The sequence below is a fragment of the Rubrivivax sp. A210 genome, assembly GCF_904426505.1.
Lineage (GTDB): Bacteria > Pseudomonadota > Gammaproteobacteria > Burkholderiales > Burkholderiaceae_C > Rubrivivax.
Window position 1 is genome coordinate 217,952 of record NZ_CAJGBN010000012.1, and the last position, 113,492, is coordinate 331,443.

The 113,492-nt window shown below is 70.3% G+C and carries 107 protein-coding genes and 3 tRNA genes (2 of these 110 running past the window's edge); 57 read left to right on the forward strand and 53 right to left on the reverse strand.

Translation table 11 applies throughout. From position 1 onward, the window contains the following. Positions 1-114 carry the end of a methylated-DNA--[protein]-cysteine S-methyltransferase gene (locus JMV16_RS09760; RefSeq protein ID WP_201494055.1) on the forward strand. 402 nt of this gene lie to the left of the window's left edge, so only the last 114 of its 516 coding nucleotides appear in the window; the start codon falls outside the window, past its left edge; the stop codon is at positions 112-114. After that, complete coding sequence (locus tag JMV16_RS09765) at positions 111-1,022, forward strand: DMT family transporter (RefSeq protein WP_310737084.1); 912 nt, start codon at positions 111-113, stop codon at positions 1,020-1,022. Before JMV16_RS09760 ends, JMV16_RS09765 begins: the two co-directional genes overlap by 4 nt. Here JMV16_RS09765 and JMV16_RS09770 read toward each other — a convergent pair whose 3' ends face one another. Beyond that, entirely contained in the window at positions 1,023-1,679 is a 657-nt protein-coding gene (locus JMV16_RS09770; protein WP_201494056.1) for a c-type cytochrome, read from the reverse strand. It lies immediately after the preceding gene. 136 nt (positions 1,680-1,815) lie between these two features. Here JMV16_RS09770 and JMV16_RS09775 point away from each other — a divergent pair, with 136 nt between their 5' ends. The 33 genes from JMV16_RS09775 (at position 1,816) to JMV16_RS09935 (ending at position 44,409) form a co-directional block, all read left to right on the forward strand. Beyond that, positions 1,816-2,670, forward strand: coding sequence for an AAA family ATPase (locus tag JMV16_RS09775; protein WP_201494057.1), 855 nt, complete (start codon positions 1,816-1,818; stop codon positions 2,668-2,670). Then, on the forward strand, positions 2,670-3,263 hold the full coding sequence (locus tag JMV16_RS09780; RefSeq protein WP_201494058.1) for a GNAT family N-acetyltransferase: 594 nt from the start codon (positions 2,670-2,672) through the stop codon (positions 3,261-3,263). Before JMV16_RS09775 ends, JMV16_RS09780 begins: the two co-directional genes overlap by 1 nt. A gap of 30 nt (positions 3,264-3,293) precedes the next feature. After that, entirely contained in the window at positions 3,294-5,333 is a 2,040-nt protein-coding gene (locus JMV16_RS09785) for a S9 family peptidase (protein WP_201494059.1), read from the forward strand. A gap of 68 nt (positions 5,334-5,401) precedes the next feature. Then, entirely contained in the window at positions 5,402-6,574 is a 1,173-nt protein-coding gene (locus JMV16_RS09790; RefSeq protein WP_201494060.1) for a vWA domain-containing protein, read from the forward strand. Further along, positions 6,571-8,412 carry an autotransporter assembly complex protein TamA gene (locus tag JMV16_RS09795; RefSeq protein WP_201494061.1) on the forward strand — a complete coding sequence of 614 codons (1,842 nt, stop codon included), beginning with the start codon at positions 6,571-6,573 and terminating at the stop codon, positions 8,410-8,412. The genes JMV16_RS09790 and JMV16_RS09795 overlap by 4 nt, the downstream gene beginning before the upstream one ends. Further along, positions 8,412-12,689 carry a translocation/assembly module TamB domain-containing protein gene (locus JMV16_RS09800; RefSeq protein WP_201494062.1) on the forward strand — a complete coding sequence of 1,426 codons (4,278 nt, stop codon included), beginning with the start codon at positions 8,412-8,414 and terminating at the stop codon, positions 12,687-12,689. The genes JMV16_RS09795 and JMV16_RS09800 overlap by 1 nt, the downstream gene beginning before the upstream one ends. A 106-nt stretch (positions 12,690-12,795) precedes the next feature. Then, positions 12,796-13,719 (forward strand): GGDEF domain-containing protein, encoded by a 924-nt coding sequence (locus tag JMV16_RS09805; RefSeq protein ID WP_201494063.1) that lies wholly within the window; start codon positions 12,796-12,798, stop codon positions 13,717-13,719. Positions 13,720-13,765: 46 nt separating this feature from the next. Further along, a tRNA-Arg gene (locus JMV16_RS09810) sits at positions 13,766-13,840 on the forward strand. A gap of 207 nt (positions 13,841-14,047) precedes the next feature. After that, entirely contained in the window at positions 14,048-14,632 is a 585-nt protein-coding gene (locus JMV16_RS09815) for a DUF4255 domain-containing protein (protein ID WP_201494064.1), read from the forward strand. After that, entirely contained in the window at positions 14,629-15,714 is a 1,086-nt protein-coding gene (locus JMV16_RS09820) for a hypothetical protein (protein WP_201494065.1), read from the forward strand. Before JMV16_RS09815 ends, JMV16_RS09820 begins: the two co-directional genes overlap by 4 nt. A gap of 25 nt (positions 15,715-15,739) precedes the next feature. Continuing rightward, positions 15,740-17,413, forward strand: a complete 1,674-nt coding sequence (locus JMV16_RS09825) for a phage tail sheath C-terminal domain-containing protein (protein WP_201494066.1) — start codon at positions 15,740-15,742, stop codon at positions 17,411-17,413. Positions 17,414-17,463: 50 nt separating this feature from the next. After that, on the forward strand, positions 17,464-17,931 hold the full coding sequence (locus JMV16_RS09830) for a phage tail protein (RefSeq protein ID WP_201494067.1): 468 nt from the start codon (positions 17,464-17,466) through the stop codon (positions 17,929-17,931). A 40-nt stretch (positions 17,932-17,971) separates the two neighbouring features. Next, complete coding sequence (locus tag JMV16_RS09835) at positions 17,972-18,415, forward strand: phage tail protein (RefSeq protein ID WP_201494068.1); 444 nt, start codon at positions 17,972-17,974, stop codon at positions 18,413-18,415. Positions 18,416-18,428: 13 nt separating this feature from the next. Then, the gene (locus JMV16_RS09840; RefSeq protein ID WP_201494069.1) at positions 18,429-18,875 is read left to right on the forward strand and encodes a phage tail protein; all 447 of its coding nucleotides are present in this window, start codon (positions 18,429-18,431) and stop codon (positions 18,873-18,875) included. 75 nt (positions 18,876-18,950) lie between these two features. Beyond that, positions 18,951-19,142: a DUF5908 family protein gene (locus JMV16_RS09845; protein ID WP_201494070.1), complete on the forward strand. Its 192-nt coding sequence runs from the start codon at positions 18,951-18,953 to the stop codon at positions 19,140-19,142. Positions 19,143-19,144: 2 nt separating this feature from the next. After that, positions 19,145-19,879, forward strand: a complete 735-nt coding sequence (locus tag JMV16_RS09850; protein ID WP_201494071.1) for a CIS tube protein — start codon at positions 19,145-19,147, stop codon at positions 19,877-19,879. Between the two features lie 2 nt (positions 19,880-19,881). Then, the gene (gene vgrG, locus JMV16_RS09855; protein WP_201494072.1) at positions 19,882-21,549 is read left to right on the forward strand and encodes a type VI secretion system tip protein VgrG; all 1,668 of its coding nucleotides are present in this window, start codon (positions 19,882-19,884) and stop codon (positions 21,547-21,549) included. 60 nt (positions 21,550-21,609) lie between these two features. Beyond that, entirely contained in the window at positions 21,610-21,783 is a 174-nt protein-coding gene (locus tag JMV16_RS09860) for a hypothetical protein (protein WP_201494073.1), read from the forward strand. Between the two features lie 4 nt (positions 21,784-21,787). Then, entirely contained in the window at positions 21,788-22,204 is a 417-nt protein-coding gene (locus tag JMV16_RS09865; protein ID WP_201494074.1) for a GPW/gp25 family protein, read from the forward strand. 6 nt (positions 22,205-22,210) lie between these two features. Further along, positions 22,211-22,642: a hypothetical protein gene (locus tag JMV16_RS09870; RefSeq protein ID WP_201494075.1), complete on the forward strand. Its 432-nt coding sequence runs from the start codon at positions 22,211-22,213 to the stop codon at positions 22,640-22,642. A gap of 12 nt (positions 22,643-22,654) precedes the next feature. Further along, positions 22,655-27,118 (forward strand): baseplate J/gp47 family protein, encoded by a 4,464-nt coding sequence (locus JMV16_RS09875; protein WP_201494076.1) that lies wholly within the window; start codon positions 22,655-22,657, stop codon positions 27,116-27,118. A gap of 37 nt (positions 27,119-27,155) precedes the next feature. Further along, complete coding sequence (locus tag JMV16_RS09880; protein WP_201494077.1) at positions 27,156-29,330, forward strand: hypothetical protein; 2,175 nt, start codon at positions 27,156-27,158, stop codon at positions 29,328-29,330. Between the two features lie 27 nt (positions 29,331-29,357). Continuing rightward, positions 29,358-31,442: a hypothetical protein gene (locus tag JMV16_RS09885; protein WP_201494078.1), complete on the forward strand. Its 2,085-nt coding sequence runs from the start codon at positions 29,358-29,360 to the stop codon at positions 31,440-31,442. Positions 31,443-31,444: 2 nt separating this feature from the next. Further along, entirely contained in the window at positions 31,445-33,532 is a 2,088-nt protein-coding gene (locus JMV16_RS09890; protein WP_201494079.1) for a hypothetical protein, read from the forward strand. A 16-nt stretch (positions 33,533-33,548) separates the two neighbouring features. Beyond that, on the forward strand, positions 33,549-35,567 hold the full coding sequence (locus tag JMV16_RS09895) for a contractile injection system tape measure protein (protein ID WP_201494080.1): 2,019 nt from the start codon (positions 33,549-33,551) through the stop codon (positions 35,565-35,567). Between the two features lie 41 nt (positions 35,568-35,608). Then, positions 35,609-36,958 (forward strand): ATP-binding protein, encoded by a 1,350-nt coding sequence (locus JMV16_RS09900; protein ID WP_201494081.1) that lies wholly within the window; start codon positions 35,609-35,611, stop codon positions 36,956-36,958. Then, positions 36,955-37,887, forward strand: coding sequence for a hypothetical protein (locus JMV16_RS09905; RefSeq protein ID WP_201494082.1), 933 nt, complete (start codon positions 36,955-36,957; stop codon positions 37,885-37,887). Before JMV16_RS09900 ends, JMV16_RS09905 begins: the two co-directional genes overlap by 4 nt. A gap of 48 nt (positions 37,888-37,935) precedes the next feature. Next, positions 37,936-38,331 (forward strand): hypothetical protein, encoded by a 396-nt coding sequence (locus JMV16_RS09910; protein ID WP_201494083.1) that lies wholly within the window; start codon positions 37,936-37,938, stop codon positions 38,329-38,331. A 260-nt stretch (positions 38,332-38,591) separates the two neighbouring features. Beyond that, positions 38,592-40,031, forward strand: coding sequence for a S41 family peptidase (locus JMV16_RS09915; protein ID WP_201494084.1), 1,440 nt, complete (start codon positions 38,592-38,594; stop codon positions 40,029-40,031). Positions 40,032-40,127: 96 nt separating this feature from the next. Next, positions 40,128-41,033, forward strand: coding sequence for an LOG family protein (locus tag JMV16_RS09920; protein WP_201494085.1), 906 nt, complete (start codon positions 40,128-40,130; stop codon positions 41,031-41,033). Position 41,034: 1 nt separating this feature from the next. Then, complete coding sequence (gene rocF / locus JMV16_RS09925; RefSeq protein ID WP_201494086.1) at positions 41,035-41,949, forward strand: arginase; 915 nt, start codon at positions 41,035-41,037, stop codon at positions 41,947-41,949. Between the two features lie 40 nt (positions 41,950-41,989). After that, positions 41,990-43,414, forward strand: coding sequence for a serine protease (locus JMV16_RS09930; RefSeq protein WP_236580435.1), 1,425 nt, complete (start codon positions 41,990-41,992; stop codon positions 43,412-43,414). Continuing rightward, the gene (locus tag JMV16_RS09935) at positions 43,381-44,409 is read left to right on the forward strand and encodes an FHA domain-containing protein (protein ID WP_201494087.1); all 1,029 of its coding nucleotides are present in this window, start codon (positions 43,381-43,383) and stop codon (positions 44,407-44,409) included. The genes JMV16_RS09930 and JMV16_RS09935 overlap by 34 nt, the downstream gene beginning before the upstream one ends. 21 nt (positions 44,410-44,430) lie before the next feature. On the opposite strand, the gene JMV16_RS09940 is transcribed toward JMV16_RS09935, so the two are convergent. The 9 genes from JMV16_RS09940 to JMV16_RS09980 form a co-directional block, all read right to left on the reverse strand. Then, positions 44,431-44,811: a hypothetical protein gene (locus JMV16_RS09940; RefSeq protein WP_201494088.1), complete on the reverse strand. Its 381-nt coding sequence runs from the start codon at positions 44,809-44,811 to the stop codon at positions 44,431-44,433. Between the two features lie 75 nt (positions 44,812-44,886). Then, a complete protein-coding gene (locus JMV16_RS09945) occupies positions 44,887-45,885 on the reverse strand; it encodes an FAD:protein FMN transferase (RefSeq protein ID WP_201494089.1) in 999 nt (332 codons plus the stop codon). Between the two features lie 14 nt (positions 45,886-45,899). Continuing rightward, positions 45,900-48,650: a PAS domain-containing hybrid sensor histidine kinase/response regulator gene (locus JMV16_RS09950; protein ID WP_201494090.1), complete on the reverse strand. Its 2,751-nt coding sequence runs from the start codon at positions 48,648-48,650 to the stop codon at positions 45,900-45,902. 55 nt (positions 48,651-48,705) lie between these two features. Continuing rightward, positions 48,706-49,917: a two-component regulator propeller domain-containing protein gene (locus JMV16_RS09955; protein WP_201494091.1), complete on the reverse strand. Its 1,212-nt coding sequence runs from the start codon at positions 49,915-49,917 to the stop codon at positions 48,706-48,708. A gap of 48 nt (positions 49,918-49,965) precedes the next feature. Next, positions 49,966-51,009, reverse strand: coding sequence for a two-component regulator propeller domain-containing protein (locus JMV16_RS09960; RefSeq protein ID WP_201494092.1), 1,044 nt, complete (start codon positions 51,007-51,009; stop codon positions 49,966-49,968). Then, positions 51,006-51,314: a c-type cytochrome gene (locus tag JMV16_RS09965; protein ID WP_236580436.1), complete on the reverse strand. Its 309-nt coding sequence runs from the start codon at positions 51,312-51,314 to the stop codon at positions 51,006-51,008. The genes JMV16_RS09960 and JMV16_RS09965 overlap by 4 nt, the downstream gene beginning before the upstream one ends. After that, complete coding sequence (locus tag JMV16_RS09970) at positions 51,311-51,937, reverse strand: tetratricopeptide repeat protein (RefSeq protein ID WP_201494094.1); 627 nt, start codon at positions 51,935-51,937, stop codon at positions 51,311-51,313. Before JMV16_RS09970 ends, JMV16_RS09965 begins: the two co-directional genes overlap by 4 nt. Before the next feature lie 113 nt (positions 51,938-52,050). Next, positions 52,051-53,421: a sigma-54-dependent transcriptional regulator gene (locus JMV16_RS09975; protein WP_201494095.1), complete on the reverse strand. Its 1,371-nt coding sequence runs from the start codon at positions 53,419-53,421 to the stop codon at positions 52,051-52,053. Between the two features lie 5 nt (positions 53,422-53,426). Next, positions 53,427-54,842: a histidine kinase dimerization/phospho-acceptor domain-containing protein gene (locus JMV16_RS09980; protein WP_201494096.1), complete on the reverse strand. Its 1,416-nt coding sequence runs from the start codon at positions 54,840-54,842 to the stop codon at positions 53,427-53,429. A 117-nt stretch (positions 54,843-54,959) separates the two neighbouring features. Between JMV16_RS09980 and JMV16_RS09985 the strand changes: the two genes are divergently transcribed. Beyond that, on the forward strand, positions 54,960-55,481 hold the full coding sequence (locus tag JMV16_RS09985) for a tetratricopeptide repeat protein (protein WP_201494097.1): 522 nt from the start codon (positions 54,960-54,962) through the stop codon (positions 55,479-55,481). 45 nt (positions 55,482-55,526) lie between these two features. On the opposite strand, the gene ccmI is transcribed toward JMV16_RS09985, so the two are convergent. Next, on the reverse strand, positions 55,527-56,774 hold the full coding sequence (gene ccmI, locus JMV16_RS09990; protein ID WP_201494098.1) for a c-type cytochrome biogenesis protein CcmI: 1,248 nt from the start codon (positions 56,772-56,774) through the stop codon (positions 55,527-55,529). A gap of 138 nt (positions 56,775-56,912) precedes the next feature. Beyond that, the gene (locus JMV16_RS09995; protein WP_201494099.1) at positions 56,913-57,827 is read right to left on the reverse strand and encodes a LysR family transcriptional regulator; all 915 of its coding nucleotides are present in this window, start codon (positions 57,825-57,827) and stop codon (positions 56,913-56,915) included. 137 nt (positions 57,828-57,964) lie between these two features. Here JMV16_RS09995 and JMV16_RS10000 point away from each other — a divergent pair, with 137 nt between their 5' ends. The 3 genes from JMV16_RS10000 to JMV16_RS10010 are packed head-to-tail and all read left to right on the forward strand — an operon-like array spanning position 57,965 to position 60,854. Then, complete coding sequence (locus JMV16_RS10000) at positions 57,965-58,819, forward strand: shikimate dehydrogenase family protein (protein WP_201494100.1); 855 nt, start codon at positions 57,965-57,967, stop codon at positions 58,817-58,819. Between the two features lie 46 nt (positions 58,820-58,865). Next, positions 58,866-60,008, forward strand: coding sequence for an ABC transporter substrate-binding protein (locus tag JMV16_RS10005; RefSeq protein WP_201494101.1), 1,143 nt, complete (start codon positions 58,866-58,868; stop codon positions 60,006-60,008). Between the two features lie 21 nt (positions 60,009-60,029). Further along, positions 60,030-60,854 (forward strand): amidohydrolase family protein, encoded by an 825-nt coding sequence (locus JMV16_RS10010; RefSeq protein WP_201494102.1) that lies wholly within the window; start codon positions 60,030-60,032, stop codon positions 60,852-60,854. Between the two features lie 4 nt (positions 60,855-60,858). On the opposite strand, the gene JMV16_RS10015 is transcribed toward JMV16_RS10010, so the two are convergent. The 17 genes from JMV16_RS10015 to JMV16_RS10095 form a co-directional block, all read right to left on the reverse strand. Next, positions 60,859-61,383 carry a hypothetical protein gene (locus tag JMV16_RS10015; protein ID WP_201494103.1) on the reverse strand — a complete coding sequence of 175 codons (525 nt, stop codon included), beginning with the start codon at positions 61,381-61,383 and terminating at the stop codon, positions 60,859-60,861. Positions 61,384-61,393: 10 nt separating this feature from the next. Then, the gene (gene ccsA, locus JMV16_RS10020; protein WP_201494104.1) at positions 61,394-62,179 is read right to left on the reverse strand and encodes a cytochrome c biogenesis protein CcsA; all 786 of its coding nucleotides are present in this window, start codon (positions 62,177-62,179) and stop codon (positions 61,394-61,396) included. Next, positions 62,172-63,146 carry a cytochrome c biogenesis protein ResB gene (locus JMV16_RS10025; protein WP_201494105.1) on the reverse strand — a complete coding sequence of 325 codons (975 nt, stop codon included), beginning with the start codon at positions 63,144-63,146 and terminating at the stop codon, positions 62,172-62,174. The genes ccsA (JMV16_RS10020) and JMV16_RS10025 overlap by 8 nt, the downstream gene beginning before the upstream one ends. Positions 63,147-63,157: 11 nt before the next feature. Further along, the gene (locus JMV16_RS10030; RefSeq protein WP_236580437.1) at positions 63,158-65,707 is read right to left on the reverse strand and encodes a cytochrome c3 family protein; all 2,550 of its coding nucleotides are present in this window, start codon (positions 65,705-65,707) and stop codon (positions 63,158-63,160) included. Positions 65,708-65,727: 20 nt separating this feature from the next. Next, positions 65,728-66,792 (reverse strand): 6-bladed beta-propeller, encoded by a 1,065-nt coding sequence (locus tag JMV16_RS10035; protein ID WP_201494107.1) that lies wholly within the window; start codon positions 66,790-66,792, stop codon positions 65,728-65,730. Then, on the reverse strand, positions 66,789-67,751 hold the full coding sequence (locus tag JMV16_RS10040) for a hypothetical protein (RefSeq protein ID WP_201494108.1): 963 nt from the start codon (positions 67,749-67,751) through the stop codon (positions 66,789-66,791). The genes JMV16_RS10035 and JMV16_RS10040 overlap by 4 nt, the downstream gene beginning before the upstream one ends. A gap of 3 nt (positions 67,752-67,754) precedes the next feature. Further along, entirely contained in the window at positions 67,755-68,123 is a 369-nt protein-coding gene (locus JMV16_RS10045) for a c(7)-type cytochrome triheme domain-containing protein (RefSeq protein ID WP_236580438.1), read from the reverse strand. Beyond that, positions 68,120-68,683 (reverse strand): c(7)-type cytochrome triheme domain-containing protein, encoded by a 564-nt coding sequence (locus JMV16_RS10050; protein WP_201494109.1) that lies wholly within the window; start codon positions 68,681-68,683, stop codon positions 68,120-68,122. Before JMV16_RS10050 ends, JMV16_RS10045 begins: the two co-directional genes overlap by 4 nt. 9 nt (positions 68,684-68,692) lie before the next feature. Beyond that, positions 68,693-69,532, reverse strand: coding sequence for a hypothetical protein (locus JMV16_RS10055; protein WP_201494110.1), 840 nt, complete (start codon positions 69,530-69,532; stop codon positions 68,693-68,695). Beyond that, a complete protein-coding gene (locus tag JMV16_RS10060) occupies positions 69,529-70,389 on the reverse strand; it encodes a hypothetical protein (RefSeq protein ID WP_201494111.1) in 861 nt (286 codons plus the stop codon). Before JMV16_RS10060 ends, JMV16_RS10055 begins: the two co-directional genes overlap by 4 nt. Beyond that, positions 70,386-71,381 carry a c(7)-type cytochrome triheme domain-containing protein gene (locus JMV16_RS10065; RefSeq protein WP_236580439.1) on the reverse strand — a complete coding sequence of 332 codons (996 nt, stop codon included), beginning with the start codon at positions 71,379-71,381 and terminating at the stop codon, positions 70,386-70,388. The genes JMV16_RS10060 and JMV16_RS10065 overlap by 4 nt, the downstream gene beginning before the upstream one ends. A gap of 11 nt (positions 71,382-71,392) precedes the next feature. Beyond that, complete coding sequence (locus JMV16_RS10070) at positions 71,393-71,806, reverse strand: c(7)-type cytochrome triheme domain-containing protein (protein ID WP_236580440.1); 414 nt, start codon at positions 71,804-71,806, stop codon at positions 71,393-71,395. Positions 71,807-71,833: 27 nt separating this feature from the next. Further along, positions 71,834-73,738, reverse strand: a complete 1,905-nt coding sequence (locus JMV16_RS10075) for a hypothetical protein (RefSeq protein WP_201494113.1) — start codon at positions 73,736-73,738, stop codon at positions 71,834-71,836. A 40-nt stretch (positions 73,739-73,778) separates the two neighbouring features. Next, entirely contained in the window at positions 73,779-74,735 is a 957-nt protein-coding gene (locus JMV16_RS10080) for a peptidyl-prolyl cis-trans isomerase (RefSeq protein ID WP_201494114.1), read from the reverse strand. 250 nt (positions 74,736-74,985) lie between these two features. Beyond that, positions 74,986-75,822, reverse strand: a complete 837-nt coding sequence (locus JMV16_RS10085) for a cytochrome c3 family protein (protein WP_201494115.1) — start codon at positions 75,820-75,822, stop codon at positions 74,986-74,988. A gap of 259 nt (positions 75,823-76,081) precedes the next feature. Beyond that, the gene (locus tag JMV16_RS10090; protein WP_236580441.1) at positions 76,082-77,206 is read right to left on the reverse strand and encodes a 6-bladed beta-propeller; all 1,125 of its coding nucleotides are present in this window, start codon (positions 77,204-77,206) and stop codon (positions 76,082-76,084) included. Positions 77,207-77,231: 25 nt separating this feature from the next. After that, positions 77,232-77,552 carry a c-type cytochrome gene (locus tag JMV16_RS10095; RefSeq protein ID WP_201494117.1) on the reverse strand — a complete coding sequence of 107 codons (321 nt, stop codon included), beginning with the start codon at positions 77,550-77,552 and terminating at the stop codon, positions 77,232-77,234. A 171-nt stretch (positions 77,553-77,723) separates the two neighbouring features. On the opposite strand from JMV16_RS10095, the gene JMV16_RS10100 reads away from it, so the two are divergent. The 11 genes from JMV16_RS10100 to JMV16_RS10150 all read left to right on the forward strand — a co-directional run bounded on the left by JMV16_RS10100 (position 77,724) and on the right by JMV16_RS10150 (position 88,239). After that, a complete protein-coding gene (locus tag JMV16_RS10100) occupies positions 77,724-78,467 on the forward strand; it encodes a c-type cytochrome (protein WP_236580470.1) in 744 nt (247 codons plus the stop codon). Between the two features lie 11 nt (positions 78,468-78,478). Then, entirely contained in the window at positions 78,479-79,519 is a 1,041-nt protein-coding gene (locus JMV16_RS10105; protein WP_201494119.1) for a c-type cytochrome, read from the forward strand. Then, positions 79,516-80,610 carry a 6-bladed beta-propeller gene (locus tag JMV16_RS10110; RefSeq protein ID WP_201494120.1) on the forward strand — a complete coding sequence of 365 codons (1,095 nt, stop codon included), beginning with the start codon at positions 79,516-79,518 and terminating at the stop codon, positions 80,608-80,610. The genes JMV16_RS10105 and JMV16_RS10110 overlap by 4 nt, the downstream gene beginning before the upstream one ends. 156 nt (positions 80,611-80,766) lie before the next feature. Further along, positions 80,767-81,681, forward strand: a complete 915-nt coding sequence (locus JMV16_RS10115; RefSeq protein ID WP_411565021.1) for a cytochrome c3 family protein — start codon at positions 80,767-80,769, stop codon at positions 81,679-81,681. Between the two features lie 38 nt (positions 81,682-81,719). Next, positions 81,720-82,475, forward strand: a complete 756-nt coding sequence (ccsA, locus tag JMV16_RS10120; protein ID WP_236580443.1) for a cytochrome c biogenesis protein CcsA — start codon at positions 81,720-81,722, stop codon at positions 82,473-82,475. Beyond that, positions 82,472-82,642 (forward strand): heme exporter protein CcmD, encoded by a 171-nt coding sequence (gene ccmD / locus JMV16_RS10125; RefSeq protein ID WP_201494121.1) that lies wholly within the window; start codon positions 82,472-82,474, stop codon positions 82,640-82,642. Before ccsA (JMV16_RS10120) ends, ccmD begins: the two co-directional genes overlap by 4 nt. A gap of 26 nt (positions 82,643-82,668) precedes the next feature. Further along, a complete protein-coding gene (locus tag JMV16_RS10130; RefSeq protein WP_201494122.1) occupies positions 82,669-84,645 on the forward strand; it encodes a heme lyase CcmF/NrfE family subunit in 1,977 nt (658 codons plus the stop codon). After that, positions 84,642-85,169 carry a DsbE family thiol:disulfide interchange protein gene (locus tag JMV16_RS10135; RefSeq protein WP_310737086.1) on the forward strand — a complete coding sequence of 176 codons (528 nt, stop codon included), beginning with the start codon at positions 84,642-84,644 and terminating at the stop codon, positions 85,167-85,169. Before JMV16_RS10130 ends, JMV16_RS10135 begins: the two co-directional genes overlap by 4 nt. After that, on the forward strand, positions 85,166-85,654 hold the full coding sequence (locus JMV16_RS10140; RefSeq protein WP_201494123.1) for a cytochrome c-type biogenesis protein CcmH: 489 nt from the start codon (positions 85,166-85,168) through the stop codon (positions 85,652-85,654). The genes JMV16_RS10135 and JMV16_RS10140 overlap by 4 nt, the downstream gene beginning before the upstream one ends. Before the next feature lie 60 nt (positions 85,655-85,714). After that, complete coding sequence (locus JMV16_RS10145) at positions 85,715-86,521, forward strand: gamma-glutamyl-gamma-aminobutyrate hydrolase family protein (RefSeq protein WP_201494124.1); 807 nt, start codon at positions 85,715-85,717, stop codon at positions 86,519-86,521. Between the two features lie 113 nt (positions 86,522-86,634). Next, entirely contained in the window at positions 86,635-88,239 is a 1,605-nt protein-coding gene (locus JMV16_RS10150) for an ABC transporter substrate-binding protein (protein WP_201494125.1), read from the forward strand. 46 nt (positions 88,240-88,285) lie between these two features. Here JMV16_RS10150 and JMV16_RS10155 read toward each other — a convergent pair whose 3' ends face one another. From JMV16_RS10155 to JMV16_RS10195, 9 genes are all read right to left on the reverse strand, one after another. Next, positions 88,286-88,834, reverse strand: a complete 549-nt coding sequence (locus JMV16_RS10155) for a thermonuclease family protein (protein ID WP_201494126.1) — start codon at positions 88,832-88,834, stop codon at positions 88,286-88,288. Between the two features lie 53 nt (positions 88,835-88,887). Further along, positions 88,888-89,193, reverse strand: a complete 306-nt coding sequence (locus tag JMV16_RS10160) for a hypothetical protein (protein WP_201494127.1) — start codon at positions 89,191-89,193, stop codon at positions 88,888-88,890. 71 nt (positions 89,194-89,264) lie between these two features. Continuing rightward, the gene (locus tag JMV16_RS10165) at positions 89,265-89,627 is read right to left on the reverse strand and encodes a hypothetical protein (RefSeq protein ID WP_201494128.1); all 363 of its coding nucleotides are present in this window, start codon (positions 89,625-89,627) and stop codon (positions 89,265-89,267) included. 88 nt (positions 89,628-89,715) lie between these two features. After that, positions 89,716-90,528, reverse strand: a complete 813-nt coding sequence (locus tag JMV16_RS10170) for a diguanylate cyclase (RefSeq protein WP_201494129.1) — start codon at positions 90,526-90,528, stop codon at positions 89,716-89,718. A gap of 181 nt (positions 90,529-90,709) precedes the next feature. Further along, positions 90,710-91,213, reverse strand: a complete 504-nt coding sequence (locus JMV16_RS10175) for a pilin (RefSeq protein ID WP_201494130.1) — start codon at positions 91,211-91,213, stop codon at positions 90,710-90,712. A gap of 261 nt (positions 91,214-91,474) precedes the next feature. Beyond that, positions 91,475-91,566: transfer RNA gene (locus JMV16_RS10180), tRNA-Ser, on the reverse strand. A gap of 54 nt (positions 91,567-91,620) precedes the next feature. After that, positions 91,621-92,916, reverse strand: coding sequence for a serine--tRNA ligase (gene serS, locus JMV16_RS10185; protein WP_201494131.1), 1,296 nt, complete (start codon positions 92,914-92,916; stop codon positions 91,621-91,623). Between the two features lie 90 nt (positions 92,917-93,006). Beyond that, the gene (ispH, locus tag JMV16_RS10190; protein WP_201494132.1) at positions 93,007-94,005 is read right to left on the reverse strand and encodes a 4-hydroxy-3-methylbut-2-enyl diphosphate reductase; all 999 of its coding nucleotides are present in this window, start codon (positions 94,003-94,005) and stop codon (positions 93,007-93,009) included. Positions 94,006-94,013: 8 nt separating this feature from the next. Beyond that, the gene (locus tag JMV16_RS10195; RefSeq protein WP_236580444.1) at positions 94,014-94,457 is read right to left on the reverse strand and encodes a peptidylprolyl isomerase; all 444 of its coding nucleotides are present in this window, start codon (positions 94,455-94,457) and stop codon (positions 94,014-94,016) included. Between the two features lie 94 nt (positions 94,458-94,551). Here JMV16_RS10195 and radC point away from each other — a divergent pair, with 94 nt between their 5' ends. Next, a complete protein-coding gene (gene radC / locus JMV16_RS10200) occupies positions 94,552-95,220 on the forward strand; it encodes a RadC family protein (RefSeq protein ID WP_201494134.1) in 669 nt (222 codons plus the stop codon). Further along, on the forward strand, positions 95,217-95,864 hold the full coding sequence (locus tag JMV16_RS10205) for a Smr/MutS family protein (protein WP_236580445.1): 648 nt from the start codon (positions 95,217-95,219) through the stop codon (positions 95,862-95,864). The genes radC and JMV16_RS10205 overlap by 4 nt, the downstream gene beginning before the upstream one ends. A gap of 26 nt (positions 95,865-95,890) precedes the next feature. Here JMV16_RS10205 and JMV16_RS10210 read toward each other — a convergent pair whose 3' ends face one another. From JMV16_RS10210 to JMV16_RS10225, 4 genes are read right to left on the reverse strand one after another with little or no spacing between them, the layout of a single operon-like run. Further along, complete coding sequence (locus JMV16_RS10210; protein WP_201494135.1) at positions 95,891-96,202, reverse strand: hypothetical protein; 312 nt, start codon at positions 96,200-96,202, stop codon at positions 95,891-95,893. Next, positions 96,195-96,605: a group II truncated hemoglobin gene (locus tag JMV16_RS10215; RefSeq protein ID WP_201494136.1), complete on the reverse strand. Its 411-nt coding sequence runs from the start codon at positions 96,603-96,605 to the stop codon at positions 96,195-96,197. Before JMV16_RS10215 ends, JMV16_RS10210 begins: the two co-directional genes overlap by 8 nt. Then, positions 96,602-97,393, reverse strand: coding sequence for a MinD/ParA family protein (locus JMV16_RS10220; protein ID WP_201494137.1), 792 nt, complete (start codon positions 97,391-97,393; stop codon positions 96,602-96,604). The genes JMV16_RS10215 and JMV16_RS10220 overlap by 4 nt, the downstream gene beginning before the upstream one ends. Beyond that, positions 97,390-98,115, reverse strand: a complete 726-nt coding sequence (locus JMV16_RS10225; RefSeq protein WP_236580446.1) for a GGDEF domain-containing protein — start codon at positions 98,113-98,115, stop codon at positions 97,390-97,392. The genes JMV16_RS10220 and JMV16_RS10225 overlap by 4 nt, the downstream gene beginning before the upstream one ends. A gap of 196 nt (positions 98,116-98,311) precedes the next feature. On the opposite strand from JMV16_RS10225, the gene JMV16_RS10230 reads away from it, so the two are divergent. From JMV16_RS10230 to JMV16_RS10240, 3 genes are read left to right on the forward strand one after another with little or no spacing between them, the layout of a single operon-like run. Beyond that, entirely contained in the window at positions 98,312-99,163 is an 852-nt protein-coding gene (locus tag JMV16_RS10230) for a CheR family methyltransferase (protein ID WP_201494139.1), read from the forward strand. Positions 99,164-99,208: 45 nt separating this feature from the next. Further along, positions 99,209-99,877, forward strand: coding sequence for a chemoreceptor glutamine deamidase CheD (gene cheD, locus JMV16_RS10235; protein ID WP_201494140.1), 669 nt, complete (start codon positions 99,209-99,211; stop codon positions 99,875-99,877). A gap of 27 nt (positions 99,878-99,904) precedes the next feature. Then, the gene (locus JMV16_RS10240) at positions 99,905-100,993 is read left to right on the forward strand and encodes a chemotaxis response regulator protein-glutamate methylesterase (RefSeq protein WP_201494141.1); all 1,089 of its coding nucleotides are present in this window, start codon (positions 99,905-99,907) and stop codon (positions 100,991-100,993) included. Positions 100,994-100,995: 2 nt separating this feature from the next. Here JMV16_RS10240 and hemW read toward each other — a convergent pair whose 3' ends face one another. The 5 genes from hemW to JMV16_RS10265 all read right to left on the reverse strand — a co-directional run bounded on the left by hemW (position 100,996) and on the right by JMV16_RS10265 (position 105,597). Further along, entirely contained in the window at positions 100,996-102,207 is a 1,212-nt protein-coding gene (hemW, locus tag JMV16_RS10245) for a radical SAM family heme chaperone HemW (RefSeq protein WP_411565022.1), read from the reverse strand. Next, on the reverse strand, positions 102,204-102,830 hold the full coding sequence (gene rdgB, locus JMV16_RS10250; protein WP_201494143.1) for an RdgB/HAM1 family non-canonical purine NTP pyrophosphatase: 627 nt from the start codon (positions 102,828-102,830) through the stop codon (positions 102,204-102,206). Before rdgB ends, hemW begins: the two co-directional genes overlap by 4 nt. Further along, complete coding sequence (rph, locus tag JMV16_RS10255; RefSeq protein ID WP_201494144.1) at positions 102,830-103,570, reverse strand: ribonuclease PH; 741 nt, start codon at positions 103,568-103,570, stop codon at positions 102,830-102,832. The genes rdgB and rph overlap by 1 nt, the downstream gene beginning before the upstream one ends. Before the next feature lie 91 nt (positions 103,571-103,661). Beyond that, entirely contained in the window at positions 103,662-104,573 is a 912-nt protein-coding gene (locus JMV16_RS10260) for a PP2C family protein-serine/threonine phosphatase (RefSeq protein ID WP_201494145.1), read from the reverse strand. Positions 104,574-104,628: 55 nt separating this feature from the next. Beyond that, positions 104,629-105,597: a serine/threonine protein kinase gene (locus JMV16_RS10265; protein ID WP_201494146.1), complete on the reverse strand. Its 969-nt coding sequence runs from the start codon at positions 105,595-105,597 to the stop codon at positions 104,629-104,631. 48 nt (positions 105,598-105,645) lie between these two features. Between JMV16_RS10265 and JMV16_RS10270 the strand changes: the two genes are divergently transcribed. Then, positions 105,646-106,524, forward strand: a complete 879-nt coding sequence (locus tag JMV16_RS10270) for a YicC/YloC family endoribonuclease (RefSeq protein ID WP_201494147.1) — start codon at positions 105,646-105,648, stop codon at positions 106,522-106,524. A 68-nt stretch (positions 106,525-106,592) separates the two neighbouring features. On the opposite strand, the gene JMV16_RS10275 is transcribed toward JMV16_RS10270, so the two are convergent. Continuing rightward, on the reverse strand, positions 106,593-108,872 hold the full coding sequence (locus tag JMV16_RS10275; protein WP_201494148.1) for a copper-transporting P-type ATPase: 2,280 nt from the start codon (positions 108,870-108,872) through the stop codon (positions 106,593-106,595). Positions 108,873-109,248: 376 nt separating this feature from the next. Between JMV16_RS10275 and cueR the strand changes: the two genes are divergently transcribed. Next, entirely contained in the window at positions 109,249-109,728 is a 480-nt protein-coding gene (gene cueR, locus JMV16_RS10280) for a Cu(I)-responsive transcriptional regulator (protein WP_201494149.1), read from the forward strand. Positions 109,729-109,854: 126 nt separating this feature from the next. Here cueR and JMV16_RS10285 read toward each other — a convergent pair. The 5 genes from JMV16_RS10285 to hemC all read right to left on the reverse strand — a co-directional run. Beyond that, positions 109,855-109,931, reverse strand: a tRNA-Arg gene (locus JMV16_RS10285). Between the two features lie 56 nt (positions 109,932-109,987). Then, positions 109,988-111,226 (reverse strand): heme biosynthesis HemY N-terminal domain-containing protein, encoded by a 1,239-nt coding sequence (locus JMV16_RS10290; protein WP_201494150.1) that lies wholly within the window; start codon positions 111,224-111,226, stop codon positions 109,988-109,990. Positions 111,227-111,254: 28 nt separating this feature from the next. Beyond that, positions 111,255-112,319 carry a uroporphyrinogen-III C-methyltransferase gene (locus JMV16_RS10295; protein WP_236580447.1) on the reverse strand — a complete coding sequence of 355 codons (1,065 nt, stop codon included), beginning with the start codon at positions 112,317-112,319 and terminating at the stop codon, positions 111,255-111,257. Positions 112,320-112,354: 35 nt separating this feature from the next. Then, a complete protein-coding gene (locus tag JMV16_RS10300; protein ID WP_201494151.1) occupies positions 112,355-113,158 on the reverse strand; it encodes a uroporphyrinogen-III synthase in 804 nt (267 codons plus the stop codon). Next, positions 113,158-113,492, reverse strand: the 3' end of a protein-coding gene (gene hemC, locus JMV16_RS10305) for a hydroxymethylbilane synthase (RefSeq protein WP_201494152.1). 592 nt of this gene lie beyond the right edge of the window; only the last 335 of its 927 coding nucleotides appear in the window; the start codon falls outside the window, past its right edge; the stop codon is at positions 113,158-113,160. The genes JMV16_RS10300 and hemC overlap by 1 nt, the downstream gene beginning before the upstream one ends.

Below are 113,492 nucleotides of genomic sequence, written 5' to 3' on the forward strand. Positions count from 1 at the left end.
TGCCACCGTGTCGTCGGCAGCGACGGCTCGCTCACCGGCTATGCCGGCGGCCTGCCGCGCAAGCGCGCACTGCTGGCGCTGGAAGGCGCACTGAGCGCCGAGCTGGCGGCATGATTGCCAGGGCCGCCATGAGCCGGCGCGATCTTGGCGCCCTGGTGCTGCTGGGCGCGCTGTGGGGCGGCTCCTTCCTCTTCATGCGCGCCGGCGCACTGGACTTCGGGCCCGCGGCGCTGGTCTTCGTGCGCGTCGCCGGCGCAGCCCTGCTGCTGCTGCCGCTGCTGGCCTGGCAGGGCCAGCTCGGCGCGCTGCGCCTGCACTGGCGCGCCATCGCCGTGGTCGGCCTTGTCAACTCGGCCCTGCCCTTTGTGCTCTTCATGGTGGCGGCGCTGGCGCTGTCGGCCGGGCTGATGGCCATCTTCAATGCCACGGCGCCGATCTGGGCGGCGCTGATCGCCCGCCTGTGGCTGGGCGAGCAACTGGACCGCAGCCGCTGGCTGGGCCTGGCCATCGGCGTGGCCGGCGTGGTGGCGCTGAGCTGGGACAAGGCCGATCTGCAGCCCCAGGCCCAGGGCGTGAGCGCGGCGGTGGGCATTGCCGCCTGCGTGGCCGCGGCAATGTTCTATGGCCTGGCCGCCAACTACTCGCGCCGGCGCCTGGCCGGTGTGCCACCGCTGGCGGTGGCCGCCGGCAGCCAGGTTGGTGCGGCGCTGCTGATGGCGGGGCCGGCGCTCGTGACCTGGCCCGCGGTGAACCCGGGCCCGGCCGCCTGGGCCGGCGCGGCGGTGCTGGCCCTGGCCTGCACGGGCCTGGCCTATGTGCTGTATTTCAGACTCATCGCCAGCGCCGGTGCAGCCAACGCGATTGCCGTGACCTTTCTGATCCCGGGCTTTGCCATGTTCTGGGGCTGGCTGGTGCTGGGCGAGGTGCCGGGCTCAGGCATGCTGGCCGGCGGCGCGGTGATCCTGCTCGGCACCGCGCTCGCCACCGGCGTCATCAGGCTGCCGCCCAAGGCGGCCACCTGATCAACGGAACTTGCTTTGCGGCACGGTGCGCAGATCGCCGGGCAGCGAGCCCAGGTAGGCCGCGATGGCCTTGAGTTCGGCGTGTTTGAACTGCTTCACCTGGCCGGCCATGATGGCGTTGCCACGGCCGATGTTGGCGTTGCCCTCGGTGCCGTAAGCATTGAGCGCGGCATAGAGGTAGTCGCCGTGCTGGCCGGCCAGCTTGGGGTAGGCCGGGTCTATCGGCTTGCTGTAATTGGTGCCGTGGCAGGAGACGCAGGCGCCCTTGGCCAGCAGCGCGGCCACATCGGCCGGCGGCGTGGCCGCGGTGTCGGCCACGGTCTTGGCCGGTGCAGCGCCATGCTTTTCGTAGAAGGCGGCCAGGTCGGCCATGTCCTGGTCGCTCAGCGAGGCGGCGATGGCGCGCATCGTGGGATGCTTGCGCTCGCCCTTCTTGTAGGCGGTGAGCGCGCCGGCAATGTACTTGGCGCCCTGGCCCGAGATCATCGGCACCTTGTGGACCTGCGGGAAGGTGGCCTGGTAGCCGGGTATGCCATGGCAGCCTATGCACATGGCCGCCTTCTTCTCGCCAGCATTGGCATCCTGGGCCTGGGCGCCAGAGACCGCGGCGGCGGTCGAGACCAGGGTGGCCAGCATCAGGTTGGTCGCTTTGATCATCGCTCGCAGGGGGTTGGGGCTGAGGATAGGCAGCCGGGCCTCTCAACCCGCGCTGCCGCGCAAAGCGGGCGATTATAGGGGCGCCTATATACTGCCCCGAGACCCCCCAAGCACAGGCCAAGGCCACCCCCCGACGATGAAATTCCAAGGCTCGGACCAGTACGTCGCCACGCCCGATCTGATGCTGGCCGTCAACGCCGCCGTCACCCTCAAGCGCCCGCTGCTCGTCAAGGGCGAACCCGGCACCGGCAAGACCATGCTGGCCGAGGAAGTGGCCCGCGCGCTGAACATGCCGCTGCTGCAGTGGCACATCAAGAGCACGACCAAGGCGCAGCAAGGCCTCTACGAATACGACGCCGTGAGCCGGCTGCGCGACAGCCAGCTGGCGGGCGTCGAAGGCGGGGACAAGGTCAAGAACATCCACAACTACATCGTCAAGGGCGTGCTGTGGCAGGCCTTCACGGCCGAACAGCCGGTGGCGCTGCTGATCGACGAGGTCGACAAGGCCGACATCGAGTTTCCCAACGACCTGCTGCGCGAACTCGACCGCATGGAGTTCTACGTCTACGAGACGCGCGAGCTGGTGCAGGCGCGCCACCGGCCGCTGGTCTTCATCACCAGCAACAACGAGAAGGAACTGCCCGACGCCTTCCTGCGCCGCTGCTTCTTCCACTACATCAAGTTCCCCGACGCCGACACCATGCGCGCCATCGTCGACGTGCATTTCCCCGGCCTCAAGCGCGAGCTGCTGGCGGCGGCGATGAAGACCTTCTACGACGTGCGCAACCTGCCCGGGCTGAAGAAGAAGCCATCGACGAGCGAGCTGCTCGACTGGCTCAAGCTGCTGGTGGCCGAGGACATTCCGCTCGAGGCGCTGCAGAGCAAGGATGACAAGGTCGCGGTGCCGCCCCTGGTGGGCGCCCTGCTCAAGAACGAGCAGGACGTGACGCTGTTCGAGAAGCTGGTCTTCATGCAGAAGCACGGACGCTGATGGCCTGGCCCGATGCGGTGACGCTCACCGGGCCGCATGCGCGGCTCGAACCCCTCTCGCCCGCCCACCATGAGGGCCTGTGCACCGCCACACGCGACGGCGAGCTGTGGAAGCTCTGGTACACGGCTGTGCCCGCGCCCGAGGGCATGGCCTCCGAGATCGCCCGCCGGCTGGCACTGCAGGCCGCCGGATCCATGCTGCCCTTCACGGTGTTCGACGCCACCGGAACCATCGTCGGCATGACCACCTACATGAACATCGACGCCGTGCACCGCCGCGTCGAGATCGGCAGCACCTGGACCGCCGCCGGCGCCCAGCGCGGCCCGCTCAACACCCAGTGCAAGCGCCTGCTGCTGGGCCACGCCTTCGAGGCGCTGGACTGCATCGCGGTGGAGTTCCGCACCCACCGCCTCAACACCCAGAGCCGGCGCGCCATCGAGCGCCTGGGCGCCCAGCTCGACGGCATGCTGCGCGCCCACCAGCGCAGCCCCAACGGCACGCTGCGCGACACTGCCGTCTACAGCATCACCGCGGCCGAATGGCCTGCGGTCAAGGCCCATCTCGACTGGCAGCTGGCCAAACCGCGTTCATAGCCGATTCGGCCGCTCCCGGAGACTGCATCCATGGCCCGCAAGAAGCCCATCACCGTCGAAGACCTGTGGCAGATCGAGCGCCTGGGCGTGCCCAGCCTCTCGCCCGACGGCGCGCAAGCCGTGGTGGCACTGTCGCGCCACTCGATGGAAGAGAACAAGGCCGCCTCGTCGCTGTGGCTGCTGTCAACCCTGGGCGGCCGGCCTCGGCCGCTGACGCACTGCGGCGACAAGGACGGCGCGCCGCGCTGGAGCCCCCACGGCGACCTCATCGCCTTTACCGCCAAGCGCGAGCAGCAAGGCCGCAAGGACGACGAGAGCCAGCTCTACCTGATCGCCCCCGACGGCGGCGAAGCCCGCCGCGCCGCCGAGGTGGCCACCGGCGTCGAGGCCTTCCGCTGGTGCCCCGAGGGCCGGCGCATCGTCTTCGTCTCCTGGGTCTGGCCGGGCCTGAAGGGCGCCAAGACCCAGGCCGCCGCGCACAAGGCCTGGAAGGAGCGCAAGGAGACCGGCTGCGCTACCAGCGAAGCGCAATACCGCCACTGGGACCGCACCCTGCCGCCCGGCCGCGTGGCCCACCTGCACCTGCTGGAGCTGGGCCGCGGCAACGCGCCGGCCAAGGTGCGCGATCTCTTCGAGGGCACGGCCTTCGAGCTGGGCCGCGCCGACCCCGACGCCAACCACTTCGACATCAGCCCCGACGGAAGGCGCCTGGTCTTCGCCTTCGACCCCGCGCCCGAGAAGCGCGGCGACGGCCGCTTCGCGCTGGCCGAAATGGACATCGCCAGCCGCAAGGTGACGGTGATCGCACGCGATGCCGAATGGGACTTCGCCACGCCGCGCTACAGCCCGGCCGGCGACCGCATCGCCTTCACCGCCAGTCACCAGCAGCGCAAGCACACCATGCCGGCCCAGCTGGCGGTGTGGGAGCGTGACGGCGGCGCCTGGGAAGTGCAGAGCGCCGAGTGGGACCACGAAGTGCACGCGCCGCTGCAGTGGGAAGACGACGGCCAGGCCCTGCTCTTCTGCGCCGAGCAAAAGGGCCGCAACCATCTGTGGCGTTTCGACCTGCCCGACCGCCGCGCCGAGGTGGTGGTGGCCGGCGGCTGGGTGGGCGGCTTCGACAAGGCCGCCGGCACCCTGGTGACGCTGGCCGACAGCGCCCTGCACCCGGCGCAGATCAGCGTGTACGCGGCCGGCCAGGCGCCACAGCGCATCGAGAGCTTCAACGACGAGCTGATGGACAAGCTGTCGCTGGGCCAGGTCGACGAGGTCTGGTTCGAAGGCGCACGCGCCCTGCCCGATGCCACCGCGGGCGACCCGGTGCAGATGTGGCTGGTCTACCCGCCCGGCTTCGACCCCAAGAAGAAGTACCCGGTGCTGCACAACATCCACGGCGGGCCGCACACCGGGCCCGGCGACAACTGGCACTACCGCTGGAACACCCAGGTCTTCGCGGCCCAGGGCTATGTCGTGGCCAGCGTCAACTACCACGGCTCCTCGGGCTTCGGGTACGCCTTCCTCGACAGCATCACGCACCGCTGGGGCGAGTTGGAACTGCAGGACATCGAGGCCAGCACCGACTGGCTGCTGAAGAAGCGCTGGGTCGACAGGAAGCGCGTCTTCGCCGCCGGCGGCAGCTATGGCGGCTACATGGTGGCCTGGATGAACGGCCATGTCGCGCCCGGCCGCTACCAGGCCTACATCTGCCACGCCGGCTGCTTCGACTGGGTGGGCATGTTCGCCGACGACGCCTGGGTCTGGCATGCCAAGGAACTGGGCGCCTGGTACTGGGACGACATGGCGCGCCTGCTGGCGCAGAGCCCGCATGCCTTTGCCGGCGCGATGGCGACGCCGACGCTGGTGATCCATGGCGCGCTCGACTACCGCGTGCCCGACGCCCAGGGCCTGGCCTACTACAACACGCTCAAGGCACGCGGCATCGACGCGCGGCTGCTGTGGTTTCCGGACGAAAACCACTGGGTGCTCAAGCCGCGCAACAGCCGCCAGTGGTACGGCGAGTTCTTCGCCTGGCTGGCCCGCCACGACAAGGGCCCCCCAAAGGCGGGCTGATCCCCGGCCGCGCCGTCGCTGGAGGGTCCGCAACGGCACAATGCGCCCACAAGCCCATCGCGCCCGCCATGCTCATCGACTTCTTCTACACGCTGCGTTCGGCCAAGCTCAAGGTGTCGGTGAAGGAATTCCTGATGCTGCTCGAGGCCATGAAGGCGGGCGTGGCCGGCACTTCGGTCGACGACTTCTACTACCTGGCGCGCGCCTCGCTGGTCAAGGACGAGGCGCATTTCGACAAGTTCGACCGCGCCTTCGCCGCCTACTTCAAGGGCGTGGAGCTGCTCACCGACTTCACGCAGGAACTGCCGCTCGAATGGCTGCGCAAGACGCTCGAGCTCGAGCTGAGCGAGGCCGACAAAGCCGCCATCGAGAAGATGGGCTGGGACGAGCTGATGGAAACGCTGAAGAAGCGCTTCGAAGAGCAGAAAGAGCGCCACGAAGGCGGCAGCAAGATGATAGGCACGGGCGGCACCAGCCCCTTCGGCGCCTACGGCGTTAACCCGCAGGGCATACGCATAGGCCAGGACAAGAGCCGCAACAAGAGCGCGGTAAAGGTGTGGGACCAGCGCGCCTACAAGGACTACGACGACACCAAGGAACTGGGCACGCGCAACATCAAGGTGGCGCTGCGCCGGCTGCGCCGCTTTGCGCGCGAGGGCGCGGCCGATGAGCTGGACCTGGACGACACCATCCACAGCACCGCCGCCAACGCCGGCATGCTGGACATCAAGATGGTGCCCGAGCGCCACAACCGCGTGAAGGTGCTGTTGCTGATGGACGTGGGCGGCACAATGGACGAGCACATCCACCGCGTCGAAGAGCTGTTCAGCGCCACCAAGACCGAGTTCAAGCACCTTGAGTTCTATTACTTCCACAACTGCGTCTACGACTTCATGTGGAAGAACAACAAGCGCCGCTTCAGCGAGAAGCACCCCACCTGGGACGTGATCCGCAAGTACAACAAGGACTACAAGCTCATCTTCGTCGGCGACGCCACCATGAGCCCCTACGAAGTCCTGCAGCCCGGCGGCAGCGTCGAATACAACAACGAGGAGCCGGGCGCGGCCTGGCTGCAGCGCCTGACCCAGGCCTTTCCGCGCTTTGCCTGGATCAATCCCGAGCCCCAGGGCGTGTGGCAGTACCGCCAAAGCATCTCCATCGTGCAGCAGCTGATGAACCAGCGCATGTTCCCGCTCACGCTGGCAGGGCTTGAAGGCGCGATGCGCTTGCTCAGCAAATGAGGCGGGCCGCCGCGGTGGCGGCCTGGATCGCACGGTCCTTTGCACTGGCCGCGGCTCTGGCCCTGGGTGGCTGCGCCACGGTCAACAACGCACTTGACGCCGTCGGCGTCGGCGCCCCCCAGCCGCCCGCGCCACCGCCGCTGCTGCGCGTGGACTTCGACGCACCGCCCGAGCTCAAGCCCCTGCTCGAACAACACCTCGACCTGGTGCGCCTGGGCCACCTGGCGCGCGCCGACATCGATGACACCGAGTGGCAGCGCCTGATCGACGCCGCCCCGGCCCAGGTGCGCGAGCTGCTGCAGACCGAAGGCCATTTCAAGCCCGATGTCAAGCTCGAGCGCCCCGAGTCGGCCGCCGTGCGCTTGCTCGTCAAGCCGGGCCCGCAGGCCACCATTGCGCGCTTCAATCTTGAGGCCGAAGGGGCGCTAGGCCGCGACGCCGCCGCTGGTGACGCCGACGCGCAGGCCCTGCTGGCCCAGTTGCGCGGCAGCTGGGAGCTGCCGGTGGGCAGCGCCTTCCGCAACGCCGCCTGGAGCGACGCCAAGTCGGCCACGCTGGCACGCCTGCGCGCCGCCGGCTATGCCACCGCGGCCTGGCTGGGCACGGGCGCTGAGGTCGATGTCGAGGCCGACACCGTGCGCCTCTTCGCCGTCGTCGACAGCGGGCCGCTGTTCCGCTTCGGCCGCCTCGAGGTCGAAGGCCTGGAGCGCCAGGACGAGAAGACGGTGCGCAACCTGCTCGGCGCACGCGAAGCAACACCCTTGAGCGAGGCCCGGCTGCTGGACTTTCAGGAGCGCCTGCAGAAATCGGGCCTGTTCGAGAGCATCGGCGTCACCCTCGACACCGACCCGGCCCAGGCCAACCAGGCGCGCGTGCTGGTGAAGCTGCGCGAATCGGCGTTGCAGGTCTACACCTTCGGCATCGGCGTCAGCGCCAACACCGGCCCGCGCGCCTCGGTCGAGCATCTCTACCGCCGCGTCTTCGGCTACCCGGCCTCGTCAAGGCTGAAGATCGAGGTCGGCAAGAAGCGCCAGGCCTGGGACGGCGAGATCAGCTCGCACGCGCTCGACGGCCTGCACCGCAACCTGGTGGGCGCCGCGGTCGAGCGCCTGGCCTCCAGCACCGACGTCGTGCTCTCGCAGCGCGCCCGTGTCGGCCGCGCCCAGGATACGCAGCGCTTCGAACGCCTGTACTTCGTCGAGGCCGAGCGCTCGCGCCGCACAACCGACACCTCCGATCCGAACAAGGCCTTCGCGCTCTCGCTCAATGCGCGCGGCGGCTGGCGCGAGCTCGACAGCCTGGTGCTGCCCACCCAGGGGGGCAGCCTCTCGGTGCAACTGGGCGTCGGGCGCTCGCACGGCACCGACGCCGTGGCCGGCTATTTCCAGCGCGCCTACGGCAAGCTCACGGTCTACCAACCCCTGGGCCAGAGCTGGTACGGCCAGGCTCGGGTCGAAGCCGGCCAGGTCTTTCTGCGCAGCAACATGGTGGTTACCGAATCGCAGCAGTGGCGCGCCGGCGGCGACGATTCGGTGCGCGGCTACGGCTACCGCAGCCTCGGGCCCGTCGTCGATGGCGTGGTCGGCAGCGGCAACGCCATCTTCACCAGCAGCGTCGAGCTGGCGCGTCCCTTTTCCAATGCCCTGCCCTCGGTGTGGGGCGCGGTCTTCGTCGACGCCGGCAATGTCGCCGACCGCCTGGGCAACATCAGGCCGGTGGTCGGCTATGGCGTGGGCGTGCGCTGGCGCAGCCCGGTGGGGCCGCTGCGGCTGGACTATGCCTATGGCCGCGAGGTGCGCCAGTCGCGCTTTCACTTCAGCGTCGGAATTTCCTTCTGATGGCAGAAGCGGCCCCCGCTCCACCGCCGCCCGGGCCACCGGCTCCGCCCGGGCCGCTGGGCCTGTGCCTGCAGCTGCTGTCCATGCCGGCCCTGGTGCTGCTGCTGCTGGCCCTGGTGGCGGGCGCAGGCTATGCCGGCGCACGCTGGCTGCTGGCCAGCGACGAAGGCGCGCGCTGGCTGCTGGCCCACCAGCCCTGGGTGGAAGCCCGCGGCTTCGAGGGCAGCCTGCTGGGCGGCCAGTGGCGGGCCGAACGGCTGGTGGTGCGCTGGGCCGGTGGCCAGCAGTCGGCCACCCTCGAAGGCCTGGACGCCGGGGGCATGGCCTGGCAATGGCGGCCTCCAGGCCAGGGCTGGGTCGGGCTCGGTATCGAGCAGCTCACCGTCAAGCGCATCGTCGTCGACACCGGCCCCAGCAACGACCTGCCGCTGGTGGCGCCGCGCGACCTGGGCCTGCCCTTCAGCCTGCGCCTGGCCGAGGGCCGCGTCGAGCAACTGGTGGTCGACCGCTATGCGCCGGTGCAAGGCCTCGTGGTCGCCGAGCTGGCGCTGGAAGGGCGTGCCGGCGCACCGCACCGCGTGATCAGTGCCAGCGCCCAGTGGCAGGGCCTGGCCATCACGGCCGGCGCGGCCATCGCCCACGAGGCGCCGCTGGCAGTGACGCTGGATGCCACGCTGCGGCCACTGGCCGGCGGCGACGCCCCCGCCTGGGCCGCGGTGCTGCGCGGGCGCGGCCCGCTGGCACGGCTGGCGGCCAGCGCGGTGCTGCGCGGCGTGCCCCAAGGCGGGCGCGAGGCGCCGGCGGCCGATCTGCGCGCCACGCTGCGGCCCTTCGAGGCCTGGCCCATGGACGCCCTGCACGCCGAGACCCAGGCCCTGGACCTCTCGGCACTCGCCACCCAGCTGCCGCAGACGCGCCTTTCCGGCCACATCGATCTGGCCGCGCCCGCCTTGGCAGCGCCGACGCGCGCCACGGTGCAGATAACGAATTCCCAGCCCGGGCGCTGGAACGAGCGCCGCCTGCCGCTGCGCCGCCTGACGGCCGAACTTCGCGGCCAGCTCGACCGCCACGACCGCATCGAGGTGCAGAGCTTCGCGCTCGATCTGGCCGACGCCACGCGCACCGCCGGCCGCCTGCGCGGCAGCGCCACCTGGCACGGCCCGCTGCTCGAGTTCAAGGCCCGGCTCGACGAGCTGGCGCCGCAGCGCCTGGACGGCCGCGCCGCGGCCCTGCTGCTCAGCGGCCCCGTCGAAGCCCGCCTGCGCGGCCTGCCTTCGCCCGACCCGGCTGCCACGGCCAGCGCAACGCCGCTGCACATCGACTGGCGCCTGGACCTCGAAGGCCGCTTCGAGGCCGCGCCGCAGCCGGTGCGCCTGGCGATGGAAGGCAGCGCCGACGACCAGCGGCTCGAACTGAAGTCCGTGCGCGCCAGTGCCGGCCCGGCCAGCGCCACCATGAAGGCGCTGCTGCAGCGCGTGGCGCGCAAGGACTGGCAGCTCGAGACCCAGGGCAACCTGGTCGACTTCGACCCGCTGGCCTGGTGGCCGGGCGAAGCCGGTTCGGTCTGGCGCAACACACGCCATCGCCTATCGGCCGACTGGCAGTTCGGCCTGCGCCTGCCCGCCGATGCCGACCGCCTGCCGGCGCTGGCTCTGGCCCAGCGCGCGGTAGGCAATGGCAGCCTGCGCATCCACGATTCGCTGCTGGCCGGCGTGCCGCTGGCCGGCGAGCTGGCCCTGGGCTACACCCAGACGGCGGCGCCGACGCCGGCCTCGCTGCGCGCCGATCTGCGCCTGGGCGGCAACCAGCTCACGCTGGACGGCCGGGGCGACCCCACCGGCCCCGGCGCAGCCGACCACCTGCGCCTGGACATCAAGGCCGAAAGGCTCAATGCGCTGGCGCCGCTGGCGCGCCTGCACCCGGTGCTGGCCGACTGGATGCCGCGCCAGGGCACGGTGCAGGCCGGCATCGCCGCCGATGGCCGCTGGCCGGCGCTGCGCAGCGAAGGCAATGCCTATGTCGCGCAGCTGGCCGCGGGCTCACTGCAGCTGGCGCGCGGCCAGGCCGCCTGGCGCATGGACGGCAGCGGCAACCAGCCGCTGTCGCTGCTGCTCGACCTGGCCGGCCTGCAGCTTGGCAACCAGCGCGCCGATCACCTGCGCGCCGAACTGCGCGGCACGCTGGCCGACCACCGCATCGAGCTTTCGGGTGCGCTGCCGCTGCTGCCACCCAGCGCCGCCGTGCGCCTGCTGGGCGTGCAAGCACAGTCGGGCACACGCGCGCAGCTGCAGGCCCAGGGCGGCTGGGAGCGTGACGCGGCCGGCGGCGGCCGCTGGCGGGCCCGCATCGAGCGCCTGGCCGTCGGCTCCTGGGACGGCAGCGTCGGCGACGCGCCCTCGGCCTCCAACTGGGCCGAGGCGCGCGGCCTGCGCGCCGAACTGCAGTTCGGCGCCGACGGCAGCCTGGCCACGCTGCGCGCCGATGCCGGCCGCCTGCAGCTGACCGACGCGCTGGCGCTGCGCTGGGACGAGGTGCGCGCCGACCTGCGCGGCGAGCACGCGCGGATCGACCTGCACGCCAACATCGAGCCCTTCGCGCTGGCACCGCTGCTGGCGCGGCTGCAGCCGACCATGGGCTGGCAGGGTGACATGCGGCTGGCAGCACGCGTCGACATCAGCGCCGCCGAGCGCTTCTCGGCCGACCTGGTGTTCGAGCGCAGCGAAGGCGACCTGCACGTCGACGGGCCCGACGGGCTGCAACTGCTGGGTCTGACCGACCTGCGCGTCAAGGTGGCCGTACACGACGGCGAATGGGTCGTCACGCCGCAGTTCAGAGGCCGCAGCCTGGGCGACATCGGCGGCACGCTGCGCGTCCACAGCAGCCCTGAGCGGCGCTGGCCCGCGCCCGAAGACCGCATCGAGGGCGAGGTGCAGGCGCGCGTGGCCGACATCGGCATCTGGCGCGCCTGGATACCGCCCGGCTGGCAGCTCGGCGGCGAACTGCGTGTGGCGGCCGGTCTCGGTGGCAGCTTTGGCGCGCCGCTGTACAGCGGCACGCTGGGTGCCACGGGCCTGAGCGTGCGCAACCTGCTCGAGGGCGTCAATCTCAGCGACGGCCAGGTGGGCGTGCGGCTGGATGGCGACAGCGCCCGGGTCGAGCGCTTCACGTTGCGCGGCGGCGACGGCAGCCTCAGCGTCAGCGGCGGCGCCACACTGGGCGCCACGCCGCAGGCCCGGCTGCAGATCAAGGCCGAGCGCTTCCGCCTGCTCGGCCGCGTCGACCGCCTGCTTATCGCCAGCGGCCGGGCCGAGCTGCACTTGGCCGCCGACAGCGGCCGACTGGACGGTGCCTTCACGGTCGACGAAGGCCTCTTCGATGCCAGCCGCAGCAGCGCGCCGACGCTGGACAGCGACGTCACGCTGCGACGCCCCGGCGCGCAGGAAGACCTCGACACCGAGGCCGCCGCGCCGCGCGCCAGCCGCGCCTTCGCGCTCAGCGTCGACGTCGACCTCGGCGAGCGCCTGCGCGTGCGCGGCCGCGGCCTGGACACCGTGCTGCGCGGCCGCCTGCACCTGGGCACGCGCTCCGGCCAGCTGGCCGTGGACGGCACCATCGCCACCGAACGTGGCACCTATGCCGCCTACGGCCAGAAGCTCGACATCGAGCGCGGCATCCTGGCCTTCAGCGGGCCTTCCGGCGACCCGCGCATGGACGTGCTGGCCCTGCGCCCCAACCTCGACGTGCGCGTCGGCGTGCTCATCACCGGCAGCGTGCAGACGCCACGCGTGCGCCTGTATTCCGAGCCCGAGATGAGCGACACCGACAAGCTCTCGTGGCTGATGCTGGGCCGCGCTCCCGACAGCCTGGGCCGCAGCGACACCACCCTGCTGCAGCGCGCCGCCGTGGCCCTGCTCGCGGGCGAGGGCGAGGCGCCCACCGACGCGTTGCTGCGCCGCCTGGGGCTGGACGAGCTCTCGCTGCACCAGAGCGACGGCGACACGCGCGAGACCGTGGTCACGCTGGGCAAGCAGTTGTCGCGGCGCTGGTATGTGGGCTACGAGCGCGGCGTCAATGCCACCGCCGGCACCTGGCAGCTCATCTACCGGCTGGCCCAGCGCTTCACGCTGCGCCTGCAGAGCGGGCTGGAAAACTCCTTCGACGTGATCTGGGTGCTGCGCCTGGGCGAGACAAGGGCCGCGCCCGCAGCGGCCACACCTTCGGCGACGGCATCGCCGCCGGCATCGGCCGCATCGGCGGCACGAAAAGGCAGCCCTTGACGGCCCTCTTCGCGGCCTGACCCCGGGCCGGCCCGGGTTACACCCTTGCCTGTGCCGCATCAAGAGGCTCGCGCACCGCGCCCGCCTGCGGCACAAGGAGAAGACCTTGACGAACCCCCATCCGCTGGACCAGGCCGTGGCCGCCGCACGGCTGCACGCCTTGCTCGACCGCTGCCCGGTAGCCGCCGCCTATGTACAGGCACAGCGCTTCACCGCCGTGGGTGCGCAGATGAACCAGCTTTTCGGCTGCGCTGACGAAGCCGGCCTGGCCGGCGAGCCCACCCGCGCGGTACACGGCTCGGACGCCTGCCATGCCGGCGTGCAGCAGCGCATGGCCGAGGCCTATGCCCGCCAGCACCCCTTCACCGAAGAGATCGAGTACGCGCGCCGCGACGGCAGCCGCTTCTGGGGCCGTCTGCGCGCAATGCCGCTGGACTGGGCCGACGCCAGCGGCGAGGCGCTGTGGCTCATCGACGACGTGAGCGCCGAGCGCCGCCAGCGCGAACACCCCACCTGGGCCTCGTCCCACGACGACCTCACCGAGTTGTGCAACCGGCGCGAGTTCGAACGCCGCCTGGCCGACCACGTCGGCAGCCGCCGCCACGAGCCGGTCTCGGTGCTGCACATCGATCTCGACCGCTTCGCCCTGGTCACCGAGCAGTTCGGCCAAGCCGGCGGCGACCACGCGTTGTTCGAGATCGCCACCCTGCTGCAGGCCAAGGTGCGCGCCTCCGACATCGTGGCGCGTCTCGAGGCCGACCACTTCGCGGTGCTGCTGCCGGCCTGCGACGAGCACTGGGCGCAGCTCATCGCCGACAAGCTGCGCCTGGCCATTGGCCAGTTCCGCGTGCGCTGGGGCGACAAGCGGGCGCGCGTGCCGGCCTGCGTGGGCGTCGTGCAGCTCAGCCCGGCCATGGCCGCTGCAGAAGAAGTGCTCGCAGCTGCCGCCGCGGCCTGCCGCGAGGCCAAGGAAGCCGGCCGCAACTGCGTGCGCGTACACCGCGCCACCGAACCCGCCCCGTCGGCATGACAAGGCTGCCGGCCGCGGCGCTCCGGCCTCCTACAATCGCGCCCGCCTCTCCGTAGTTCAATGGATAGAACGGGCGCCTCCTAAGCGCCAGATACAGGTTCGATTCCTGTCGGAGGGACCAGGCACAAGGCCCTCAGCCCCCGCCGGCCCCAGGCCTCACCCTCTCCCTAACTTGAGGCGTGAAGCGCTCCGTGACATGGGTCACACTCAAATAGACTCGTGACGCTGGCTGCCCGCCCTGGGCGCCGCAAGGCACCCACCGGGTCGGTTGCCTAGACAAGGCGCTAGCTGAGGAGCGGGACATGGGGCAGACAGGGCCGGTGTCGGCATGATCGCCGAGGTCTTCAAGTTCCTGCGGGAACACCTGAACGAGGCCCTCCCACGCGATTCAGCGGGCGGCGCCGTCGAAGACCTTTTCGTCTACGTCGGCTCAGGCAAGGAAGACGCGGTCAGTTTCAAGGCCGATGCCGTGTCGCTGCTGCTGGTGCGCGTCGAGCAGGACGCCACGCTGCGTCCGCCCGATCTCTACACGCGCATCTCGTCGGTGGGCTCGCACCAGAAGGTCGAACCCGAGATCCGCCTCAACCTCAGCCTGCTGCTGGTGGCGCGCTTCCCCGACGACTACCTGCAGGCGCTGCACCACCTGTCGCGCGTGATCCGGTATTTCCAGAACCACCGCGTCTTCAATCCGGCCAATGCGCCCGATCTGCCTGACGGCATATCGCAGTTGGTGTTGGAGCTCGTGACCCCCACCTTCTCGGAACAGAACGAGATCTGGGGCACGCTGCGCACCGCCTACCTGCCCAGCGCGATGTACAAGCTGCGCATGGTCGTTTTCCAGGACGACGAAGGCCAGCCGACCACGGCAGTCAAGGAACTCATGCAGAGCGTGACCCAGGTTCCGCAGACATGAAATTCCTGGCCCTCTTCGGCGTGCGCCTGCGGCACGAAGGCTACCCGGCGGGGGTTCGCCCCGACGCCGCGCTGGCGCCCTCCGAAGCCACGCGCCGCCTGCTGGCCCGCTACCGCCTGCGCCTGCAGGAGCAGCCCGACGGCCTGACGGTCTGGGCCATGGCCCGCCCAGATGGCAAGGCGCCCCTGCTGCCTCTGGCGCGTGCCGAGGTCTTCGGCTTCGAGTTGCGCGCGCATTCAGCCGAGTTCGCACTCGCCACCGACATGGCCGAACTTTCGGCCATGGCCGATCCGGTCTACAGCAATGCCGCGCTGGGCGCGAACGACGCGCGCACGCTCGTGCCCGCCGACCGCAAGAACTGGCACATCCAGGCCGTGGACGCGCCCGCCGACGGCACATCGACACGGCGCGTGCTGGCCGCGCAGCCCCTTCCCGCCGGCGATGCGCAGCGGCCACCCCGGGCATCGGACATCAGCGTCACTGCAGAGTTAGGCACTGCGCGCGTCACCGCCTACGACGCCGCCACGCGCACCGCCACCCTCCAGGCCTCGAGCGGCGCCCAGGGCCTGGCGCTGCGCTACCGCACCCTTGCCCCGGTGCGGCGTGACACGCTGGCCGAGGTGCAGGTGGTCGTCAACCGCTCGTTGCCGGCCCCGGGCAGCGCCGATGCCGATTTCGAGATCCGATTCAAGGCGCGCGCCGTGCATTGGGCCTACTACCTGGTGACCGACCAGCCCGGAGACTTCGCCATCATCGATGCCGATGCGGCTGCGCCCATCGTCTTCGGTGCGCAAAGCACCACCTTGCTCAATGGGGCCGCCGATGCATCCGATCCTCAGGCCGCGGCCCTGGCCGCGCAATACCCCGGGCAGCGGCGCATCCGCTTCCTGTCGGACCAGCCCGTGCCCTGCGGCAGCAGCCCGCGCAAGGGCCTGGCCCTCTTCCAGGGCGGCCAGCGCGTGCTCGGGCCGCTGCCCAATGCCTCGCTCACGCGGCCGACCCGCTTCATGCGCGCCACAGCTGGCGCTCCTCAGGACCAGGACGGCATCTGCCAGGTCCTCAAGTATCTGAAGTCCCGCTAACGCTCAACCAAGGGAAACGCGCAACATGGCCACCTACAGAACCCCCGGCGTCTACGTCGAAGAGATCTCCACCCTGCCGCCGTCGGTGGCCGAAGTGGCCACCGCGGTGCCGGCCTTCATCGGCTACACCGAGACCGGTCCGGCCGACAGCGGTGACCCGCATGTGGTGCGCGTGGCCACGATGCTCGAGTTCGAGAGTGCCTTTGGGGGCCCGCAGGCGATCAAGTTCAACGTCAACGAGCCGGCCGCGTCCGACCCCGGCGCAGGCCCCACGGTGCAGATGGTGGCGCCCGCCAACGGCTTCTCGCTCTATTACGCGATGAGCCTGTATTTCCGCAATGGCGGCGGGCCTTGCTATGTGGTGTCAGTGGGCAACTACAAGGCGACGCCGAGCAAGGCGCGCTACTCGGCCGGCCTGCTGGCGCTGGAGCGCGAGGACGAACCGACACTGATCGTGCTCAGCGATGCGGCCAGCGTGCTCACGTCCACCGACTACTACGCCCTGTGCGGCGAGGCGCTGATGCAATGCCGCAAGCTCGGCGACCGCTTCACCATCCTCGACATCCCCAAGGGTGACTGGCAGGGCTTCCGCAACGACAGCAACCTCTCGGCCAACCTGATGTACGGCGCGGCCTACCACCCCTATCTGCAAAGCTCGATCTCCTACGACGTCGCCGATGGCGACGTCACCATCAAGCGTGCCGTCCAGGCCAGCAGCAATGTCACCGGCAACCTGCCCCTGGGCGGCGCCAACGGCATCAGCGTCAGCTTCACCGGCGCCGCCGGCAGCAGCGCCGGCGTGGCCGTCACCTTCGGTACACAGGAAGCTTCTGCCAGCTTCACGGTGGCGGCAGGCACGCTGACCCTCAGCGACGTGAATGGCCAGACCGGCGACAGCATCGCCACCGCCTGGGCCACCTGGAAGCTGACCAACAACGCGGCCGGCTTCGACATCGCCAAGAACGGCGACGGCTCGGCCGCCATTGCCACCGCCGACCTGCCGGCTGCGGCCATTCCTTTGCCGGCCCCCAACGCCGGCACCGACACGCTGGCAACCATCAAGAACCGTGAGACCGGGCTGTACAACAAGGCCAAGGCCGCGCTGTCGGAGCAGCGCGTGGTGCTGCCGCCGAGCGCGGCTATGGCCGGCATCTATGCCCGCGTCGACCGCGAGCGCGGTGTCTGGAAGGCGCCGGCCAATGTCGGCGTGCTGGCAGTGCTGGGGCCGGTGTCCAAGATCACCGACGATGACCAGGATCGCCTCAACGTCGATGCCACTGCCGGCAAGTCGATCAACGCCATCCGTGCGTTCACCGGCAAGGGCACGTTGGTGTGGGGCGCGCGCACCCTGGCAGGCAATGACAACGAATGGCGCTACGTGCCGGTGCGGCGCCTCTTCATCACCATCGAAGAGTCAGCCAAGAAGGCCAGTGCCTTCGCGGTGTTCGAGCCCAATGACCAGACCACCTGGCTCAAGGTCAAGGCCATGATCGAGAGCTATCTCTACGGCCTGTGGGAGGCCGGCGCGCTGGCCGGGGCCAAGCCCGAGGCCGCCTATTTCGTGCATGTGGGTCTGGGCACCACGATGACGCCGCAAGACGTGCTCGAGGGCCGCATGATCGTCGAGATCGGCATTGCCGCGGTACGCCCGGCGGAATTCATCATCCTGCGCTTCTCGCACAAGCTGCAGACGGCCTGACGGCCGGAGCCGCCAACCGCCCCCCACCCTGAACAACGAGGCGAACCACCATGGCTCTCACCAAAGACCAGATCAAGACCACCTACCCGCTGCCGGTCTACAACTACCGCGTCGAGATCGACGGCAAGGCCGTCGCCTTCTCCGAGGTCTCGGGCCTGAGCGTCGGCTACGAGACCAGCACCTATGTCGAAAGCCCGACCTCGGGCGTGGGCCCGCGGCGCATGGTGATGCCGGGCCAGCGCAAGACGGCCACCGTCACGATGAAGAAGGGCGTGGTCACTGGCGTCAGCGTGCCGACACTGTTTGCCTGGATCAACTCGATCCAGCTCAACCGCGTCGACAAGAAGGATGTCTACATCCGCCTGTGCGACGAGTCCGGCGCCGCGGTCGTGAGTTGGAAGCTGATCAACGCCTTCCCGACCAAGCTCGACGCCCCCAGCTTCACCGCCAGTTCCAACGACGTCGCGGTCGAGAGCATGGAGTTGACGGCCGACGGCGTGGTCATCGAGCAAGCCTGACCCCGCTGCTGCCAGGCAGAACCCGGCCGGACCCAGCCCCATGGCGGAATCAGCAGCAGCCCAGAGGTCGAAGTACCCGGTCGCGAGCTACAACTTCCGTGTCACCGTGGGCGACACGACGATGAGCTTCACCGAGGTGTCGGGCCTGGTGCGCGAGTACCAGACGCTGAGCTACCGCCACGGCCTGAGCTTTCTCGAGGGCGAGGAGATCGTCAAGTTTCGCCACGACAAGTACGTGTCGCTGACGATGAAGAAGGGCGTCGTCGCTGGCGCCATCGCGCTGTATCAATGGCTGGAAGGCAGCGAGCGCAAGAGCCTCAGTGTGAGCCTGTGCGACGAGAAGGGCGACGCAGTGGTCACCTGGCAGATCAAGAAGGCCTTGCTCGTCAAGCTCGATGCCCCGGCGCTGCAGGCCAGCTCCAACGAGGCCGCCATCGAGACGCTGACGCTGATGGCATCGGGCATCTCGGTCGAGCACCATTGAGGCGGCCTCGGGCATGAGCGATCCCATCCTCGGCATGCGCTTCGGCGTGCTCTTCCTGGCGGGCGGGGTCGTGCCCAATCCGCTGGACATCCGCTTCCAAAAGGTTTCGGGCCTGTCGGCCGAGGTCGAGACCGAGTCGATCAGCGAAGGCGGCCAAAACCTCTACACCCAGCGCCTGCCCAAGGGCGTGAAGTACGGCAACCTGGTGCTCACGCGCGGCATGGTCATTGGCTCGCCGCTCAACCTCGAATTCAACGCCACGCTGTCACTCTTCAAGTTCGCCACCTCCACCGTCATGGTCACCCTGCTCGCCGAGGACATGGCGCCCCTGGCCGCCTGGCTTTTTCTCAAGGCCTATCCGGTGAAGTGGTCAACCTCGGAACTCAGCGCCAGCGAGCCTTCGCTGGTGATTGACACGATGGAACTGGCCTACACCCGCATGCAGGTGCTGAGGATATGAACGCCAGCCACTGCGACCGGGCGATGGCAGTCCTCACTGCGCGGCAGGCGGCCCGTGCCGCAGGCGGAGGCTGAGATGCCGGTCGAGATCAGGGAACTGGTGATACGCGCCGTCGTCGACCGGGGCCAGGACGCGCCTGTCAGCGACGAAGGCGTGAGTGTGAGCGCATCGCCCGGCGGCGGCAGCACTGGCGCCGATTTCGACGCCCTCGTGCAGGCCTGTGTGGCACAGGTGCTGCGCATCCTGGAGCACAAGAGAGAGCGCTGAGCATGTCGCTGCTGAACCTGTTCAAGCTCGAGAAGCTGCGCATCGAGGGCTTCAAGGCCGAGGGCCGCGGAGCCTCCGACTTCGTGGGCGAAATGGAGTTGATGTTCAACCCCACGACGCTGCAGGAAAAGCACGCCGTCACCTACCAGTCGGCCCGCATTCAGGCCATCAACTCGGCCGGCAAGCCCGCGCTCTACAGCCACACGCCACCGGGCGACCTGAGCTTCCAGTTCCTGCTTGACGGCACCGGCGTCAACTTCATGGGCGTAGAGCAGTTGGCGCGCACCATCAGCGGCGCCAGCGTCAAGAAGGACATCGCCAAGTTCAAGAAGCTCTGCCTCGAGATGAACGGCGACATCCACCAACCCAACTTCCTGAAGATCAGCTGGGGCGACTTCAAGTTCTCCTGCCGCCTGGCCAACCTCGACATCACCTACAAGCTGTTCGACGAATCCGGCGATCCGTTGCGCGCCGATCTGAGCGTCAAGTTCGTCAAGGACAAGAGTGCCAAGACCATCGCGCTCGAATCCGACAAGAAGTCGCCTGACCTGACCCACCTGCGCACCGTCAAGGCCGGCGACACGCTGCCGCTGCTGTGCAAGGAGATCTACGGCTCCTCGGCCCACTACCTGCGCGTGGCGGCCGACAACCGCCTCGACGATTTTCGCAACCTGGTGCCGGGCCAGCAGTTGCGCTTCGCGCCGCTGCCGCGCAGCAACGACCCGGCGCGCGGCTGACCATGCCCTCCTCCCCCAGCCTCGCATCGGACATGGGCGTCGTCACGGCAACCATACTCAGCGAGGGCACGGCCCTTGACCATACCTGCGCGGTCGTGGCCATCGACATCCGGCGCGAGGCCAACCGCATCCCGCGCGCCACCCTGGTGCTGATGGACGGCGACGCGACGACCGGCGATTTCGCCGTCAGCAGCAGCACCAGGTTCGAGCCCGGCCGGCTGATCGAGATCAAGCTGCGCTACGAGGGGGGATCGGGCGGGGACAACACGGTCTTCAAGGGCCCCGTCGTGCGCCATGCCATCGAGGCCCATGGCGGCGGCTCGGCGCTGCGCGTCGAGATGCGCGATGCCGCCATCCGCCTGGCCCAGGGCCGCAAGAGCGCCGTCTATCGCGACAAGACCGATGCCGACGTGGCCGGCGCAATCATCAGCGCGGCCGGCCTTAGAAAGGGCGAGATCACCGCCACCAAGACCACCCATCCTGAACTGGTGCAGCACGCCTGTTCCGACTGGGACTTCATCGCCGCTCGCGCCGATGCCAATGGCCTGCTGGTGGTGGCCGAAGACGGCAAGCTGTCGCTCGCCAAGCCCGAGCTGTCGGGCAGCGCCGTGCTCACCGTCGAATACGGCATGGACATCCACGACCTCGAGTTCGAGCTCGACGCCGCGAGCCAGTTCGACGATGTCCAGGGCCAGGCCTGGGATCTCAAGGAACAGAAGCCCACCGCGGCGGTCAAGGCCAAGAGCCTCGACCTCGCCCAAGGCAATCTCAAGGGCGACAAGATGGCGCAGGCGCTGAGCAACCCGCCGCTGCTGCTCAGCCATCCGGTGCCGGTGATGCCCGACGAGTTGCAGGCCTGGGCCGATGCCCGCCTGCAGCGCAGCCGCATGGCCATGATCCGCGGCCGCGTGACCGTGCAGGGTACGGCCCTGCCCCAGCTGCTTGACCTCATCGAGATCAAGGGCGTCGGCGACCGCTTCAATGGCAAGGCCCTGGTCACCGGCCTGTCGCACCGCGTCGACCAAGGCAACTGGCGCACCGACATCCAGATCGGCCTTTCGCCGCGCCGCTTCTGCGAAGAGGACGGCCTGCTCGACGCGCCCGCCGCCGGCCTGCTGCCGGCCGTGGGCGGGCTGCAGATCGGCGTCGTCGCCGCCTTCAAGGAAGACCCCGACAAGCAACTGCGCGTCCAGGTCGAACTCGTCGGCCTCGGCAGCGAGGCCGGGCCCGTGTGGGCGCGCCTGGCGGTGCCCGACGGCGGCAAGGCGCGCGGTTTCTTCTTCCGCCCCGAACCGGGCGACGAGGTCGTGGTCGGCTTCTTCAATCAAGACCCGCGCCAGCCGGTCATCCTGGGCTCGCTCTACGGCTCCAAGAACACGGCACCGAAGGATTTGGTCGCCACCGAGGACAACCTGGCCAAGGGCATCGTCTCGCGCGCCGGCACCAAGATTCTCTTCACGGACGCCGACAAGCCCAAGCTGACGCTGGAAACACCGGCCAAGAACACCATCGTGCTCGACGACGACCAGGAGGCCATCGTCATCACCGACAAGCACGGCAACAAGATCACCCTCGACAAGGACGGCATCACCATCGACAGCGCCAAAGACCTGAAATTCAGCGCCAAAGGCAATGTCGAGATCAAGGGCCAGAAGGTCGACGTCAAGTAAGGCCTTCCGGCCAGCCCATCCGGCACCCATCAGCCCCACCTGAAGAAGAGCCCCCGAACCATGCAGGACATCAAGCTCAACCTGGCCATTGAAGACGTGAACCTCATCCTCGAAGGCCTGGGCAACATGCCCTATGCCAAGGTCTACACCCTGGTGGCCAAGATCCAGGAACAGGCAGCCCGTCAGCTCGAGGCGGCGCGCCCCGCCGCCACACCGACGGGCGCCGGGGGCTGACGCCATGTCCGACGAGGCCAGCTTCCTCGGCGCCGGCTGGGCCTGGCCGCCCGCCTTCGGGCCGGCGGGCAGCACGGTGGCCATGGTCGCCGGCAGCGACGACATCGCGCAAAGCCTGGCCATCCTGCTCACCACGCGGCGCGGCGAGCGCGTGATGCAGGACGACTTCGGCTGCGAACTGAGCGAGTTCATGTTCGGCGAGATCAGCCAGGGCCTGATTGGGCGGGTGCGCGACGTCGTCGCCGACGCCATCCTGCACCATGAGCCGCGCATCAACCTGAACGGCGTCGAGATCTCGGACAGCGGCGCGCAGGCGGGCCTGCTGCTGATCGCCATCGACTACACGGTGCGGGCCACCAACTCCCGCTACAACATGGTCTACCCCTACTACCTCAACGAAGCCTCGGCGGCGGCGGGCTGAAGGGTCATGGCGGACTTCATCCTCATCGACGGCGACACGGTCATCTTCATGCCCGCGTTCTCGCCCGCCATGGTGGTGGTGCAGCCCGGCAAGCTGGCCGGCAGCGGCCCGGCCACGATAGGCGGCAAGGCCATCTGCGTTGACGGCGACGAGCGCGACGTGCAGGTGGCAGGCTGCATGTACATGACGCCACAGTACTCGATACCCGGCAGTGGCACGCTCAAGATCGCCTCGCTGGCCGGCAACCAGAAGGCCCAGAAGACCAACACCGGCGGCAAGGCCGTGCTGCTCAAGGGCGGCAACTTCACGGCCAAGTTCGAAGTCCAGAGCCCGGCCCAGCAGCCGGTACCGGCCTCGTCGCCCATCCCTGACGCCACGCCCCAGTACAGCGGCCAGGGCATGTTTGTCACTACCAACCTCAAATTCAAGGGCGCATAGCGCAGGCAACGCATGGCTAACGGTCTGCCCTCTGCCAGCGCCATCGCGCGTGACGGCACCAGCCAGTCGGGACGGGTCTCGCGCGAGCTGGCCCCCGGCTTCGCCCTCGTCGACGAGCGCAGCACGCGCGACCTGCTGGCCTTCGCCCGCGCCCATGCCCGCGAGCTGCGCTATTTCGGCCTGGCCGACCCCGAGCAGACCGAGGGCGACTGGAGCGGCTTCATCGGTGACATCGACCTCGACGCAGCAGCCGCCTACGCGCAGGCGCCCGAGGCCTGGGACGAAGACCGCGCGGCACCCTTGGCGAGGCCGCATTTCGCGCTCTTCCTGGTCTTCCTGGAGCTGCTGGCCCGCGTGCGCGAGCAGATCAACACGTTCACCGGCCGTCACCTCGAGTTCCATTACCGCGATGTGCTGCGCATGGTGCGCAAGGCGGCGGTGCCCGACCGCGTGCATGTGCTGGTCGAGCTTGAAGCCGGCACGCCGCAACTGCTGCTCCCCGCTGCCACCGCGCTGCGCGGCGGCGTCGACAACCTGGGCCGCGAACTGGTCTACCGCACCGAGCGCGAGATCGTCGCCAACCGGGTGCAGGTGGCCGCCCTGGCCTCGCTGCACGCCGAGATCCGCATCACCGGCATCGCCGAGGCCATAGACACCATCCTCGAATCGGTGCGGCGCAACAACACCGGGCTCAAGCAGGAAGGCTTTCTCGCCCTGCTGCGCATCGCGCTCGGCCAGCCCAATGCGGGCGACCCGCTGCCGGTGCCCATCTACAGCGGCGTGCCGGCCCCAAGCCCCCAGGGCGCCGTCGTCGCCGTAGTCGTCGATTTCGCCGCGCTGCTGCAGGTACAGAGGCTGGTCAATGTGGCCGAGCTCGCCCTGGGCATGCCGCACTTCGACGACCTGCGCCTGCTGATGCGGCTCAGGCAACTGCGCCAGCCCAAGAACGAGAGGGCCGACTGGACGCGCATCAACGCCATTCTCGAAGCTGCCGGCCGCATGCGCCTGGGCAACCCCAGCGCCAGCTTCGGCCTTGCGGATTCGGGCGACTTCATGCGCAACCTGGCCACCGTGCTCGGCAAGACCGACGCCGAAATGGCCGAGCTGTTCAACGGCCTGCTCGAGGTCAAGAGCATGGAGGACGCCTACGAGGTCTACCTCCACCGCAGCGATGTGCAGCGCTTCATCCGCAACCGCCTCTTCCTGTCGCTGGATGACTTCAAGGCGCTGATGCAGGCGAAGACGGTGATGGACAACCAGTGGGCCGAGATTGACCGCCTGCTGCAGGACGCCGGCCGCGTGAAGAAGGCCGACCCGCTGTTCGAGTTGCCCAAGGCCGTGCGCCTGCTGCACGACTTCGCCGCCAAGCTGGCGGCGGCGCTGGGCACGCCCGACTACACCGTGACCGGCGGGCTCGACGCCTGGTGGCAGTCGCTGCAGGACGTCGAACGCTGGTTCCGCATGCCGGCTGAGGCCTGCAAGTTCATGCTTGAGGTGGTCACGCGCACGGGCCCGGCCGCCGCCGATCCCTGGGACTGGGCCCGTGTCGGCGAGATCCTCGCAGCGGCCCACGCCGAGTTGATCCATGCACGCCGCCGCAACGCCCTGCTCGATCTCGCCAGGGCCCAGCCCGCCGACCGGCTCGCGGCCCTGGCCGCGATGCTGGTGCGGGTGCTCGACACCAAGCCACCCGAAGGCGGTTCGCTCAAGACCTGGGTCGACGAGGCGCTGAAGACGCTGGAAGCGCTGAACGTGGGCGCCGACGCACTGCGCGACCTGGGCGCGGTCGCCGCCGGAACCGACACCGCGCCCGACTGGGCACGCTTCAGCCAGGTGCTCGAGGTGGCGCAGAGCAACCGCGAAGCCTTCAAGGTGCCGGTGGCCGAAAGGCTCGAATGGCGCAATCTCTACCCGGCCGCCGATGCGCGGGCGGTGCTGGCCCGCACGGCCCGTGATCAGGCCCTGCCGCGCTGGCGCACCTTTGGCGAGGGCGAAGTGGCACGCACGCCCGAGCCGGTGCCTGCGCCGGTGTTCGGCTGGGCCCTGGCCTCGCCGCTGCTGGCCCTGAGCGAGGGCCAGCGCACGGTGGCGCTGACGCTGGGCTATTCCAACGACCCGCTGGGTTTCGAACTCGCCAAGGTGCTGGCCCTGCTGGCACCCACCGTCAATGCGCAGCTGCTGGCCACCGTCATCCCCTTCCAGATCGAGCTGAGCACGGCCAAGGGTTGGATGCAGCCCGACAGCCAGACCCTGTCCTGGCTCAATGCCAACATGGACCACCCGCGCGTGGCGGGCGTCGACACCTCCAAGCTGCGCGCGTTGCAGCTGAATCTCGCCATCGCCAAGGGCAAGCCGGCGCTGGCGCCGCCCACGCGTGAACTGCACGGCATGGAAGCCGCAGCGCCGGTGCTGCGGCTGATGCTCAAGCCGGTGTGGAGCGAGGTCGAGAAGTGCTACCTGAGCCCCTACCCGGTGCTGCGCCGGCTGCTGCTGATGCGCGTGCGCTTGGGCGTGACGGCCTCCGGCATGCAAGGCCTGCAGATCCGCAACGACGAGACCGTGCTCGACGCCAAGAAGCCCTTCGAACCCTTCGGCATCCGCCCCGCCACCGGCTCGCGCTTCACCGTCGGCCACCCCGAGATCGTCGGCAAACGGCTGGACACGCTGGCCTTCCGCATCACCTGGATGGGCGTGCCGCCGCTGCTGGCCACCCATTACGCCAACTACCCGGGCGCCCTTGCCAATGCCAGCTTCAAGGTGGCGGTGTGGCTCAACGAGGCCGGCGTACACAGGAAGGTGGGCGAGCCGGCGCTCTTCGCCACCACCGCCACCGACGAGGCCGTGCTCACGCTGGCCCCGCCCGCCGACCAGGGCAATCCGGGGGCAGCGCAGGCGGGCGCGGCCGATGTCGGCGAGTGGAACCGCAACTTCATCTGGGAGCTGTCGGCACCCGATTTCCAGCATGCGGCCTACCCCGCGCTGGCGCTGCAGAAATCGCTGGAACTGGCCGCGGCCATCGCCAACAAGACCGGCACAACCACCGTCAACCCGGCCCTCTACCAGCTCAACCCGCCCTACACGCCCAAGGTCAAGAGCCTGAGCCTGGACTACTCGGCCTCGGTCGACCTGACCCTGGATGCCGGGCCCGCTGCCGGCACCGCTACTGCCGAGCGCCTGTTCCACGTCGAGCCCTTCGGCTGGCGCGAACTGCAGCGCCAGGCCACGCAGCCCGGTTGCCCTTGGCTGCCCCAGTACAGCCACGAGGGCGAGCTCTACATCGGCCTCGCCCAGGTCAATGCACTGCAGAACGTCTCGCTGCTGTTCCAGGTGGCCGACGGCAGCGCCAACCCCGAACTCGCGCCCGAGCCGGTGCAGTGGAGCTATCTCAGCGGCGACCGCTGGCTCACGCTGCACGAAGGTGGACTGCTCGCCGACGGCACGCGCGGCTTCATCAACTCCGGCATCGTCGAGTTCGCGCTCCAGCCGGCCAAGCCCAGCACGCTGCTGGCGCCCGGCCTGTACTGGCTGCGCGCCGCCATCACGCGCCGCGCCGGCAGCGTCTGCGACATGGTGGCCATCCACGCCAATGCGGTGGCCGCCCGCTTCGACGACCAGGACAACGCCCCCGACCATCTGGCCGAGCCACTGCCCGCCAAGCGCATCAAGGCCCCGGTGGCGCCCGTGCCCGGCCTGCTGGGCCTGCAGCAGCCCTACACCTCCTTCGGCGGCAAGACGGCCGAGCGCGACGGCGATTTCCATGTGCGCGTGGCCGAACGCCTGCGCCACAAGCAGCGCGCGCTCACGCCCTGGGACTACGAGCGCCTGGTGCTCGAGCGCTTTCCGCACATCTTCAAGGTCAAGTGCCTGAGCGCCGATCCACAGGCCCACCCGCGCCAGGCCGGGCTGATCGAGTTGGTCGTCATCCCCGACATCCGCAACCGCTTCCAGTACGACCCCTTCGAGCCCAAGGCGCCGGCCGATGTGATCCGCGACATCGAGACCTACCTGCAGGACAAGACGCCGCCCTGCGCCAGCGTCAAGGTGAAGAACGCGCACTACGTGCCGGTGAAGGTGCGCTGCGGCGTGCGCTTCGTGGCCGGCGCCGACGAGGGTTTCAGCCGCCTGCGCCTGAACGAGGAACTGAACCGTTTCCTCTCGCCCTGGGCCTACCAGGAGGGCGAAGACCTGGTCATCGGCGGCAGCGTCTATGCCAACAGCCTGATCAACTTCATCGAGCTGCGCGACTACGTCGACTACATCGCCGAGTTCAAGCTCTTCACCAGCGAGGACGAGGGCAAGACCTTCAACATGCTGCCCGTCAGCGACAACTACCACGCCCGCGCCGGCCGGCCCGACGGCGTGCTGGTGGCCGCACACGAGCACGACTTCGACGTCATCACGCAGGCCGACTACCGCCTCGAAGGCCATGCCGGCATCAACTACATGAAGATCGAACTCGACTTCATGGTCGCCTGAACGCAGCACCAGCACCCGCACCCCACAAGGACCCGAGATGGACATCAAGAAATCCGATCGCACCGCGCTCAAGTCCTATTTCGTCAAGAACGCCGTCCCCACGGCCGGCAACTTCGCCGACCTCATCGACGGCATGCTCAACCAGAAGGAAGACGGCATCGCCAAGTTGGCCGGCGAGCCGCTGAGCCTGCAGGCCGACGGCGACGACAACAGCCAGAAGAAGGCCATCAATTTCTACAAGTTCTTCGCCGACGCCAAGCCGGCCTGGACGATTGCCCTGCGCCCGCGCGCCAATCCCAATGACGCCGCCACCGCCCGCGCCGGCTTCAGCGTCAGCGACGGCGACGGCAACAGCCGCCTCTACATCGACCAGAACACCGGCAATGTCGGCGTCGGCACCGTTTCGCCGGAAGGCTACCGGCTGCATGTAGCCGGCGGCCCAGCCTTCGTCAATGGCGCCAACCTGATGGTGCTGGCCGAGAACGCCGGCCGCCTGCGCGTCGGCGCAGCCTGGGGCATGCCCGGGGTCTATTCCGGCGACGACGGCGCCAAGCCGCTGATGCTGGGCGCGCCACCCGGACAGCGGGTGTTCCTCGGCTCGGGTGCCGGCGACGCCTACGTCGAGGGCGGCAGCGGAAATGCCTTCTTCAGGGGCAATCTCGGCGTCGGCACGCCAGCGCCAAACCACAAGTTCCACGTCGTCGCCCCCGATGCCGTGGGCCTGTTCGAATCCAGCGGCAGCCAGGCCTTTCTGCGCATATCCACCAACGAAGGCTTGGGCAACCGGGTCGAGCTGGCCAATCGCCCCGGCGGCCGCCTGGCCCTGTGGACAGCCGGCGGCAGCGACGTGCTCAGCATCCTGCGCGACGGCAGCGTGGGCATAGGCACCACCACGCCGGTGGGCCGGCTCGAGGTCAACGGCACGGCCAGCGTCAGCAATGGCGTCGGCTTTGCGGTGCGCAACGGCTTCATGGCGCCGGGCTCGCTGACGATAGGCGGCACCAATGCCAACTATGGCGGCGGCAATCTCTGGAGCCCCAGCACCGCTGGCCTGATGTTAGAGGCCCAGTCCAATACCGAGATCGCGGTACACGACGCCGGCACGCGGCTGACCAGCCTGATGTATTTCGAGGGCGACGCCATCAACCGCGTCACCATCGGGCGCGACATGGGGTGGGGCCCGCTCAACACGCTGCTGCTCAACGGCAATGTCGGCATCGGCAGCAATGCGCCGCGCGCCCGGCTCGAGGTGGCCGGCGGCGCGATCATGGCCAGCGCCGGCAGTTCGGGCGCGGCCGGCATCCAGTTCTCCCCCAACCCCGGGGGGGGCGGCGGCGACGAGGCCGGGCTGCGGTTCTTCGCCCGCACCAGCGAGCACTGCACGCTGGAACTCTTCGTCGGCAACGACCCCCAGGACCACATCGCGCTCATTTCGTCCGGCAATGTCGGCATCGGCACCCGCGAGCCGGCCAACAAGCTCGATGTCGCTGGCGACGTGGCCATCCACGGCAAGCATGCCTTTCGCGGCTCCGACACCTGGCTGCGCATCAACCAGGACCGCGCCTTCACCTCGGGCACGCACGTCCCCGGGGTGCTCGCGCCCGAGTCGCTCAATGTCGGCGGCTGGAGCGGCTGGGGCAACCCCGGTGCCGGCAACGCCGCCATCACCGGCAACCTCGGTACCCGCGGCTGGTCGCCGACGCCGCGCACCAATGGCTGGGTCGGCGGCATCCACACCTGGGACATCGAGGCCGAAGGCACGGTTTGGTCGCGCAACGGCTATCAGACCGGCCCGCGCGACCTGGCCGAGAACTACGCCTCGCTGCAGACGCTGGAGGCCGGCGAACTGGTCTCGCTGGACCCGGAAGCCGACCGCATCGTGCGCGCAATCAGTGCCAACGACCCGCTGCTGCTGGGCATTGTCTCCACCCAGCCCGGCTTCCTGCTCAACGTCGACCACGAGTTCCAGGGCGGCACGCTCTACCCCGTTGCACTGTGCGGTCGCGTGCCCTGCAAGGTGGTGGCCGAAAACGGCGCCATCAAGCGCGGCGACCTGCTCACCTCTTCGTCGACGCCTGGCCACGCGATGCGGGCCACGCCGGTGGAGGTAGCCGGCCAGAGCTTCTACCGCCCCGGCACCATCATCGGCAAGGCGCTGGACCCGCTCACTGCGGACAAGGGGCTGATCGATGTCTTCGTCTTTTCGAGCTGAGTCCCGCCGCAGCCGGGGGATCGCCGCATGATCACAGCTGAAGGCTCCGTGGCAGGAGCGCCCATCGCCTGGGCGCCGGACTACGCCGCGCTGCGCGAGCAGGGCCTGGCCCTGGTGCAACGCCTGGCCGGCCGCGAGTGGACCGACCACAATGCCCACGACCCCGGCATCACCATCCTCGAGCAGCTTTGCTATGCGCTCACCGACCTCGCCTACCGCGCCGGCTGGGATGTGCCCGATCTGCTGGCTGGCGGTGGCGGCGACCCCTATGCCAGCCTGGCCACGCCGGCCCAGGCCCTGCCCACAAGCCCGGTCACGCTGACCGACCTGCGCAAGCTGGTGCTCGACGTGCCCGGTGTCAAGAATGCCTGGATAGCCGTTGTCGACGAGGCCCAGGCCCGCTTCGATGCCGCCGACGGCGAGATCAGCGCGATGGCCGGCGCCCCGGGCGCGAGCGCAAGCCCCAATGTCTCGGAGATCCATCTGCGCGGCCTGCTGCGCGTGCAGATCGAGAAATCCAGCCTGGTCGACATTGACGGCGGCCTCATCCGCCGCGAGGCCACGAGGCGCCTGCTGCGCTGCCGCGGCTTGTGCCAGGATTTCGAGTCCATCCAGGTGCTCGAAGACCAGCCCATTCGCCTGGCGGCAACGCTGGAGATAGGCGCCGTTGCCGATGCCACTGCCCTGCTGGCGCGCGTCTACCAGGCCATTGCCAGCTACCTCTCGCCCACCGTGCCCTTTCACAGCCTGGCCGAGATGCTGGCGCGCGGCCGGCGCGTGGACGAGATCTTCGAAGGCCCGCCGCTCGAGCACGGCTTCATCGATACCGAGGAGATGAGTGCGGTCGAGCGGCGCAGCTCGGTGCGCATCTCCGACCTGATACGCGCGCTGATGGCCGTACACGGCATCGAGGCCGTCAAGAGCCTGCACTTCCTGGGCGCGGGCGGGCCCTTGCGCGACTGGCTGCTCAGTGTCGACGAAGGCCGCGTGCCGCGCTTCAACCTGCAGGATTCCGACATCCGCCTTGAGCGCCGCGGCCTGCGCGTCGACCAGGGCATACAGGCTGCCGCACGCCGCCTCTATGCCGAGCTGGGCCTGGCGGCGAGCCCGGCGCCCATTGCCGCGGCCGAGCGCGACCTGCGCCCACGGCCGGGCCGCGACCGCGACGCAGCGAGCTACTTTCCGGTGCAGCAGCAGTTTCCGCTCGCCTGGGGCATCGGTGCGGCCGGCCTGGCCGATTCGGCGCCACCCGAGCGCCGTGCCCAGGCACGCCAGCTCAAGGCCTATCTGATGTTCTTCGAGCAGATCCTGGCCAATGAATTCGCCCAGCTGGGCGGCGTGGCGCGGCTGTTCTCGGTCCATGACGAGACACCCGATTCCTACTTTTCGCAGCCCGTGCCCGACAGCGGCGCGCTGGGGCTGGAGGCCATACGCCGGCCGCGCCCGGCGGCCGAGCGCGCGGCGCTGCTGCAGGCCATCACCGAAGACCCCTGGCAAGCCCGCTCGGCGCGCGCCGGCCTCGAGCGCCGCGACCGCTTCCTCGACCACCTGCTGGCCCGCCACGGCGAACAGTTCCGCGACTACGCGCTGCTGCAGGCCGGCGCCTGGGGCGAGGACGGCGACCCGCTGGCCGAACGCATGGCGCGCGACAAGCGCGCCTTCCTGCGCGACTGGCCGCGCATCGCCCGCACGCGCGGCAGCGCCTTCGACTACCTGCAGCCCGCGGGCGACGACAACCTCGGCGGGCTCGAACTGGGGCTGCGCCGCAAGCTGGGCATCGCCACGGCCGAGGAACGCTTCCACCTCGTCGAGCACATCCTGCTGCGCCCCCTGGCCGGCGACCTCGCCCAGCGCGGGCCGCTGCTGCGCGCCGCGGCCAGCCGCGATCCCTACTCGCTGCAGTTCAGCCTCGTCTTCCCCGACTGGCCGGCACGCTACCAGGACGCCAATTTCCGCCAGTTCGTCGAGCAGACGGTGCGCGAGGAAACGCCGGCCCATCTCACTGCCCACCTGATCTGGCTGGATCGCCCGGCCATGCAGGCCTTCGAGGCCGCCCATGCGCAGTGGCTGGCGCAATGGCGCAGCCATCGCCTGGCTGACCTGGGGCTCTGACCATGGCCGTCCCCTATCACGACGTTCCTGTGCGCAGTGCGCGCGACCGCGTCATCGACCTGCTTGGCATGGGTGACACCTACCCGCTGACCGACCTGAACGTGGTCGCCGACCAGCTCAAGGTGGCCTTCGGAGGCACCGCCAAGATCCCGATAGAAAACGCCCAGGACGGCATGAGCTACCAGCTCTGCGGCCCCAAGGGCGTGCCGCTGGGGCCTGCCTTCCGCGCCGACGGCGACGGCGGCACGCTGGTCATAGAGACGCCGGTGGTGAATGACGACGTCACCTACCGCATCCAGGTCGAGAAGAAGCATTCGCCCCTGCCGCTGGCGCCGCAGGGGCCGCGCCTGCTCGACGAGGTGGCGCCGGTCAAGGTCGGCATCGACACCACGCTGGTGATCGAGATCGTCGCGGCGCCGCTGCTCGACGCCGGCAAGGCCAAGCCCCAGCCCGCCGACCCGCGCATCGTGCCCTATGGCAGCAGCGTCGAGGTGCGCGTCAACAAGAGCCAGGAAGGCGTCGACTACGGGCTCATCCTCGACAACACCGAGCACCCCGATATCACCGCCTCGGGCAATCTCGGCGCCGTGCTGTTGAACACCGGCGCGGTGTTCGAGGATCTCGTGATCCGCGTGCGTGCCACCAAGGTCTTCCTGGCCGCGGACAACCGGCCCGTGGAAACCACGCCGCTCGATGCCCGGCTCTTCCTCAAGGTGATGGCCAATCCGGCGCCGGCCCTGGCGGCCGAGCCCGCGTCCATCGTCGCCCACGCCCAGGACGCCGCGATCCGCATTGCCCAGACCCAGGCCAGCGCGAGCTACCGCCTCTATGCGCGGGCCATCGCCGACGCCGAGTTCCTGCGCGACGGCGCGGCCGGCGATCCCCTTCGCGTCACGGTGGCGGTACCGGGCCGGCCTGATGTGCAGGCGCCCCGCCCGGCCTCTGCCAGCCCCTGGATCACGCCCTCGGGCTTCGAGCCGCTGGGCCCGGCAACTCCCGGCACCGGCGGTGAACTGCGGCTGGCGGCGCCGCAGCGCCTGAAAGACGCCGTCTATCTGGTGCAGGCCACCAAGCTGCACGAAGTCGATGTCGACAAGCCGGGCACGGCGCAGATCGCTTCTGCGCTGGCGCTGGACGCCGCGGCGGCCGTGCTGGTCGAACCCGACGCCGAGCGCGTGCTGGCGCTGCGCGTGCCGGTGGCCGGCGCCGAAAGCGGCGGCGCCATGCAGGTCGCCGACGGCCAGCCCGGCGTCTTCTACCACTGCCGCCCCGGCGCGGCGGCCTCCGAGTTCGCGCTGCCCGCCTACTTCCACCAGCGCGACACCGGGGACGAGAGCCAGAACAAGGGACTGGGCCAGATCGCCGTCGAGATCGACTTTGCCGTCGCCACCGACGCCGACGTTGCGCCGGCCACCCCGGCCATCCCGCATCCACGGCCGCCGGTGCTGGAGATCAAGCCCTTTGCCACCGACACCGCGCTGTCCATCCGTGCCGTCAAGGCCCAGACCGGGGTCGAAACCGCGATGGCGCGTGAGGCCCTGGTCGCGACGGTGCCCGACATCAAGGCCGAAGCCTTGCTGGACCACGGCGCCGAGGCGAGCATCGTCGTCCTGTCCAGCAATGCCGACGACCGCTACCGGCTCATGCGGGGCGACACTTCCATCGGCCTGCCGCAGGACGGCGACAGCGGCGATCTGGCGTTCGGAACCGAAGCCCTGGTCGAGGATGCCGCCCTCGAACTCGTCGTCACGCGCGCCGTCCACAAGGGCATGGCGGTCGAGCGCGTGGTCGCCTTGCCGGTGCGCCTGCGCCCCGACACCCGCCTGGCGGCGTTGATGCGGCGCGACAGCGTGCCCTCGGGCACCGCGACCGAGGTGCTCTTGACTGCCAGCCAGCCGGGCGTGATCTACCAGCTGGTGGTGGACGACCAAGCCCTGGGCAAGCCGCTGCCGGGCAACGGCGGCGAACTCGCCCTGCCCACAGGACCGATCACGGTCGACACCGTCTTCGCCATCCGGGCCGTGCGCGCCGACGATGACCAGGTCGCGGTGATGCTCGCGGCGCGGCCCGCCGTGGCGCTGGCCACCTGAACGCGCGGCAATCACCTTGGCCCAGCAGCACAAGATCATGCGCATGGTGCTGGCCCTCGAAGGCTGCAGCGAAGAAGCCGCGCCCCAGCTCCAGGCGGCCCTGGCCGCGGCCCATCGCAACCGCCTGCTGCCGCTGGTGGACGACATCTGCTCGCGCGTGGCCGCGCCCGACCGCCTGCACCGCATAGAACGGCTCGAGATCGACCTCGGAGCACTGCCACCCCAGGCGCTGGAAGCCGCGCTGGGCGAGCGCTTCGAGGCCGCCTTCTCGGCCCGGCTCGAGGAGGCCCTGGGCAAGACCCCGGCCGACGATGCCGAACTGGAGATGTTCGACATCTACCTGCGCACCGGCACCCTGCCCTGGTGGGCCGACCTGGCCGACCGTGGTCTGCTCGTGGACTGCGTGTACCGCCTCGTCGCCCGCGCCCCACGCGCGCTGTGGCAGGCCATTGCCGCCGCGCCGGACGCCGAGCGCACGCACCGGCGTCTGGCACTGGCCCTGCCCGATGCCTTGCTGGACGGCCTGGTCGCGCTGCGCCTGCCCAACCTGGAGGCCGCCGGTCCGGCCTCGACCTGGCTGCTGCCGCTGGCCCAGGTTGGCCGCACGCGGGGCTGGGCCGCGCACGCCATGCGCACGCTGTGGTGGGAAGAGTTGCTGCGCAGCGCCGCCACCAGCACCGACGCCAACGCCGTCGCCGTCGCCGACGGGGCGCCCTCTCGCCAAGGCCATCATGCCGCCGCGCTGGGCCGAGTGGCGCGGCGCCTGGGCACGCCCTATGCGGCCCTGCTCGACGCCCTGGGTGCGGCGTCAAGCCATCCCGGTCAAGCCAAATGGCTGAACGGCCTGCTGCGCAGCGTCCGGCCCGGGCAGGAGTCCGCCGCCGCACGCCCAGTCGCCGCACGCAGTCCTGCGGCCCCCGCAGCGCCCCTGCCGTCCCCCGCCCTTGCCGGCGCGGCGCCGCAGGCTTCGATTCGGCAGGCCCTGGCCGAACTGGAAGCCCAGGTGCCGCCCGCCCCCGATCTCTGGCCGCGCCTGCACCGCCTGGTCGAAGGCCTGGACGCCGAGATCCGGACCGAGGCGCTGGCCCTGCTTGCCGCGTTCGGCGCAGCAGCCGGCGACGCCGAGGCCACTCCCTCACGCCGCCGGCTGGCCAGTCGCCTGCGCGCCCTGATCGCCGAAGGCCAAGAGACCGCGGTCACTGGCGCGGCTGCCACCGCTAAAGCAACTGCAACACCTGCGCCAGCTGCACAGGCAGCACCAGCACCAGCACCAGCACCAGCACCAGCACCAGCACCAGCTGCTGCGGCTGCACCGGACGCAACTGCTGCCATGGCGCAAGCAGCGGCATTGGCACAGGTCCGCGCCGGCGTCCTGGCGCCACGGAGCCTGGGTGCGGCGCCCCAACAGGCTGCGCCGGCGGGTGCAGAGGCCTTGGACATCGCCCGCGACGCCGCACCAGCCGCGACCCCGATGCCCCCGGCGCCCCCGCCACGGCGGGCGGCGCCTGTCCCGGCCCCGGCCCGTTTCGGCGACGCCGACGAGGTCTATGTCGACAACGCCGGCCTCGTCATCCTCTGGCCCTTCCTGCCCACCTTCTTTGATCGCCTGGGCCTGCTGCACGAGCGGCAGTTCATCGACGCCGCCGCGGCCCAGCGTGGCGTAGGCCTGCTGCAACTTGGGGCCACGGGTGAGACCGATCCGCCGGAGCATGTGCTGGTGCTCAACAAGCTGCTGTGCGGGCTGGCGGCCGACGAAGTCTTCGATTTCGGTCCCCCGCCCACGCCGGCCGAGGCCGAGGCCTGCGAAGAACTGCTGGCCGCCGCCATCGCGCAGGCGCCCATCCTGCGCGCGATGTCCGGCGCCGGCTTCCGCGCCAGCTTCCTGCTGCGCCAGGGCCAGCTCAGCGCCCAGGGCGGCCACTGGCTGCTGCGCGTGGAACGCGCCACCCACGACATCGTGCTCGATCGCTTTCCGTGGGGCATCAACCTCGTCAAGCTGCCCTGGATGCGCGCCTTGCTCCAGGTCCAGTGGTGAGCCAGCCGATGCGCGCCGAATCGCCTTCGCGGATCCGCCAGATGGCCATGCCCTCGGCGGCGGCCCTCAATGCCCATGACCTGGAGCAGGAGCTGGCCTGGTTTGCCCGCCTTGTTGACGCACGCTTCAAGCTCTACTTCGGCCAGGACGCCGGCGTCGCCAGCGTCCTCGAGGTGGCGCCGCCCGACCTCGCATCCTCCGCCTCGCCCTATGCCGGGTTTCTGCGCCACTATGGTTTCTCGCTGCCAGAACGCGCCGCCGTCGTGCTGGCCCTGGTGCCCCAGCTGCGGCCGCAGCTGCTGGACATCTTCCACACCCGCAACCAGACCTTCGACCGCCGCTTCACCGAGTTCGGCGGCGCCCGCGACGCCGCAGGCGACTTCCTGCCCACCGGCGAGACCCTGGCCTTCCTGATCGCCGGCAGCGCGCTCGAGCCGCGATTCGCGCTGCAAAGCCTGTTCGACCGCGACCATTGCTTCGCCCGCCACGACATCCTGCGCCTGCTGCCCCAGGGCCGCGACGAGCCCTTGCTGCGGGGCACGTTGCGCCTGGCCGACGAATGCGCGGCCCTGTTCACCACCGGCCACGCGCGCCGGCCCGACCTCAGCATCGATTTCCCGGCCCGCCACATCGAGACCGCGCTGGCCTGGGACGACCTCGTGCTCCACCCCGGCACCCTGACCCAGGTGCGCGAGATCGAGATCTGGCTGCGCCACGGCAACACGCTGATGGAGCAATGGGGCATGGGCCCCAAGCTGCGCCCGGGCTACCGCGCCCTCTTCTACGGCCCGCCCGGCACCGGCAAGACCATGACGGCCTGCCTGCTGGGCAAGGCCACCGGGCGCGAGGTCTACAAGGTCGACCTCTCGCTGGTGGTCTCCAAGTACATCGGCGAGACCGAGAAGAACCTCGCCCGCGTCTTCGACCAGGCCCAGCACAAGGGCTGGATCCTCTTCTTCGACGAGGCCGACGCGCTGTTCGGCAAGCGCACCGAGACCAAGGACGCCCACGACCGCTATGCGAACCAGGAGGTCTCCTTCCTGCTGCAGCGCATCGAGACCTTCGACGGCATCGCCATCCTGGCCTCCAACCAGAAGGACAACATCGACGCCGCCTTCGCGCGCCGCTTCGAATCGATGATCTACTTTCCGGTGCCGCGCCAGGAAGAGCGGCTGCAGCTCTGGCGCCGCGGCTTCGCGGCCCAGGCGCGCTTCGAGGACGGGATAGACCTGGCCCGCATCGCGGCGCAACATGAGATGTGCGGCGGCGCCATCATCAACGTGGTGCGCTATGCCTCGCTGCAGGCCCTGGAAGCGGGCGACAGCCTCGTCACGGCCGAGGTGTTGCAGCGCGGCATCCGGCGCGAACTGACCAAGGAGGGCAAGTCATGAAACAAATGTCGCAGGCAGCCAAGGTGGCGCAATCCACGGCACGCCCAGCCCATGCCGACGCCGGCAGCGGCCCGCGCGGGTTGGCCGTCGCACCGCCCGCCTACGGAATCGACAGCCTGGATCGCGGCCATGCGGACAAGGCCTCGGCACGCGGCGTCGAGACCTCCGCCGGCGCACCCAGGCTCCGGGTGACGGGCTTCTCGGTGCTCGCCCCGACAAGCCCCGCTGCCGCGCCGCGACAACGGGGCCCGCGCGACAAGAGCCTGCAGCCTGGCGGCGAGGAACAGGACAAGATCCTGAGCCCCACCTTCACGACCGAGCACTCCGGCGCGGCGGCCGGCATACCCAGGGGCGTTGGCATGGAAGTCGACGCGTCGACCTGGGTCAGGACCCTGGCCCGCACCGGCCTGGGTGCAGGCGCGGGCGGCGCCATCGGCGCCGGCATCGGCAGCGTCGTTCCCGTCATCGGCACCGGCATCGGCGCCGCCGTGGGCGGGCTGATCGGAGGGGCCGCGGCGGGCCTTTCGGCCGAATACCAGTGGACCCAGACCATCGACACCAACGACCCGTTGAACGGCGCCGTGTCGCCGTACGTCGACCCCCATCCCAACGACGATCCCGAGGGTGCGCCCTTCTACTACACCGCCGCAGAGCACAAGCGCTTCGGCAACCACTTCACGGACCACCCCAGGCGGGTGCCCGACCCGGCGCGCGCCATCAACTGGGATGCGGTGCTCAGCATCACCAGCGTGCATGTCGGCAAGCGCGTCTCGATACTCGAGAGCCTGAAGTACGGCTTCACCGTCAACACCGACGGCACCGTGACGGCACGCGCGCCGACGGACGCCGCCACGGGCGACGTCAATCGTCATATTTCCACCTTGAGCAGCGAATTCGCCGACTGGACCTTCAGCAAGGGCGTGCTGTGATCCATCCGGCCGCAGAGGCGCAACATGACCGCAACTAGACCCGCAGCCTTGACCACCGCCGGCGCCACCGACTACTGCGTCACCCTCTTCTGGCCAGGACCGCAGGACAAGCCCTTTTATCGCGCCGTGCTGGCGTCGCCGTCGTGGATCCTGCCCGAGCCGGAACCGCCTTTCGTCGGGCAGGCAAGGATCAGCCCGCGGGAATTCGAGAACCTGCTGGCCGTCCTGGACGCGAACCGGCTGGAACTTGAGCCCGGCGAGCCCGACCCGGCCGCTACGGAATACTGCGTCCGGGTCGAAATGCCAACGCAAGCCTGGCACGCCGGCCTGGGCTTCGAAGCACGAACACTCGCCATCCTGCGTCAATTCGAGGCGGCGCTGGACGCGGCGAACCGCGGGCCGGTGGCTGACATCGTGGCCCGCATTCAACGCTTCTTCCCCTGAAGTTCAAGCTGGGAGGGCGTCCGTGCTGCGGCAGCCCCCCGGCACGCCGTCTTGCGCCGCACCGGCGAAGACGAGGAGCTGCGTCGCCGGCAAGGCTGCCGAGCGCGCGCCGAAGACCCGGCTTTACCTCCCCGTAGCATTTCCATGCACTCCGGGGGTGCAACTTTCCCGGGTTTGCCCTCTCACACCCCCACGGCCGCGCGGCGCGGTCCTACACTAGCGGTTCGTTAGTGCGTACTGCCCTGAAAGGCGTCTGGAATATGGGTTCGAAATTCAAAGTCGCCGGCATCCTGGCCGTCGGGGCCATCGCAGGTGCGCTCACGACGATGCAGTTGCAGGCGGTGGCGCGCAATGCGATGTCGCCGCTGCCGCTGGAAGAAGTGCAGCAGCTGGCGGCAGTTTTCGACCGCGTCAAGGCCGAGTATGTCGAGCCGGTCGACGAGAAGAAACTCATCAACGACGCCATCGCCGGCATGGTGGCCGGGCTCGACCCGCATTCGCAGTATTTCGACAAGAAGAGCTACAAGGAATTCCGCGAGGAAACCGGAGGCCGCTTCATCGGCATCGGCATCGAGATGGGCATGGAAGACGGCCTCATCAAGGTGGTTTCGCCCATCGAAGGCTCGCCCGCCTTCCGCGCCGGCCTCAAGCCGGGCGACCTGATCACGCGCATCGACGACACGCCGGTCAAGGGCCTCACGGTCGACCAGGCCGTCAAGCGCATCCGCGGCGAGCCCAATACCAAGGTCAACTTCAACATTTTCCGCAAGGCCGAGAACCGCAGCTTCCCGCTCACCATCGTGCGCGAGGAAATCCGCATGCAGAGCGTGCGCGCCGGCATGCCGGCGCCGGGCTATGGCTGGGTGCGCGTGAGCCAGTTCCGCGAGACCGCGGTGGAAGAGTTCGTCAAGAAGGTCGAAGACCTGTACAAGCAGGATCCCAACCTCAAGGGCCTGGTGCTCGATCTGCGCAACGATCCGGGCGGCGTGCTCGACGGCGCGGTGGCGCTGTCGGCGGCCTTCCTGCCGTCCGACGTGGTGGTGGTCACCACCAACGGCCAGCTGCCCGAGTCGCGCGCCACCTTCCGCGCCAGCCCCGAGTATTACGCCCGCCGTGCCGGCGCCGACCCGCTGCGGCGCCTGCCCGCGGCGCTGAAGACGGTGCCGCTGGTGGTGCTGGTCAACGAGGGCTCGGCCTCGGCCAGCGAAATCGTTGCCGGCGCGCTGCAAGACCACAAGCGCGCCACCGTGATGGGTGCCCAGACCTTCGGCAAGGGCTCGGTGCAGACGGTGCGCCCGCTGCCCTCGGACACCGCGCTCAAGATCACCACCGCGCGCTACTACACGCCCAGTGGCCGCAGCATTCAGGCCAAGGGCATCGTGCCCGACATCTGGCTCGACGAAACCGCCGAAGGCAATGTGTTTGCGGCGCTGCGCATGCGCGAGGCCGACCTCGACAAGCACCTGCAAGGCGCCGACGAGAAGAAGGATGGCGAGCGCGAGAAGGCCCGCGAGGACGCGCGCAAGAAGCTCGAGGAGCAGGCCGCCAAGTCCAAGGAGCCGATCAAGCCCCTGCCCGAGTTCGGCACTGCCGAAGACTTCCCGCTGCAGCAGGCGCTGAACCAGCTGCGCGGACTGCCGGTCATCGCCAGCAAGACGGCCGCCGCCGAGCAACGCGCCGAGGCGCCGACCAAGAAGTAGGCGCGCCGCCGCCCCTCGCACCCAAGCCCGCCTCCGGCGGGCTTTTTTCGTCCCACACCGGCAGGCCGCGCCGCGCCTGCGCATAAAGTCGCCGCGATGGAAGACAAGAACCCCCACCTCACCGCCCGCAATTTTCCCAGCGCCGAAGAAGAGGCTGCGGCGCTGGCCGCCACGCAGCGCTATGCCGGGCCCGAGAGCGCCTACCGCCTGGCCTTCGACGACCCCGCCTTCCTGTTGCGCGAGCAGTTGCGCCCCGTGCGCATGCAGCTTGAACTGCTCAAGCCCGAGCTGGTGCAGCAGGAGCACGGCATCGAGTCGACCCTCGTGATCTTCGGCAGCGCCCGCATCAAGCCGCCGGAGCAGGCAGTGGCGGCGCTCGAAGAGGCCCGCGCCGGCGGCGACGCCCAGGCCATCCGCCGCGCCGAGACAGCGGTGGCGATGAGCCACTACTACGACGAGGCGCGCCGCTTCGCTGCCCTGGCCACCGCGCGCTCGCGGGCGCACGCCACGCCCGTCTTCGTCGTCACCGGCGGCGGCCCCGGCATCATGGAGGCCGGCAACCGCGGCGCCTTTGATGTCGGCGGCAAGAGCATCGGCCTGAACATCGTGCTGCCGCATGAACAGGCGCCCAATGCCTACATCACGCCGCAGCTGTGCTTCCAGTTCCACTATTTCGCGCTCCGCAAAATGCACTTCCTGATGCGCAGCATCGCGCTGGCCTGCTTTCCGGGCGGCTTCGGCACGCTGGACGAGCTGTTCGAGTCGATCACGCTGATGCAGACCGGCAAGAGCCGGCGCCGCCCTGTGCTGCTCTTCGGCCGCGCCTTCTGGGAGCGCCTGATCGACTTCGACTTCCTGGTCGAGACCGGCATGATTGGCGCCGCCGACCTGCACCTGTTCCGATTTGTCGAGACGGCCGAGGAAGCCTGGGAAATCCTCGCCGCCCATTACGGCTTCGACCAGGCCGCCACCGGCACGGGTGAGTTCGCCGAGGATGCATGACATGAAGCCGCGCATCAGCCTGATCGGCGCGCCCACCGACATCGGCGCCGGCACGCGCGGCGCCAGCATGGGGCCCGAGGCGCTGCGCGTGGCCGGCATCGCCGCCACGCTCGAATCCCACGGCCTCGAGGTGGCGGACCGCGGCAACCTCGCCGGCCCCGCCAACCCCTGGCTGCCGCCGCTGGACGGCTACCGCCACCTGGCCGAGGTGACGGCCTGGAACCGCGCCGTGCATGAGGCCGTACACGCAGAGCTGGCGCTGGGCCGCCTGCCCATCCTGCTGGGTGGCGACCACTGCCTGGGCATAGGCAGCATCAGCGCGGTGGCACGCCACTGCCGCGACACCGGACGCAAGCTGCGCGTGCTGTGGCTGGACGCCCACGCCGATTTCAACACCAGCGTGCTCACGCCCAGCGGCAACATCCACGGCATGCCGGTGGCCTGCCTGTGCGGCCACGGCCCGCGCGAGCTGGTCGAGATCGGCGGCACGGTGCCTGCGCTCAACCCCAAGGCGGTGCGCCAGATCGGCATCCGCAGCGTCGACGCCGGCGAGAAGCGCTTCGTGCATGAGGTGGGCCTCGAAGTCTTCGACATGCGCTACATCGACGAGATGGGCATGCGCCACACGATGGAGCTGGCGCTGGCGACGCTGGACGACAAGACCCATCTGCATGTGAGCTTCGACGTCGACTTCCTCGACCCCGAGATCGCCCCCGGCGTCGGCACCACCGTGCCCGGAGGCCCCACCTACCGCGAGGCCCAGCTCTGCATGGAGATGATTGCCGACAGCGGCCGCCTGGCCAGCCTGGACGTGATGGAGCTGAACCCGGCGCTGGATCTGCGCAACAAGACCGCGCTGCTGGCGGTCGACCTGATCGAAAGCCTGTTCGGCAAGAGCACGCTGATGCGCGCCTAGGCGGCGCCGGCCCGCACCAAGCCGCCGCCCACATCGCACCATGCCCATGACCGCGCCTGCCCGCCTGCGCCCGGCCCTGCATCGCACCGCGCAGGGCTTGCTGATGCTTGCCATGGCCGTGGCTTGGGCCCTGGCCCGGGCCGCCGCGCCGCAGGCGCCCGCGCGCACGACGGAGCCCAGCGCCGCCGAGGCCGCCGCCAGCGCGCCCGCCGGCGGCGCCCCCACCGGAACCGGCCAGCGCATCTACGAGCGCACGCGGCCACAGCTGCTGCAGGTGCGCACGCTGCTGCGCACCCAGGACAGCCAGTCCTCGGTGGGCTCGGGCTTTCTGGTCGACGAGGCCGGCCACCTGCTCACCAACTACCACGTCGTCAGCCAGTACGCGCTGCAGCCGGGCCGCCACCGCCTGGTCTATGCCACGGTCGATGGCAAGCAAGGCGCGCTGCAGCTGCTGGCCTTCGACGTCGTGCATGACCTTGCGCTGCTGCGCGCGGCCGATCCGGCGCCGCTGGCCGGGCGCGGCGCCGTGGCACTGCGGCCCGCGGACGAGCCGCTGCCGCGCGGCGCGCGCATCTATGCGCTGGGCAACCCGCTCGATGTCGGCTTCGCGGTGGCCGAGGGCAGCTACAACGGCCCGGTCGAGCGCAGCTTCCTGCCCACGCTGTTCTTTGGCGGATCGCTCAGCGCCGGCATGAGCGGCGGCCCGGCGCTGGACGAGCAGGGCCGCCTCGTCGGCGTCAACGTGGCGGCGCGGCGCGACGGCGAGCAGGTGAGCTTTCTGGTGCCGGTCGATCCGGTGCGCTCGCTGATCGCCCGCGGGCGCGGCGCCACACCCATCGCAGCGCCGGCCTGGCCCGAGATCACGCGCCAGCTGCTCGCCCACGAGGCCGAGCTGACGCGGCGCTTCACTGGCGAGCCCTGGCGCGGCGCCGGCCACGCCCGCTACGCCATCCCGGTGCCGCAGGAGACCACCATGCGCTGCTGGGGCCGCGGGTCGCCCCAGGCGGCGCGCGGCCTGCAGTTCGAGCGCTCCGACTGCGAGATGGACAGCCGCATCTTCGTCAGCGGCGCCCTGCTCACCGGCTACCTGACCGTGCGCCACGAGGCCTACGACGGCTCGCGCATTGGCATGCTGCGCTTTGCCGAGCGCTACAGCGCCAGCTTCCGCAATGAGTTCATCGGCAACGACGACCGCCTGCGTACCGCGCCGCGCTGCAGCGAACGCAGCATCGCCGCCCAGCCCGGCGCACTGCCGCTGCGCGCCGTGGTCTGCCTGCGCGCCTACAAGAAGCTCGAAGGCCTGCACGACCTCACCGTGCTGGTGGCCACGCTGGACGCCCCCACCACCGGCGTGCAAGGCCGCTTCGACGCCCTGGGCGTGAGCCTGGCGAGCGCCGAGCACCTGACCCGCCACTACCTCGACGGCTACGCATGGACAGCAGCGGCCAAGAACGCCTCGCGCTGATCGAGGTGCTGGACCGCGACGGGCGCTGCCTGCGCGCCTTCGACGTCTGGCACTGGCCCTGCACGGTAGGCCGCGCGCTGACCAACGATCTTGTGCTCGACGATGCCTTCGTCGCGCCCCACCACGCCAGCCTGGAAGCGGGCTCGGCTGAGCACGGTGGCGGCGCACGCCTGCGCGTCGGCGACAGCGTCAACGGCATCACCTGGCAGCACCGCCGCCTGCAGCGGGGCGAGACGGCCGAACTGCCCGCCGATGGCGCCCTGCTGCAGATCGGCGCGACGCGGCTGCGCCTGCGCCTGCGCGGCGAGACCCCGGCCGCCGAGCGTCCGCTGCCGGCCCTGCTGCCCGGCTCCGACCGGCGTCTCGGCGCGGTCGCCCTGGCAACACTGGCGCTGGCGGCGGCCAGCCACTGGCTGGTGCTGGACCCCGGCGCCGATGCCACTGCCTGGCTGCCGCTGGCCGTGGGCCTGCCGTTGGCGCTGGCCGGCTGGTGCGGCCTGTGGGCGCTGCTGTCCAAGCTGTTCCAGCACCGCTTCGATTTCCTCGGCCACCTGCGCATCGCCCTGCCCTGGCTGCTGGCGCTGGAAGCAGTGGAGGCCGTGCTGCCGCCGCTGGCCGCGAGCCTGGGCTGGCCGCTGTTGTGGCGGCTGGTGCCGCCCGGCCAGGCCTTGCTGCTGGTGCTGATGATCCGCGCCCATCTCGAGCATCTGCTGCCGCAGCACCGCCGCGCGGTGGGCCTGGCAGTGGCCGCGGCGGCGCTGGCCGGCGGCGGCGTCTCGCTGGCCCTCACCCAGCGCGTCAGCGACAGCTTCAGCCGCGCGCCCTACATGAGCACGCTGCCGCTGCCGGCGCTCAACCTGGCCGGACCTGCGGCCCCGAGTGCCTTGGTGCAGGACATGGCACCGATGGCGGCACGCCTGGCCGAGCGTGTGCGGCTGGCGCGGGAGCGCGACGCGGCCGATGGCGGCGAGGATGGGGCCGAGGGCAGCGAATGAGGGCTTGAAAGGCCGTTCGTCTCAGCGGCGGCGGCGCTGCGGGCGATGATCCACGAGCGCGGCCATCGCCATCTCGACCCGGGGTGCCGAGACCACGACGCTGCAATTGGGCGTGCGGTAGCACAGCGTGGCGTTGGCCAGCTGGCGGACCATGTCCATGTCGGTGGCCGGGGCCCAGAAGTCCACCGTCCAGACCCGCGCGGTGTCGAGCGGGAACTGCGTGCCGCGCACCACCAGCTTCTGCACCGGCGCGGCATCGTCGACCACGTCGATCTCGTTGTCGGCCACGCAGACCAGCTGGGTCAGCTCTTCCGAGAGCCCGCACATCCAGTGCGACGAAGCCAGGGCGGCGACGGGCTGCACGAGCAGGGCGGCGGCGAGAAGAAGTGTGCGGGCATCCATGTCCCCTGTATCGGGGTGGACGGGGCCGCTGTAAGGAGGTCGAAAGGCCCTCCCGTGATGTCGTACACAGCCCCCTCAGATCGGGGGGTTCAAGCGTGCTTCCAGGGCCGTGGTCACGCTCTGCCGACCCGCTTGATCGACAACAAATACCGCATCGACACCCATCTCGCGGGCCAGTGTGCGCCAGATCAAAGGGCCGGCCACCAGCAGCGCGGTGGCGGCGGCGTCGGCCAGTGCGGCCGAGGGGTGGACCACGGTCACGCTCACCAGCGCGGGCGCGGGCCGGCCCAGCCGGGGGTCGAGGATGTGGGTGCAGCGTTCGCCGTCGAGCAGGCGCCAGCGCTCATAGCTGCCCGAGGTGACGACGGCCTCGCGGCCGCGCGTGTCCAGCGTGGCCACCAGGCCGGGCCCGTGGGGGTCGCGCACGCCCACGCGCCAGGGGCGGCCAGCCGTGCCGCCCATCGCAGCCAGATTGCCGCCCAGGTTGAGCAGTGCATCTTGCATGCCGGCGCGCTGCAGGCGGTCCAGCGCCCAGTCGAGCGCCACGCCCTTGGCGTAGCCGCCGAAATCGAGCTGCAGGCGCGGGTTGCGGCTGCGCACGGCCAGGCCTTGCCATTCGAGCTGCGCCAGGCTGGGCGGCGTCGCCAGCCAGGGGGCAATTTCGGCCGCGGCGGGCCGCTGGCCCGGCCGCATCACGTCATCGTGGAAACCCCATTGCCCGACCAGGCCGCCGATGCCGGCATTGAAATGGCCCAGCGACAGCCGCTCCATCGCCGCGGCACCCTCGATCAGCGTGCGCAGTGAGGGCGACACGCGCGTGGCGCGACCGGCGGCAAAGGCGGCGTTGACCGTGCTCACCTCGCCCGGCTTCCAGGCGTTCCAGCGCTGGTTCATGGCCGCCAGGCCACGCCAGACCTCGTCGGCCGCCGCCGCCGGAGCGGCCACGGGCAACAGCAGATCGGCCGGCGAGCCGAAGAGCGCGCGGCGCTCGTGGCGGGCCTGGGCCGGCGGCAGCAGCCACAGGCCGGCGGCCAGGGCCAGCCATTCGCGGCGTTGCAGGAGCAGGCGGCCCACGGTCGGCAGCGGAATCAGTAGCGGATGCGCGCCGCCAGCAGCGCCGCGTGTACGCGCTCGCGCTCGTGGCCCAGGTCGGCCAGCAGCGGCGCTGCAGCGCCCAGGTGGCCGGCCTTGGCCAGGCGTTCGAGGTCGGCGCACAGGCGCGACAGCCTGGTGGCGCCGATGTTCTGCGTCGCCGAAAGAAAGCGGTGCGCCAGGGCCCGCAGTGCAGCCGCATCGCTGGCCACATGGGCTTCTTCGAGGCGGCGCACATGGGCGGGCGAATCGGCCAGGAAGAGGTCGATCAGCTCGCGCACCAGGCTGGGCTGGCTGTCGTCCTGCATGGCGCGCAGGTGTTCCAGCCGTGCCGGGTCGATCACACCCTCGGCGGCAGCGTGGCCTTGGTCTTGCGCCAGCGTGCCGGCCTGGTCGAGCACGGCCGATAGGTCGGCCAGCTCGATGGGCTTGGGCAGGTAGCCGTCCATGCCGGCGGCGATGTACATCTCGCGGTCGCCCGGCATGGCATTGGCGGTCATCGCGATGATGCGCGGCAGGCCGTCGGGGCCGCGCCGCTGCACGATCTGGCGTGCCGCCTCCAGGCCGTCGAGTTCGGGCATCTGGATGTCCATCAGCACCACGTCATAGGTCTGGCGCGCCACCGCGGCCAGGGCCTGGTGGCCGTTGCCGGCGAGGTCGGGCTGGTAGCCCAGGTGCTGCAGCAGGCGCAACGCGACGCGCTGGTTGATGGGGTTGTCCTCGGCCACCAGCACGCGCAGCGTCTTCTGCACCCCGCGCGGCTGTGGCTGGGCCGGCACCGGCGCGCTGGGTGTACGCGCCTGGCTGCCGTCGAGCACCGCCACCAGGGTGTTGAAGAGCTGGCTGGCCTTGATGGGCTTGGACAGGCAGGCCGCCAGGCTCAGCGCCTGGCCGGCTTGCAGGGTCTGGCGCTGGCCCAGCGAGGTGAGCATCACGATGGGCAGCTGTTCGGGGCCGCGCTGGCGCCGGATCTCGTTGGCGAGGTCCATGCCGTCGATCTCGGGCATGCTCATGTCGAGCACGGCCAGATCGAACTGCTCGCCGTGGCGCACGCGATCCAGCGCCTCGAGCGCCGACGGGAATGTCGACGGCAGCATGCCCCACAGCAGCAGCAGCTTGGTCAGGATGCGCCGGTTGGTGAGGTTGTCGTCGACGACCAGGATGCGCCGGCCGGCCAGGGCGGGCGCGTTGCGCTGCAGAAAATCGGCCGGCTCGGCGCTGGCCGCCGCGCGCACGCGCACATGAAAGCTGAACTGCGAGCCGTGGCCGGGTTCGCTCTGCACCTCCACGCCGCCACCCATCAGCTCGGACAGGCGCTTGCTGATGGCCAGGCCCAGGCCGGTGCCGCCGTACTTGCGCGTGGTCGAAGCGTCGACCTGGGTGAAGGACTGGAACAGCCGCGGCAGTTGCTCGGCGGCGATGCCGATGCCGGTGTCCTTGACGGCGAAGCGGATGCGCCAGGCGCCGTCGGAGGCCGGCTCGCCGTCGACGGAGACAAAGACCTCGCCCTGGTGCGTGAACTTGACGGCGTTGGACAGCAGGTTCACCAGCACCTGGCGCACGCGGGCGACGTCGCCCAACAGGGCCTCGGGCGTGCCGTCCTCGATCAGGTAGGCGAGGTTGAGGTTCTTCTCGAGCGCTCGCGGCGTCACCAGATCCAGCGATTCCTCGACGCAGCGGCGCAGGTCGAAGGGCCGCTCCTCGAGCTCGAGCTTGCCGACGTCGGCCTTGGAGTAGTCAAGGATGTCATTGATGATCTCGAGCAGGTTCTCGCCGCTGGCGCGGATGGTGCGGGCGAAATCGCGCTGGTCTTCCGACATCGGCGTGTCCAGCAGCAGCGTGGTCATGCCGATCACCGCGTTCAGCGGCGTGCGGATCTCATGGCTCATGTTGGCCAGGAACAGGCTCTTGGCGCGCGCCGCGGCCTCGGCCTCGGACTTGGCGCGCTCCAGCGCGATGCTCTGGTTGTGGCTCTCGGTGATGTCGGTGATGGTGCCGATGTAGCCGTTGACCTCGCCGTCGGCGCCGTGGCTGGCGACGGCATTGCCCAGCACCCAGGTCTCGTTGCCATCGGGCCGCAGGAAGCGGTAGCGCAGGTCGAAGGTGGTGCGGCCGGCCAGCACCTCGGCCCACACGCCGCGCACGCGCGCCCCATCGGCCGGGTGCAGGGCGCGCAGCCAGCCGCTGCCCAGGGCCTCGTCGGCGCCCATGCCGGCGATCAGGCACCAGCGGTCGTTGACATAGGTGCAACGGCCCTCGCCATCGGTCTGGAAGATGCCCACCGGCGCCGCAGCGGCCAGGCCGCGAAAGCGCGCCTCGCTCTCGGCCAGGCGGTTGCGGGCGCGGCGGGCCTCGCTCACGTCGCGCAGGATGGCGGCATAGAAGGTACGGCCATCGAGCTCGATGTGGGAGATCGAGGCCTCGGCGTCGAAGAGGCCGCCATCGGCGCGGCGGCCGTGGATCTCGCGCCGCTCGCCCATGCGCCGGGCCACGCGCGGCGAGAGGCCGAACTCGCGCACATGGGCCTCGTGTCCGCCACGGTAGGCCTCGGGCAGCAGCACGCCCAGCGACAGGCCCAGCACCTGGGCCACGCGGTAGCCGAAAATGCGCTCGGCGCCCTCGTTGAAGAGCACGATGCGCTGCTGCGCATCGGTGACGACCACTGCGTCGTCGGCGATCGCCAGCAGGCGGGACAGCAGCGTGCCCGTGCTCTGCGCGTCCAGCCCGCGCAGCAGCGACAGGTTCATCGGCTGGTCCACGGCCACCCGGTTCAGCCGTCCGGGAAGCGTTGCCGCGCTGCGGTCATGGCTTGATCTTGGCCACGCCGCCGAAACTGCCAATCCACAGCGTGCCGTCGCGCGCCGTCGCCATCGAGAACACGGTGTTGGCGAACAGGCCGTCGGTGGTGGTCATCACGCTGAAGCCACCACCTTCCTTGAAGCGCGCCAGGCCGTTGTTCGTGCCTATCCAGAGCACGCCCTTGGGGTCAATGTGGAGCATGAAGACGTGGTTGCCTGGCAGGCCCTCGGCCACCGTGTAATGGGTCCAGGCCTTGCCGTCGAAGCGCGACAACCCGCCGCCCCAGGTGCCGGCCCAGACCACGCCCTCGGCATCGACCACCATCGAGACGATGTAGTTGGGGTTGTAGGCAACGTTGACGTCCTGCAGCCCCATTTCCTGCTTCTGCTTGGCGTGGTGCTCCGAGACCTTGGAGGGGTCGTTGGTGAACGCGATGTCGTTCTTCACCTTCTCGTAGGCCGCGCCCAGGCCCTTGGCGTGGTTCCAGGCCTGCCACTGGCCATCCTTGTAGCGCGACAAGCCGCCCTCGGTGGCCAGCCAGATCTCACCGTTCTTGCCCTCGGCCAGGCCGTAGACCCAGTCGTTGGGCAGGCCGCCCTTGGTGCTTTCGACGGTGTGCAGATCCCACTTCGAGCGGTCGCCGAGGTCGCCGCCGCGGATGCGGTTGACGCCCGACCAGGTGGCGACCCAGACGTCGCCGTTCTTGGCCTTGACCACGTCGTAGACGAAGGCGTCGCCCAGGCCCTCGGGCACGTTGTAGGTTTCCCACTTCTCGGTCTTGGGGTCGAGCAGCGACAGGCCGCCACCGTAGGTGCCGACGGTGATCTTCTCGCCCAGGCGGCCGACGTAGAAGACACCGTTGGACAGCAGGCCGCTCTTGGCATCGAAGAGCTTGTACTCGTCGGTGCGGGTGTCGTAGCGCACCGCGCCGCCCGAGGTGCCGACCCAGACGGTGTCGCCGTCGACGTAGATGCGCTTGACGTTCTTGTTGCCGACGCGGAAGTGGGTGAACTTCTGCGAGGCGTCGGCGCCCACCTTGCCCGCGGTCTGCGGTTCGCCCTGGGGCGCGGCCGGCTGCGCGGCCTGGGCGACGACGGTGGCCGCGGCCGGCGGCGCACTGGCGGCGGCGCTGCTGCGCCCGAGCTGGTAGGTGCCGGCCAGTGCGGCGCCCAGGCCGATGACCGCCAGCCCGACGATGGGGAGCTTGAAGCCCATGAGAGAAATCTCCGGTGAAGGTGTCGCGGTTTCGCGAGAAGAGCAGGCTCAGCGCCCGATGCGGGCAACGCCTTTCTTGGTGCCGACCCAGATGTCGCCGTCCGGGCTCATCGCCAGCGCGTACACATTGGTGTCGAGCAGCCCCTCGGCGAGGCCGAAATTCTTGAAACTCTTGCCGTCCCAGCGCGACACACCCTTGTTGGTGCCGAACCAGAAAACGCCCTGCCGATCCTGGAGAAGACTGTAGACGATGTTCCCGGCCAGGCCCTGCTTGGTGGTGAAGTTGGTCCAGGTCTTGCCGTCGAAGCGCGCCACGCCGCCGCCCCAGGTGCCGGCCCAGATGCTGCCGTCGGCAGCCGCGATGATGGAGAAGGTGTAGTTCGGGTTGTAGGTGGCGGGGCCGTCGTTGCCGACCGAGAGGTCGTGGCGCGAGCGCGTGCCCAGGCCGGTGTTGGTGGAGAAGGGCAGGTTCTCGTCGTTGGCGGCACCCAGGCCGTCCTTGTGCGTCCACGACTGCCAGCGCTTGCCGTCGAACATCGAGACGCCGCCCTCGGTGCCGAACCAGACGCGGTCCTGCGCGTCGACGGCCAGGCCATAGACCCATTCGTTGACGAGTTCCTTCACATAGGTGCGGAACTTGCCGGTCTTGGCCTCGATCTTGTTGACGCCGGCCCAGGTGCCGATCCAGAAGTCGCCGTTCTTCTGCTGCGTGAAGGAGTAGATCCAGTAGTCGGCCAGGCCGTGCATGGGGAAGAAGGTCTTCCACTTGCCGTCCTTGTAGCGCGAGACGCCGCCGGCATTGGTGCCGAACCACTTGTTGCCGTCGCGATCGAGGCCGATGGCGAAGACGTACTCGTTGGCCAGGCCTTCCTTGCGCGTGAAGGTGTTGCGCAGCTTGCCGCTGGCGAGGTCGACCTCGTGGACGCCGGCCGAGGTGCCCACCCACAGCGCGGTCTTGGCCGGCTCGACGGTGAGCGCGCGCACATAGACCGTGGGCCCGACCTCGAACACATCCTTGACGCGCTGGGCCCAGGCGGGCAGCGCGCAGCACAGGACGAGCGCCATCAGGGCGGGGCGGAAGCTGAAAGTCATCTAAGAGTCCTCAAATGGGCCACGACATCGAGGATGTCGCGGTCACGCAACTGGCCGGCGAAGGCAGGCATGCCGCCGCGGCCGCTGCGGATGGTGGCGAGCAGCGCCAGATCGGGCTTGAGCAGCGCCGTGGGGCGCGAGAAATCGGGGGCGCCGGGCAGCACCGGGCGGCCGTCGTTGCCATGGCACGAGGCGCAATGGCTGCGGTAGAGCTCGGCGCCATGGTCGGGATTGGCCGCCCAAGTCGGGAACGGCGCACACGCCGCAGCGGCCAGCAGCCCGCAGGCCAGTCGCAACGGATTCACTTGCGCTTCACCGGCGCCGGGCTGCGCTGCTTGCGCCAGGCTGCGGCCTTGGCCTGCCATTGCGCCGCCTGGGCCTCGTCGACGGGCAGGCCCCAGCGTCCGCTGCGGTAGGCCTCGGCCAGCGCATCGGCCGAGGGCAGATGGTTCTGGCCGGCAGCGCGCAGCACGGCCTCGCGTGCCACAGCCGGCTCGGCCGCAGCGTCCGTGGCCATCTGGTTCTTGAGGTAGGCCGTGGCCACGACATCGATGGACGCTGCATGGCCCCGGGCTGCCGCTTTCGAGAAATGCGCCAGCGCCTGCTTCTCATCTTTGGCAAGCCCGCGGCCGGTGAGATAGAGGTTGGCGAGGCCGGCATGACCCTCGGGGTCGTCGGCGGCGGCGGCCTGCTTGTACAGCGCCACGGCCTCGTCGAGGTAGTCGGCGTTCTCGAGCAGAAAGGCCAGCAGGCTCTGCGACGGCGCATGGCCGGCCTTGGCCAGCGGGCGCAGCACGGCCATCGCCGTCGTGACATCGCCGGCCTTGTAGGCCTGCAGCGCGCGAGCGTGATCGTCAGAAGGCGCAGCCTGCGCACAAGCCGCGGCTCCCGCCAGGATCAGCACCCCTACACGCTGTCTGAATTGCATCTTTGCTGCGTCCGCGACCAGGCTGAAATCGTTGCGAGTATCAGGCCAGGGCAGCGATTTCCATGCCAGTATGGCCTTGGCGGCCAACCGGCATGCGCAGGGCGGCCGGCAGTTCAGCCGGGGCCCGGCGCTTCCTCGAGCTTGCGGTAGAGGCTGGACAGGCCTATGCCCAGGCGCTGGGCGGCCAGGCGGCGGTCGCCGCCGGCCTCTTCGATGGCGCGGCGGATCAGCGAGACCTCGAAGCGCCGCACGCGGTCGCGCAGCGAGCCCTCGCCGCCCTCGACCGGCAGCGCGGCCATGCCGCCGGCGCTGGGCGAGACCTCGGGCGGCAGGTCGGCGACGCGGATGCAGCCGCCGTCGGCCAGGATGGCGGCGCGGTGCAGCACGTTTTCGAGCTGGCGCACATTGCCCGGCCAGGCAAAGTTGGCGAGCAGGTCTTCGGCCTCGGGGTCGATGCTGAGCGTCTGCTGCGAGCCCGGCGGCACCACACGCTGGGCGATGATGTGGCGCAACAGGGCCGGGATGTCGGCGCGGCGTTCGCGCAGCGGCGGCATCGCGATCTGGAACACCGAGAGCCGGAAGAACAGGTCTTCACGGAAGCGCCCCTGGGCCACCATGGCGGTGAGGTCGCGGTTGGTGGCGGCGACGATGCGCACGTCGATCTTGCGGCTTTGCTCGCTGCCCAGCGGGCGCACCTCCTTGGCCTCGAGCACATGCAGCAGCTTGGTCTGCATGCCAATCGGCAGCTCGCCGATCTCGTCGAGGAAGATGGTGCCGTGGTCGGCCTGCAGGAACAGGCCCTTGCGCGCACGGTCGGCGCTGGTGAAGGCGCCCTTGGTGTGGCCGAAGAGCTCGCTCTCGATCAGGTTCTCGGGGATGGCGCCGCAGTTGACGGCCACAAAGGGGCCGTCACGGCGGGCCGAAATCTCGTGGATGCGGCGTGCCGTCACGCCCTTGCCGGTGCCGCTCTCGCCGGTGATGAGCACCGTGCTGTCGGTGGGCGCCACGCGCGTGGCCAGGCGTTCCACCGCCTGCATTGCCGGCGAGACGAAGTTGAACGTGCCCTCGCCGCCGCCCATGACCAGAGTGCGCAGCGCCTTGTTCTCCTCGCGCAGGCCGCGCAGCGCGTCGATCTGCTCCAGCCGGTGCAGGATTTCCTCGTTGCGCACCGGCTTGGTGATGTAGTCCCAAGCCCCGGCCTTGATGGCGTCGATGGCCGAATCGACCGAGGCGAAGGCCGTCACCATGATGAAGGTGGCGGCGTGGCCGCGGGCGCGCGCCTGGCGCAGCAGCTCGATGCCGTCGGTGACCGGCATGAAGACATCGCTGAGCACAACGTCGTAGGGGTGGGCGTCCAGGCGGCCCAGCGCCTCGGCGGCCGAGCCAGCGGCATCAACCGAGTAGCCGGCCTTGGAAATTGCCGCCGACAACACCTGCCTGATGGCGGGCTCGTCGTCGACGACGAGCACACTCAACTCGGGCATCGCATTCATCCTGTGGCGCTGCCGGAATCGGCAGGGAGCACGAGCCTAATGCGCTGCAGTGCCCCTTCGTCTTGACCGAACGCAAGCTGTCCGCGCAAGGGCTCGATGGTGGCGCGGCACAGCAACAGGCCGCGCTGCACCTCGGGCCGCGCGAAGTCGATCACCGGGGGAAACAACATCTGTACCGCCACGCCGCCTTCCGTCTGCATCGTCTGGACGCGCAGGATAACGGGCCCGGCCGACCCTGCCACCAGTGCGTCACAGGCCAGTGCGGTCATCTGCATCAGCACCTGCTGGAGGGCGTGGGCCGAATTGCGCACGGCCGGCAAAGCGTCGTCGGTCTTGATCTCCCAGCTCAGCAGGCGGTAGCGGCGGTCATACCCGACCAGGCGCACCACGCGGCGCAGCAGCGCGTTGAGGTCGATCCAGTCCTGTTCGGCCGGCTGCAGCGCCGTCATCTCGGCCAGCTGGCGCGCCACGCCGCCGGCACGCTCGACCTGGGCCAGGATGAGGCGGGCGCTCTGCGCCAGCTGCTCGGGCGTCATCTGGCCCGGCTCGGCGCCGGCCAGCTCCTGGGCCACGCCGCCAATCACCGCCAGCGGGTTGTTGATCTCGTGCGCCACGCCGGCGGCCAGGGCGCCGACGGCGAGCATCTTGTCCTCGTGCGAGCGGCGCTGGATGTCGAGCTGGATGTGGCGCTCGCGCTCGTCCAGGTCGTCGGCCATGCGGTTGACGGCCTGCATCAGCCGGCCCAGTTCGTCCTCGCGCCGCACCGCCAGCGGCACGCCGCGCAGCCCGGCGACGATGCGGCGGGCGTGCTCGTCGAGGCGGCCGATGTCGTGCGCCAGCTGGGTGAAGAACCAGGCCGCGAGCGAGCCGAAGCTGACCAAGCCCACCGCCGCCAGCAGCATCGACTCGACCGTCACCGCGTCGTAGCGGCGCTTGTAGCCGGCGTCGAGCAGCTGGCGCTGGTCCATCAGGCGCTGGTGGCGGATGTCCAGGTCGTCGGCGGCACGGCGCAGCGCCGCCTGCAGTTCGAGCCAGTTGCCCACCTCGGGCTGGGCGTCGAGCGAACCCTGGTTGCGCAGCAGCGTGCGTTGCAGCAGCACGTAGCCGGGATCGTGCTCTTCCAGCTCGCCCAGCTGGCGCCGGCTGGTCTCGAGGTGCAGGCGCAATTCGGCCGTCACCGCCGGCAGCTCGGCCTGCCGCAGCGCCTCGCCGACATCCCCGAGGGCGCTGTTCACCGCCACCTCGGCCAGCGACAGCGCTCGCTCGTGGCGGGCCAGGCGGTCGAGCGCCGAGGTCACCTCGGCGATGTGGACACGCTCACCCGAGATGTAGAGGCCGGCGCACACCACGTAGGCCAGCAACGCGAAGGTCACGGCCCAGCCGCGCGCGCGCAACGAGCGGTGCAGCGGCAAGGGTGCTGGCTGGGACTCCACTAAAGTGGCCCCATCGGCGCGCAGCCACCAGCGCGCCCCTCGCCCGCCACGGGAACGGCGTTTGCATCCGGTCCCGCCATTGCCTGGAGCCCGTCAATGAAGACCGTGAACTGCATCGTCGCCCTGGCCCTTTCGATGGCTGTGCTGGTGGCCCGGGCCGACCCCCTGCAGGACGCCACGTCGGCCCTGCAACGCAAGGACTATGCGGCGGCCCTCAAGCTGCTGGAGCCCCTGGCCCGCGACGGCCAGCCCCAGGCCCAGCTGCGCCTGGGCACGCTCTACTACCACGGCCACGGCGTGCGCGAGAGCAACGAGCTCGCACTGCAGTGGTACGAAAAGGCCGCGCGCCAGGGGCTGGCGGATGCCCAGTTCCTCCTAGGCAACATGTATGCCTACGGCCAAGCCCCGGTGGCGGCCGACCAGGACCCCACCCGCCTGGCCGCGCAGTGGTACTTCGAAGCCGCCAGCCAGGGCCATGCCGAGGCCCAGTACAGCCTGGGCATCCTCTTCCTCACCGGCAGCGGCGTGACGCAGTCCGACACCGAAGCGCGCAAATGGATAGACCGCGCCGCGGCCGCGGGACACGCCGACGCCAAGCGCTTCCAGGCCGGCCGCTGAATCACATCGGCGGTCCGCCCGGATTGTGGGTGGACCGCAGCCGGATCAGGGCTGCACGCCGTCGATCCGCACCTGCACGCTGCGGCTGCCGGGCTTGACCGGCGCGCTCTGGCCGACCAGGTCGCCCGCCTGCGGCGTGGCATTGCCGCTGGCCGAGATGCGGGCGCCGATCACGACCTCGGGAAAAGCCGAGATCTTGAGTTGGGGCTGCATCGCCATCGTGTCGTCGAGATTGAATTCGAAGGGCCGGCCGTCGGCCGGGCGGCGCAGGATGGCCAGCGGCATGCGCGGGCCCTGGGCGGCGCGCGCAAAGACGAAGAGGGTGGCGCCGGCCGGCAGCCTGGCCGCGAGTTCCGGACTCAGCGTGACCTGGCCACTCACCGCGGTGGCAGCGGCGGCCGCAGTAGGCGCCACTGACGGCTCGGCCGTGCCGGCCGCCGGAGCCGCTGCCGTCTCGCCGCTGCCGGCCAGACGCGCGGCCTCGGCGGCATTGGCGCGCATCGCACGCGCCATGTCCGATTGCGGCGGCAGCACCGCCATCGCGCGCTCCCAGTAGCCGCGCGCCGCGGCATAGTCGCGCGCCTCGAAGGCCACGCTGCCGGCCAGGGCCAGTGCCTTGGGATGGCGCGGGTCGGCGTCCAGCGCCTGCTGGATCAGCCGCGCCGGCTCGCCGGTGAGGCGCCGGCCCTGGGTCATCGCGGTCAGGTCGGCCAGATCGGCCAGCAGCGTGGGATTGCCCGGCGTCAGCTCGTTGGCGCGGCGGAAGGCCGCAGCAGCATCGGCAAAGCGCCCGAGCGCCGTGTAGGAGCGGCCCAGCGTGAGCCAGCCATCGACATTCTTGGGCTCGGCCTGCAGGCGCTGCAGCAGGGCCGCGATGCGCTGCTGCATCTCCTCGGCGCCGGCCTGCTGGCCCGCGTTCACCGCTGGCGCCACGCGCGGCTCCACGGCCGCCGGGTTGCCCAGCAGCAGATAGGCGGCCACGCTGCCCAGCGGGATCAGCAACGCCAGCGCCAGCGCGCTGCGGCGGGCCGGCGCCGCGGCAGCCAGCGCGGCCGGTGCGGTGGCATCCTCGACAACACGGGCGCGCGTCTCGGCGCGTGCCTGCTCGACGGCCTCGACGCCCAGCAGGCCGGCGGCCAGATCCTGCTCGACCTCGCGCAGGTGGTCGCGGTGGACCGCCAGATTGGCGGCACCGCCGCTCGCACCATCAGCGCCCGGGTTCAGCAGCGGTGGCAGCAGGAAGAGCATGGCGCCGATCAGGAACAGCGCCAGCACGATCCACAGCATGGTCATCGCACCCGCCCCCACGGCCTGCTTCTCGCCGGGTTCGGGAAAGCCTTCCCGGAAACGGGAAGACGCGGTGCAGCTTGGCGCATCGACATCGTCATGCGCCGGACCATGCAATTCCGCGGCCAGAGCCGCGCCCGTCGCTCAGACCGGGGCCGGCGCCGACTCGCCCAGGTGGTGGGCGGCGCGGTGCAGATGCGCCAGGAAGTGGCGCACGCTGGGTTTGCGCGCGGCATCGGCGCGCGCCAGCGCCCCCAGCGTCAGCTGAAGCGGCCCCTCGACCACACTCACGGTCTCAAGGTGCTGCATCGCGAAGGGGTGGGCCGCGATCTGCTGCGGCAGCAGGCCGACGCAATTGCCACTGGCCAGCAGCGACAGCAGGCCCAGGGTGGAGTTGACCAGCGCGCCGGCCGGCGGCGGCGGCAGGCCGTGGCGCGCGAACAGCAGCCGGGCATAGCCGGAGGCAGGCGTGACGCCGGTGTAGACCCAGGGGACGGCGCCCAACTCGGCCAGGTGCCGCGCCCGCGCCAGCGGATTGCCGCGGCGCACGACGATGACCATGGCGATGGGCATCAGCGTCTCGACCGCGAATTCGCCCGCGGGCAGCTGATCCGGCAGCGGGCCCAGAGCTACGTCGACCTCGCCCTTGCGCAGCGGCGTGAGCTGCTCGATGTAGAGATCCTCGATCACGCGCAGCTGGATGTCGGGGAACTCGCGCCCGAAGGTGCGCAGCGCCTCGGGGATCAGCAGCATCACCGCCAGCGGCACCGCGCCTATGGTCAGCGCGCCCGCCATGCGGCCGCCGAGCTGGCGGATCTGGTCCACCGCCTGGGCCAGCTCGCGCTCCGCCGCCAGCGCCCGCTCGTAGAGCACCATGCCCTGGGCGGTGGCGAGCACGCCGGTGGTCGAGCGCAGCAGCAGCGTCGTCGACAGCTCGCGCTCGAGGTCGCGGATCAGGTGCGTCAGCGCCGGCTGCGAGACCCCCAGCCGGCGCGCGGCGGCGCGCAGGCTGCCTTCCTCGACGGCGGCCGTGAGCGCCCGCAGGCCCGTGAGCTTCATCAAAAGATGATAGCCGCCGCTTATCACGCCACGCCGCGCGCTATTTCTCCCGGCGAGGGGCGGCCTCCTATATTTCCGCTCCGCCGCAGCAGGCAGCGCCAAGGCAAGCCAGCCCGACACGGCACAGGAGCAGACCCATGACCCGCATCACCGGCACCACCCGCGTCTTCTACATCCTGGGCGATCCGGTGGCCCAGGTGCGGGCGCCCGAGGTCTACAACCACCTCTTCCAGCAGCACGGCATCGACGCCGTGGTGGTGCCGCTCAAGCTGCCGGCCGCCGCCCTGCCCGGCTTCCTGGAACACGGCATGAAGGCCGAGAACATCGTCGGCTTCTGGGCCACCATCCCGCACAAGGCGGCGCTGGCCGAGTTGCTGCAGCCCGGCGACCCTGTGGCGCGCATCGCCGGCGCCGTCAACGCCGTGCGGCGCCTGGCCGACGGCCGGCTGGAGGCCAAGCTGTTCGACGGCATAGGCTTCGTCAAGGGCCTTGACCACTTCGGCATCGCGGTCACCGGCCGGCGCGTGCTCGTGGTGGGCGCCGGCGGCGGCGGCCATGCGGTGGCGGCGGCCATGGCCCAGCGCGGCCCGGCCCTGCTGGCCGTCTACAACCGCACGCGCGAGCGCGCCGACAGCCTGGTGCAGCGCCTGCAGCCGCTGGTGAGCGCGGCAGCCGTCACGGCCACCAGCGCCGACCCCGCCGGCTACGACCTCATCGTCAACTGCACCTCGCAGGGCCTGAAGGCCGGCGACCCGCTACCCATAGACCCAGCCCGCGTCGACGCTGGCGCGGCCGTGGTCGACATCATCATGAGCCGCGAACCCACGCCGCTGCTGCGCGCCTGCCGCGAGCGCGGCCTGCGTGCCGAGGCCGGCTTCGAGATGCTGGTGCAGCAGGTGCCGGAATACCTGCGCTTCTTCGGCCTCGAGACGCTGGCCGAGACGCTGCAGGCCCAGCTGGGCGAGGTGCGCACGCTGCTGCTGCCGAAGTAAAGAGCCCCACCCCGTTGCGGCCAAGAACACACGAAGGAGACATCCCATGAAGACACTGCTGCTGCCCCTGCTCACCGGCCTGACGCTGATGGCGGGCACCGCCCTCGCCGCCGAGCCGGTGAAGATCGCCGCCATCCTCGAACTCTCGGGTGCCGGCGTCACCTCGGGCACGAACTTCAAGAACGGCGTCGAGCTGGCGGTGAAGGAAATCAATGCCGCCGGCGGCATCCTCGGCCGCACGCTGGAGCTGAACGCAGCCGACACCCAGAGCAACCCCGGCGTCGCCAAGGGCCTGGCGCAAAAAGCGGTGGACGACGGCGTGTTCGCGGTCTTCGGCCCGGTGTTCTCGGGCTCCATCGCGGTGAGCATGAACGAGACACGGCGCGCCGAGGTGCCCAACTTCACCGGCGGCGAGGCCGCGGCCATCACCAAGCAGGGCAACCCCTACATCTTCCGCACCAGCTTCACGCAGGATTCGGCGATGCCGCGCGTGGCGCGCTACATCGCCCAAACGCTCAAGGCCAAGACCCTGGCCCTCGTCTATGTCAACAACGACTACGGCAAGGGCGGCCGCGAATCGCTGCTGAAGGCGTTGGAGCCGCTGGGCGTGAAGGTGGTCGCCGACATCTCCACCGAGCAGGGCCAGATCGACTTCTCGGCCGCCACGCTCAAGGCCAAGCAGAGCCATGCCGACGCCGTCTTCGTCTACACCAACGAGGAGGAGGCGGCGCGCGTGCTGCGCGAACTGCGCAAGCTGGGCCTGGCCAAGCCGGTCATCGGCGAGACCGTGCTGACGAGCCAGAAGGTGATCGAGCTGGCCGGCGAGGCGGCCAACGGCGCGGTCGCCCACGTCGGCCTCACGGTCGACGCGCCCATCGCCGGCGTGCAGGCCTTCCGCGCCAAGTTCGAGAAGGAGTTCAAGTACACGCCCGACCACAACGGCGTGAAGGGCTATACCGGCATCTACATCATGAAGGCGGCCATCGAGAAGGTGGGCAAGTTCGACCGCAGGGCCGTGGCCCAGGCGCTGCATGGCCTGGCCGTCAGCGTCGCGCAGCAGCCGGGCGTGCTGATGGACGTGAGCATCGATGGCAATGGCGACATCGACCGCGAGAGCTTCCTGACCGAGGCGCGCGGCGGCAAGCAGGTGATCAAGGCCGTGCTGCCGGCGCTGCGCGCCAAGCAATAGAGAAAGTTCCGGAGGCCGGCCATGAGCGTCTTCGACGAGCCCAAGATCGACTGCCACTGCCATGTGCTGGACCCGGCGCGCTTTGCCTATGCGCCCGAGGTGGCCTACCGCCCGGCCGGCCAGGAGATCGCGCCGCTGGCGCAGTACCTGCAGGTGATGGGGGCCTACGGCATCCGGCACGCGCTGATGGTGGGGCCCAACTCCGGCTACAACCTCGACAACCGCTGCCTGCTCGACGCTTTGGCCCAGGGCCAGGGCCGTTTCAAGGGCATCGCGGTGCTGGCGCTGGACACGCCGCGCGACGAGCTGCTGGCGCTGCGCGAGCAAGGCATGGTCGGCGTCGCCTTCAACGCCACCGTCAATGGCACAGCCTTCTACCAGGGCGGCGGCCCGCTGCTGAAGATGCTGGCCGAGTTGGACATGCTGCTGTCGCTGCAGGTCGAGCACGGCCAGCTGATCGACCTGCTGCCGCTGCTGGAGCAAAGCCAGGTGCGCGTGCTGATCGACCACGGCGGCCGCCCCGCCCCCGGCGGCGGCGTCGCCCAGCCGGGCTTCCAGGCGTTGCTGCGGCTGGCGCGCGGCGGGCGCGCCGCGGTCAAGCTCTCGGGCTACCAGAAGTTCTCGACCGAGGCGCCGCCCTATGCCGACACGCGGCCCTTCATCGAGGCCCTGCTGGAAGCCTATACGCTGGACGCCTGCCTGTGGGCCAGCGACTGGCCCTTTCTGCGCGCGCCACAGCGGCTGGATGTGGGCCCGCTGCTGCGCCAGGTGGAACGCCTGCTGCCCGAGGCCGCAGATCGCCGCAAGCTGTTCTGGGACACGCCGAGGCGCTGGCTGGGGTTCTGAGAATTCAGCGCTTGCCGCCGCGACGGGATTCCCATTCCCACAGCGCGGCGCGGGCCCGCGCCAGGTGCTCGGGCCGTTCGCTGCGCGCCAGATGCAGGTAACTGCGCATGGCGCCAGTGGCCATCGCGACATCGCCCTCGGCCTCCCAGGCCAGGGCCAGGCCGTAATAGGCGTTGGCGAGGTCGGGACGCAGCTCGATGGCACCCTCGAAGAAGGCGCGCGCCTGCCGCGGGCGCGCCAGGCCCAGCAGGGCATAGCCCATGTTGGCGTGAGCCTCGGGCAGGCGGGGCGCCAGCGTCAGCACGCGGTTCAGCGCGGTGGCGGCATGCTCGTATTGGCGTGCGTGCAGCATCACCACGGCCTGCTCGAAGCGCTGCGTGACCTCGGCCTCTTGGGGCCACTTCGGTGTGGCGGCAGGCTCCGACGCCAGCGGCGCCGGCGGGCGCTGGTCGAGCCAGACGCCGCCCAGCAGCACCGCCGCCAGGGTCAGCAGCGCACCGGCGCGGCGGCGGTCGCGGCCTGCCTTCATGTCGGCCCTTTCATATCGCACCCTTGTGCGGCGCCACGCTGATGAAGGGCACGCCGAAGAAGGTGAGGAAGGCGACCACGAAAACCCCGGCCAGCGCCAGGCCGAAGGCCGCCGGCGTGGGCCGCAGCGCGGAGCGCGCGTGCAGGGCCGCGGCCAGCGCCAGCCAGGTGACGAAGGCCCAGCTCTCCAGCGGATCCCACGACCAGTAGCGGCCCCAGGCGTCCTGGGCCCAGACCGCGCCGACGATGAGCATCAGCGACTCGAAAACGAAGGCGGCGCCGGCAAAGCGGTGGGCCAGCTCGTCGCAGCGGCGGTCTTCCGGCGCCTGGGCGAAGGCCTGGCGGCCCCAGGCCCAGCGGCGCAACCCCGGCACGGCGCCCATCGCCAGCGCCACCAGCAGCAGACCCAGGAAGAGCTTGCCGACCACGGTGTGCAGGTACAGCAGCACGGTGTCGTAGGTGGCCGGAAAGTGGCCCGGGCGGGCATCGGCCAGCAGCAGCCAGACCGCCATCAGCGCCAGCACCGGCGCTGCCGCCAGCAGCGTGGAGCGCACCTCGCGCACGGCCCAGGCCGAGAGCGTGGCCACCAGGGCCAGGCTCCAGAGATTGGAGCTGAGGATCTCGTACATGGTGGTGAAAGGCCCATGGCCCAGGGCCTGCCAGCGCTGGGCCAGCGACAGCGTGTGCAGCAGCAGGGCCGCAGCGAGCGCCGCGCCGCCAAGGTGGCGCCAGCGCAGGCCGCCCAGCGACGCCGCATAGCAGGCCAGCGCCGCGCGCAGCATCAAGGCCTCATCCATCGGCCAGCCCGGTGCGCAGGGGCGCGGCTGCGGCGGCCCGCGTGTGCGGCCAGAAGCGCTGCAGGTAGTGGGCCGCGAGCGCCAGTGCCGCCAGCAGGCTGGCGGCCAGCAACCAGGGCAGGGCCGGGTCGTAGGCGACGCGGTAACCCATCCAGGTGCGCATCTCCTCGAAGACCAGGCGCCCCCCGGGCAAAGCCAGGGCCTGACCCGGAAGCAGTTCGGCGCGCGCCTCGCCCACGCGCACGACGAGGCGGTACTGGCGCGGCAGGCGGAACTGGGCCGCCGCGTCGGGCGCGATCAGGGTCTCGTCGATCTGCAGCATCACCCAGGCTTCGCGGCCATCGGGCAGGGCCCAGGCGCGCGACTGGCGCAGCTCGTGCATCGGATAGCTGGGCAGGTGGACGGCGCCGCGCAGCGGCTCGCCGGCTGCGGGCTCCCAGCGCAGCAGCGGCGCGAAGCCCTTGTTCGAGCTGGTATAGAAGCGGTGGCCGTCCAGCACCAGCGGCCGGTGGTCGCCGATCACGCCGCGCTGCGGCCGGCCTTGCTCGTCCTGCCAGGCCACAGTGTTGCGCGTGGCCCCGCGCTGGCGGCCGGGCGCGTAGTCGATCTCGAAGCCTTCGTGGCGGAAGGACAGGCGCTGCAGGCGGTCGACGTGCAGTGCCCCGGCTTCGCGGTCGAGCAGACTGCCGTCGAAGGGCTCGCCCTGGGTCAGCTCGAAGCGGCCGTCGAGCGCGGTGAGCCGCCCCACCGCCACCAGCACGGCCAGCGCCAGCAGGGCCAGATGCGCCACCAGCAGCGGCAGCTGGCGGCGAAAGGCCGGATGCAGCACCACCGCCACCAGCAGGTTCAGCGACAGCAGGCTGATCACCAGCGCCAGCGGCCACCAGGCCGGCCTGACGAGTACCACCGCGGCCATCAAGCCCAGCAGGGCCAGCGTGCTGCGCGTCGACCCGAAGTGGGTACTCAACTTCCGAAGCGTCATGGCGGATTGCTGCAGACGTTCTTCATCCAGTCCTTGCCATTGATCGTCTCGTTGCCATTGGTGCCGAAAGTGAGCGCCGAGTTGTTGCTGCCGCAGTTGGTGTCGGTCCAGTTGCCGCTGGTGGCGAAGGTGCGCACCTTGAGCTTGGCGTTCATGTAGTACGGCTCCTGGTTGAACGCCTGGCCCGATGCGTTGTAGCGCCACTCGCGGTTGCCGCCGGCAGGCTGGCCGGCTTCCTCGCCAACGTCGTTGAGGTTGACCAGCAGCGCCTTGTTCTTCCAGCCGTGCGGCACGGCCACATGGCACCAGTTGCAGCGGATGCGGCCGATCTTGTCGGTGTGATAAGCGTGCAGGTTGCCGCGGCCGCTGGGCTGGAAGAAGCCGGTGGTGCCGCCGCCATTGCGGTCGGCATAGGTGTTCTGGTCGTGGCACTTGAAGCACAGCGTATTGGCCGTGCCCGAGCCCGCGGTGTTGTTCCACAGGCCCTTGAGCAGGAAGTTGTTCTGCGAGCCGTGCGGCCCCCAGGGCGAGCCGTTCTCGCCGCCGGGTGGCACGACGCTGGTGGCGGCGGTGTTCTCGCCATGGCAGTCGCTGCAGTACATGGTCTGGGTGCCGACCGCGTTGCTCCAGGGCGAGCGGAAGGCGTTGGCGCCCGCGCCGTTGCGGCCGGTGGCGCCCATCACCGGGTGCCAGCCGCGGTGGTTGTTGGTGGCGTAGTTGGAGCCGGCGCCCGAGGTCGGCTTGGTGCCCTCGCCCTGGTGGGTGACGGGGGCCTGGAATTCCTTGGCCTGGTTGGTGTAGATGGTGAGGTTGTTGCTGCCCGCGGGCGTACCGCCCAGCCGCCCCAGCGCCGGCCGGTTGCCGGCCGGGTAGAGGTTGTTGTCGGCGTAGCCGAAGTCGCTGTGGCACTTCAGGCAGACCTGGTACTCGCGCGTCACATAGGGCTGGGTGACCGCGGTGCTGGGGTTGGTGCCGGGGTCACCGCGCTTGACCGTGTAGCTGTTGGGCAGCACCTGGAACGAGGTGCTGGCATAGACCGGCTCCACGCCCCAGGAGCCGCGCAGCACGCCCGAGGCGAGGTTGCTGTGGGTGTAGCCGGCGGCCTCGTCGTGGCGATGGGTGCCGGCGGCCTCGGGCACGCTGGGGTCGCTGTTGAAGAGGCGGTTCTTGATCACGCGGTGCGGGTTGTGGCAGTCGGTGCACTCGGCGTGGCGCAGGGCGAGGGTGGCCTTGGGCTCCATGCCGTCGGCGCCACAGCGGTTGGTGGCGGTGCTGCAGTCGATGCTGCCGTCGTTGTAGTTGGCCGAGATGTCGTGCGTTTCGGTGGCGCCGCCCTGCTCGGCGGTGGTGATGGGCATGCGGATGCCCAGGCCGAAGGCGCTTTCGATATTGGGCACCTGGGTCACATTGGCCAGCGCCGAGCGCGCGCCCGTGGTGTGGCACTGGTAGCAGGTGTTCTCCAGCGCCGGATTGCCGCCCTGGCGCGCCGCCAGCGGGTTGCCGCCCGGCAGCGCGCCGTCGGTGCCTTCGCGGGTGAGGCGGCGCGCGCCCTGCACCGTGTGGGTGTCGTGGCAGTTCAGGCAGGACGCCTTCCACACTGGCTGCGCCGGCGGAAACTCGCGCAGCGTGGCCGAGGCGTCGCGGTAGGTCTCGTCGGCAACGCTGGGGTTGGCGTGGGCCGAGAAGGCCCAGATGCCCATGCTGCCGTTCTTGTCGTGGCAGCTCAGGCAGACGATGTCGCTGGCGGCATTGAAACTGGCCGTCGGCGTGGCTTCCTGGAAGCGTTGAGCACGCAGGAATTTCTGATTGCCCTTGCTGGCATCGAGTTCGCGGATGTGGGGGTCGTGGCAGCTGGCGCACTGAACCTGGCCGACGCCGCCATTGCCGGTGGCCTCCAGCGGCATCAGCGGCTTGAGCGCCGGTGAGCGCACGCCGACCACGCTGCCGCTGCCGGCCGGCCAGCGCTGCTGGGCGTCGACCGCGCGCAACTCGCCGTCACGCGCGGCCAGGGCGGCATTGAAGGTCACCGAAATCGGGTGGTCGTTGCGCAGGTCGGTGCCCAGGAAGCGCGTGAAGCCGGTGCTCGTGCCCTCGCCCGCCGGCATCACGCCGCCGGGGCCGGTGCCGGTCATCTGGATCGTGGCATTGCTCTGGCCATTGAGCACGTTGACGCTGCCGATGGCCAGGGTGCCGTCGTGGCAGGACAGGCAGAGCTTGGAACTGCCGCCAGGCTGGTTGTTGAAGCCGTCGGCGATGTACTGCGCGTCCAGCGAGCTTGAGGTGTAGGGCGTGTAGGTGGCGCCGGCCGGCACGCGGCGGTTCCACAGCGGCGCCCGCATTGCGGCGCCGCCCTGGTCAGCCTGGGTGGCCCCGTGGGGCGTGTGGCAGAAGACGCAGACCTCGCTGGTGCCGCCGGGCGTGGCGGCATGGGTGGCGAAGGCGCCGCTGGTCGAGAGGTTGTGGCGCGTGCCGCGCACGTCGGAGACGCGCTGTGCGTCGGCCATGTGGGCGGGCAGGCAGGCCAGCACGACGATGAGGGCGGCCATCAGCCGCAACGGCGCAAACATCAACCACCCCCCAGAAACTGGAACAGCACGACGCGGCCATTGAACATGTCGGCCACATGGACGCGGTTGCGCGCGTCCACCCACACACCGGACGGCAGGTAGAAGCGCCCGGTGGCGGTGCCGGTGCCGCCGATGGGCAGCAGGAACTCGCCCTGGGCCGAGTAGACCAGCAGGCTGTCGTAGTAAGACTCGATGACGTAGACATTGCCTTCGCCGTCGACGGCCACGCCCTTGGGCCGCACCAGGTTGCCGATGAAGAGGCCGCGGCTGCCCAGCTTGCGCTGCAGCAGCTGGCCGTCGGCGGCAAAGACCTGGATGCGGTTGTTGAGGGTGTCGGTGACGTAGAGCTCGCCCTGGGCCCAGGCCAGGTAGGTGGGGTAGTTGAACTCGCCGTCGCCGTCGCCGCGGCGGCCTATCACCTGCAGCAGTTCGCCGGCGTCGCTGAAAACCTTGATGTCGTGGGCATAGGTGTCGGCCACGTAGAGCCGGCCCAGGACCGGGTCGCGCGCCAGCCCGGTGGGGCGCTGCAGCAGGCCGGCACCGATGCGCGCCAGCGGCTGGCCCTGTCGGTCGAGCACGAAGACCGCACCCAGTTCGGCGTCGGCGACGAAGACGCGGTCGGCAGCCAGCGCCAGGCCACTGGGCGAGACGAAGCGCCGGGCGCCATCGGCCTGGTCCCACAGCAGCAGCTCGCCCGCCTTCTCGTCGAAGACGAAGACGGCCTGGCGGCTGGTGTCGCTGACATAAAGGCGCCCGGCGTCGTCGCCGATCACCGCGGCCGGGCGTTGCAGCACGGTGGGGGCCTCGCCGCCCTCGTCGAGGCCGGCCACCCAGCGGCCAAAGCGCGTGAGCGCACCGCGCGCTGCGTTGTCGCTGCGGAAATTGGGCTCGCCGGTGAGGGTGCCGGTGTAGGCGTAGCGCGGCACCTCGGGCTCGGCCGGCCACAGCAGGCGCCGGCCCTCGGGCGCGTCGTCCATGCCGTAGTGCAGCTGGCCGCGCACCGGCCCGCCGCTGGCGCAGGCGGCCAGCAGCAGCACCAGACCGATGGCGAGCAAGGCCCTCATGGTTCGCGGTCGTGCATGAAAGAGTGCACCACGACCTGGGCGCCGACGGCGTCGCTGACGGCCAACATCATGGCGTCGACGGCGATGCCTGCAATCTGCTGCACGCCCAGCTCGGCCGCCGACCAGCGCCAGGCCGGGCCGTCCTCGCGCAGGCGAAGCACGGCGTTGTCGAATGCGTCGTGGACATAGACGCGCTCAAGCCGGTCGACCGCCAGCGCCACCGGCTGGCGCAGATCGCCCATGCCCAGGCTGCGCAGCACGCGGCCCTCGCGCGTGACGCGGTGCACCGCGCCAGCGCTGCGGTCGAGCACGAAGAGACCGTTCTTGGCCATCGCCAGGCCGTCGACGCCGGTGATGCGGCGGCCACCGTCGGCCTCGGGCGCCACCAGGCGCAGCAGCGAGCCGGCGCCGCGCTGCTCGGACCATTGCGCGCCCAGGCCGTCGGCCAGCAGCAGCGTGAGGCCGCCATCGGCCAGCGCCAGCGCCACCGGGGAGGTGTTGATGTTGCCGGCGCGGTGGGTCTGCAGCAGACGGCCGTCGCGGCCGAAGCGCAGCACGGCGCGCGAAACCGGGTCCAGCACCCAGGCCGAGAGATCGCTGCCCAGGGCCAGCGCTGTGCCGGGGCCCAGGGGCGCGCCGGCGATGCCGCTCATCGACTGCGAGGCGAGGTCGGCGCGCCAGAGGCGGCCACTGCCCAGATCGGCCACCAGCAATTCGACGCCGCGCAGAGCGATCGCACCCGGCCGCGTCCAGCGCACGTAGGCGCCGCCGGGCAGGCGCGGCAAGGCGCCGGGCTGGGGTGGCTCGGGCGCCAGGTAGCCGCCCTGCAGCGTGCGCCAAAGCTGGGGCCGGCCGAGGCGGGCGGGCTCGGCCTTGCGCTCGGCCGCCGGGCGATCACCGCCCGGGCTGCTGGCGCAACCGGCCAGCACCGAGGCTGCCAGGAAGCTGCGGCGCCGCATCGCCTACCAGCGCCCCGGACCGGAGGTCTGGGCACCGCCCTGGATGCCCGCCGGCGTGCCGGGAATGGCCGAGTGGCAGATCTCGCAGCGCTCGGGGCCCCAGGCAATGGTGTCGTTGTGGCACATGCCGCAGAACTTGCCGTCGATGATGTCGGTCATCAGCACCTCGTTGGCGCCGGCACGCATCTTGAAGCCCAGTTCGTGGTGGCAGACCTTGCAGCGGAAGCGGATGCGATGGAACCAGTGCGGAAACACCACCGGCCGCATGCCATTGGCGTCCGAGCGCTTGTTGATGACGACATCGCCGTATTCAGCATGCAGGATGCCCGGCAGCAGCAAAGCCAGCGCCAGCAGCCAGGCGCCCGTCTTCACGGCGCGGTGCGCCGCGGCAGCGACGAGTTCGGCACGCTGTGGCAGCGGTTGCACTCGGTGAGCGGAAAGGCCACGGCGCCATGGCACAGGCCGCACTGCTCGCCGTTGAGGATGGCCATCATGCTGAACTTGTTCGCGCCGGCCTTGGGTTTGAAGAGCACATCGTGGCAGTTGGCGCAATCCAGCCAGAGCGTGTGCTGGCGATGGGGAAAGCGCACCGCCGGCATCGAGCCGTTGCGCGAGACGATGATGGCGTCTTCGCGCACCCGCACCTCGGTTTCGGGCAGCAGGTTGGTACGCGGATTGATGGTACCGCTGTCGATGGCCTTGACCCAGTTGACCATGTTTCCCGCGGTGTCTCGGGGCAGCGTGGCCAGCGCGTCGGCCGGCTGCTGCAGCACCGCGATACCAGGACCGCGCGGATCGTGCAGGCCGTCCTTCTCGAGCCTGAGCCAGGGCGAGGCTGGCTTGGCGGCCGGCGGTGCGGCGAAGGCGGGGACCATCATCACCAGCAGCAGCAGGGCCGCCAGGCGGCGCAGGAGCGCGGGGATCCCGGCCATCGTCCACGATCACCCGGGGATGTAGATGCCGCCGGCGCGGATGGCCCGCACCAGTTCGCGCGTGGAATCCTCGAGCGTCTTGATCGCCGCGGCGTGTTCGCCGCGCTTGGCCTGGCCCTCGGCCTCGACGCGCATCGTCGCGGCGCGGTCGATGAAGACCTGCATGCCGGGCAACTTGTCCTTGCGGTCGGCGAGCAGCACCTGGATCAGCATGCGGTGGGTCTCGTTGCGGTCGAGCTCGTAGTCGTATTCCTCGCGCGGGGTGGCGAAGTTGAGCGAGCGTACCAGGGTGTCGCCGCGGCGCATCGACTCGATGGACACACGCGCCGTCAGGTAGGCGCGGTCGACCAGGGGCCGCGCTTCGCCGATCTGGCCGGCCGCGGCGCGCTTCTCGGCGTCGGCGATCAGGCCCTCGATGTTGCGCGTGGCCGTGGTGGCCTCCGACGCATTGCCCTTTTCCTGCGTGATGCGCTGCTGCGCCACCAGCAGGGCCTTGGCGCTTTCCAGCCGCGTCGCGAACTCGCGCTTGGCCTGCTCGCCGGCCAGTTGCTCGGGCTTGGCCAGGCGCACACCGTTCATCATCTCGCGCGCCGCCTGGTCGAGCAGCTTGGCCGCTGCCGCGACATCGCCGCGCTGCAGCGTGAGCGTGGCCTCGCGGTGGATCAGGCGGGCGTTGTCCCGCTTCTCGCGGGCGCCGGCATCGCCGCTGGCTTCGATCTGGCGCGCCGCCGAAGACGACTCGATCAGGGTGGCCACCGACTGCAGGCGGCGTTCGAGCTGGTCACGATCCTGCGCCAGCACCGGGGTGGTGAGCAGCAGCGCGACGAGCGTCCAGGCAAGGCGATTCATTGAAGACTCCCGGTGGCCGAGGGCATGGCCACGCCGGCCGCCCCCAAGGCCCGTTGATAGAAGAGGCTGGCATTGCGCAGATGCGCCAGTGCCTGGGCGGTGTCGCCGCCCTTGAAGCTGGCCTCGGCCTGCATGCGCAGCACACGGCCGCTCTCGGCATGGCGTTCGACCGCGGCCAGGGCCTCGCCCTTGGGACGCAAGTCGGCCACCGCCACCGGCACCAGCTCGGCCAGCGACTGGTGGCGCTTCAATTCGAGCTGGAACTCCTCGGCCGGCGAGCTGGCGCGCACCGTGTAATCGATCTCGCGCGTGCCGAGCTGGCGCGCCAGGCCGGCCAGCACATAGCCCTGCGCGGCCTCGAGCGCCCGCACCGATTCTTCGAAACGCGAAGAATCGGCCATCGAGCGCGCGCTGCCAACCAGGCCCAGGGCCTCGGCCAGGTCGCTGCCCTTGCCGTCGGCGGCACCGGCGCGGCTGCGCCAGGAATCGATCAGGCGCTCGACATTGGCCAGCATCTCCTGGTGGCGCTGGCGCAGCGCAGCCTGGCGGGCCGGCGCATCGGGCGCCATGCGCCGCGCCAGGCCCAGGTGCTTGAGGGCATCGTCGACCTGCTGGCGCGCCACGGCCAGGTCGCCGCGCTGCAGCGCCTCTTCGGCCATGCTGAAGCGCAACCGGCCTTCGTCGAGATGGCCCACCGCCTCGACATTGCCGCTGGCGACGATGCGCTGTGCTGTCAGCGAATCGGCGAGCAACCGTGCCGTGAGCTGCATGCGCTGCTCGATCTGGTTGCGGTTCTCGTTGGCCAGCACCGGGCCGGCCGACAAAGCCAGCAGCAGCGCCAGCGCGGCCGCTTTCAAGGCTTGGCCTCGCCGGCGGCCGTGGCCACGGCCTTCTTGCGCGAATGGCACAGGCGGCATTCCGACACCGGGAAGGCCACCTTGCCATGGCAGACGCCGCACTTCTGGCCCAGCAGGATGGAGGCCATGCTGATCTGGTTGGCGCCCTTCTGCGGCATGAAGATGGCCGGGTGACAGTTGGAGCAATCCAGCCATTCGGTGTGCTGCTTGTGCGGGTAGACCACGTCGGGCATCGAGCCCTTGACCTCGCGCACGATGTTGAGGTCCATCACGATGGCGGCGGCGGCCGGGTCGACGCGATCGGCACGCGGCGCGATGGCCTTGGAGTCGAGCGCCTTGACCCAGTCGACGTGATTGCCGGCGTTGGACTTGGGCAGGGCCGCGAAGGCCGTGGCCGGCGGCTGCAGCTGCAGCGTCATGTCGTTCTCGGGGTCGTGGATGCCCGATTCGACGGCCGGCCGGTTGAAGCGGCCCATGGGCCGCAGCAGGCGGTTGAAGGTGTTGACCTCGGCCGCCCGCGCCACCGTGACGGCGGGTGCCGAGGCCGTGGGCGCCGGTGCGGGCGCCGCCGCGACAGGGGCCGGCGCTGGCGCGGGGGCCGCGGGAGCGGGCGCGGCGGCCACGGGCGCCGGTGCCGGGCGGGCCGGCGCCGGGGCCGGTGCCGCGGCTGCCACGGCCTTGCCTCCGCCCATCATGTGCTCGATGGCGGCGCGCAACTGGGCATCGCTGTAGTCGGCGCGGCCACCCTTGGGCGGCATGCCCTTGTCGGTGCCGGCGATGGCGCTCTTGAGCAGGCCCTCGAGCCCGCCCTTGGCCTTGGCGCGCGCCCCCCAGGCAGCCGCGTCGCCGAACTTGGGCGCCCCCAGGATGCCGGGCCCGTGGCAGGCCGCGCAAGCGCCCTCGTAGGCGGTCTTGCCGACCGCCGCCTTGTCCTGGGCCAGCACGCCGCCGGCCAACAGCAGCGCCGCCAGGGCGCCGACGATGCTCTTCATGGCTGTCTTCCTCATGGCTTGCCCGCAGTCTTCACGGCCGCAGCGGCCGACGCCGCCGGCGCCGGCGCCAGCTTCTGCAGCGTGCTCTCGTGTACCTGCGTCGGGGTGTTGGGTTTGCCGCTGTGGCAGAGGTTGCAGTTCTCCACCGACCAGGCGATCTCGCCGTTGTGGCAGGCACCGCAGAACTGGCCGTCGATGATCTTCAGCATGTTGATCTGGTTGCCGCCGGCCTTGAACTGGAAGCCGAGGTCGGCGTGGCAGACCTTGCAGCGGAAGCGCACGCGGTGGAACCAGTGCGGAAAGACCACCGGGCGCATGCCCGCGCCATCGGAGTAGTTGTTGATGACGACGTCGCCGTACTCGGCCGGGGTCGGCGTGGCGACGAACAGCAGCATCAGGAACATCAGCAGGGATGGAAGCTTCAAGGGGCCGTCCTCCGGGGAAAGTGGATTCTAGAAACGACGCTGGGCGCGCGCCTGCACACCCGCCACGGTGCGCCCTTCGACCTTGGCGACGCGGGCACTGAGACGGGTCTCGAGGCGGCCGACGGCGTAGTCGAGCCGGGCCTCGAGGGATTCATTGACCTGTTCGCGCGGGGCCTCGATGTCGCCCAGGGCACGCCGGTCCAGCGGCTGGCTGTTGGCACCAAAGATCACCGAGCCGCGCAGCCGCGGCACACCGAACACGCGCTGCTGGTCGTAGCTGATGCTGGCGCTGTAGAAACGCTGCCAGCCGGGATCGATGTCGACGCGCTGGCCGGTGAAGACATCGACCTCGTTGGAGCGGTTGTGCGAGGCCTGGAAGGTGACGTAGGTCGACCAGCTGGCATAGCGCGACAGCGGGTTGCGCTGGCTCAGCTGCAGATTGACGAGCTGGAAGTGGCCGCTGGCCTGGGCCTCGGTGCGCGAATCGCTGAAGGAGATGCCGCCGAAGATCTGGCCGCCGCCCTCGCCGCTGCGCTGCCACGACAGGCTGGCGCCATGGGCCAGGGCGGTGGCCGTCTTCAGGCCCGATTCCTCGAGCGCACCGGCGCTCTGGGTCAGCGCCAGCGAGAAGACATTGGTCTCGTTGGCCTTGTAGTCGCGCGAGACGCCGTGCGAGGCCTGCAGGCCGACGAGCTGCCGGTCGGCCTGGCCGGTGGTCTGGGTGAAGCCGGTGTTGGCGCTCACCGAGGGCGTGTAGCGCCAGCCCGCCAGCAGCTGCGAAGCCGGCGCCCAGGTCAGCACCGCCTGCGCACCCAGGCCGTCGCGGTTGCCGTCGGTGCCGGTCTGCACCTGGCTCATATTGAGCGACAGCGCGGCCCGCCATTCGGGTGCGAACTGGTGGTTGATGCCGAAGGAGCCGTTGATGGCCTGTACGCGCGGGCTGCCCTGGTCACCGACCGTGCGCGACTCCAGCCAGCGCAGCGTGCCGGCGAATTGCGGCCCGCCGACCCCGGGCAGCCAGGCCGGTGCATCGGGACGCCAGCTGGCGAAGGTGGACAGCTGCAGCACATCGCTGCCGATCTCGGCCGTGTCGCCGCCTATGCGCACATCGTTCCAGCTCGCCAGCGATTCGACGCGGAAATCGTCCTCGCCCCAGTAGCTGTGACGTGCATTGGCCGAGGTCAGCCGCGTGCGCTCGCCGCTGTCGCTGCGGTGGTTGTCGGAGTGGTTGATGCCGAGGTCGACCGCGTGATCGTCGTACTGCAGCACGGCGGTGCCGGCCAGGGTGGTGAGGGTGTCGAGCGTGGTGCCGGAGTCGAGCACGCTGTGGTCGATCTGCAGCTGGTAGTTGTCGCTGCCGACGGCCGGGCGGTAACCCTGAGACAGCGACAGCCGCGTCGTGCGGTAGTCGCTGCCCAGGCTGAGGCCGCCACTGCGGCTGTCGCTGACATCGGCCCGGAACTCGAACGGAAAACGGCTGGCCGGAAACACCGACACGGCCGTCCGTCCGGTCCAGCTGGTGCTGGTGCTGCTGCCCGCGGCCTGCGCGTCACCGCTGGCGTGCGAGGCGACGAAGCCCATGCCCAGGCGCACCTGCACGAACCAGGGCTGCCAGATATGGCTGACGAAATCGACGTTGCCGATCAGCAGTTGCTGCTGCGAGACGCTTTGATCTTCGGCGCGCAGGGCACGGTAGTCCAAGCCCAGGGTGCCCCCCCAGCGCCAGGGCGCCAGGCGCCACTGGATGCCACTGCCGCGCAGCGGCTCCACCGGCTGCGGTGCCGCCGGCGCGGCGATGTCTCCGGTGGGGGGATCGGGCTCGACGCCGGGCTGGAAGGCGGCCGCCCAGGCACCCGGTGCCAGCAGGGCCAGCGAAAGCGGCGCCAGCGGCACCCACAGGCGCAAGCTGCGTCGTCGTCGCTGAGGGTCCACGCGGCGTCCTGCCAGGCGTCGCTGTAGTGGCGCGCCGCGATCAGCCGGCTTGCGGCTTGTCGCCCGAGCCGCGCAGGGGCGCATAGTGGCTCTCGTCGATGCGGATCGTGGCGGCCTGGCGCAGATCCTTGATGAGCTTCTGCCAGCGTGCCTCGCCCTCGTCGCGCTGCCACAGGTCGCCGGCGCGTCCGCTCACCTGCTCGAAGCTGCGCTGCTTGGAGTCGCGCCGGCCATCGAGACGGATCAGGGCCACACCCTCGAGCATCTGCACCGGCTCTGACAAGCCGCCGACGGCCAGCTTGTCAACGACGCCATGCACCGCCTCGGGCAGCATGCCGCGGTGGGTGTAGTCCATCTCGCCGCCATTGGCGGCCGACTTGTCGCCCGAGTGCAGGCGGGCCAGGTCGCCGAAATCGGCGCCGGCGACCAGCTTGCGGTGGATTTGCTGCGCCTCTTCTCGCGCGCTGTTCCATACCGACTGCTTGGAACTGGGGTCGACGCGCAGCAGGATGACGCTGAGCTTGACCTGTTCGGGTTCGACGAACAGATCCTTGTGTTGTTCGTAGTAGGCGCGCGCCTCGGCCTCGCTGGGCTCGGGCACGTTGCGGATGACCTTCTCGAAGCGCTCGAGCAGGCTTTCGCGCTCGAGCTGTGGCACCACATTGGCCAGCATCTTGTCGCGGTTGGCCACCCAGTTGGCGCTGCCCTTGTACTGGGCGTCATAGCCGGCCACCTTGGCGTCGATGGCGACGCGGTCGGGCTGCACGCCGCGGCGGCGGGCTTCGGCCAGGAGCAGCACGCGGTTGACGATGTCGTCGCCGACCTCGCGCTGGAACTTCACCAGCTCGGCCTCGGGCGGCTTGGCGTGGTAGTACTTCTTGCGCATGGCCACCGACAGCGCGCGCTGGTAGTCGGCCCCGGTGATGACGGTGTCGCCAATGGTCGCGAAGGGCCGGGCGGCACGCGCAGCAGAGGCTGCATTGGGGTCGGCGGCCATCGCAGCGGGCGCGGGAGACGCGTGGGGCGAATGGGGCGCGGGGGACGCAGCGGGTACAGCAGGTGCAGCGGTCTGCGCGACCGCGGCGCCGATCATGGCGCTCGTGGCGGCGGCACCGATTGCAAGCGACAACAGGCTGCGGAAAGACATCACTCGCCTCATGGCAGGGTTTATTTCGGACGAAGGGGCGGGGCCTCGCGGCCCCGCCCCGGGTTCACTCTGAACGGTGACTCAGTCGGCTACGCCGAATTTACTTGACGTGGCAGGAAGTGCAGACCGCGCTCGAGGCATTCGAGATGCGCAGGAAGGTCGCGCCCGACACCACGTTGGTGCCGGCCGGGCCGGCCTGGTTTTCCGAGACGTGCGGATCATGGCAGCTGGCGCACTCGACCAAGGGGCCGAGGCTGGAATCGGCGCCAGAGCGCGAGTACAGCGGCAGGTCGGTGCGCTGCTTCGTGCCGGGCAGGCCGGTATCGACCCAGAAGACCTGGTTGCCGTTGATGGTCTGCGTCGAAGGCGCCTTGAAGTCGCCGTCCTTGCAGGTGCCCGACACGGTGCCGCCCGCGCCGGAGAGGCCGCCGCCGCAGTACTGGATGCCGATCGGGTGATCGTTGGACAGGTCGGTACCGATCAGGGTGATGCCACCCGCGATGCGGCCGGCAGCCGTGACGTTGGAACCGGCCCAGGTGTAGGTCAGGCCGTCGTTGCCACCGCCAGTGGTGTCATAGCCGCCGGAGCCCGGGGCATTGATGATGTTGTCCATCGCCTGAGTGCCGTCGTGGCAGGACAGGCAGGCCATCGAGATCGAGCCCACCGGAGCGACCGTGCCGTCCAGCGAAGGCGTGTTCAGCGAGGCGTAGGTGGTGTAGGTACCACCGCCGGACGGAACACCGGCAGCGCCCAGGCGCTTGTTCCACAGCGGCGCCGGGGCCGCGGTGTCGGCACCGTGCGGCGTGTGGCAGAACACGCAGATCTCGGCGGTTTCGGTGGTCACCTGGTTGCGACCGGCAATGCCGGCACCCGAACCGAGGTTGTGCTTGGTGTCGGCGATACCCGCCGACGCAGAGCCGCTGAATGCGAAGAGCAACGCCGCCAGCATTCCTGCAGACGCCGCCCCCCATCCCTTGCGACCTTTTGGCAATGCCAGATTCATGTCGTCCTCTCGAAGGTTGGTTGATCAGTCGTCAGGCCTTGCACTCCCCAATGCGCCGCTTGACTACACCATGATTTGCAGAAACCGTGCCACCACCTGGACAGGGGGGATACCGGGGTCAGGAGGCCTCGCACCTCCCGCAAGTTGGAAGCTGCGTTCCCGGGAACGGGAAGCTGCAGCACAAACCCCCGCTTCACCGGGTGGCGACGGGCGGTGGGCGCTTGGCCAGCCATCCGGCCTCGGACTTGAGGCTGGCGGGGCGGTAAACGTCGATCTTGCGGAACCACTGGTCGACGACGTAGACGCGGCCGTCCTCGTCGACCGCGATGCCCGAGGGCAGCATGTACTTGGCCGGGCCGTCGCGCTCGGAGCGGTCGCCGACAAAGAGCAGCAGTTCGCCGTCGGGGTTGAAGACCTGAAAATTGCCGAAGGCCGCGTCGACGACGTAGACATTGCCGTCGCGGTCGGCAGCAATTTCCTTGGGGCGAGCGAACTGGCCGTACTGCTTGCCGACGCTGCCGAAGCTCTGCAGGTAGCGGCCGTCCTTGTCGAAGACGACGACGCGGAAATTGCCGCCGTCGACCACGTAGAGCCGGCCGCCGGCGCCGATGGCGAGGTCGCGCGGCAGGTTGAACTCGCCCGGGCCGCTGCCACGCTTGCCGATGTCCTTGACGTGCTCGCCGGTCCTGGCATTGAACACGCGGACATGGTGCTGGTCGGAGCTGACGCCGCCGATATCGATGCCGTAGACGAAGTCGCCGGCCGGGTCGACGGTGACGCTGGACAGGCGCGAGAAGAACTTGTCGCCGCCGATCTTGCGCAGGAACTCGCGCCCGGGGCCGTAGACCATGATGGCCTTGGCGCCGATGTCGGCGACATAGAGGTTGCCGGCGGCATCGACATCGACGCCGATGGGCTTGATGAGCTGGCCCGCACCTTCCTCGTCGCCGACGCGGTACTGCTTGCCCTGGGGCACGTCGAATAGGCGCACGAACCGCGAGACGGTGTCGCTGACGTAGAGGCGGCCCCGCGTGGCTGCCACCGCATAGGGCTTGGACAAGGGCTCGCCGCGGGCATCTTCGCCGGTGACCAGGCGACGCAACTCGCCCGCCTTCTCCTCGGGCAGGATGTCGGCGCTGGACCGGATGGTGCGCTCGAAGACGAAGCGAGGCTCGTCGGGCGCCGGCGGGAACACCAGTTCGCGCTGCACCCGCGCTTCTTCGGCGGGCGGTGGCGAGGCGCAGCCGGCCAGCCCCAGCGCGGTCAGGGCCGCCAGCGTCAGCAGCGAGGCGCGGCGACAGGCGTCCGGGAGGTTCACGGTGCTCGGCATGGCGGTGGGCCGCTCAATGGGCGGCGGCGAGCATGAACTCGACCGCGCCCTGGATATCACCTTGCTTCAAGGCGGGATTGCCACCCTTGGGCGGCATCGCGCCCTTGCCCTTGACGACGCTGGCCACCAGGGCCGGTACGCCGGCGCCGCTGCGCGCTTGCCAGGCCGTCTTGTCACCGTAGCGGGGCGCGTTGGCGATGCCGCTGGCGTGGCAGGCCGCGCAGGTCTTCTCGTAGGTGGACTTGCCGTCGGCCAGGGCCGCGCCTACCGTGCCGAAACTGAGAACGGCGCAGAGGAACTGTCTCGGTAACGGAAAAAACGTGGAAAAAGGCATGGGCCTCTGCTCCTGGGCGCGAAGAGCCGCGCGGCCGGTCTTGCGGGCGTCGGCTGCAATCCGCATGCCAGTGGCAAGGAAGTTGCAGCAGTCTTATTCTTGGATCATGCGATACACGGAGACGGGATGATGAGTCTGTTGGGCGCCCTACGGAGCTGTGTGGCCTTGGCCGTGCTGCTGGCCTTGGGATCGGCGCAGGCCGGGGACCGCAAGCCCGGCGGCGATGGCGCGACGCTGTACCACAACTACTGCTCGGTCTGCCACGGCGACAAGGGCAATGGCCAGAGTCGCGCCACCGGCGCGCTGTCGACGCAGCCGCGCGACTTCACCTCGGCCGAGGCCAAGCGCGACCTCACGCTCGAGCGCATCGCCGCCACCGTCAAGCACGGGCGGCCCGGCACCGCCATGGTGGCTTGGAAGACCCAGCTCACCGACACCGACATCTCACGCGTCTCCGAATACGTCTACGCGCGCTTCGTGCAAGGCCAGCCCCAGGCGGCCGGCGCGGGCTCGGCGATCTCCGGCACCAAGGCCCACGGGGGCCGTGAAGCCGATGCCGTTTCCACCCCCGTGCGGGTTGACATGACGGCCGGTCTCCCCAACGGTCTGAAGGGCGACTCCAAGCGCGGGGGTGTTTTTTATCTCGCCAACTGCGCCACCTGCCACGGCGCACGCGGTGACGGCGCCGGTCCGCGCGCCTACTTCATCAACCCCAAGCCGCGCAACTTCATCGAAGAGAACTCGCGCCTGCGCTACAACCGCATGGCGATCTACGTCTCGGTCAGCGAAGGCCGCCTGGGCAGCGAGATGCCGGCCTGGAAGCAGGTGGCCACGCCGCAGCAGATGGCCGACGTCTCCGAGTACGTGTTCCAGACCTTCATCATCGGCAAGCCGGTCGCGGCGGCCGCGCGCTGAGCGGGTCCGCGATGGCGGCGCGCCGGCTCGCCGCGGGGCTGCTGCGGGTGCTGCTCGCGCTGGTCTTGCCGGGCCTGGCCGGCGCCGCGCCGACGGCCGCGCCCGCCTCGACGCCCTTGCCCGGTGGAGCCGCCGCCTCGCAGCACGAGCGCGGCCGCGCCGTCTACAACTTCCGCTGCTATTTCTGCCACGGCTACTCGGGCGATGCCCGCACGCTGGCGGCCAGCTACCTGCAGCCGCCGCCGCGCGACTTCACCGCCAGCCGCCTGGGCACGGCCGAGATCGCCCGCGCGCTGCGCGAGGGCCGGCCCGGCACCGCGATGAAATCCTTCGCCAGGGTGCTGGGCAACGAGGACATCGAGGCCGTGGCGGCCTTCGTGCGGCGCGAGTTCGTGCAGGATCGCGCCCGCAACACCGCTTACCACACGGCCGCCAATGGCTGGCCCGGCCACGAACGCCACGCCGCGGCCTTCCCCTTCGCACGCGGCGAGATCGCCCTCGACACGGCGTCCGAGCAATTGAGCCCGGCGCAGCGCGCGGGGCGCAAGCTCTTTCTCGAGACCTGCATCAGCTGTCATGACCGCGGCCGCGTCATCGAAGAAGGCCCGGCCTGGAGCGCGCGCCCGCTGTCCTATCCGCGCATGGGCTTCGTGCCCGGCCAGCCCAACACGCCGCCGGTGGACGCTGTCTCCAGCGCCAGCGTCTACGCCAAGCATGAGGTGCAGCCGCGCATCACGGGCCTGACGGCGCAGCAGCGCCACGGCGAACGCCTGTTTAGCGACAACTGCGCCTTCTGCCACGGCGGCGACGGCACGGGCAAGAACTGGATCGGCCAGTTCATGGAGCCCAAGGCGCGCGACCTCACCCAGTACACGCCCCGCAGCATGCCGCCGGCGCTGCTGGCCCAGCGCATCCGCGAAGGCCTGCCCGGCACCTCGATGCCGGCCTGGCAGCATGTGCTGTCCAAGGCCGAGGTCGAGGCCCTGGTGGCCTATGTCTCGCGCGCCTTCCTGCGTCCGGAAGCCGGGCCGCCGGCCGCCCCCAGGCCATGAACACGCCACCGCGCCGCCGCCTGGCCGCCGCCGCGGCCCTGGCCGCCCTCTCGGCGCTGGCCGGATGCGCCACCCAGGCACCGACCCGGCCCCCATTGCGACGCCCGGTGTGGCCGCCGCCACCCGAGCAGCCGCGCTACATCTTCGAAGCCACGCTGCGCGGCGCGGCAAGCCTGGTCGATGAATCGAGCGAGTCGCAGATGCGGCGCCTGCTGGTCGGCGAAGACGCCTCGGCGCAGACCATTGGCAAGCCCTTTGCAGTGGCCGCCGCACGCGGCCGCATCTACGTCACGGACACCGAAGGCCGGCGCGTCTTTGTCTTTGACATCCCCCGCCGTCGCACCTTCACTTTCGGCTTTCGCCTCGAGGGCGCGCTGAAAAAGCCCTCGGGCATAGACCTGGACGCCCAGGGGCGCGTCTATGTCGTCGACACCACGGCACGCCGCGTCGTCATCTATGACGAACTCGGCCTCTATGTCGGCGATATCGACGGTTCTGCGATTTGGACTCGGCCCACCGCGGTAGCCGTGGACGCCGCCGGCGAACGCATTCACGTCGTCGACACCGGCGGTGTCGAGAGCGACAACCACCGCGTCACCGTCCACGACAACAAGGGCAGGATGGTGGCCGAGATCGGGCGCCGCGGCAGTCGCCCTGGCGAGTTCAACCTGCCCACCGATTGCGCCATGGGAGCCAACGGCGAGCTGTGGGTGCTGGATGCCGGCAACTTCCGCGTCCAGGCCTTCGACGCCCAGGGCCGGGCGCTGCGCCAGTTCGGCTCGCCGGGCAACGGCCTGGGCCAGTTGGCCAGGCCGCGCGGGCTGGCCGTGGGCCGCGACGGCCTCGTCTACGTGAGTGACGCCACGCTGTGCAATGTGCAGGTCTTCCAGCCCGACGGCCAGTTGCTGCTGGCCCTGGGCGGACGCTCCGCCGGCGACGACGCACCGGGCCGCTACCTGCTGCCGGCCCGCCTGGCCACCGACGAAACCGGCAGGCTCTACGTGGTCGACCAGTTCCTGCACAAGGTCGAGGTGCTGCGCCGGCTTTCCGACGAGGAGGGCCGGCGCCGAATGACGCAGCCGCCGGCCTGAAACTTCGCCGCCATCCTCCCGCTTTCGGGAATCCGCACCCAAGTCCGGGAACGCCTGCGCATCCACCGCCGGCATAAGCGCGCAAGTAGCGGGTACGCGACTTGCACACAGAGGCATGTACAAAAGCCGGGAGGCCATGAGGTGGGAGAGAAAACCGTGTTGCGACGCTGCTTGAACCTGATGCTGCTGGCTGCTTGCGCCTGGGCGGCCGGCATGGCCATCGCCGATACCGACCGGCCAACCAAGTTCACCAACCGCGACACCATCGGCAATACCCGCCACAACCTCACCCAGCGCCAGGCTTCGGGCGGGCCGGCGGGCGCGACGATGGACTCTTTCCGCAACGACTACGAAGAAGTGTGCGTCTACTGCCACACGCCGCACGGCGCCAACCGCACCGTGACGGCGCCGCTGTGGAACCGCACGATGAAGACCAACACCTACCAGACCTATGACCTGCTGGGCACCTCCACCCTCACGCAGCCGGTCACGCAGCCGGGCGTCAGTTCGCTGACCTGCCTGTCCTGCCACGACGGCACGACCGCCGTCGACTCCATCATCAACATGCCTGGCGCGGGCCGTTACAACGCGGCGCAGGAAACGCAGGAAACCACCGATTTCCTCAACTCCTGGAACAACCGCCGCGGCCCCGACGCCAATGTGCATGGCCGCTTGGCCAACACCGAGTGCGTGTCCTGCCATTCGCCGGCAGGTGGCTTCTCGGGTCTGGGCGCAACCGACTTCACCGTCTTCGCCATCGGCACCGACCTGCGCAATGACCACCCGGTCGGCATCCGTTTCCCTGCCGCCGGCCCAGGCACCGACTTCAAGGATCCGCAGCGCCGCGACGGCCGCATGGCCTGGTTCGACGGCAACGGCAACGCGCGCCCCGACAGCAACGAAATCCGCCTGTACAACGCCGGTGGTGGCGATGGCTACGAGGTCGAATGCGCCTCCTGCCATGACCCCCACGGCGTGCCCTCGGCCGGCCCCGGCAGCCAATTCAATGCCACTTTCCTGCGCGTGAGCAACACGGGCAGCGCGGTCTGCCAGAGCTGCCACAGCAAGTGATCCGCGGCGCGGGCATGAGGCTTGCAGCAATGCGGCCCATGAGCTCGCGCCTGTCCGTAGACCCACCCGCACCGGGTCTGGTGTCGCGCTGGCTTGAGCCGGCCGCGGCCCCGGGGGCTCACGGTCTCGCAGAGCGCGTCGAGCCCTGGTGCTGGCCGGTGGCAGGCTTGCTGGGCGCGCTGGGCCTCGTGCTCGGGTTGCTCGTGGCCCCGGCCGACGCCCTCCAGGGCGATGTCTTTCGCATCATGTTTATCCATGTACCGGCGGCCTGGATGTCGCTGGCCCTCTTCGCCGCGCTCGCACTGGCCGCGGCCAGTGGGCTTGCATTCAGGCTGCGCCTGGCCGACAAGGTGGCCGCGGCGGTAGCCCCCACGGGCACGCTGATGTGCTGCATCGCGCTGTGGACCGGCGCGCTTTGGGCCAAGCCGGTCTGGGGCAGCTGGTGGGTCTGGGATGCGCGCCTCAGCGCCGAGTTGCTGATGCTGCTGCTCTTCGTCGGCTACCTCGTGCTGCGCGGTGCCATTGTCGATTCGCGGCGCGCCGACCGCGCGGCGGCGTTGTGGGTGCTGCTGGGCGCCGGTGGCCTGCCCATCCTCTACCTGTCGCTGCAGTGGTGGGCCAGCGTCCACCCCGATCAGGCTCCCGGCACGGCGCGCGGGCCCGAGATGGCCAGCCTCATGGTCGCGGCGATGCTGCTGATGGTGGCGGCCTTCGCCGCCTGGTGCCTGGGCAGCTGCCTGCACCGCCTGCACTCCATCGTGCTCGAACGCGGCACGGGGCTGGACGGCGCATGAACTGGGCCAGTTTCGCCGAGTTCACCGACATGGGTGGCTACGGCCTCTATGTCTGGGGCTCCTACATCATGGCCGCGGCAGCCCTGATCTGGGAGGCCTTCGAACTGGCCCACCGGCGCCGCAGCGCACTGGCCGAAGAGCGCGAACGCGCCGCCTACCAAGAATGAATTCGCCCGTGAGCTGAGGCCCGCCCATGCTGCCCGAGATCGGCCATTTCTCCCTCATCCTGGCGTTCTTCGTCGCGCTGGCGCTGGCACTGCTGCCGACGCTGGGCGCGGCACGCGGCATCGGCGCCTGGATGGCACTGGCGCGGCCGGCGGCACAGGCGCACTTCATCTTCGTCGCCATCGCCTTCGGCAGCCTGATGGCCTCGTTCGCGAACAACGATTTCTCGCTGGTCAACGTGGCCTCGCACTCCAACACCGAGTTGCCCATGGCCTACAAGCTGGCCGCCACCTGGGGCAGCCACGAGGGCTCGATGCTGCTGTGGGTGTTCATGCTCGCCGGCTGGACGCTGGCGGTGAGCCTGCTGTCGAGCCGGCTGCCGCTGGCGATGGTGGCGCGCGTGCTGGGCGTGATGGGCTTCGTCAGCGCCGGCTTCCATCTCTTCATCCTCGCTACCTCCAACCCCTTCGTGCGCCTGCTGCCGCCGGCGCTGGAGGGGCGCGATCTCAACCCGCTGCTGCAGGACCCGGGGATGGTCTTCCACCCGCCCCTGCTCTACATGGGCTACGTCGGCTTCGCCGTGGCTTTTGCCTTCGCGCTGGCGGCCCTGCTCTCGGGCCGCTTCGACGCCGCCTGGGCACGCTGGTCGCGACCCTGGACCACCGCGGCCTGGATGTTCCTGACCCTGGGCATCGCGCTGGGCAGCTGGTGGGCCTATTACGAGCTGGGCTGGGGCGGCTGGTGGTTCTGGGATCCGGTCGAGAACGCCTCCTTCATGCCCTGGCTGGCCGGCACCGCGCTGCTGCATTCGCTGGCCGTGGCCGAGAAGCGCGGCGCCTTCAAGGCCTGGACCGTGCTGCTGGCCATCGCCGCCTTCAGCCTCAGCCTGATGGGCACCTTCCTCGTGCGCTCGGGCGTGCTCACGTCAGTCCATGCCTTCGCCACCGACCCGGCGCGCGGTGCCTTCATCCTCGCCTTCCTGGCCGTGGTGGTGGGCGGCTCGCTGGCGCTGTTTGCCTGGCGCGCCGGCAGCGTGGGCTTCGCCGGCCGCTTCGACCGCCTTTCGCGCGAGTCGCTGCTGCTGGGCAACAACCTGCTGCTGGTGGCGGCCACAGCGGCCGTGCTGCTGGGCACGCTCTACCCGCTGGCGCTGGATGCGCTGGGCCTGGGCAAGATCTCCGTCGGCGCACCCTATTTCGAGACCGTTTTCGTGCCGCTGATGGCACCGGTGGTGCTGCTGATGGGCGCCGGCCCGCTGGCACGCTGGAAGTCGGTCACGGTGGCCGAGATGGCGCTGCGCCTGAAGTGGCCGCTGCTGGCCAGCACCGCCATCGCCGCCGCCCTGCCCTGGCTGGCCGGCCGCTTCACGCTGGGCGTGGCGGCGGGCCTCTTCCTGGCTGCGTGGGTCTTCGCCAGCACGGCCGCGCTGCTGCTGCTGCGCACCCGCGGCGGCACAGGCCAGCTGGCGCGCGCCTCGCTCGGCTTCTGGGGCATGGTGCTGGCCCACCTGGGCGTGGGCATCTTCATCGTCGGCGTGACCATGGTGCGCGGCTACGAGGCCGAGCGCGATGTGCGGCTGAACATCGGCGACCATGTCGACCTCGCCGGCTTCCGCTTCACCTTCCAGGGCGTGCAGGAGACGCGCGGTCCCAACTATGCCGCGGTGCGCGGCAGCATCGAAGTGAAGCGCCCCGACGATGCCAGCTTCACACCCTTCACGATGGCGCCCGAGAAGCGCGTCTACAAGGTGCAGCAGATGCCCATGACCGAGGCCGCCATCGCCACCAGCCTGGCCCGCGATCTGTACGTGGCGCTGGGCGAGCCGCTGGGCGAGCGCACCTGGACGCTGCGCGTACACCACAAGCCCTTCATGGTGTGGGTCTGGGGCGGCGCGCTGGTGATGGCCCTGGGCGGATTGCTGGCCTTGAGCGACCGCCGCTACCGCGTCGCCGTGACGCGCGACGCCACCCTGCCTGCGGCCGCCCTGCCGCAGCCGACGGCGTGAAGCTGGCGCGTTTCATCCCGCTGGCCGGTTTTGCCGTGCTGGCCGTGATGCTGGGCGTGGGCCTGGGCCTGAACCCGCGCGAGGTGCCCTCGCCCTTCATCGGCAAGCCGGCGCCGGCCTTCACGCTGCCACGGCTGGACGACGGCGCGCAGACCGTCACGCCCGCAGCCATGCAGGGTCGGGTCTGGCTGCTCAATGTCTGGGCCTCGTGGTGCGCGCCCTGCCGCGACGAGCACCCGCTGCTGGTGGCGCTGGCGCGCGAGCAGCAGATCGTCGTCGCCGGGCTCAACTACAAGGACGACCCGCGCAATGCCCAGGAGTGGCTGCGCAAGCTGGGCAACCCCTACCAGTGGGTGGCGCTGGACCGCGACGGCCGCGTCGGCATCGACTACGGCGTCTACGGCGTGCCCGAGACCTTCGTCATCGATGGCAGCGGCGTCATCCGCTACAAGCATGTCGGCCCGCTGACGCAGGCGATCTGGACCGACAAGCTGCTGCCGGTCATCAAGGGGCTGCAGCGATGAGGTGCGGCCTGCCGGGCTGGCTGGCTGAGGTGGTGCTGGCCGTGCTGACACTTGCCGTGTTGACATCCGGCGCCCAGGCCGCGCCGGCGGTCGACACCGCCACCGACACCGCGCTCGAGGCCCGCGTCAACGCGGTGTCGGCCGAGCTGCGCTGCCTGGTGTGCCAGAACCAGTCGCTGGCCGATTCGCACGCCGAACTGGCGGTCGACCTCAAGAACCAGGTGCGCGAACAACTGCGCAGCGGCCGCAACGAGGCCCAGGTGGTGGCCTACATGACCGATCGCTACGGCGATTTCGTGCGCTACCGCCCGCCTTTCAAGACGACGACGCTGCTGCTGTGGCTGGGGCCGGTGCTGCTGCTGCTGATAGGCGGCGGGCTGCTGTGGCGCACGCTGGGCCGCGCCCGCGCCGTGCCGGCGGCGCTGTCGGCCGACGAGCAGGCGCGCGCCGAGGCGCTTCTCCAGGGCGCCGACAAGGCCGGTTGAGGCGCTCACGCCTCCCACCACGCGCGCCGGGGCCATGCGCTTGCGGCATCATCCGCGCCCATGCCCGCCACCACCCAACCCCTGCTGATCGGCGTCTCCTCGCGCATCTACACCCCCGGCTCGGCAGGGGTCGAATTGCCCGGCGTCTGGACCAAGACCCTGCACTACCTGGAGCAATCAGTGGCGCACTGGTTGCTGGCCGGCGGCGCGCTGGCGGTGATGGTGCCGGCCGTCGACAGCGAGAGCCCGCTGAGCAGCGACTGCGTCGACCTCGCGCGCTATGCCCAGGCACTGGACGGCCTGGTGCTGCAGGGTGGCAACGATGTCGCGCCCGAGAGCTATGGCGAACGCCCGCTGCACCCCGACTGGCACGGCGACCGCCTGCGCGACCGCTACGAGATCGAGCTGATCCGCGCCTTCGTCGACGCCGGCAAGCCGGTGTTCGGCATCTGCCGCGGCCTGCAACTGCTCAACGTCTGCTTCGGCGGCACGCTGCTGCAGGACATTGCGACGCAGCGGCCCGCAGCGCTGGAGCACCGTCGGCTGGGCCAGTACGAGCGCCACTTCCACCGCGTGCGCTTCGTCGCCGGCACGCGGCTGGCCGGGCTCTACCCGGGCCAGGAGTGCGCCCATACCAACAGCATCCACCACCAGGGCATCAAGGATCTGGCGCCCGGCTTCGAGATCGAAGCCATCTGCCCTGACGACGGCACCGTCGAGGCCGTGCGCCGCGGCGGCCAGGGCTACGTGGCCGGCGTGCAATGGCACCCCGAATTCCACCGCCCCGATGACCCGCTGACGCTGGACGACGGCCCCATCCTGCGCGACTTCCTGGCCGCGGCACAAGCCCGGCGCGACGAGGCCTGAGCGTTTTCCCGCGAGGGAAGATCAGGGCCTGGATGTCAGCCCGGACAAGGGCTGGATGGGGACAATGCCTGATCGCCCTGCGCGGCCCCCCGCCGACCGGAAACATGACCCCGTTGCTCGCCCCGCTCGTCTGCCGCCTGTTTACCGCAGTGCTGGCAGCCGGCCTCGCGCTGGGAGCGGTGGGCGCCGCGGCCCAGAGCGGCGCGGCACAGGCCTTGCGCGTGGCCTCGGCCTTCGACCCGCAGACCATGGACCCGCATGCGCTGTCGCTGCTGTACCACTCGCGCGTGGTACACCAGGTCTACGAATCGCTGGTGGGCCGCGATGCCCACTTCAAGCTCGAGCCGGCGCTGGCCCTGCGCTGGCAGCCGGTGTCGCCGACGGTGTGGCGCTTCAACCTGCGCCCGGGTGTGCAGTTCCACGACGGCACGCCCTTCGGCGCCGACGACGCGGTGTTCTCGCTCGAGCGCGCGCTGGCACCCAGTTCGCAGCGCGCCTTCCAGCTGCGCGGGGTGAGCGCGGTGCGCAAGCTCGACGCGCTGACCATAGAGATCCAGCTCGAGGCGCCCGACGCCGTGCTGCCCGAGAAGCTGCCGCTGGTGGCGATGATGAGCAAGGCCTGGTCCGAGAAGCATGGCGTGCAGCGCCCGCAGGACTTCCACGCCAAGCAGGAAACCCATGCCGTGCGCAACGCCAACGGCACGGGCCCCGTGCGTCTGGAGCGTTATGAGCCCGATGTGCGCACGACGCTGCGCCGCCACTCCGGCTGGTGGGGCTGGGCCGATGCGCGCCACGGCAGCCGGCTCGAACAGGTGAGCTTCGTCACCATCAAGTCCGACGCCACGCGCCTGGCGGCGCTGGCCAGCGGCGAGGTTGACCTTGTGCTCGATCCGCCCTACCAGGACATCGCCCGGCTCAAGGCCGATCCGCGCCTCGTGCTGCTGCAGACAGCCGACATCGGCCAGCAATACCTGGCCTTCGACCAGGCGCGCGACCAGCTGCAGGACAGCGACGTCCTGGGCCGTAACCCTTTCAAGGATTTGCGCGTGCGCAAGGCCGTCTACCACGCGCTCAATATGCAGCTCATCGTCGACAAGGTGCTGCGCGGCCAGGCCCGGCCCACCGGCGCCTTCCTGAGCCCGCTGGTCGATGGCTCGCCGCCCGAGCTTGACCAGCGACTGCCCTACGACCCGGCGCGCGCCCGCCAGCTGCTGGGCGAGGCCGGCTACCCCAACGGCTTCTCGGTGACGCTGGACTGCGTCAACGTCGCCTGGCGCGAGAACGTCTGCCAGGCGATGGCCGCCATGCTCACCCAGGTCGGCATCCGGACCACGCTGCGCAGCAGCCCGACCGGGCAGTTCTTCCCCAAGCTGACCCAGGGCACGGGCAGCTTTGTCGAATTCGGCTGGACCGCCACCCCCGACGCCTGGAACTCGCTCAACGGCCTCTTCCGCAGCCACGACGGCAACGGGCTGGGCACTTTCAACGCCGGACGCTACCGCAACCCCAAGCTCGACAGCCTGATCGACGCCATCCGCACCGAGCCCGATCTGACGCGGCGCCGCGCCATGGTGACCACGGTGCTGCGCCTGGCGGCCGAGGATCTGCCGCTGGTGCCGCTTTACCGGCGCACGCTGACCTGGGCGATGGCGCGCAAGGTGCAACTCGTGCAGTGGCCCAACGACACGCTCGAGCTGCGCTGGGTGCAACTGAAATAGCCTTGCCCGAGGCGGTCGGTTCCAGGCCGAAACGGGCCGCCTCGGCCTACTTGCGCGGCGCCGCCGGGCAGGCGCCATGGCGGCGCCGGAACTCCGTCGGCGAGAGCTGGCCGCCGTGGCCATGCAGGCCGCGGTGCAATGCCTCGGCCATGCGCTCCTGCTTGACCAGGGGGCCGCGGTCCCACTTGGAGCGCGTGCTCCAGGCAAAGCCGTCCTCCACCATGCGCCGACTCAGGTCGGCCTCGTCGACACGCACCGCCGCCAGCGTGCGGCCCTGGGCGTCGCGCCGGCCGGACAGCTGCACCAGCGCCGGCTTGCCCTGGGCGCGCTCGGCCAGGGCCCGGCGCGCGTCGTCAGCGCCCGGCTGGCAGGCCTCGGGTACTTCGATGTCGCGCAGCCGCAGCCGCAGCGGGGCCTGGCCAGCCATGGCGAAGGCCAGCGTGCTGCCGTCGACGACCTCGGTCACCACACCTTGCAGCGGGGGTGCGGCAGGCCGGGGTGGCGCGGCCAGGACGGGCGCCGCCGACAAAGCCAACGCCAGGAAGGCTGGCGCGAAGCGGCAACGTGGGCAATGGCGGGCCGGATCAAGGCGCATGGTGGACTTTGGCGGAGTTTGAAGCACGCGCCGGTTCAGGATGGGCCGCATCCTCAACAGCCTTCGATGCGGTGGCCGATGACGCGGGCGCTGCGGTCATCGACGGTGTATCGCACCACGCACTTGAAGGTGACCATGCCCACTGGCCCGCGCAACTGCCCGGTGCGCACATACTCGTGTATCGAGGTGTTGTTGGCGGCGCGCGTGCGGGTGTTGGGCGCACCCAGCTTGGCATTGAGTTCGCGCACATCGGCGCCGTGCCACTTGTCCAGGCTGCGGTCGAAATCGGCCTGGCGGCGGGCGTCGATCTGGGCCTGGGTCGGCGGTGCGGTGGCGCAGCCGGCCAGCATCATCGCCATCGCCAGGGCACCTGCGGCCAGCCCGCGGGCTGCGGCCCCGCCTGGTCGCTCGCAGATCCGGTCCACCCGCTTCAGGAACTGGAATCGGGCCTGGCGGCCGGTGCCGACTCGACCTTGCCGGCCACGCTGCCGGCGGCGCGGGCCGTGGCCTGGGCGCCGCGCTCGATGCCGCGTGCGGCTGCCTCGAGCCCTACGCGCACACCGCGCTCCGCCGCCCTGGCGCCACGCTCGATGCCGCTTGCCGCGGCCTTGGCGCCGCGCTCGATGGCGCCGCCCACCTTGGCCGCGACGCCGGCGACCGTGGTGCCGCCGGATGCCGCGCCCGCATCTTGCGCACCCGCGTGCAGGGGCAAGCTGAAAACGAGTGCTGCCGCCGCGGCGGCGGCCACCGGGTGGCTGCGCTTCATGTTCGGTGTGCCCGTGTTGCTGCTCATCGAAACATCATAGGCGCCGCCTCCGCCGGCCTCGATGGCCAGGGGTTTCGTTGCGCAACCGGATGTGTCGCCGCCCCGGCGGCGAGGCTCAGAAACTGAAGCAGTCGCGGCCGAGTGCGCGCGCTCGCAGCAGCGCCGCCTCGGCGCGGCCGACCACGGCGTCGAAGCCTTCCTCGCCCTGCATCGCCGCCAGGCCGGTGGCGAATGACAGTGGCGCGGCGGCCACGCCCGCCGCATGCAGGCGCAGCACCACGGCCGCCGCTTCGGCCTGGCCGGCGCCAACCAGCGACAGCAAGAAGCCGTCGGCGCCGTAGCGGCCGAATCCATCGTTGGGTCGCACCGTGCGGGCGATGGCGGTTTCGACCTGGTTCAGTGCCTGGTCATGGGCTGCCGGGTCGCTGTCATGCACCTTGGCGACGATGCGCGCCATCACCAGCGGCCGGCGATCACGCGCGCAGCGCGACATCTGGCGGCCCACCTGCTCGACCAGGCGCGGCTCGGCCAGGGCCTCGCGCGCCGGGGCCGCGACAGGCCCTGCAGCACCGATCTGGGCCTCGACCAGGGCCACGGCCAGGCCGTGCGACAGCCTTACCCAGCGGCGCAACGCCTCGGCGCCCGGAAAGATCACCACGCAGGGCGACTGTGCCCGATGAGCGGCCACCACCGCCGGCAGCAGCCAGTCGCCCGGCCCCAGCGTCGCCCGGCCGTCGCCGGCCACAAGCCGACCCGAAAGCAGCAGCCCGGGGCCGCTGCCGTCAAGCTCGGGCACCAGGCCGGTGCCGGATTCGAGCGTGCGGCGCCGGCTCGCGACCAGGGTGGCGCGAAGATCGGATTCGGCGACGGCAGCAAGCGCCGGCAGCCGCTGCAGCGTGCTCAGGTCCAGGTCCAGCGTAGGCGTCATGGCATTCGCCGGGAGGCCCGGCGCCGTTACGGGCCGGCCCCGGGGGCGGGGCCTGCAAGGAGATCGCGGGACTGCAAGCGCACCTCGCGGACGATGGCGGACAGCCAGCGCTGTCGTCGCCGGGGAAATTCTAGTCAGGGGTCGTCGCCGACCCACCCTCGTATTGCGCTGGAACAGCGCATCAATTCCGGCAATTGGCCGGGCTGAGCTTGCCCTTGAGCGTGCCCAGCGTGCCATGGTGGGTGAGCGGGTTCTGGTCGGCAGAATTGCAGTTCCAGACCAGCGTGCCCTGCGGCGGAGTCGAATCGGTACTGGTGCCGATCAGCCGCGGGCCGTTGGCAGCGCCTATGCGCGGCGCCAGGATCAACGTGTTGGCTCCGGCCGGCGCCACCGCGGCCGTGTAGGTGATGGTGATCTGGCCGCGGGCCTCGTCGACGGTGATGCTGGCGACATGGGCCGTGGCGGCCGGCGAGGTCCAGCCGGAATTCAGCACCTTGCCGAACATGGCGTTCTCGACCACCAACGCCCGCGCTGGCGCCGCCAGCACCAGGCCTTCGGAAACCCGTGCCCGGCTGACATAGCCCTGGTAGGACGGCAGGGCGACGGACGAGAGCAGGCCGACGATGGCCGCCACGATCATCAACTCGATCAGGGTGAAGCCAGACTGGGTTCGGGCAACGTTCATGGCGGAACGGGTCTCGTGCGGTGGCAGGCTGTCGCAGACCGCAGGCCGCGAACTTCCCTGTCACTGCTTCGGCAGTTCCGGCACCACGTAGCAGCGGCATGGCTGCCATGCCGCAGCGGCAAAGCACCAGCAATTCACGACTGCGGCCAGTGCCTTTCGGGGCGCCGAGCGGACCAGGCCAGGCGCAGGGCACAAAAAAGCCCCGGCGGGCGGGGCTTGGCGTGGTTCCAGGGACTGCTGCCTACCCTTGGAACTGATGTCTGGCGGAAAGGGAGGGATTCGAACCCTCGGTACTGGTGAACCAGTACGCCGGATTTCGAATCCGGTGCATTCGACCACTCTGCCACCTTTCCTGGTGCATCGCCGCGGGTGGTGCCGCGTCTGGCGAAGCCTGCGATTCTAGACCATCAGGGGCGCAGGATTTCGGCGCCGCGAAGGTAGGGCTGCAACGCAGCCGGCACGCGGATGGATCCGTCGGCATGCTGGTGGTTCTCGAGCACCGCCACCAGCGCCCGGCCCACGGCCAGCCCGGAACCATTGAGGGTGTGGACGAATTCGGGCTTGCCTTGCTCGTTGCGGAATCTCGCCTGCATGCGCCGCGCCTGGAAGGCACCGCAATTGCTGCACGAGCTGATCTCGCGGTAGGTGTTCTGCGCCGGCAGCCAGACCTCGAGGTCGTAAGTCTTGTTCGAGCCGAAGCCCATGTCGCCGGTACACAGCGTGATGACGCGGTAGGGCAGTTCAAGCTTTTGGAGGATGGCCTCGGCGTGGCCCACCATCTGCTCAAGCGCGGCATCGCTGTGGTCGGGATGGGTGATCTGCACCATCTCGACCTTGTCGAACTGGTGCTGGCGGATGAAGCCGCGCGTGTCGCGCCCGGCGCTGCCGGCCTCGCTGCGAAAGCAGGGCGAATGCGCGGTGAGCTTGATGGGCAGCGCGGCGGCATCGAGGATCTGCTCGCGCACGGTGTTGGTGAGCGAGATCTCCGAGGTCGAGATCAGGTACTGCTCGGCTTGCGTCTCGTCGCCGCCCCTGAGCACCCAGAACATGTCTTCCTTGAACTTGGGCAGCTGACCCGTGCCCTCGAGCACCTCGCGGTTGACGATGTAGGGCGTCCAGCACTCGGTGTAGCCGTGCTCCAGCGTCTGCGTGTCCAGCATGAACTGGGCGAGCGCCCGGTGCAGCCGCGCCGCCGGCCCGCGCAGCAGCGTGAAGCGGGCGCCGCTGAGCTTGGCACCGGTCTCGAAGTCCATACCCAGCGGCAGGCCGAGGTCGACGTGGTCGCGCGGCGTGAAGGCCAGCGCCGGCGGCGTTCCCCAGCGGCGCACCTCGACATTGCCGCTCTCGTCGGCACCGTCGGGCACGCCGGCCTGGGGCAGGTTGGGCAGGCTCATCAGCATGGCCTGCAGCTCGGCCTGCAGCACTTCCAGCCGCTTGGCGCCGGCCGCCAGTTCGTCGGCGATGCCGTTCACTTCGGCCATCTGCGCCGCCGTGTCCTGGCCACGGCCCTTGAGCTGGCCGATCTGCTTGCTGAGCGCATTGCGGCGCGCCTGCAACTGCTCGGTGGCGGTCTGGATCTGCTTGCGCTCGGCTTCCAACGCGGAAAAGCGCGCCACGTCGAGGAAGGGTTGCGGGTTCTTGCGGCGCTGCAGTTGCGCCACCACGCCGTCGAGGTCACGGCGCAGCAGGTTGATGTCGAGCATGGTGGTGAATCCTTGGGAGCGATGCGGTTCAAGCGCAGACGGCGCCTCGCGGGGCGCCGTCTTCCTGTGTGAGGCAGAAGAGCGGCGGCGTCAGGATCGGGAACTGGCAGATTCGGGAACCGGGGCCACAGCGCCCATGCTGCGGCTTCCCAGCCCGCGCGGCAGCGGGAAGTGCACGTTCTCGACCACGCCGTCCATCTTGCGCACGGCGGTGGCGCCGAGTTCGCGCAGGCGCGCGATGACCTGCTGCACCAGCACGTCGGGCGCCGAGGCGCCGGCCGTCAGGCCGACGCGGCTGCGGCCCTCGAACCAGGCCGGCTGCAGATCGGCCGCGCCCTCGACCATATGGGCCGGCGTGCCCAGGCGCTGGGCCAGTTCGCGCAGGCGGTTGCTGTTGCTGCTGGTGGGGCTGCCGACGACGATGACGATGTCGACCTGCGGTGCCATCACCTTGACCGCGTCCTGGCGGTTCTGGGTGGCGTAGCAGATGTCCTGCTGCTTGGGCTCGCGCACCTTCGGAAAGCAGCGCTTGACCTCGGCCAGGATGGCCGCCGCATCGTCCACCGACAGCGTGGTCTGGGTCACCACCGCGAGCTTGTCGCCGCGCGGCTGCACCGCGGCCACGTCGGCCACGTCCTCGACGAGGTAGATGCCCTCGGTGAGCTGGCCCATCGTGCCCTCGACCTCGGGGTGGCCCTTGTGGCCGATCATGATGAACTCGAAGCCCTCGCGCGCCAGCTTGGCGACCTCGACATGGACCTTGGTCACCAGCGGGCAGGTGGCGTCGAAGACCTGGAAGCCGCGCCGCGCCGCCTCGGCGCGCACCGCCTGGCTCACGCCGTGGGCGCTGAAGACCAGGGTGGCGCCGGGCGGCACCTCGGCCAGGTCCTCGATGAAGACGGCGCCCTTGGCGCGCAGGTCGGCGACGACGAAGGTGTTGTGCACGATCTCGTGGCGCACGTAGATGGGCGCGCCGTGCAGCGTCAGCGCGCGCTCGACGATCTCGATGGCGCGGTCGACGCCGGCGCAGAATCCGCGCGGCTCGGCCAGCAGCACATCGCTCACCGCCCCGCGCTCACCGCCGTTCACGCCGCCGTTCACAGCACGCCCAGCAGCCGGGCCTCGAAGCGCACGGGCTTGCCCGCCAGCGGGTGATTGAAGTCGACCAGCAGCCAGTCGGGGCCGCACTCGCGCACCGTGCCAGCGGCGCCCGGCTCGCCCTGGGGCGTGGGGAACTGCACCACGTCGCCCACCGCATAGACGGCCTCGGGGTCGCCCCATTCGTGCAGCAGGGCCAGTTTCACGCGCTGCAGCAGCGCCGGGTTGTGCTCGCCGAAGGCGGCACCGGGGGCAAGGTCGAAGCTTTCGTGGGCGCCTTCGGCCAGGCCCAGCAGGCAGGCCTCGATGGCCGGCGCGAGCTGGCCGGTGCCCAGCGACAGCGTCGCCGGCTTGGCCTCGAAGGTGTTGATGAGATCGACGCCGTCCGGGCCCGAGAGCCGGAAGTGCAGCGTGAGAAACGATCCGGGCTGGACGAGGTTCACGGTGGCGGGGCCTGGTGAAAGGGTCACGGGCGGGGTCATGGGCGTCGCATAGACTGGGCCGCGATTCTACCGGGGCCACCCACGCCACCCGCCCATGAAGAACCTGCCCGCCGATCAGCGCCCGCGCGAGAAGCTGCTGGCCCGCGGTGCCGCGGCGCTGGCCGACACCGAACTGCTGGCGCTGCTGCTGCGCACCGGCTACCGCGGCCACGGCGTGTTCGCGCTTGCCGAAGACGTACTGAAGGGCTGCGGCGGTTTTGCCGGCCTGCTGCAGGCCATGCCGGCCCAGCTGGCGGCCATCAAGGGCCTGGGCCCGGCCAAGCGCGCCGAGTTGCTGGCAGTGATGGAGATGGCGCGCCGAGCCCTGGCCCAGCCCCTGCGCGAGGCGCCGGTATTCGACGCCCCCGAGCGCGTCAAACAGTACCTGGCGCTGCATCTCGGCGGGCTCGGCGAGGAGGTCTTTGCGGTGCTGTTCCTGGACGCCCAGCACCGCCTGCTGGAGCTGGAGAAGATGTTCCACGGCACCCTCACCCAGACCAGCGTCTACCCGCGCGAGGTGGTGCGGCGCGCGCTGGCGCTGAACGCCGGCGCGGTGGTGCTGGCGCACAACCACCCCTCGGGCCTGGCCGAGCCTTCACGCGCCGACGAATACCTGACCCAGACGCTCAAGAGCGCGCTGCAGCTGGTGGACGTGCGCGTGCTCGACCACGTCATCGTCGGCCAGGGCCAGGTGGTGTCGATGGCCGAGCGGGGCTTGCTGTGAGACGAGCCCGCAGCCGGCCGCAGTCGCTGGCCGATCTGGCCACGCTGCGCCAGGTACTGCGCGAGCGCCACCGGCTCGCCGCCGAGGCGGCCGAGCGCCAGCGCGCCGAGCAGGCCGCGGCCGAGCGGGCGCGCCGGCTCTTCGCCGACGCTGTGGGGCCGGTCACCCCCCTGCCCCACCACGGCCGCGCACTGCACCTGCTGCCGCGCCCCTTGCCGCTGCCGCTGCAACGCGAGGCCGACGAGGCGGCGGCGCTGCAGGAGGCCTTGTCCGACGAGGTCGACATCGAATCGCTGCTGCTTACCGACGACGGCCTGAGCTTTCGGCGCGAGGGCGTGGGCGTCGACGTGGTGACGCGGCTGCGGCGCGGCCACTGGGCCATCCAGGGCGAGATCGACCTGCACGGCCTGCGCCGCGACGAGGCGCGCACCGAACTCGCCGCCTTCCTGCGTGAGGCGGCGCGGCGTGGCTGGCGCTGCCTGCGCGTGGTACACGGCAAGGGCCTGGGCTCGCCCGGACGACAGCCCGTGCTCAAGGGCAAGGTCCATCGCTGGCTGGGCCAGCACGCCGCAGTGCTGGCCTTCACCCAGGCCAGCGCGCCTGAGGGCGGCGCCGGGGCACTGGTGGTGCTGCTCAAGGGTTGACCGGCCTGCGCCGGCCTGGCAGTCGGCTACTCCGCCGGTGGCGGGTTGCAGCGGCCCTGGCGCTCGAACCAGTAGACGACATTGCCGACGATGGCGATGCTGCCCGAGACCACGGCGCTGGCCGCGGTGACGGCGCCGGCGGCAGTGAGCAGGGCCAGGCAGCCGTCACCGTGGCAGCGCTGGAAGCCGCCGACCACGGCCGTCTCCAGCGTCATCTGCTTCTTCATGGTGCGGCACTCGGCGTCATAGGTCTCGCGCGTCTGCGGCACCACCACGCAGGCCGCCAGCAGGGCTGGGGCGGCCGCCGCAAGGGCGGCACGCAGCCTCGTATCAGACATTGCGCATCCAGTCGGCCGTGCCATAGAGGGCGCGCGCCAGCGGCTGGGCCAGGGCCTCGTCCACACCCTGCTCCTGCATCGCCTGCACCATGCAGGCCATCCACTGGTCGCGCTCCTCGGTGCCGATGCGGTAGGGCAGGTGGCGGGCGCGCAGCATGGGGTGGCCGAAGCGGTCGGTGTAGTGGCTGGGCCCGCCCAGCCAGCCGCACAGAAACCAGTGCAGCTTGTCGCGCGAGCCGTCGAGCACCGCCGGGTGCAGGGCACGCAGCGTGGCATAGGCCGGCTCCAGGTCCATCAGGTCGTAGAAACGGTCGACCAGGGCGCGTACCGCGGCCTCGCCACCCAGGCGTTCGAACGGGGTGGGATCGGGCGTGGCACCCTGGTTGGTGGTTTCAGTGTTCATGAGGGCAGCTTGCCGACGATGGCCGACAGCGCCACCGAGGCCGGCGCCCCGGGCTGGGTCTCGAGCAGCAGCTGGCGCCGTTGCACGGCGTCGCGCACCGCGTTGTCGCTCGGGATCTCGCCCAACAGTTCCAGCCTCACCGGCGCCTCCAGCGTGTTGTTGACATAGCGGTCCACCACCGTCTGCAGCTGCTGGCGCACGGCGCGGCCTTCGCCGGGCCGCCGCACCTGGTTGACGACAAGGTGGATGCGGCGCCGCCCCTGGGTGGTAGCCAGCACCTTGATGGTGGCATAGGCGTCGGTCAGCGAGGTCGGCTCGGGCGTGGCCACCAGCAGCACCTCGCCGGCCAGCGAGACGGTGTAGAGCACGACATCGGAGATGCCGGCGCCGGTGTCGAGCAGCACATGGTCGAACTTGGGCGCCACCTGCTGCACCACGCCGAGCAACTGGTCGCGCACCTCGGGCGTCATGCGCGAGTACTCGACCATGCCCGAACCGGCCAGCAGCACCGAGAAGCCGCCCGGTGCCGGCATGATGGCTTCGGCCAGTGTGTGCTTGCCGGTGAAGACATCGTGCAGCGTGACCTTGGCCACCAGATTGAGCACGACGTCGAGATTGGCCAGGCCGAGATCGGCGTCGAGCACCAGCACGCGGCGGCCACCGCGCGCCAGCGCCGCCGCCAGATTGGCCGAGACGAAGGTCTTGCCGACACCGCCCTTGCCACTGGTGACGGCCATGATGCGGGGCGAGGCGGGGGTACTGCCTGGCTTGGAGGTCGGGGCTGTCATTCGTGGTCCTGGAACTGGGAAGTCTCGAACAGCAGCCGCTTTTCCTCGACGCTGACCACCGACACCGGCGTCGGCTCGAGGCGCACGAGGTTGCGACCCTGCGCCTTGGCCAGGTAGAGCTGCTGGTCGGCGCGCTCCATCCACAGCGACGGCGTCGAGCGCACCCATTGCGGCGCGAAGGCGCCGCCTATGCTGACCGACACCGACAGCGGTTGCAGCGGCGCCGGCGCCACATTCATCTGTGCCACGCGGCGGCGCACGCGCTCGGCCACGGTGGCGCCAAAGGCGATGCCGCAATTGGGCAGGATGATGGCGAACTCCTCGCCGCCCGTGCGCGCCACCAGGTCCATCGGCCGCACGGCGTCCTGCAGCACGCCGGCCACGGCCTTGATGACCTGGTCTCCGGCGGCGTGGCCGCGGCTGTCGTTGACGCGCTTGAAGTGGTCGATGTCCAGCGCCAGCAGCAGCGCGGTCTCGCCGCTGCGCGCGACGCGGTCGACCTCGCGCGCCAGCACCAGCTCGAAGGCGCGGCGGTTGGCCAGGCCGGTAAGTGCGTCGCGGCTGGAAAGATCGACGAGGGCGTCGATCAGGCCCTGCAGCCAGGCCTCGCTGCCCGGCGGCGCCGCCGGCAGCGGGCGCCCCGAATGGCCCAGCAGTTGCAGCGCGCGCTCGAACTGCAGGGTGGTCTCGCGGGTCGGCTGCGGGTGCGCGTGCGGTTTCACGAAGGGCTCTCGGGCCGGGGCGGCGCCGGGAGTTGAAGTGAAGGGCAGTCTAGCAGCGCCACCCCGTCCGTCCGGGGGCGGAATAGGCGGGCTCGAACCGCCCATCTCCGCGCTTGGCGGGCGCGCCGTCGGCCGCACACTGGCCTTCCGCTGCGGGCCGCCGGCCCGGCCTGCCCCTGCGACCCGCCACGCGTCCATGATCGAGACCGCCGCTCCATCGGCCCCACCGGGCGACGCCGAATTCGCGCTCACCCGCGCCGATTTCGAGCGCATCCGCCAGCTCATCTACCAGCGCGCCGGCATCAGCCTGCACGCCGGCAAGCAAGCCATGGTCTACAGCCGCCTGTCGCGCCGCCTGCGCGAGACCGGCCAGCGCAGCTTTGCCGACTACCTGGGCTGGCTCGAACGCGCCAGCGGCACCGCGGCCGAGGCCGAGTGGCAGGAATTCGTCAACGCCCTCACCACCAACCTGACCAGCTTCTTCCGCGAGGAGCACCATTTCCACGCCCTGGTGGACGACCTGCGCGAGCGCACCGGCCGGCCGCTGCGCATCTGGTGCAATGCCGCCTCCACCGGCGAGGAACCGTATTCGCTGGCGATGACGGTGGTCGAGACCCTGGGCGCCAGCGCGCCCGTCAAGCTGGTGTGCAGCGACATCGACACCAAGGTGCTGCAGACGGCGCAGCGCGGCGTCTATTCCACCGAGGCTCGCGGCCTCTCGCCCGAGCGGCTCAAGCGCCATTTCATGCGTGGCACCGGCGCCAATGCCGGCTTCATCCGCATCAAGCCCGAGCTGGCGCGGCTGATCGAGTTCAGGCCCTTCAACCTGATGAGCCCCAGTTGGGCCGCGCTGGGCGACCCCTTCGAGATCGTGTTCTGCCGCAACGTGATGATCTACTTCGACGGCCCGACCCAGCGCAAGGTGCTCGAGCACATCCATGCCCAGATGCGACCGGGCGGGCTGCTCTACGTCGGCCACTCGGAGAACTTCACCGATTCACGCGACATTTTCCGCCTGCGCGGCAAGACGATCTACGAGCGCGTGTGAGCAAGCGCACTCAAGCGCCGCCCCTGCCCTGCCGATAAACCCGCAATGGCCCTGCAGTCACCCGCTCCCCTGGCCGCTTCGGCGCGCACTGCCCCCAGCCGCCTGGAGCAGCTGAAGGCGCAGTCGCGACGCCCGGGCGAAGCCAGCTTCTTCTTCTACGACGCCCATTTCCGCAATGAGGCGGTGAAGGTGCTGCCGGGCGAGTTCTTCGTCTACGACCAGGACATCCTGATCATGACGACGCTGGGCTCGTGCATCGCCGCCTGCCTCTACGACCGGGACAAGCGCGTCGGCGGCATGAACCACTTCCTGCTGCCCGACGGTGGCAGCGGCGGCGACAGCGGTCGCTATGGCAGCTTCGCGATGGACCAGCTGATTGGCGAGTTGGTCAAGCGCGGCGCCACGCGCGCCACGATGGAAGCCAAGGTCTTTGGCGGCGGCGCCGTCATCAGCGGCATGAGCACCATCAACGTCGGCGAGCGCAACACCGCCTTCGTGCTCGAATACCTGCGCACCGAGCGCATCTCGGTGGTCAGCAAGGACGTGCTCGACATCTACCCGCGCAAGGTCTGCTTCCTGCCGCACAGCGGCAAGGCCATGGTCAAGCGCCTGGCCTCGGCCAACACCGAGGCGCTGGCGGCCCAGGAACGCGCCGCTGCCCAGCGCGTGGTGGCGCCCACAGCCGGCGGCGGCGGGTCGGTCGACCTGTTCTGACCGTCTGGCGATCAAGGAGCATCCCGCATGACGCCCAAGACCCGCGTGCTCGTCGTCGACGATTCGGCGCTGGTGCGTGGCCTGCTGGCCGAGATCATCGACCGCCAGCGCGACATGTGCTGCGTCGGCGCCGCCGCCGACCCGCTGGTGGCGCGCGAGATGATCCGCAACCTGAACCCCGACGTCATCACGCTGGACATCGAGATGCCGCGCATGGACGGGCTGGATTTCCTGCAGCGCCTGATGCGGCTGCGGCCGATGCCGGTGGTCATGGTCTCCACCCTCACCGAGCGCGGCGCCGAGGCCACGCTCAAGGCGCTGGAGCTGGGCGCGGTGGACTTCGTCGCCAAGCCCAAGATCGGCGTCGCCGACGGCCTGCGCCAGCTCGGCGACGACATCACCGACAAGGTGCGCACCGCCGCTCGCGCCCGCGTCCACCGCCTGCACGCGCCGGCTCCGGCCCCCGCGGGCAGCGCCCCGGCCAAGCCGGTGGCGATGGCCGGCCTGGGGCGGCTGTCGACCGAGAAGATCGTCTTCATCGGCGCCTCCACCGGCGGCACCGAGGCCACACGCGAGGTGCTGATGGGCCTGCCGGCCGACTTTCCGGCGGTGATGATCACCCAGCACATGCCGCCCGGCTTCACCAAGAGCTATGCCGCGCGCCTGAACAGCCTGTGCCGCATCCGTGTCGCCGAGGCCGTCAACGGCGAGCGCGTGCTGCCGGGCCACGCCTACCTGGCGCCCGGCGGCTTTCACCTCTCGGTCGAGCGCTCGGGCGCCAACTACATTGCCCGCGTCGTCGACGGCGAGCCGGTCAACCGCCACAAGCCCAGCGTCGAGGTGCTGTTCGAGTCGGCCGCACGCGTGGTCGGCCGCAATGCCCTGGGCGTGATGCTCACCGGCATGGGTGGCGACGGTGCCAAGGCGATGCGCGCGATGCGCGACGCCGGCAGCTGGAACGTGGCCCAGGACGAGGCGAGCTGCGTCGTTTTCGGCATGCCACGCGAGGCCATCGCCCACGGCGCGGCCAACGAGGTGCTGCCGCTGTCGCAGATCGCGCCCAAGCTGATGGAGTGGCTGCGCGTCAACGCCGGCAGCTCGACCTCGCGCGTCTGAGCTCAGGCGCCGCGGCCTGCCTTGTCGGCGGGCAGGAAGAGCGCCTGCAGGTCTGACAGGAAATCGAAGCCGCGCACCGTGGGCCGCAGCTGCCGCCCGTCGCGCTCGACCAGGCCGCGCTGCTCGGCCGTGGCCAGGGCGCGCTCCAGGGCCGACAGCGGCAGGCCGGTGCGCTGCAGGTAGTCGTCGAGCGCGAAGCCCTCTTTCAACCGCAGCGCGCCCAGCATGTACTCGAAGGGCAGGTCGCGCCGCGCCACTTCGTGCTCGTTGCTCACCGCGCGCCCGGCCAGGGCCTCGCGCATATAGGCCGCCGGCTCGCGCCAGCGCACCTGGCGCAGCACGCGGTGCGGAAAGCTCAGCTTGCCGTGGGCGCCGGCGCCGATGCCGAGGTAGTCGCCGAACTGCCAGTAGTTGAGGTTGTGGTGGCAGCGGTGGCCGGGCCGCGCGAAGGCCGAAACCTCGTAGCGCTGCAGGCCGGCGGCAGCAGTGCGCGCGGCGATCAGGTCCAGCATCTCGCTGGCGAGGTCGTCGTCGGGCAGCGCGGGCGGCTGCACGGCGAACTGGGTGTTGGGCTCTACCGTCAGGTGGTAGATCGACAGATGCGGCGGTGCATAGGCCAGGGCCGCGTCGAGGTCGGCCGCCAGCGCGTCCAGCGTCTGGCCGGGCAGCGCGTACATCAGGTCGATGTTGAAGGTCTCGAAGGCGGCTGCGGCCTCCTCCACCGCGGCGCGTGCCTGGGCGGCGTCGTGGACGCGGCCGATGCGCGCCAGCGCCGCATCGTCAAAGCTTTGCACGCCCACCGACAGCCGCGTCACGCCGGCAGCGCGGAAGGCACGGAAGCGCTCGCGTTCGAAGGTGCCGGGGTTGGCCTCGAGCGTGATCTCGGCGCCGGGCTCCAGCGGCAGGCGGGCGCGGATGTCGGCCAGCAGGCGGTCGATGGCCGCCGGCGAGAACAGGCTGGGCGTGCCGCCGCCGATGAAGACGCTCACCACCCGGCGGCCCCACACCAGCGGCAGCGCCACTTCGAGATCGGCGCACAGCGCATCGAGGTAGCGCGCCTCGGGCACCTCGCCCCGCCCCTCGTGCGAATTGAAGTCGCAATAGGGGCACTTCTTCAGGCACCAGGGCAGGTGTACATAAAGCGCCAGCGGCGGCAGCGCGCCGAGCTGCAGCGTGCCCGGGCGCAGGAAGTGGGCCGCGGCGTCGGCGCTCACAGCAGCCACACGTCCCGCAACAGCGGCAACAACTGGGCCATCGCCTGGGCGCGGTGGCTGTGGGCGTTCTTCTGCGCCGCGTCCAGCTCGGCCACGGTGTGGCCCAGGGCCGGGATGTGCATCAGCGGGTCGTAACCGAAGCCCTGGACGCCGCGCGCCCGGTTCAGGATTTCGCCCTGCCAGCGCCCGGTGGCCACCAGGGGTTGCGGGTCGTCGGCCCGGCGCACGGCCACCAGGGTGCTGACGAAGTGGGCGCGGCGGTCGGCCACGCCGTCCAGCCGCTGCAGCAGCAGCGCGTTGTTGGCGGCGTCCTGGGCCTGGCGCTGGGCCTCGCGGTCAGCCGTGGCGGCCACGAGCGGCGCAAAGTGGGCCGAGATCACGCCCGGTGCGCCACCCAGCGCGTCGACGCAGAGGCCGGAATCGTCGGCGATGGCGGCGCAGCCCGAGGCTGCCGCCGCGTGGCGCGCCTTGGCCAGGGCGTTTTCGATGAAGGTGAGGTGGGGCTCTTCGGCCTCGCTGATGCCGAGTTCGCGCTGCGAGACAACGTCCACGCCCAGCCCGGCCAGCAGGGCGCGCAGCTCGACGACCTTCTTCTGGTTGTTGGAGGCCAGCACCAGGCGCATCAGGCCGGCCCTGTCCCAAGCCCCAGCACGCGGCGCTGAAGCGCCAGCAACTCGCTGATGCCCTGGTCGGCCAGCGCCAGCAGCGCGTCCATCTCGGCGCGGCTGAAGGGCGCGCCCTCGGCCGTGCCCTGCACCTCGACAAAGCCGCCGCGGCCGGTCATGACCACGTTCATGTCGGTGTCGCAGGCCGAGTCCTCGGTGTATTCCAGGTCCAGCAGCGGCGTGCCCTCGACCACGCCCACCGAGACCGCGGCGACGAAGTCGCGGATGGGGCTGGCCTTGAGCCTGCCTTGGGCCATGAGCCAGCTCACGGCATCGTGGGCCGCGACGAAGGCGCCGGTGATGGCCGCGGTGCGCGTGCCGCCGTCGGCCTGCAACACGTCGCAATCGAGTTGAATCGTGCGCTCGCCCAGGGCCGAGAGGTCGAACACGCTGCGCAGGCTGCGGCCTATCAGGCGCTGAATCTCCTGCGTGCGACCGCTCTGCTTGCCCTTGGCCGCCTCGCGGTCGCTGCGCGTGTGCGTGCTGCGCGGCAGCATGCCGTATTCGGCCGTCACCCAGCCCTGGCCGCTGCCGCGCTTGTGCGGCGGCACGCGCTCCTCGACCGAGGCGTTGCACAGCACCTGGGTGTCGCCGAAGCACACCAGCACCGAGCCCTCGGCATGGCGGGTATAGCCCCGCTGCAGCGTCACCGGGCGCAGCGCGGCGGCGGCACGGCCGGCGGATCGTTGGAAGCTCATCGGGTGAATCCTTGCAATGGACGTCATGAAAGTAAAAGCGGCCGGCGAGCGCCGGCCGCGGAATGCCTCGCGGCAGCGCCTCAGCGGCGCATCAACGACGCCGGGAGGAACTGCGCTTGATCGCCTCGTTGATCTCGCGGATCGAACGCTCGATCTCGGCGTCGTCGAGATCGTCGCCGGCGGCGTCGGCCAGGTTGGCCTGGATGGTGGAGGCGAAGACCTCGTCGCCCAGCGACGTGGTGGAGACGCCGCTCTGGCTGTCGGTATCTTCGGTGCCTTCCCACTCGACCGTCAGCACGGTGACGTTGTCGCTTTTCTCGCCGGCCACACGCAACGCACGCTCGACCAGTTCGGGCACGCCGTCGGCGATCGAGTAATTGGCCAGCACCTCGGTGATCACGGCGTCGCTGAGGCTGCCCCAGAGGCCGTCCGAGCACAGCATCACGCGGTCGCCCGGATGCAGGGTCAGCGGGCCGGCGGTGTCGACCACCGGCTTGCCCGGGCTGCCCAGGCAGGTGAAGAGCACGTTGCGGTTGACGCGGTCGCCCAAGGGCACCACCTGCGACAGCGTCTCCTGCAACTCGGAATAAGAATGGTCGCGCGTGCGCGCCACCAGCTTGTCGCCGCGCACCAGGTACAGGCGCGAATCGCCGCAGTGAGCCCAGTAGGCCGAGTTGCCCTGCAGCAGGCAGGCCACGACCGTGGTGCGCGGCGTGTCGATGATGCCGCGCTCGGTGGCATAGCGCAGCAATTGGTGGTGGCCGCTCATGATGGCCTCTTGCAGGAAGCGCAGCGGATCGTCCAGGCGCGGCTTGGCCGAACGCTGGAACATCGCCGCCAGCGTCTGCAGCGCCAGCTGCGAGGCAACCTCGCCCTCGGGATGGCCGCCCATGCCGTCGGCCAGCGCAAACAGGCCCGCGTCCCGCGTGTAGCAATAGCCCATGCGATCTTCGTTCTTCTCTCGGCCACCCTTGCGGCTGACCTGGTAGACGGAAAACTTCATGGTCATACGGCTGGGCGCTCGGCCTGCGCAGTCAGGCCGGACAGGTCGGCGGGGCTCAAGTCTTGGCCCCCGTCTTCAGGGTCTCGAGCTGCAGCTTGAGGCGTTCACCGAAACTCAGCTTGGTGTAGCGGCGCTCGGTCTCGCGCGCCAGTTCCTTCTGCAGCGCGAACACGCTCTGGGGGCGCGACAGCGGGTCGAGCGACATGCACCACTCGGTGACCTCGATCAGGTTGTCGGAGTAGATGTTGCGCAGGCGCGAGAGGCTCAGCGCCAGGCGGTCCTTCTCGTTGCGCTGCGGCGCGTCGTTCGGCGGATAGCCCTGCATGCAGGCGTAGATGCAGGCGCCGATGGCGTAGATGTCGGTCCAGGGGCCCAGCGTGCCGTCACGCCGGTACATCTCGGGCGCGGCGAAACCCGGCGTGTACATCGGGCGGATGAAATTGCCCTCCTTGCTCAGCACCTCGCGTGCGGCGCCGAAATCGAGCATCACCGCCTTGTTGTCGTTGGTGATGAAGATGTTGGCCGGCTTGATGTCCAGGTGCAGCATCTTGTGCTGGTGCACGATGCGCAATCCGCGCAGGATCTCGTCGAAGAGGCTGCGTATGGTGCTTTCGCGAAACACCTTGTCACGCTTGAGATCGCGCGCCGTGACGATGAAATCCTGCAGGGTGTCGCCCTGCAGGTAATTCATCACCATGTAGACGGTTTCGTTCTCGCGGAAGAAGTTGAGAACGCTTACCACGCTGGGGTGGCTGATCTGGGCCAGCGAACGGCCTTCCTCGAAGAAGCTCTTGAGGCCCAGCCGGTACAGCGGCTGCTTGTCGGGCTTGACGCGCGGCGTCAGCTCACCGGGCGAGCGCTCGGCCAGCGAGGCGGGCAGGTATTCCTTGATGGCCACCAGTTGCTGGCCCTCGCCCTCGGCGAGGTAGACGACGCCGAAGCCGCCCGCGGCCAGCTTCTTGACGATCGAGTAGCCCCCCACCACGGTGCCGGACGGCAACGGTGCGGGTTTGGGCTTTGACATAATCGACGACTGCTTCTATGGGGCGCGAGCGCAATGGCGGTTTATAGCATGACGGGGTACGCCAACGCGGCCTCGGAACTGGGTGGCGCAGCCACCGTGACGGTGGAGGTGCGCTCGGTCAACGGCCGCTTTCTGGACTTGGCCCTGCGCCTGCCCGACGAGTTGCGCGGCCTCGAGCCGGCGCTGCGCGAACTGCTCACCGCCGCCTGCAAGCGCGGCAAGATCGAGTTGCGGGTGGCCACCAGCCGCGAGGCCGAAGGCGGTCTGCAGCCGCCCACCGACGAACAGCTCGACCGCCTGGCGCGGGCCCAGGCCGCGGTGCGCAGGTGGCTGCCCCAGGCCGGCCCCATCAGCGTCAACGAGGCCCTGCACTGGTGCCGCGGCGGCACCAGTGTCGAACCGATGGACGCACCAGCCCTGGCCGCGGCGCGCAAGTGCATCGAGGGCTTGCGCGAAGCGCGCGCCCGCGAAGGCGAGCGCCTGGCGGCGATGCTGCGCGAGCGGCTGGCGCTGCTGCGCCAGCTGGCGCAGAAGGCCGAGCCGCTGGTGGGTGCCGTCGTGCAGCGCCAGCAGGCGCGCTTTCTCGAGCGCTGGGACGAGGCCCTGGCCAGCGCCGGCGGCGGCCCGGCCGAACCGGGCCTGCGCGAACGTGCCCACGAGCGCGCACTGGCCGAAGCCGCGGCCTACGCCATCCGCATCGATGTCGCAGAGGAGCTGAGCCGTCTGGCCTCGCACCTGGAGGAAATCGAACGCCTGCTCACGGCCGGCGGCGAACTCGGCAAGCGGCTCGAGTTCCTGATCCAGGAACTGCAGCGCGAGGCCAACACGCTGGGCAGCAAGTCGGCCGCGCTGGAGCTGACAGCGCTGTCGGTGGAGATGAAGGTTGCCATCGAGCAGATGCGCGAGCAGGTGCAGAACATCGAGTAAGTGCCCTGGCCTGCGGTCGAAAAGCTGCCCCCGCACGCAAGCCCGGCCCGAAGAGGGCGAGTTGGACTTTATGACTCGAGGCGACCCGTGCGCAGCCGCAGCGCATTGGCAATGACGCTCACCGACGACAAGGCCATCGCGGCAGCCGCCACCTGCGGCGACAGCAGCACGCCGAAGAACGGATATAGCAGCCCGGCCGCGAGAGGGATGCCGGCCACGTTGTAGGCGAAGGACAGGAACAGGTTCTGGCGGATGTTGCGCATCGTCGCCCGCGACAATTGGCGGGCCCGGACGATGCCCATCAGGTCGCCGCGCAATAGCGTCACGCCGGCGCTCTCCATCGCCACATCGGTGCCGCCGCCCATGGCAATGCCCACATCGGCAGCCGCCAGGCCCGGCGCATCGTTGACGCCATCGCCAGCCATGGCCACGACACGGCCTTCCGCCTGCAAGCGCTTGACCACGGCGGCCTTGTCCTGGGGCAGGGCCTCGGCGACGACCTCGTCGATGCCCAGTTCGCGCCCGACGGCCTCGGCGGTCGTGCGGCCATTCCCCGTCAGCATCACGAGCCGGATGCCGGCCTGGCGCAGTTGGGCCAGCGCCGGCCCGGTGCTGCGTTTCACGGGGTCGGCAATGGCCACGTAGCCCGCCAGGCGGCCGCCGATGGCGACGAAGATGACCGAATCGCCCCGGGCGCGCCGGGATTCAGCCGCAGACTGCAAGGCTGCCACTGGGATGTCCAGTTCGGCCAGGAAGGCGCCGCTTCCACAGGCCACACGGACGCCGCCGACGACCCCGACGACGCCCTTGCCGACCGGGGATTCGAAATCGGCTACCGGCAGCAGTTCGAGTCCGCGCCTGAGCGCTTCCTCAACGATGGCCGCCGCCAGCGGATGTTCACTGGCGCGCTCGACGCTGGCCAGGTGCTGCAGCAGGTCCGCGGCATCGAAGCCGCCCGCGGGCACCGCCTCGACCACCTTGGGTTTGCCTTCGGTCAGCGTGCCGGTCTTGTCGACGAGCAGGGTATCGACCTTCTCCATGCACTCCAGCGCCTCGGCGTCGCGGATGAGCACGCCGCCTCGCGCAGCGCGACCGACGCCCACGATGATGGACGCTGGCGTGGCCAGACCCAGGGCGCAGGGACAGGCAATGATGAGCACCGCCACCGCGGCGAAGAGCGCGTGGGACGCGGACGGGCTGGGGCCCCAGACCAGCCAGGCCATGAAGGTCAGCGCGGCCACGGCGATGACCACCGGCACGAACCAGCCGGCCACCTGGTCGGCCATGCGCTGGATGGGCGCACGGCTGCGCTGCGCGGTGGCCACCATGTCGACAATGCGGGACAGCAAGGTGTCGGCGCCCACCCTTTCGGCGCGCATCACGAAGCTCCCGGCCTGGTTGAGCGTGCCGGCCGTCACCCGGCTGGCCACCGTCTTGGCCACCGGCATCGGCTCGCCAGTGACCAGCGATTCATCGACGGTGCCGCGCCCTTCGGTGAGTTCCCCGTCCACCGGAACCTTCTCGCCGGGCCGCACGCGCAAGCGGTCGCCGACCTGCAGGCTGTCCAGGGGCACGGTCTCGTCCGAACCATCGGCCTTCAGGCGCACTGCCGTCTTGGGCACCAGTTCCAGCAAGGCCCGGATGGCGCCAGAAGTCTTCTCGCGCGCTCGCAGTTCCAGCACCTGGCCAAGCAGGACCAGCAGGGTGATGACGGCTGCCGCCTCGAAGTAGACCGCCACCGCGCCGTCTGCCAGCTGAAAGGCTGCGGGAAAGGCCTGCGGCACCAGGGTTGCGACGAGACTGTAGGACCAGGCCACCCCGGTGCCGAGCGCAACCAGGCTGAACATGTTGAGGCTGAGGTTTCGCACCGAGGCCACGGCGCGCACGAAGAAGGGCCAGCCGGCCCACCCCACGACCGGCGTGGCCAGTGCGAGTTGCACCCAGTTTGAAAGCTGCGGGGCGATGAACCGGTGCAAGCCCAGCAGGTGGGAGCCCATCTCGAGCGCAAAGACAGGGGCGGTGAACATGAGGGCCAACCAGAAGCGTCGGCTCATGTCGCGCAACTCCGCGCTGCCGCCCGGCTCGGCGGCGGCCAGCACCGGCTCCAGCGCCATGCCGCAAATGGGGCAGTTGCCGGGCCCCGCCTGCCGCACCTGCGGGTGCATCGGGCAGGTGTATTCGGTGGTCTCGCCGCCGGTCACGGCCGGCTTGGGATTGCCCTCGGCAGTGGCATGCGAATGGGCGCCGTGGTGGGCGCCGTGGTCGTGATGGCATCCGGCGGCTGGCGCTGCGCCAGCACGCTCTTGATGTTGAGGCGGGTTCGTGGTCAGCGCGGATTTCATGGGCATGGCGTTCTCCAGAGCGGTCCGGGAACTTTCGACCTTCCAAAGATGGGAAGGTCAAGCCTTTGGCGAGATCACCCCAACTCCCGCGTGGTTCTTGCCAGTGAACGCCTCACCCTGTGTGGGCCCGCAGGCTGTCGGCAAGGGCTGAGTGATGGCCCGGGCGCAGCGGTTGCCGCCCTTGTCCTGTGCCTGGAAGGTCACCATCGATGGCTCGTGCCAAGCCCGGATCGACAACGACCCTGAGCCCTGACCCGGTGGCATGGCCAAGCACTGACCCCTCAATCAGCAGGCTTGCAGCCTCCGTAGCGCCCGCGCTTGACACTCGTGTGGCGGGCATGTTCATACTCGTGCGGGCGAACATTCTGGAGGACTCTGGCCGATGAACATTGGAGAAGCCTCCAACGCTGCAGGCATCTCGGCGAAGATGATTCGCCACTACGAGGCTGTCGGGCTGATCGCGGCAGCCAGCCGCACGGAAGGCGGCTACCGCCAGTACGGGGATGCCGGCATACACACGCTGCGCTTCATCCGCCACGCCCGCGACCTGGGCTTCTCGATTGCGGAAATTGGCGAACTCGTGGGCCTGTGGCAAGACAAACAGCGTCCAAGCCTTCAAGTCAAGGCCTTGGCTGCGGCTCACATTCAGGCCCTTGCAGCCAAGGCCCGGGAACTGCTGGCGATGAAGGCCACCTTGGAACACCTGGTGCATGGCTGCCGCGGCGATGATCGCCCGGAATGCCCCATCCTCGAGATCCTGGCCAGCGAGGATTCTGGAACCGAGCCCACCCATCCAGCGCAAGAGGCGCGCCTCGGCGGCCAGCGTTTGCCTCCTCGGCAGAGCCACCAACGGGGGCGGTGAGTTCTATCGCCGTGCCGAATCCGGCCTCTGCCTGAAGCCCACCGCCGGCGCCCGCACCGAATAGCACAGGCAAAGAAAAACGGGCCAGCCCTTCTGGAGCTAACCCGTTGTTCTAGAACGATGTTCTGGTGCGGCTGGCAGGATTCGAACCCACGACCCCTTGGTTCGTAGCCAAGTACTCTATCCAACTGAGCTACAGCCGCATGGAAGCCCAACACTATAGCACGGCTTGCACGCCTGCCAACTGCCGGACGAAGAATCAGTCAAGCAAGGCCGCAGAGCGTTCGCATTCGATGGCGCGCGTCTCGTCGGCTTCCTCGCGCGCCAGGCGGGCCAGTTCGCGCCAGGCGTGGCGGCGGGTGCGGGCCGGCAGCGCGGGCGCGGCGGCGGCCTGTTCCAGCAGCTTGCGCGCCTTGCCCCAGAGGCGGCGCTCGGCGAAGACCATGCCCACCGCGGCGACCACGGCGCCCTCGTGGCCGAAGGCCTGCGCCGCGCTTTCCAGACGCGGCAGCCAGTCGATGCCTATGCCGCCACGAGCATCGGCCAGGGCCAGCGCGACGGCCTCGCGGTCTTCCCGCGCCAGCTCGGACAGGCGTTCCCAATAAGGCTGCAGCCAGCGGCGCCCATCTTCGGGCGCGCCCAGCTGCACGGCGCGCTGGGCGGCGCGTGCCGCCACCTGGGCGTCGCGGCGGTCGGCGGTGTCGAACTGGGCCCACAGGCGGCGCAGTTGCTGCACGTCGTGAACGCCTTCGAGCGATTCGGCCGCCAGCGCACGCAACAGGCTTTGCGCCACCACCGGCGAGAAGGCCTGGTGATTGGCCAGCAGCCGCGCCGTCGACAGTGCCTCCAGTGGCTGGCGCGCCATGCGCGAGGCCTGCAGGCGCAGGCGCAGTGCCTGCGTGCGCCGCGCTGCGCCGGGCGGCAGTGCGCCCAGCATCTCCATCGCACGCGGGCCGTCGCGGTCGTCCAGCGCCCATTCGGCGGCCAGCAGGCGCACCGCGTCGTCGGCAACGCGGCCTCCGTTGGCCTCTTCCAGCGCCAGCTTCAGTGTCGCGTCGCGGCGGCCACGGTCCTGCAGCCGGTGCAGGCTGCCGGCAGCCAACAGCTGGGCCAGGGTGCGGAACTCGCTGTCGGCGGCGAGTTGGGGCGTCTCCTGCTGGATCGCCAGCGCCTTCTGCGCCGCCTTGCTGGCGCGGCCGTAGCGGGCGCCAAAGTACTCAGCCAGGGCCTCGCGCAGCGCGGCCTGGGCGGCGCGTTCTCGGCGCAGCGCGCGCCAGTCGCCGGCGCGCTTGGGAAGGGTGAGCAGGGAATCGAGCGCCTTCACCGACGACATCAGCAGCAGGCAGGAAGCCAGCAGCAGGATGACTGCGAGGTTGAGCGACAGGTCCATGCGCCAGCCGCCCCAGTAGAGGCTGACCAGGCCTTCGTTGCTGCCGAGCGTGGTGGCCGCCACCACCGCCACGGTGAACAAGAGCACCAGCCAGATGACGCCACGCATGATCTGATCAACGGTGGCCGGCGCCGCCTCAGCGGCCCGCGGCGACGGTGGCGATGGCCGCCAGCGTGGCATCGGGCCGCGGCACGGCCACCAGCCGCGCCTGGGCGGCAACCTGGCGCACCGTCTCGCTGGCCAGCACGACGCGACGCGCGCCGCGCTCGAAATAGCGGTCCAGCGCCGCCTGGGCGTCGCGCAGGTCGGATTGGGCAGTGTCGAACTGGCGCGACAGCAAGGCCAGGCGGGCATTCAGCAGGCGCAGCTTGAGGTTCTCGCGCAGGAACCAGGCCTGTTCGGGCGCCACCAGCATCGCCTCAGGGTGCTCGATGCGCGTCACGCGCACCAGGCCCTTCACCTCGCGCCAAAGCACGGCGCCGAAGTCACGCCACTGCGCCGGCAGGGCCAGGCTCCAGCTGGCGCCCGAGGCCGGCGCCGCCGGCGGCGTGGCGGCGGGCGCTTCGGCGGCCGCGCGGCGCTCGGGCGATGATTGCAGCGGCAGATCGTCGACCAGGCGTATGGCCTCGTCCAGGCGGATGGTCAGCACCGTGATGTCGGTGACGCCGGCCGTGCGCGCTCGGTCCAGATCCTGGGCCACGGCACGGCGCACGCGCTCCAGCCGCGGCTGGTTGAAGCGGGCCAGCCGCTCGTCGGCCTGCTTGAGCGTCAGCACCAGAGGCTCGGCACTGCCGGTGATGGCGGTCTGCTGCAGCGCCACGCGCAGGGCGGCGTCGATGTCGGCCAGCACGTTCTCGTCGCGCGAACGCGCCAGCGACTGGATCAGCTCCTCGATCTGGGTGCGCTGCAGCGAGGTTTCGGCGACGCGCGCCTCAAGCAGCGCCTGCTTGGCGGCGATCTCGCGCGATGTGCCCTCGGCCTGCTTGGCCAGCACGCGCGCCTCGGCGGCCTGGTTGCCGCTGTCCTGCTGGCGCCGCACCAGTTCGGCCTCGAGCGATTTGACGCGCTGCTGGGTGTTCCAGGCCAGCACCAGCGCCGCCGCGGCCAGGGCCGCCAGCAACGCGGCGCCGGCGGCAATCCAGCGGCCTTGGCCGGGGGCCGCCATGGGCGCGGCGGCCACGGGCACGGCGACGGCGGCCACGGCGGGCTCGGCAGAGGGGGTTGCGGGCGAGTCGCTCACTGGGAGCCGGATTGTATCGACCGGGCTCCGCCCATGCCGGCGGGATCGGCAAGGCCGACCAGGGCCCTGGCCACGTCGGCGGGCGTCGGCGCCACATCCCCGACGCGGCCGAAGCCGGCACCGCGCGCCGTGGCCGCGATGCGCGGATGGGTGGCCAGCGCCAGCGAGGCCGACCAGTCGGCGCCCGGCGCCAGCTGCAACAGATGTTGCACCGCCTCGCTGCTGCTCAGCAGCCAGGCGTGATCCCGCGGCGCGGCCAGTGCGGCCTGCAGCAGGGCGGCGCCGGCCGCGTCGGGCACGGGCGCGAGGCGGCGGTAGGCAGCCAGGAACCGTGGTTCGGCGCCGCGCACACGCAGCGTTTCGGCCAGCCAGTCGCGGCCGTCCTCGCCGCGCACGATGAGCACACGGCGGCCGGCCCAATCACGCGCGGCCAGGCGCGCCCACAGCGCCTCGCTGTCGAAGGCGGGCGCGTCAGCGGCGGGCTCCACGAGATTCGCTTCCGGCACCCCGGCCGCCCGCAGCGCCGCCGAAGTGCCGGGCCCGGTAGAGCCGGCCAGCGTGCCCGCCGGCCAGGCCAGGCCGTCGGGGCGCGCGGCGCAGAAGTGCTGCACCGCGTTGGCGCTGACGAACATCGCCAGCGCACAGCCGGCCAGGTCTTGCCAGCCCTGGCGCAGGGGCGACGCGTCGGCCAACGGGGCGATGGCCAGCAGCGGCAGCGGCTGAGCGTCGACGCCCAACGAACGCAACTCAAGCACCCAGCGCGCGGCCTGTTCCGCCGGGCGGGTGACGATCAGCCGCATCAGGTGTGCAGGTAGTCGCGTGCGCCGGCGGCGGTGAGGCGGGCCACGGCCTCGGCACCCAGGGCCAGGGCGGCGGCCTCGTCGGCCACCGGCGCCGCCACGCTGGCGCGCAGCAGTGGCCGCGTCGGCGCCTCGGCATCGCCCAGCGCGGTATGGAGTTGCAGCACGCTGCCCTGCCAGACGCCGTGGGCGGCCAGCGGCACACTGCAGCTGCCGCCCAGGCCGCGCGAGACGGCGCGCTCGGCCGCGGTGGCCAGCAGCGTGGGGGCGTGGCTGGTCTGGGCCAGCGTGGCGCGCAGCGCCTGCGCGTCGGCGCGCACCTCGATGCCCAGCG

Coding starts and splice junctions, on each gene's coding strand:
- JMV16_RS09780 (WP_201494058.1), top strand. CDS start 2,670: ATGGCCTGGCCCGATGCGGTGACGCTCACCGGGCCGCATGCGCGGCTC.
- JMV16_RS10155 (WP_201494126.1), bottom strand. CDS start 88,834: ATGCGCCTTGATCCGGCCCGCCATTGCCCACGTTGCCGCTTCGCGCCA.
- cueR (WP_201494149.1), top strand. CDS start 109,249: ATGAACATTGGAGAAGCCTCCAACGCTGCAGGCATCTCGGCGAAGATG.
- radC (WP_201494134.1), top strand. CDS start 94,552: ATGAAGAACCTGCCCGCCGATCAGCGCCCGCGCGAGAAGCTGCTGGCC.
- JMV16_RS09930 (WP_236580435.1), top strand. CDS start 41,990: ATGCCCATGACCGCGCCTGCCCGCCTGCGCCCGGCCCTGCATCGCACC.
- JMV16_RS09790 (WP_201494060.1), top strand. CDS start 5,402: ATGCTCATCGACTTCTTCTACACGCTGCGTTCGGCCAAGCTCAAGGTG.
- JMV16_RS09890 (WP_201494079.1), top strand. CDS start 31,445: ATGGCCGTCCCCTATCACGACGTTCCTGTGCGCAGTGCGCGCGACCGC.
- JMV16_RS09880 (WP_201494077.1), top strand. CDS start 27,156: ATGGACATCAAGAAATCCGATCGCACCGCGCTCAAGTCCTATTTCGTC.
- JMV16_RS10215 (WP_201494136.1), bottom strand. CDS start 96,605: ATGAACACTGAAACCACCAACCAGGGTGCCACGCCCGATCCCACCCCG.
- rocF (WP_201494086.1), top strand. CDS start 41,035: ATGAAGCCGCGCATCAGCCTGATCGGCGCGCCCACCGACATCGGCGCC.
- JMV16_RS10030 (WP_236580437.1), bottom strand. CDS start 65,707: ATGGCCGCCCTCATCGTCGTGCTGGCCTGCCTGCCCGCCCACATGGCC.
- JMV16_RS10005 (WP_201494101.1), top strand. CDS start 58,866: ATGAAGACACTGCTGCTGCCCCTGCTCACCGGCCTGACGCTGATGGCG.
- ccmD (WP_201494121.1), top strand. CDS start 82,472: ATGAACTGGGCCAGTTTCGCCGAGTTCACCGACATGGGTGGCTACGGC.
- JMV16_RS10300 (WP_201494151.1), bottom strand. CDS start 113,158: ATGCGGCTGATCGTCACCCGCCCGGCGGAACAGGCCGCGCGCTGGGTG.
- JMV16_RS10015 (WP_201494103.1), bottom strand. CDS start 61,383: ATGAAGGCAGGCCGCGACCGCCGCCGCGCCGGTGCGCTGCTGACCCTG.
- JMV16_RS10110 (WP_201494120.1), top strand. CDS start 79,516: ATGAACACGCCACCGCGCCGCCGCCTGGCCGCCGCCGCGGCCCTGGCC.
- JMV16_RS10065 (WP_236580439.1), bottom strand. CDS start 71,381: ATGAAGAGCATCGTCGGCGCCCTGGCGGCGCTGCTGTTGGCCGGCGGC.
- JMV16_RS09860 (WP_201494073.1), top strand. CDS start 21,610: ATGCAGGACATCAAGCTCAACCTGGCCATTGAAGACGTGAACCTCATC.
- JMV16_RS10035 (WP_201494107.1), bottom strand. CDS start 66,792: ATGAGGGCCTTGCTCGCCATCGGTCTGGTGCTGCTGCTGGCCGCCTGC.
- JMV16_RS09935 (WP_201494087.1), top strand. CDS start 43,381: ATGGACAGCAGCGGCCAAGAACGCCTCGCGCTGATCGAGGTGCTGGAC.
- JMV16_RS09850 (WP_201494071.1), top strand. CDS start 19,145: ATGTCGCTGCTGAACCTGTTCAAGCTCGAGAAGCTGCGCATCGAGGGC.
- JMV16_RS10175 (WP_201494130.1), bottom strand. CDS start 91,213: ATGAACGTTGCCCGAACCCAGTCTGGCTTCACCCTGATCGAGTTGATG.
- JMV16_RS09835 (WP_201494068.1), top strand. CDS start 17,972: ATGGCGGAATCAGCAGCAGCCCAGAGGTCGAAGTACCCGGTCGCGAGC.
- JMV16_RS10040 (WP_201494108.1), bottom strand. CDS start 67,751: ATGCGGCGCCGCAGCTTCCTGGCAGCCTCGGTGCTGGCCGGTTGCGCC.
- JMV16_RS10055 (WP_201494110.1), bottom strand. CDS start 69,532: ATGAATCGCCTTGCCTGGACGCTCGTCGCGCTGCTGCTCACCACCCCG.
- JMV16_RS09985 (WP_201494097.1), top strand. CDS start 54,960: ATGAAGACCGTGAACTGCATCGTCGCCCTGGCCCTTTCGATGGCTGTG.
- JMV16_RS09865 (WP_201494074.1), top strand. CDS start 21,788: ATGTCCGACGAGGCCAGCTTCCTCGGCGCCGGCTGGGCCTGGCCGCCC.
- JMV16_RS09920 (WP_201494085.1), top strand. CDS start 40,128: ATGGAAGACAAGAACCCCCACCTCACCGCCCGCAATTTTCCCAGCGCC.
- JMV16_RS10230 (WP_201494139.1), top strand. CDS start 98,312: ATGATCGAGACCGCCGCTCCATCGGCCCCACCGGGCGACGCCGAATTC.
- JMV16_RS10130 (WP_201494122.1), top strand. CDS start 82,669: ATGCTGCCCGAGATCGGCCATTTCTCCCTCATCCTGGCGTTCTTCGTC.
- JMV16_RS09950 (WP_201494090.1), bottom strand. CDS start 48,650: ATGAACCTGTCGCTGCTGCGCGGGCTGGACGCGCAGAGCACGGGCACG.
- JMV16_RS09995 (WP_201494099.1), bottom strand. CDS start 57,827: ATGAAGCTCACGGGCCTGCGGGCGCTCACGGCCGCCGTCGAGGAAGGC.
- JMV16_RS09905 (WP_201494082.1), top strand. CDS start 36,955: ATGAAACAAATGTCGCAGGCAGCCAAGGTGGCGCAATCCACGGCACGC.
- vgrG (WP_201494072.1), top strand. CDS start 19,882: ATGCCCTCCTCCCCCAGCCTCGCATCGGACATGGGCGTCGTCACGGCA.
- ccsA (WP_201494104.1), bottom strand. CDS start 62,179: ATGGATGAGGCCTTGATGCTGCGCGCGGCGCTGGCCTGCTATGCGGCG.
- JMV16_RS09975 (WP_201494095.1), bottom strand. CDS start 53,421: ATGCCCGAGTTGAGTGTGCTCGTCGTCGACGACGAGCCCGCCATCAGG.
- JMV16_RS09875 (WP_201494076.1), top strand. CDS start 22,655: ATGGCTAACGGTCTGCCCTCTGCCAGCGCCATCGCGCGTGACGGCACC.
- ccmI (WP_201494098.1), bottom strand. CDS start 56,774: ATGACCATGCTGTGGATCGTGCTGGCGCTGTTCCTGATCGGCGCCATG.
- JMV16_RS09815 (WP_201494064.1), top strand. CDS start 14,048: ATGATCGCCGAGGTCTTCAAGTTCCTGCGGGAACACCTGAACGAGGCC.
- serS (WP_201494131.1), bottom strand. CDS start 92,916: ATGCTCGACATCAACCTGCTGCGCCGTGACCTCGACGGCGTGGTGGCG.
- JMV16_RS09940 (WP_201494088.1), bottom strand. CDS start 44,811: ATGGATGCCCGCACACTTCTTCTCGCCGCCGCCCTGCTCGTGCAGCCC.
- JMV16_RS09915 (WP_201494084.1), top strand. CDS start 38,592: ATGGGTTCGAAATTCAAAGTCGCCGGCATCCTGGCCGTCGGGGCCATC.
- JMV16_RS10275 (WP_201494148.1), bottom strand. CDS start 108,872: ATGCCCATGAAATCCGCGCTGACCACGAACCCGCCTCAACATCAAGAG.
- JMV16_RS10210 (WP_201494135.1), bottom strand. CDS start 96,202: ATGTCTGATACGAGGCTGCGTGCCGCCCTTGCGGCGGCCGCCCCAGCC.
- JMV16_RS09820 (WP_201494065.1), top strand. CDS start 14,629: ATGAAATTCCTGGCCCTCTTCGGCGTGCGCCTGCGGCACGAAGGCTAC.
- JMV16_RS10095 (WP_201494117.1), bottom strand. CDS start 77,552: ATGCCTTTTTCCACGTTTTTTCCGTTACCGAGACAGTTCCTCTGCGCC.
- JMV16_RS10290 (WP_201494150.1), bottom strand. CDS start 111,226: ATGCGTGGCGTCATCTGGCTGGTGCTCTTGTTCACCGTGGCGGTGGTG.
- JMV16_RS09870 (WP_201494075.1), top strand. CDS start 22,211: ATGGCGGACTTCATCCTCATCGACGGCGACACGGTCATCTTCATGCCC.
- JMV16_RS10170 (WP_201494129.1), bottom strand. CDS start 90,528: ATGACGCCTACGCTGGACCTGGACCTGAGCACGCTGCAGCGGCTGCCG.
- JMV16_RS10105 (WP_201494119.1), top strand. CDS start 78,479: ATGGCGGCGCGCCGGCTCGCCGCGGGGCTGCTGCGGGTGCTGCTCGCG.
- ccsA (WP_236580443.1), top strand. CDS start 81,720: ATGAGCTCGCGCCTGTCCGTAGACCCACCCGCACCGGGTCTGGTGTCG.
- JMV16_RS09785 (WP_201494059.1), top strand. CDS start 3,294: ATGGCCCGCAAGAAGCCCATCACCGTCGAAGACCTGTGGCAGATCGAG.
- JMV16_RS10010 (WP_201494102.1), top strand. CDS start 60,030: ATGAGCGTCTTCGACGAGCCCAAGATCGACTGCCACTGCCATGTGCTG.
- JMV16_RS09800 (WP_201494062.1), top strand. CDS start 8,412: ATGGCAGAAGCGGCCCCCGCTCCACCGCCGCCCGGGCCACCGGCTCCG.
- JMV16_RS09885 (WP_201494078.1), top strand. CDS start 29,358: ATGATCACAGCTGAAGGCTCCGTGGCAGGAGCGCCCATCGCCTGGGCG.
- JMV16_RS10140 (WP_201494123.1), top strand. CDS start 85,166: ATGAGGTGCGGCCTGCCGGGCTGGCTGGCTGAGGTGGTGCTGGCCGTG.
- JMV16_RS09765 (WP_310737084.1), top strand. CDS start 111: ATGATTGCCAGGGCCGCCATGAGCCGGCGCGATCTTGGCGCCCTGGTG.
- JMV16_RS09960 (WP_201494092.1), bottom strand. CDS start 51,009: ATGACTTTCAGCTTCCGCCCCGCCCTGATGGCGCTCGTCCTGTGCTGC.
- JMV16_RS09970 (WP_201494094.1), bottom strand. CDS start 51,937: ATGCAATTCAGACAGCGTGTAGGGGTGCTGATCCTGGCGGGAGCCGCG.
- JMV16_RS10000 (WP_201494100.1), top strand. CDS start 57,965: ATGACCCGCATCACCGGCACCACCCGCGTCTTCTACATCCTGGGCGAT.
- JMV16_RS09955 (WP_201494091.1), bottom strand. CDS start 49,917: ATGGGCTTCAAGCTCCCCATCGTCGGGCTGGCGGTCATCGGCCTGGGC.
- JMV16_RS09900 (WP_201494081.1), top strand. CDS start 35,609: ATGGCCATGCCCTCGGCGGCGGCCCTCAATGCCCATGACCTGGAGCAG.
- JMV16_RS09830 (WP_201494067.1), top strand. CDS start 17,464: ATGGCTCTCACCAAAGACCAGATCAAGACCACCTACCCGCTGCCGGTC.
- cheD (WP_201494140.1), top strand. CDS start 99,209: ATGGCCCTGCAGTCACCCGCTCCCCTGGCCGCTTCGGCGCGCACTGCC.
- JMV16_RS10145 (WP_201494124.1), top strand. CDS start 85,715: ATGCCCGCCACCACCCAACCCCTGCTGATCGGCGTCTCCTCGCGCATC.
- JMV16_RS09825 (WP_201494066.1), top strand. CDS start 15,740: ATGGCCACCTACAGAACCCCCGGCGTCTACGTCGAAGAGATCTCCACC.
- JMV16_RS10240 (WP_201494141.1), top strand. CDS start 99,905: ATGACGCCCAAGACCCGCGTGCTCGTCGTCGACGATTCGGCGCTGGTG.
- JMV16_RS09795 (WP_201494061.1), top strand. CDS start 6,571: ATGAGGCGGGCCGCCGCGGTGGCGGCCTGGATCGCACGGTCCTTTGCA.
- JMV16_RS09840 (WP_201494069.1), top strand. CDS start 18,429: ATGAGCGATCCCATCCTCGGCATGCGCTTCGGCGTGCTCTTCCTGGCG.
- rph (WP_201494144.1), bottom strand. CDS start 103,570: ATGAGCTTCCAACGATCCGCCGGCCGTGCCGCCGCCGCGCTGCGCCCG.
- JMV16_RS10265 (WP_201494146.1), bottom strand. CDS start 105,597: ATGTCAAAGCCCAAACCCGCACCGTTGCCGTCCGGCACCGTGGTGGGG.
- JMV16_RS10050 (WP_201494109.1), bottom strand. CDS start 68,683: ATGGCCGGGATCCCCGCGCTCCTGCGCCGCCTGGCGGCCCTGCTGCTG.
- JMV16_RS09770 (WP_201494056.1), bottom strand. CDS start 1,679: ATGATCAAAGCGACCAACCTGATGCTGGCCACCCTGGTCTCGACCGCC.
- JMV16_RS10270 (WP_201494147.1), top strand. CDS start 105,646: ATGACGGGGTACGCCAACGCGGCCTCGGAACTGGGTGGCGCAGCCACC.
- JMV16_RS09845 (WP_201494070.1), top strand. CDS start 18,951: ATGCCGGTCGAGATCAGGGAACTGGTGATACGCGCCGTCGTCGACCGG.
- JMV16_RS09775 (WP_201494057.1), top strand. CDS start 1,816: ATGAAATTCCAAGGCTCGGACCAGTACGTCGCCACGCCCGATCTGATG.
- JMV16_RS10220 (WP_201494137.1), bottom strand. CDS start 97,393: ATGACAGCCCCGACCTCCAAGCCAGGCAGTACCCCCGCCTCGCCCCGC.
- JMV16_RS10165 (WP_201494128.1), bottom strand. CDS start 89,627: ATGAGCAGCAACACGGGCACACCGAACATGAAGCGCAGCCACCCGGTG.
- JMV16_RS10160 (WP_201494127.1), bottom strand. CDS start 89,193: ATGGCGATGATGCTGGCCGGCTGCGCCACCGCACCGCCGACCCAGGCC.
- JMV16_RS10080 (WP_201494114.1), bottom strand. CDS start 74,735: ATGGCCGCCGACCCCAATGCAGCCTCTGCTGCGCGTGCCGCCCGGCCC.
- rdgB (WP_201494143.1), bottom strand. CDS start 102,830: ATGCGCCTGGTGCTGGCCTCCAACAACCAGAAGAAGGTCGTCGAGCTG.
- JMV16_RS10260 (WP_201494145.1), bottom strand. CDS start 104,573: ATGAAGTTTTCCGTCTACCAGGTCAGCCGCAAGGGTGGCCGAGAGAAG.